Here is a 106,112-nt window from a genome sequence, read left to right as displayed (position 1 = left end):
TGGTCATGAAAGGGGAGCCTTTACCGGGGCTATTGACCGGCGCATTGGTAAATTTGAGCTGGGCAATAATAGTACGCTGTTCCTGGATGAAATTGGGGAGCTGCCATTGGAAGCACAGTCAAAATTATTACGTGTAATACAGGAGCGCGAGCTGGAACGCCTGGGCGGCAAGCATACCATAAAAATTGATGTACGGCTGATTGCAGCCACCAACCGTAACCTGGAAGAAGAGGTAAAAGCCGGCCGTTTTCGTGCGGATCTGTATTTCCGTTTAAATGTATTTCCTATTCACCTGCCTCCCTTACGTGAACGGTCAGAAGATATTGAAGCGCTCACTCATTTTTTTGTACAGAAGTACAGCAGGAACAGCGGCCGTAAGATCAGGAAAGTAGCGCCTAAAGTAATACAACAATTACGCAGCTACACCTGGCCGGGCAATGTAAGAGAGCTGGAGCATTTAATAGAACGCAGCATATTACTGTCAACCGACGGCACACTGGATGATGTATATATACCCCAGCATACCGATGCTGAAAAACAGGAACCGGCGTATCTTTTAAACCGTTCACTGGAAGAAGTTGAACGCGGTTACATTATTGAAATACTGAAACGTTGTGCCGGCAAGATCTCAGGCGCCGGCAGCGCTGCTGAAATATTGAAGGTCCCCGGCAATACGCTACACTCTAAAATGAAAAAATTAGGCATCAGCAAGAGCGATTATTTTGGGTGAGCAATCCTCCTAATAACTCCCGCCGTTCTCCCTTTATATGGTGAGGGGTTTTGTGCTTTCACGAAATACAGTGAAAAATAACAAGTCTGTATTTCCTTATCTCATTGGTTATCAGTTGATTTAGGTTCTTGGCATTTGGTTGGCCTTTTACGGTTATCACAATTAAAATAAAAATTATGAAAATCGTAGTTATCGGAGGCTCAGGCCTCATTGGCACCAAAGTAGTTGCAAACCTTCGTCAGAGCGGGCACCAGGTAATTGCAGCCTCTCCTGCAACGGGTATTAATACCATCACCGGAGAGGGATTGGCTGAAGCCATGAAAGATACCGATGTGGTTATTGACCTGGCTAACTCTCCATCATTTGAAGATAAAGCTGTGCTGGAATTTTTTCAGACAGCAGGCCGCAATCTACTGGCAGCGGAGATCAACGCCGGTGTAAAACATCACGTTGCGCTTTCTATTGTTGGGACTGACATCATGCAGAACATCGGTTACATGCGGGCCAAGAAAGCTCAGGAAGACCTGATCAAACAATCCGGCGTGCCTTATACCATTATCCGTAGCACTCAGTTTTTTGAATTTCTGAAAGGTATCGCTGATCAGGCTACAAACGGAAACGAAGTACATCTTTCTGATGTAAAGTTCCAGCCCATTGCTTCAGATGATGTAGCCTTCTTCGTTGCCAAATATGCCCAGGCAGCTCCTGCTAATGGCAATGTAGAAATAGCCGGCCCTGAGCGTTTTGACATGTATGAAGTGGTTGCCCGTTATCTGCAGCACATCAATGATCCGCGCAAAGTAGTGTCTGACGGTAAGCCAACCTACTATGGCGGAGAGATTGCACATACTGCACTGGTACCTGCCGGAGAGGCCGAATTCGGGAAGATTAATTTTGAAAAATGGTGGAGCAGCCAGCCACAGAAGGTGGCTTAAAGGCAAACAACAGTTGATCAACCACAAAAAATTTAATCATATGAAAAACTATGAATCACTTGACAATGCTTTGTCAGACCTCAGGAAAAAAGGTTATGAAGATGATTTTACAACACAAACTTCCTGTTTGTATTGCAGTGACCTAGATATGAGACTTGATCCGGAAGATTTTCATGTGGATGAGATTGACCGGGTTGATGGAAATTCTAAGCAGGGTGATGGTAAGATGCTTTATGCAATTTCTTCATCCACTGGAGTAAAGGGTACGATTGTGGTGGAAGGGAATGACGCCGCATGAAGACCCTGCAATTAATTACAAAGGCTGCATTTCATGCGGCCTTTGTAGTTTTTCCGGGATCTGCCGGCAAGCCAAATGTTGTTATTTCTTCATTGCATATCCCGCATACAGGATACTCATATCATTGCTCTCCACTAACCGGAGGTTTTTTCCCAGGTCTTCGTAGGTCCATTCCCCTTTAACCCGTTTCCTCAAATAACGTAACATCTTTGGGATAGAAATATTGGGTTGTGAGCCTTTGTGTTCTGCCCATTTAAAACCATTTTGAGCCAAAAGGAGTTTGATCTCGTCCGGTTTAATGAACATTTTCCATACATGCAGGTTGGGCGGCATGAATGCCCAGCGCTTCCATTCCTGCCAGATCTTTATTGCTACCAGCTTGCTTATGAAAGTACGGTTAAGGGTATCATAGAAGAAAATACCACCGGGTCTCAGTACCCTGGAGATTTCGGATATTACTTTAGGCAGGTCCCTTACATGTTCCAGCACATCACAGCAAAAAACGCAATCAAATGAGTGATCCGGATAAGGCAATTGCTCCCCCGTGCCTTTTTCATATTTTATATCCAGCCCGCTGGTAACCGCATGGTTCCGGGCTGTTTGCAGGGAATTGTCTGAGGGGTCAATGCCGGTGGTGGTAAATCCCATTTTGCAGATCTCTTCAGCCAGGATACCTCCGCCACAACCTACTTCCAGCGCGGTTTTGCCCGTGGATATAATACCCAGCTTTTTAATGATGCTGGCTGAATAGCCTACTCTCCATGGATTAATGGAGGTTTTTAAAAGATGTAAAATGGTATCCGGCTTCCACCAGATATCTTCGTCCGCGTTGTAAAGATTATTGTCAATCCTGCTGTAGACGTTTTGGTTTGTTTTTTCCATATAGATCTATTGTTGGGGTGTGTTGGTATTATTGGGGTATACTGAATGTAGCCTATTTTTTTGAAAAGCAAGGCGAAAAATATACCCTTTTTTTCCGAATCCGTTCCCCCTTATTGCCGGTAGCGCCGGATACTTTTGCAGCATACCTATAACCCAAAAGAGCCTTTATTAAAAACCCACGATTATGAAAACATCTATTTCCTTTGGAAACACCCTGTTATGCTGCCTGCTGTTGATGATAACCCATCAACTGGCTGCACAATCCTTTATTCATCCCGGCCTGCTGCACACAGAAGCTGATTTTGCCCGCATGCGTACAAAAGTGAATGCCGGCGCCCAGCCCTGGAAAGGCAGCTGGGATATCCTGCTGGCTAATGGAAGGTCGCAGCTCAACTGGACCGCCCGTCCCGTAGATACTGTCAGGAGGGGAGGCGACCGCCAGAACTACGGTCAGCTGATGAACGATATAGCAGCAGCTTATCAGACTGCCCTGCGCTGGAAGATCACCGGTGATGTAGCTTATGCTAACAAGTCCATAGAGATCATGAACGCCTGGTCATCCACCTTACAGCAGGTTACCGGCAATGCAGACCGGTTCCTGGCAGCCGGCATCTACGGCTATGAATTCGCCAATGCGGCGGAGATCATGCGTACCTATAGTGGCTGGGCAAGCGCTGATTTTGAACGGTTTAAGAACATGCTGCTTACCAAATTCTATCCCCTTAGCGACGACTTCCTGAATAATCACAACGGCGCCTGTATCACTAACTACTGGGCTAACTGGGACCTCTGTAACATGGCATTCATCCTTTCCCTGGGTGTGCTTTGCGACCGGCGCGATCTCTATAACCGCGCCATCGATTATTTCAAGAACGGCGCCGGTAACGGCTCCATTACACATGCGGTATGGTACCTGCATTCATCAACATTAGGGCAGTGGCAGGAAAGCGGCCGTGATCAGGGGCATTGCACCCTGGGCATAGGCCTGATGGGCGCCTTTTGTGAAATGGCCTGGAACCAGGGCGATGATATGTATGGCTACGACAGTAACCGCTTTATGAAGGGAGCGGAATATGTGGCCCAATATAATAATGGCGGCGATGTGCCTTATGTTACCTACAACTGGGGAACAGGCCAGAACTGCGCTGCATCCTCACAAACGGTGATCTCTGCTTCAGCCAGGGGAAACATACGCCCTGTATGGGAAATGGTGTATAACCACTATGCTAACCGCATGGGTCTTTCAGTACCTGCTATGGCAGCTTTTGCAGCTATTCAGCGGCCGGAGGGCGGTGGCGGCAACTACGGCACTGCCAGCGGCGGTTTCGATCAGCTGGGCTTTGGCTCGCTTACTTTTACCCGTGATCCTTTGCCTGCCGGCGGCCCTGCCAATGGCACCTACAAGATCTTTGCCCGCCACAGCGCCAAAGCAATGGATGTAGCTAATAATGGTACTGCCAACGGCACTAATGTGCGGCAGTGGACCTCCAACGACTGTGCGTGCCAGCAATGGGTGATCACCAATACCGGTAATGGCCAGTACACAATTGTGGGTGTTGGCAGTGGTAAGAACCTGGACATAAATGGAATGAGTACTGCCGATGGGGCCAATGTACAGATCTGGCAATCCACCGGCGCCAATAACCAGCGCTTCACCTTTGTACCTGCAGGCGGCGGCTTTTACAGGATAACGCCGGTGCACAGCGGCAAAGCAGTAGATGTAAATGCAGGCGCGTTAACTGACGGGGCCAACATACAGCAGTGGACCTACAACAGTGGTAAGAACCAGCAATGGCAGCTGGTGCCGGTGAGCAGTACAGCGGCCAGGCTGGCCATGCCGGTCACAAAGGAGATCAATTATAACAGCGATAGTCTTTCTGTTTATCCTAATCCGCCGGTAAATAATGTTACCGTCACTATTCCTGCTTCATTATTAAAAGGGCAGGCTGTGATCACGCTGAGCGATCTCACAGGCCGGGTATTATACCAGGGACGGGAAACCTCACGCAAACATATTATTGACCTGGGCAACATTGTACCGGGTGTTTATTTTATCACCGTTAGCAACGGAACAGCAAAGATCACCCGGAAGATCATAAAGTAATCTATACAAGCGCCATACAGGGGGATATAAGCGGCTGATCCAGGCGAAAAATATACCCTTCTTTTACGAATGGGCCCCCCTGGGTCCTGGTATTGGAAGGGTATTTTTGTCACCAGCTGATACAACCAGAATATTTCAACGATGCGGGCTTTAGCCCTTTAGAGAGTGGGGATACACTATAGCGAACAATGAAAATTTCCTTTTTATAAAACAAATTCCCGAGATGAAAAAAAGTCTATTCTTGTACTTGCAGGCTTGCTGTCCTGCACTATTATTCTTTCTATGCGTTTTACTGATCCCAGGTAAAGATTACGCCCAGGAAAAAACGGTAACAGGTATTGTAAAAGACTCCAGCGGGAACCCCCTGCCCGGCGTCCGTGTTACCGTGAAGAATGCCAAAGGGGGCACCATTACCAGTGCTGAAGGTAAGTTCAGCATTGTGGTCCCTGACAGCAAAGGAGTGCTGGTCTTTAACATGATGGGCAGCGCCACGCAGGAGCTGTTCACAGATGGTTCCGGCCCGCTGAGTGTTACGCTCAGGTCTGAGGCGGTGGGCCTGCAGGATGTGGTAGTGGTAGGATATGGTGTGCAGCGCAGGTCAGATCTTACCGGCGCGGTTACCAGCCTGAAAGCGGCTGATATCACAAAAATAAGCGGCAGTAATGCAGCAGAAGCCCTGCAGGGCAAAGCCCCCGGGGTGCAGATCCTGAATGTGGGCCAGCCAGGTAATGCGCCCGTTGTCCGCATACGCGGTATTGGTACCAATGGCGATCCTAATCCATTGTATGTGGTGGATGGTATGTTTGTGAATGATATCCAGTACCTCAACAGCCACGATATTGCCTCCATGGAGATCCTTAAAGACGCTTCCGCTACCGCCATTTATGGCTCCCGCGGCGCCAATGGTGTGATACTGGTTACCACCAAAAAGGGCAAAAACGGTAAACCGGTTTTCAACTTCAGCGGCAGTGAAGGGTTCCAGTTCCTTACCCGCCGTTACAAGGTGGCAGATGCCAGCCAGTATGCTACGCTGCAGAATATGATCACCGGTACCAGTACTTACCCGGATCCGGCTTCGCTGGGCAAAGGCACCAACTGGCTCGATGAAAGCACCCAAAAGGGATGGGTAAGGGATTACCAGCTATCTATTGCTGGCGGCAGTGAAAACGTGAGTTATAATATAAGCGGCGGTTATTTCAAACAGCAAGGAGTGATGAAGTTCACAGACTATGACCGTTTTACCCTCCGTGCCAATAATGAATACCGCCTTAGCAAACGCCTGAAGATAGGCCATAACCTGTCCATGAGCAATTCCAATATAACCGGCGTAGGCAGCAGCGCCGGGGCCCGCGTATTCAATGCGCTGGTACGTGTGTCGCCGCTGATTAAGGTGTATGACGACAATGGCAATTTTAATCCCGGTCAGGATCCTGATATCATTAATCCCTATGCTGCGCTTTATTATGGTAAGGATGCCAATAATAACTCCCTGCGCTTTGTAGGCAATGGCTGGCTGAATTACGAGATCATTCCCGGGCTGGCGTTCCGCAGCAGCTACGGTATTGATTACGCGTATGACCGCTACCATTATTTTGAGCCAGCCTACACCATTTCAAGCCCTAACCAGATCCATGCTAATAACTCCCTCACAGAAAACCATGTAAACAATAAAACATGGTTGTGGGAGAATACACTTAGCTACGATAAGCAGATCGGTAATGATCATCATCTGAACCTGCTGGCGGGTATCACTGCGCAGGATGGGTACTATAACAAGCTGGAAGGCGTAGGTCAGAACCTGGCATTTGATTACCCGGATTACCAATACCTGGGTGCTGCACCGGCAGGCGGCGTAAGCGTTACCAGCCAGGCTTACAGTGAGTCCATGCTCTCTTACCTGTTCCGTGCCAACTATTCCTTTAAGGATAAATATCTTTTTACCGGTACCTTCCGTGCCGATGGATCCTCCAAATTCGGGCCTAACAACCGTTATGGTTACTTTCCTTCCGTAGCAGTGGGATGGCGTGTGTCTGAAGAGGATTTTATGCGTAAGCTTAGCTGGGTGGATAACCTGAAGCTGCGCGCCAGCTGGGGACAGGTAGGTAATAACAAGATCAATAACTACATTGCTTACAGCTCCGTTATCCAGGACCCTGTTTATAATGCGCTTTTTAATGGTGTTTATTATTCAAATGGTACGGTGGTTTCCACGGCTAATCCCAACATTAAATGGGAGCGCACGGAACAAACTGACCTGGGTATTGAGTTTGCTACGCTAAAGAAAAGGCTCAGCATTGAGTTCGATTATTTTAACCGCGTTACAAAAGACCTGTTGCTCATTATCCCCATCCCAGGCGGGTCTACAGGCATTACGCCTACTTACTCCAATATTGGCAGCATCCGTAACCGCGGCTTTGAATTCCTGGTGAATTGGAACGATCATATAGGAGATTTCAGCTATGGTGTAACCTTCTCCGGAAGCACTTACAAAAATACTGTGCTCAATTTTGGCAACCAGATTATCACCGGTTCACAGTGGATGTCAGGCTCTGTGCATAGAGGTGAGAAAGGCCAGCCCATAGGTTATTTTTATGGCTACAAGGTGGCCGGCATCTTCCAGAGCGATGCGCAGATAGCTGAATATAACAATAAGAATGATCAGGGAAAACCCTACCAGGCTAATGCCAAACCAGGTGATCTGATCTATGCTGATATAGATGGCGACGGTTATATTACCGGTAACGACCAAACGAATATAGGTTCACCGCATCCTAAGTTCATTGGCGGCCTTACACTCACCGCTGCGTATAAGAACTTTGATTTCGCAATAGACATCATGGGCAGCTTTGGCGCCAAAATATGGAACTCCGCCCGCAACCAGATCAATTCTGCCAACACGAATCTGCATGTGGACTGGCTGAATGCCTGGACGCCCACCAATACCAACACTGATATGCCCCGCCTGGCAGCAAATACCAGCAACTCATGGGGCTCCAGCTTTAATGTGCAGGATGGCAGCTATGGTAAGATCCGCAACGTGGAGCTGGGATATCACCTTAGCAGTGAGCTGCTGAACAGGATCAGGATCTCCAACCTCCGGCTGTATATAAATCTTACCAACCCTTTATACATCACAAAGTATAAAGGCTTTTCCCCGGAAGTGGCCAATGTAAGCCCATTGGAAATGGGTACCGACTTCAGTACCTATCCCGTATCCGGTACTGCAAGGATAGGCGCAAACCTCACTTTTTAACATCAATTCAAGCGTAAGACAATGAGCAATCTTAAATATATATTCCTGGCAGCATGCCTGCTGTCTTTTAACTCCTGTAAAAAATTCCTGGAGAAAACGCCGCAGGGTGTGGTTTCCGATGACCAGTTCTTTGCTGATGAAAAGAATGTGGACCTTGCCGTGAACAGGATCTATGGAACACTGAGCTGGAGAGAGTATACCATTGGCCGCCAGTTCTTCAGCACACACGAAATGGGAGGGGAGGATTTTATAGGAAGCAGCAATAACGGTATCGGCACAACGTTAAACCTGTTCCAGTCATTCACGTACGATGCCAGCCAGGGATTCCTGCAGCAATACTGGGACCGGACCTATGCCAACCTTAACTTCTGTAACCAGGTAACAGACCGCACGGCCGCTATGAAGAACCGCGAGCTGGCGGAAAAATCAGAGGCCCAGGCAAAATTCTTCCGCGCATATTACCACTTTGAGCTGGTAAATGTGTTTGGCCAGGCCCCGCTCCGCGATCATGTTCCCACCTCTCCTGAAGAATATGATATACCTAAAAGCAATGAGGAAGCATTATATGCGCTGATCATCAGTGATCTTGAATACGCCATCGCTCACCTGCCAACTAAGTCGCAGTGGGGAACCGCCGACAACGGGCGTATCACAAAAGGTACTGCCCAGGGCCTGCTGGCAAAGGTATACCTGTTCCGGCAGGATTATGCGAAAGCGCAGCAATATGCCAATGACGTAATGACCAGCGGGGAATATAGCTTGTTTAATGACTACCGTCTGCTCTTCAGCCCCAGTAATCTGTACTCCAGTGAGAACATGATGCCCGGTGGATATGAGTTCACCAGCACTATCTGGTCTGGCCGCTGGTACAATCCTTACCTGCAATACCAGGGCGTATCGGGCGAGTTTGGAGACGGTGTGTTATATCCCGCACAGGCATTGGTAGATAGCTATGAAGCGGGAGATCCCCGCAAGGAGGCCACCATCCTCTTTAAAGGAGAGACGGTAGAAGGCTGGACCAGTAAAGATGCCAGCACACCGAAAGATGGCACCGTGCATTTTCCATCCAATACCAACATCGCCAATAAAAAGGTAACATGGCCTAAGTCTTACTGGAACAACGGTGAATACTCTTTCCAGGATGTAAACCCCATGTTCCTGCGTTATGCTGATGTGCTGCTGATATATGCAGAGGCCAGCAACGAGCTTGGCCAGGCTGGTAATGCGCTCCCTGTGCTGGAGCAGATCCGCTACCGTGCGCGTGGTAACAAATCATATGCAGCAGCAGGTGTATTACCGGAGATCACTACCACAGACAAAGTGCAGCTGCGTGAAAAAATATGGCATGAGCGCCATATAGAGCTGGCCCTGGAAGGCCACCGCTGGTTTGACCTGGTGCGGTATGAAAAAGTATCGCCGGGTTATACCGTGAACCTGTTAAAGAATGTGTACCAGCGTACTGCCTTTGATTACAACCGGCACAGTAAATTCCCTATACCATTGGCTATGATCACCAGTTCGCAGGGGATCCTTACGCAGAATGATGCGTGGAAGTAATACTTAGCGTTTAGCCTTTAGCTTTTAGCTTTTAGCGGTTAGCTTTTTCTCAATAACGATTAAAAAAAGAAAGGAGGGGTGTCTACTCCTCCACCTTTTATTTATTATCTGTATATCGCCTTATTGAAAAAATAAATTTCCCTTATGAAAATGATCACTACTATCATGAAAACGTTGCTGCTGTTATGCCTCATACTAAGCATACGCGCAGCAAACGCCCAACAGTTCGTACATCCGGGGATCCCCTTCACCCGGAGCGACCTGGATCTGCTGAAGCAGAACATTACCCGTGAGCCCTGGTTAACAGCCTACAACAGTTTTAAAAGTGATGCAAGGTCCCAGCTTTCATATGGTATGCAGGGGCCTTTCTCTACGGTAAGCCGCGCTCCGGACATTAACAGGAACCAGTGGATCAATGACATGACGGCCGTTCACAACCTGGCTTTCATGTGGATCTTTACCGGCGATACCGCCTACGCAAAAAAAGCAACCGGTATACTGGATGCCTGGGCCGTAACCCAAACCAGCTGGACAGGGGATGAAAGTTTCCTGGACCTGGGCGACCAGGCAAATATGTTTGTAACGGGAGCGGATATACTTAAATCCACATACCCCGGCTGGACAGCTGCCAATACTGCCAATGTGAACCGCTATTTCAGTACCGTTATCTGGTCACAGCTGGATGTGCCCAATCCTGTAAGAGGGCTTAACCAGGGGGCCATACAGCTTAAAGCAGCTGTGAGCATTGCCGCCTTTCTGGATGATCCGGTAAAGTGGAACCAGGCTATCCGATCATTTCGTGCAGATGCAGGCGGAGGGCTGGCTAACAGCCTGCCTAACGGCCAGGTGGGAGATGCCGGCCGTGATGAAGGCCACTGGCGCGGACAGGGTGAAGCGCTGGCCTGGAGTGCTGAAGTAGCCTGGAAACAGGGAACAGATGTGTTTGCAGATCTTGATAACCGCCTGCTGGCCATCAGCGAATTATATACGCACTTTCATACAGACACTACCGGCTTCAGGTTTATTCCGTTTGGCGGCACCTATGGTTTTTTCACAGGATGGGGCTCCAATGGTACTGCAAAGCAGCGGTTTAGAATGTACAATATTATTGAGGGCGCTTATACTTTACGTAAAGGCATTCCTGCTCCATATACAATTGCCATGCGGGATCTGCTGGGTGAAGATGCCGCCACCTTCCTTTACCGGAAAAGCGCAGACCCCAGTACTGCTGTTGCCCTTTCACCAGTACAGCATCCTGCTACAGCAGCTGTTACTCATCTTACTAATGTTGATGTAGGCGCTACCGGTCTTGCAGGCAGCGCCGTTTACAGCAATGGCAGCTGGACGGTGAAAGGTGCAGGCGCTGATATACCCGTTCCAGTGCTGCAGTCTAAAGATGCTTTCAACTTTGCCTTTCAGAAGGTTAGTGGGAACGTGGCTATTGTGGCCCGTATTACGGCTATGGACAATACAGACGCCGCAGCCAAAGCAGGCATCATGTTCCGCGAATCGCTCAGCGACGATGCGCGTTTTACAGGCCTGTTCATGCAGCCGAATAACCGTATCGCCTCTACGTGGCGCGGCGCTGCTGCCTGGAGCAAAACAAACATATCCTGGAATAACCCGCCCGGCGGTTACCTGGATCACTATGTAGCCGGCAGGCCTTACTGGTTAAAGCTGGAAAAAATTGGTTCCCGCATCACCGCCTATCACTCATTTGACAGCATCAGCTGGACCTGCCTTTCCGCAGTAGAGATCCCGATGGCAGAACCGGTATATGTGGGTCTTTGTGTAAGCTCGCATAATACTTCGGCGCTGAGCACCGCTGTTTTTGATGGTGTAGCCATTACCAACCTGTCACCCGCAGGTTCGCCTGTTATCAGCAGCGCAACAGCCGATACGGCTGTTCTGGGTGCTGCATTCAGCTATGCCATTACAGCTGCACCTGCTGCCACAACATTCAGCGCCGCGGGCCTGCCTGGCGGCCTTGCAGTTGATAGTGCCACAGGTATCATATCCGGAATACCTGATACTACCGGCACCTTCCCGGTAACATTGAACGTGCAAAATAGCAGTGGTACCGGATCTGCCGTATTGATGCTGAAAGTGGTGAGTAATGTGCCGCCTGTACCACCCGCAAACCCTGCACTTACCAAGGAAACAGACAGCACTATCCGTATTTCATGGGTGGCATCCGCAGCTGCAACCAGCTATGCTATAAAACACTCGCTTACTGCCGGAGGGCCTTACACAACCATTGTATCAGGAGTTACCGGTACGTATTATGTAGATGCGGCTGTTTATCCCGGTCATAACTACTATGTAGTTACAGCCTATGCAGGTTCGCTGGAAAGTGCCGCTTCTGCGGAAGTTACTTTACAGCTTCCGCCTGCCATACCATCAGCGCCTGCCATTGAAAATGCAAATGGCCTGGTCAGCATAAGCTGGCCTGCAGCTGAAGGGGCAAACACCTATAACGTAAAGAGAAGCGCTGTAAGAGGTGGGCCTTATACAACCATTGCATCCCACCTGAGCGCCACGCGATACACTGACAGCGCAGTAAGCAACGGCAGCTATTATTACTATGTAATAACTTCCTTTGCAACACCGCTTGAAAGCGCGAACTCGCAGGAAGTGCTGGGCGTTCCCGCAGCCGTATCCCTTAGCTGGGGCCCTACTGCTGCTACCGGCAGCTGGAGTAATGGCGCTAACTGGGTAGGTCAAACTGCTCCTGTAAGCCCCGCATTATTGAGCTTTAATACTTCAACAACAGATACGCTGAATAATGATATTGATAAGCTGGAAATTGCACGTTTACAATTTAATGCAGGTGCAGACCCCTTTACCATCAACGGCGATACCGTACTGCTGGGCAATGATATTATCAACAATGCAACCAATGCCCAGGTGATTAACCTGCCTATGCAAATAAACCGCACAGTTGCCGTCAATACTATAGCAGGGGATATTTCCCTGAGCGGCCCTATAAGCGGGAACGGAGGTATTGTGAAGAACGGGCGTGCCACATTGAACCTTGCCGGCGCTAATACATTTACCGGCGGCCTTACCCTCAATGGCGCCAATGCCGGGGGATGGCCTCCCAACACCGCCACCGCGCTGACCGGCGTAGGCACCGGCGCTATTGGTGCGCCATTATCAGGCCCTGCAGGCACAGGCCCTGTGATCATGAATGGCGGCGCATTGATGAACAATAACACCGCGGTACTTTTTAATGATATCATTATAAAGGATAGCGTAAAAAGTTATCTGTACAGTAATGGAGGCGGGCTCACATTTGCCGGCAGAATGTTGGGCAGTGGCGTTATTGAACATGACGGCGCCAGCACCAGCGGCTTACAGCTGAATGGTGATAACCGCGAATTCACCGGTACGTTCATTTCAGTGAACAGAAGCTCTAATCACCGGATACGCTTTAATGTTGCTACAGCAGGCAGCGCCAAAGCCCGCTGGATATTCAATAACGGCTTTACAGATGGCCAGGGCTTTACATTTACCGATACTATCCGCTTTGGCGCTATGTCAGGCGGCGGGCAGCTCCGGAGGGACAATGGTGCGCCTGTTATAAGCATTGGCGCATTGAATAGCAATACTACTTTCAATGGTATCATTACCGGCGCGCTCACCATCATTAAAGAGGGTACAGGTATCCTGCGTTTTACCGGCGCCAATAACTATAACGGAAATACTACGGTTACAGGTGGTACGCTGTTGATAGACAGTACAGGCCAGATCACCAGCACTACCAGTGTGGTGGCAGGTACAATAGGCGGTATTGGTAAGTGCACCGGTGCAGTAACAGTGGGTACAGGTGCAGGCACGGGCGCTATGCTGGCCCCGGGCAGCCAGGGTATTGGCAGGTTCACTACAGGGCAGCTTACCCTCCGGCAGGATGCTGCTTACCTCGCAGAACTAAATACCGCTAATGGCGACGCCGACCGGGTAAGCGTTTCCGGTATAGTGCTCAACAACCCGCGTTTAGCCATCACCGGTATAGGTGCAGCAACTATTCCTGCCGGTACTTCTTATACTATTGTGGATAATACCGGCACTGCAGCCGTAACAGGCATCTTTGACAGCTTACCGGAAATGTCGCTTGTTAAGGTGAACGGACTCAATTTCCGGATCACTTACAGGGGCGGCACCGGCAACGATATCCTGCTGCTGGACGACCGTACCTTACCGTCTGTGATCACCAGCCCTGATTCAGCATCCGTGATCATCGGCAAGCCGTTCACTTATACAATTACAGCCATTAAATCGCCGGGTATTTTCCATGCCAGCGGTCTTCCGGCAGGGTTGCGCATTGATACCAGCACTGGTGTAATATCCGGCACACCCACGGTAAACGGCGCATTTGCAGTACAGCTGAGCGCCACTGGTGCAACCGGCACCGGAACAAGCACGCTTACGCTCACCGTGTACAGCAATATTGTAAGCGGTTTGATGGTGGCTTCAGGCGATAAAAAGAATATTGTTGAATGGAACGCCATCCAGCAGCTGCGCTACCTGGTGAAACGCGCTACCGGGCCGGATGGTCCGTTTACCGCGCTGGACACTGTTACAGCTGCCCGGTACACCGATACGGCTGTTAATAATGGAAGCACTTACTATTATGAAATAGCCTCTGTGGATAGCGGCCTGATAAACCCTGCCAGCGATCCGGTAACGGCAACGCCTAATGTTGGACAGCATGGCTACTGGAAGTTTGATGAGCAAAGTGATACCCGCAGCCGCGACGTATGGGGCGCTAATCATGCCAACCTTGCCGTTGCCGCCAAACGTGATACCGGTTATGCTGCCACTGCGCTGCAGCTGGATGGTACTGCAAATGCCTATGCATCACTGCCTGCAGGTGTGTTAAGCACCCTGAATAATTTTACCATCACCACCTGGGTAAAAATGGATGCACTCAGCACCTGGATGCGCATCTTTGATTTCGGCAACGGTACTAATAATTATCTTTTCCTTACGCCACAGGCGGGTGTTACATCCGGCAAATCCATCGTGCGTTATGCTATCAAGAATGGAGGAGGCGAACAACAGGTAAACTATAACTATAGCTTTCCGCTAAATACCTGGACACATTTCGCCATTACCCAGTCGGGCAATACCTGCAGCTTATATATTAACGGAAACCTGGTTGCTGCTAATACCGGCGTAAGCATCAAACCTGCGGCGCTTGGCAGCACAACGCAGAATTACCTGGGTAAATCACAGTTTACAGCAGACCCCAATCTGAAGGCTAAAATAGATGAGTTCAGGATCTATAACCGGGCTTTAACAGCCGCTGAAATTGCCGGTACTATGAAGGCCATGCAGGAGATCACCTTTACCGCTTTGCCCACTAAGCGTATAGGCGATGCAGATCTTAGCATTACAGCTACCGCCACTTCCGGCCTTCCTGTTAGCTTTTCCAGTGCCAATGAAACAGTGGCTACCATAACAAACGGTGTTGTAAACATATTGCAACCGGGTAGCGATACTATTATAGCCACCCAGGCAGGCGACAGCATTTATGCGCCTGCCATTGCAAAACAGGTATTACATGTATTACCGTTCAACCTGCAGGTGCAGCATATGGATGGTGATAGCCAGATTGCCGGTACTACCATCAAACCTTATCTGAAGGTCATGAACCCTGATACTATACCGGTTGCTTACAAAGAGCTGACAGCCCGTTACTGGTTCACCGCCGAGAACTTTGCCGGCATTAATACCTGGGTTGACTATGCAGCGCTGGGAAGCAGCAGGGTGAAAATGAAATATGCAGCATTGGATACGCCGCGTAACGGCGCTTTCGGGTATATTGAATACAGCTTTGACTCAACCGCAGGTACACTGGCAGCTGGCGGCGGCTCCGGAGCTATTCAATCCAGGATCGCTAATAAGAATTCAGCTGTTCTGCAGGAAACAGGCGATTATTCCTATGCACCCAATAGCTCCTATACGGCTAATGATCATATAACATTATACCGTAACGGTAAACTGGTATGGGGTATTGAACCGGCAGCAGCTGCTGCTGTAGTGAGCCTGAAAGTAGCTACCCAGGCAGTTTCCAGCGCACAGAATACCATCAGCACTTATGTCAGGATCATTAATGAAGGGAACGTACCTGTGAATTATGAAGACCTCTCTGTACGTTACTGGTTCACGGCTGAAGACAGCATTACGGCCCTGAACTATTGGATAGATTATGCTGCCCTGGGTGCGCAGCATATCAGCGGAAGCTTTGTACGCTTAAGCCCTGCGGCTGACAGTGCCGACGCTTATTTTGAGCTGAAAGTAAAACCTGCTGCAGGCGCGCTTTATCCGCTCAGTAATTCCGGCAATATCCAGTACCGTATTGCAAAGGTTAATTGGTCCGCCTTTAACCAGGCTAATGATTACTCTTACCAGCCGGGTATTTTAAGCCTGAACCCGCGTACAGCCCTGTATTACAAAGGTCAGCTGATCTGGGGTACAGCGCCTGCTTCAGGAGCTGCGTTATTAAGGCAGGCTGTTATGGCAGCCGGTAAACCAGTACCGTCCCAGCCGGCAGCCCTTAGCGTATATCCCAACCCGGTAGTAAATGAGCTGCATGTGAAAATGCAGGAGCCTTTGCAGGATGCATGGATCACCATTTTGTCCAACAGCGGGACCGTGCTGCGCGTTCAGCGCATTAGCAGCGCCATGCATACGGTATCCTTTGCAGGGTTGCCGCCAGGTGTATATTATATGACCATAACCAATAATAGAAAGGAAACTACCCGCATCATCATCAGGCAATAAGAGGGATCAATTTATAAAACGGGTTTTTGAAAACAGAAAAACCAGTGCCCACTCGCAAGAGTGGGCATTGATCTTTATTATTTATACCAATTGTTTGTGTTTCAGGAAACTGAGGGTGTGTGCAAGCATCTGCTGCGGATCTAATTGATCCGTATCCAGGATAAGGTCCGGGAGGGCGGGTGTTTCAAAGGTATCATTCAGGCCGGTAAGGTTATGGATCTTGTCAGGGTGGGTATCCGGTAGCAGCGCTTTCCGGTAAAGCCCTTTGGGGTCCCTGCTGATCAATGTTTTCAGATCGCACTTCAGCCAGATCAATAAAGCCCTGTATTGCAGCCGGAGCTTATTTCTTCCTTCCTCATAGGGGTTGATGGCTGCTATGCAAACAAGATCATAGTCTGCAGCAATGGAGCCGGCATAAGCGCCTAAACGGGAAATATTTTCCAGGCGGTCTGCTTTGCTAAATCCAAGATCTTTGCAAAGCGTTTGGCGGTAAACATCGCCGTCTATTACCTTCACTTTTAAGTGCTGCTGGTTTGCCCATTCAAACAAAGCATTGGAGAGCGTGGTTTTGCCGGATCCTGATAAGCCGGTAAGCTGGATGATATTGCCCATTTGCTTAAAGGGTAAGGTGTTTTAGCTGCTCATAGGCGGCATGACAATCATTAAAAAAGAATCTTTCATTGTTTTCATGAGATTCCGGTGTAAAAACCTCCTGTGCTGATTTGCTGTGATATTTCAGGCGGTCATTCACCTGGTCCGTATCTTTTACGGGAATGCTGGTAAATGCGCTGAAGGCTGCTACCATTTCTTTTCCGCCATGGGCAAAATCAAAGAAACAGTTGCGCGGATGATCCAGTCGGAAGATCTCCTGCAGCTTTAAGTAATACTGTTCAAGCACCTGTGCCGTATAACGGTTAAAATCGCCTCCAAAATGCGCGGGTTCAGCTGTTTTAAGCAAGGCAGGATTCACCATTCCCGGAACGCTATGGATGCCTCTTCGTTTATCATGAGATGCAATAACCTCATCCGGTTTGCGGTATAAAAAGAAGAAAGGCGTTTGCGGAAACCATTCCCGCAACAGGTTATAGAAATGAATATGCCAGCTATCCAGCTTAATGATATAGTTGCTTTCTTTATAGTTGCGTTGCTGCCCCATCAGCTTCAGGGCCAGGCGGAACCAGGTTTCCCGGGTAGCGGCACTGAGGCCTGGCAGCTTTTCATCTGCCCTTAAAATTTCATCCAGCAAAGGGGCTTCTGCAACCACAATATTTTCCTCCGGCGCTGAAAATGCCTGCGACAGCAGGGTAGAGCCGCAGCGGGAAACATGGAAAATAAATGCAGAGGGTTCCAGCGAAGCTAAGTCTTTACTGGCCTCCGCTAAAAAATCAGCGCTGCTCAGGCTTTCCAGCAGCGACCTTTGCCGTTGCCTGATACGGCAAACCTGTATCGTTTCATCAAAGAATGGTTTGATCATCCGCTCATTTCCAAGGTCCAGCCATTTCAGGGTCCATTCATCAGGGCTGGTATAACTAAGCCGGAAGGGGATCCAGTTGACTATTAAAGAAGCTTGCATTATTTTCCTGCTTTTAGGCTGGCAATTAAATCCCTGGCAGCAGGGGTGTTCATGTTTTCAAGTTCCGCTATCATCCTGGCTTTTGTAGCATCATCATAACTTTTCGGCGCATGCTCTGCTAAAAGATCGTAGCCATGCGCGGCAAACAGGTCATCTGTCCAGCTGTTCCGGATGCCGTCTATCACCAGGTGTACCCTTGGCGTATTACCATTGTTAACGATACTGTGCGTGGCGGCGAAATTGAGGTACCAGCATTCGCCTGCGCCCAGGTGCAGCTTTTCTTCTTCAAGGGTAAAGTATACATCCGGATTAGTGATAATGGGAATATGGATCCTGAATACACCATCCTGGTACGCGCATCCGGGATCCCGGTGCGGTTTAATAAGGCTTCCGGGGGCCAGGGACAATAGGCGTACGGCTTCCTTTTCACAATGCCAGGCCTCTAAGATGCCGGTTACATAAGGCATAAGGCCAAGCACGGGCGTATTGCTGTATGTGCTGTTTGCATGTGCGTAAATGTCGTTGCTTTCCCCGCTGGCAGAGCGGAGGGAAATACTTCGCCAGTCGCCGTTAAAGTCCCGCTGATTGAAATGCTGCGGCCAGTCTTCTTTTAAAACCGCTTCCAGCTCCCTGCGAAGGGTGTCTGTATTGTAGGATTGGGAGAATTTTATGTGGTTCATTAGCTCTTTAACAGTGGCCTAAATATCTAAAAAATATTCATTAATCAAAAAGAACATCCGGCGGCCTTCTGTCTATATGAAAAGCCTGATCCAGGTAATAAACAACCGTTTCCGGTGCTTTGGCCGTCGGTATCAGCTCCCGTAACGGCGTTACTATTTTGGGGTATTCATCAATGAACTCCAGCCCTTCTACAGGGGGCAGCTGAAATGACTGCATCAGCAGGCGAAAGCGTTCCAGCTCTACTCCCCAGTAGCGGATGTATTTACTTTCGCTTACGCCTAATTCAATAAGCACTTCCTTTGTCTGGAACAGCAATCCAAATTCAAGCTGGCATTCCTGGGAAAGCTCTTCCCGGTACTTTTCCAGCTCATTCAATACAAAATCTTTCTGAAGGAAAGCGGTTGTTTCACTTTCCTCTTCATACAACCCGTATACGCAGCTTACCTTTTGTGGCAGCGTGGCTGCCAGGGCAAGGAACAGCTGCCATAAACGGCCATTATCAATATTGATGGTGGCCTGGAACCGGAAAGGCAAACGCCGGGCCTCATTGAGCTCCAGCTTATAACCCTCACGGATATTTGCTTTTCTCCTTTTGTGCAGGATCCCGTCAATATCAGGCCGGTGATCCAGCTCCTGGTCTGTGGGGATCCGTATGGTAATGGGAAGCGCTAACATGCTGCAATATTAGAGAAAGGGATTCATTTATTACGGGTAAATACTAATCAGGGTACACTACCAGCCTTTGTTGTAAGAGAATTTATCAAAAGCCAGCTTGTCAAAATCTTCTTTGCTGAACAAATTCCCGGTTGTTTTATCCGGATCTGATATAAACCAGGATTCTCCTGCATCCCGGTGTAAATAGAATGATTTCGTTTTCAGATCGAATCTGAAAGTAATGATCCTTGTCCACCGCCAGCCACTGCCACCAAAATGTTCAATTGAAAAGTAACCATTCTTGATGGTGATACCCTGGTATGGATCGCCATGAACGCCGCCGCAACCCATACATAATACCACATGGTCATTTCTTGCAAGTAATTTGTATTGCCCGGCCCCATTGCTCTGTAACAGCAATAACGGCCTGGTTGTGTCAGCATTGAGATTTTCCAATCTCATTACGCACCATAAACCAGTCAATGATGATAAAGTTAATGTGGTAAGCACTTTTCAACAGCCTGGTATGCGCCACAGTTATTGTCCGCAAGGCTGCGGGCGGTTTATTTAGTCAATCCTGATCCTGTACACTGTATAAGGGGAGGTTCGCCTGTCAATGCCGTTATTGTATTCCGGCTGCTTTTGGATCTGCGAACAGCTGACATAAAGATACCCCCCGGCTATGGAATAGCTGTCCGGCCAGATCAGCCGCGGATCCTGCACAATGATATGCATAGAAAGGCTGGGCGTGATCTTTAAAAGGCGGTAATGCTGCAGATCGCCCATATACAGGTTGCCGCTCCGGTCAAAGATCATCCCGTCTGTGGTTGAAAAATGTCCCAGGTCTTGTACATGGCGCTCAAGCGCATTGCCGGAAAGGTTCCAGTCCCTTAAGTACTGCGTTTCTATACGATACAGCTTATCATCACTCAGGGGTTTATAATACAGCCATTTACCATCCGGTGTAAGCGCAATCCCATCTGAATTGAATTTCGCAGGTTTGCCATCCTTCATCAGCTCACGGCCGTCAATGATGAATTTAAATGCAGGATCAGAAATAACGGAGTAGTGACCTGCCAGCACCCGGCGCATTTTATGTGTTGCAAGATCAATAACAATGATCCCGCCGCCCTTGGATTCCGTTAAATACGCAAATTGTCTTCTTACATCAATGCGCACATCATTTGCATAAGCAGTATCCGGCAGCACTGCATTGAGGTCAAAGATCTCCATAGGCATTTTCCTGTTGCCCAGCATCTTAACCAGTTTAGCACCCTGTCCCTGTATGGTTTTTAGGAAGGGGGCAGCGGGGTCCAGCACCCAGATTGTGTTATTGTCATCTACATAAACAGACTGCACACAAACCCATTTGTTCCTGCCATCTGTGCCGGGTTGCCAGCTATTAAACACCTGGTCAGGGTAAGGCGTTGAGTGAATCGTATCCTGCACACTCACCACCGCATTTTTATATTTATCAGACCAGCGGGGATAGTTTACAAGCAACAGCCCGCCTTGCTGCTTAGCAACTCCTGTTAACTGATAGGCTGAGTCCTTGAAAACTAGCTCCAGCTTTTGGTGATGATCACCACCCGGAAAAGGTTCATGCTTACATGCAAGGATGCCTGATAGCATGAGAAAAAGTAACACTGCGGAAAAATTTCGGTTCATAGCTAACAGATTTATGTTTGAGCAAATATTGATGTCATAGTTTGATACCGCCTACGGGTGTTGGTGCTTACGGTTCACCAATACATAACCAATGATCAGCATCATTACTGAAACGCCTAAAAAAATAAAGTTGCCGGTATTATGATCTGTGGAAAATTCTATGACATTGTGCAATTTCAGGATCTGATGGTCAATGAGGCCCTCCACAATATTAAAGAGCCCCCATCCCAGCAATAAGCCGCCACCAAAGAGTTTACCGGCACGGTCAATGTCTTTCCGGGACAAGAGTTTCCACATTAAAATAATGCCTGCCAGCACAACCAGCATACAAAAGAAGTGGAAGATGCCATCCCAGAACATGTTGATGCTTTTGCCTATGTACGTGGTAGCCGGAATTTTGTCAGGTGCACAATTATTATGCCCTGTGTTGACTAAACCACTGGCACGATTTTACGCGCTCTGTTTATTACAAAGGGATCTGCAGGAATGCAGGTAAAGGCAAAGCTCTCCCATGAACATCGATTAATAACAGTTAAACCTATTTGTATGTTAGTACCTCTTTTGGCGCTTGTTTTTGTAGTAATAGCGGTAGTGGTTTATTTAGTTATGCAAAGCAACAGGAAAACCAAAGACACTGGCAACCGGTAAAATGGGGTGTGTAATCTCCCGGTAATTTTGCTACAGGTCAGGATCAGCTCCACGTAGAAGATCAGCCCTTTTTGTGGCAGGTTATCTTTCCACAAAGGGTATTTTGAGCACAGTAATACAATCGTTCTGTTGGCCTGTATGTTGCGCCAGCGCAAAAAAAGCAGATATGAAATTAAGTCCGGCTCTTGTGAAAAAATTAGGGCAACCCTATGCGCCCTCAACAATGATAGATATGGTGTTTAAAGGGAATGACCTGTCATTCAAAACCGATGAAAAAGGGAATGCCATCCTGTTATTCATTGGGGAAAAAATGGAGGATGGGAATATAAAAGGTGAACGTTATGCACGCACCTTAAAATATGACCGCAACGGTGAGCTGATAAAGGATCATTGGGAGCTCAAAGGCAAGGCAACATGATCATCTTTAAGAGTAATTAATTTAATAATAAATGAAAGAATCCATGGCAGAAACTATGAAAGCAGCGCTTAAAACAGAAAACGGGGAATTTGAAATAGCAGAAGTAGCAATGCCCCAAATATCCGATCCCCACTGGGTACTAGCCAGGGTAAAGGTTGCCGGTATTTGCGGTACAGACCTGCGGCACTGGAAAAAAGAAGACCCGAATTTGAAATGTAAGATCATGGGTCATGAGCTGGCAGCCGAGGTTATAGAAGTAGGCAGCGAGGTTACTAACGTGAAGCCAGGCGACCGCGTGGTGGTGGAAACCCTGCTTGGCGATGAAACCTGCGACTGGTGCCGGGTGCAGCAATATAACTTATGTCCTAACCTGTACAAGGTGCGGATGAGAACAATTTCACAGGCCTTTGCACAATATGTGGCAGGACCTGCAGAAAAGTTTTACAAATTACCGGATCATGTGAGCGATGAGGAAGCCACCTTGCTGGACACTTTTTCCGTTTGCCTGCATGCTATCAATTTAAGCGGAATAAAAATAAATGATAAGGTAGCCGTTATTGGCGCGGGGCCCATTGGCCTGGGACAAGTGCAGCTTGCAAAAGCCTGTGGCGCGGATGTAATAGTGACGGATATTGTAGATTCATCCCTGAAATTGGCGAAGGAGCTGGGTGCAGATGCGGTTGTGAACACTAAAAATCAGGACGGCTATAAAGAGGTAATGGAATTTACGAAAAACAGGGGAGCGGATATAACCTTTGAGTGTGCGGGCGGCCCCTCTATGCCGGTTACCCTGCCCCAGGCAACCACCTTTACCAGGATTGGTGGAAAGGTGGTGATCGTGGGTGGTTTCGAATCCGGCAAAACCGCCATTGAGCTGGAATGGCAACGCATCCAGAAAGCGGAGATCCAGCTGATCCCAAGCGCCAGCTATTCATTCCGCGACATTTACCCCGAAATGGAAATATGCCTGGAGCTATTAGCCAAAGGAAAACTGAATGCGAAAAAGCTGATCACACACAGCTTTGCATTAGATGATATTAATAAAGCCTTTGAAACGGCGCAGGATAAAGAACACACCCACGCCGTTTTTGTAGCCCTCACCATTTGAGGGCATTAGATGATCTGTAAATGCGGCCGTATTTTTATATCCACTACATCGCAGCGTTTGGGTTGCATAATGGTATATAACACAGCGGCCGCAATATCTTCTGCCTTCAGCATCTCAAGATCTTCTTCTTTTTGCTGCTGGTCAGGTACGCTAACGGGCTGCATATCCGTACCCACTGCGCCCGGTTCTATCAGCGTTACTTTAATGCCCATTTCATTGATCTCTTTGCGCACACTTTCAGAGAACCCCTGTATGGCTGCCTTGGTAGCTACATAAACGGAGCTGTTCTTTTCCCGCACATCTGCGCTCATGGAACCAATGTTAATAATATGGCCTTCTTTATTAGGCCGCATACGGTCAATAGCCTGGCGTGTGCAGGCCATATATGCAAGCAAATTGGTGTTAACCACTTTCTGCCAGTCGGAATAGCTGCCATCTGCAATACCCTGGTAAGCCAGCGCGGCACAGTTTATCAGCACGTCCAGCTTTTTAAAATGCTTGTCTGCTTCGTTAAAGAGTTTATTGATCCCCTCTTCGCCGGAAAGATCGGTAACAATACCGGTAAGGCTTCCCTTCAGCTCTTCCTGGCCGGTACTGTTAAGGGTGTCTGTAAGATGCTGCGGGTCCTGACCTGCGATCAGCACATCGGCCCCCTGCCGGGCCAGTAAAATTGCCGTTGCACGGCCTATGCCGGTGGTGCCGCCGGTTACAACCACTGTACGCCCGGCAACGGCTCCGGTTAATTGCTCATTGTATGCTGCTGTTTGCAAGGATTCCATAAGTTTATATTTTTTATTAAGATCTTATTTCCAGGTGATGTTTACTTCCCGGCTTCCATGTATACTGTAGATAAGCTGTCCTCCACTGGTTCCATTACTTTTTACCGGTTCATTGTCTGCCAGTATACTTAGTTCCGGTGCCGGTGTGCCGTTTGTAGTTACAATGCACATGCTGCAGGTGAGCTTTTTATTGCCCAGCGTTTTAAACTTCAACTGCTTGCCGTTTTGTTCCTTTGCCGTAACCGGGTAATCAATAAATACCATAAAGGATTCGTCCTGGATCTTTATATAATGCCGGGGCGCCACCCCAAAAACTAACCCTGCACCATATACCTCCTGTCCAACACCGCCGGATTTTTCCCAGCCATCATGGATATCTTCCAGGGCTATCCAAAGGGTAGGATCCAATTCGCCTGTTTTTGTTTCGTCTGCCAGCATTTCCCGCGGCAACATAGGCGGGTAATAATATGCAGCTCTGTATACCGTATAACGTATGAATTCAGGTAATAATAAATTGACCGCAGGCAGCAGCTCCAGCCCCTGCGCATGCATCAGGAAATCGTGTAAAGCGGCAAACCCTTCCTGCTCTTCATATACAGCGGTATAGGGTGCATCATTAAGGGGAAACAATGAAAAGAAGTTAGGAAAATTTTTGCCATAGCCATACTGGCATTGCCAAAGGGCTACGTTCTTGAACAGGTTGGCAATACAAAGGTAAGCCAGCTTAAGATATATTTCTTCTTTACATTGTTTGTACAGCCGCAGCATAGCGCCGGCAGAAAAGGCGGTGTTGTTGCCCTGGTAAAATATATCAAAGCCATAGTCCTGCAGTGTGAGCGCAGCTTTTTTTGCTTCCTCAAGATACCGCTCCTCTTTAGTGAGCTCCCAGGCCTGTAACATTACCAGCGCATATAGTCCGGCAACATCCTTTTCACCTCCCATCCCTGGCTGGGTTTCGGCTTTTATTACTTCCAGGGTTTCCATATTGTAAAATACCGGCCAGCGATAGTTAAAGTGATGGGCCACCTTAATGGCAAATTCAAGGGAATTTATCAGCATCTCCTTTACAACATTATCTCCATCCAGCGCCATTCTTGACAGGTTCAGCAAGGGGTGATGCAGGTACCAGGAATCCATTACCTTTGGCGCTTTCTGTTCTTCCGATCCATCCAGCTGTTGTTCAAGTGCCGGCAGCCATCGCATAATAGTTTTCAGCTCTTCATTGTAAAAGGTTTTCAGGTTTTTGTAAATATCATTGCCAAAATTTATATAGTTTCCGCTCCATGCTGTGTAATCCCTTATGGGCAGCAGCACTGCCAGCTGCACCATAATTTCAGGCGGGGTATTGTAATCCGACACGTATGCATTTAGATAAGCGTTCCCTTTATGCTGCTGCCAGCAGCCTTTTTTGTGTTCCAGGTCATGCAGTGATTTTGCCAGGATATCCGGGTAATCATGATATATCGTTTCGGGCCTTGGCAGGTGCAGGTACAGGGATGCCAGCTGCGTCAGAAATTGTGTGGCAATTTCAAACTGGTCGTTTGGTACCTTATTGCTAAAACAAACAAAGGCATCTGAAATGGTTACCTGCCTGCCAGCGGGCAATGGCTTATCCTTGGTAGGGGGTAAGGAAAATCCGAACTCCGGCCACTCACCGCCTACCGTATCTGCTACCGACGTTTCGGTGGCATTACAGTAGTCAGCCAGCGCTGTAAAGTTTTGTAAATACAGGAATGAGCAGGCTGCAGGGCGTGCCATGGAAGCATAAATGATCCCGGAGCGTGTACCTGCCTGCCTGATGTGAATATTACCCTCGCTGCTTCCGTTGGCCGGTATCACAATATCGCGCGGCCAAAAGGGGATATCCGTATCCTCAGCAGGAGTGAAAGATACTGTGTAACGTAAAAGCGGCATGCCTTCTTCCGGGAAGCTCACTGCTGCATGGTAGGTACCAATGGTGGCGCTCATTACCATTTTTATACCGCCTTCTATATTGGTTACCTCTTCCAGCGCAATGCTTTCCGGCGCATAGGCAATGCGGAAGGCCATCCTGGCGGAGTTAGAGCAGGTTGCTACCAGCCATACCGCATCCTGCATGTAATGCACCTCAAATTGAAAATCACTGATAGTGGTGGAATACACCGGTTCGGTTGAAATATTTGCCAGCTGTTCTGCAGCGCTGGCAGCCCAAATAGAAATTCCGGATGACATATATTTTTAATCGTTTTAGTTTCTCATAATACAAGCTGGTTAACATTACCACCGCCAGACTGTTCAAGTAGTAAAATGGCCAAAGCCGGATCAGGTCTGGATCCCCGCGTATTACGCAGCATGGTAAAACATGGATGTTATTACAGATTGATGAAATTTATAGAGCTGTATACAAATTATAATCCATGTACGGTACAAAGGCATTTTCCACATTAAAGTAGAATTTGGTTAATGATGGGCTCTATTAAATGAGCAATTAAATGGACAGTTCGATGGATTGTTGTTTTCACAACTTTCATATAAATTATTTTTTACATTTTAAATTTGTTTCATTAGTTTTGAAAACGAAACCGAAATATTCTGTAGATAGAACAATTAGAGTAAACACTTAACCTTGTAGTATTTTTCCAGTTGCCTTTATTACTATATGATTGATTCAACCCGGTCATTTATAGTGAACCTGTATTTATTGAAACATTCATTCAAAACCATTTAAAAAGGATTCCTCAAATATGAAACTGTAGCAATTATGCGCCTGCCAAGGCAGCATGATCCAGCATCATTTCGCCCAAACCATCATCATAAAAAAAAACCTATGAACCGTATTCACTTGCTGCTTAAAATGGCGGTAGTACTGCTATTGCCCTGTACACAATCAGTAGCCCAACAAGCGGGTAATTCCCGGTTAGACAATTATTTCAGTGAAGCTTACCGCCAGTACCCCAGCCTCCCCAAAGGTTTACTTGAAGCGATGGCTTATTCCGCAACACATATCACTAACCTGCAGCCGCATGCAGGTAATGACCATAGCAGCTGCATGGGTATGCCTGAGCGGTTTGGCATATTTGGTTTAGTGGAAAATGGAAAAGGTTATTTTAAGAATAACCTGGTGGAAGTAAGTAAGCTGAGTAACATCAGCACTAAACAATTTAAAAACGATATAAGGCTTCAGATCCTGGCCACTGCAAAGTATTTAAGCCGTGAAGCAGGCAGCCGGAAACTGGCTGCAGCTGCAGGTGTTGAAAGCTTTGCCACTGTGCTGGAAAGCATTTCTGAAATTCCTGACGATGGCAGCGCAATAAATGCATATGCCCGCTCATTGTACACGTATGATGTGTATGATAATTTACAGAAAGGTTTTACCACAACAACACTTACAAGAGCGCCGGCCAATGTAAGCCTGGAAAAGATCTACCCTGCCAAAACACTGCGTGCATTAAAGGCCACCGGTGTGCAGGTAGATTATTCCCAGGACAGAATTATATCGCCCGATAACGTTCTTGACCAAAGTGCTGCAATCGATGGCGTTTCTATTTTAAGTACAGATTATGGTCCTGCCATTTTCAGCGCAGCACATGCCAATAACTTTTCAGCAGGCCGTGGGGGCGTAGCCGTTACCAATGTTACCATCCACACTGCCCAGGGCAGCTATGCAGGTACCATTTCCTGGTTTAAGAACAGCACCGCTATTGTATCATCGCATTACGTGATCCGCTCCTCTGACGGGCAGGTGACCCAGATGGTGCGGGAAAAAGACAAAGCGTACCATGTATTAAACCACAACGGCTATACCATTGGTATAGAGCATGAAGGTTATGTTGCAGATGCCAAATGGTATACCAGCAGCATGTACGCTTCTTCCGCCGCGCTGGTACGCAACATCTGCACCAGGTATGGCATCAGTAAAGCTGCCTGCTTTAAGGGGCCTGCTACTTCCGGTACCAATTATCAGCCCAGGACCGTACGCATTAAAGGCCATCAGCACTACGACGGTAATTCACATACAGATCCGGGGATTAACTGGAACTGGAAAAAATACGCCGGTTTAATTAATCCTGCTACCATTGCAGCAGCTACCCAAATAGCTATTGCAGTAAGCGACCAGGAAACCGGCTTTGCTGTTGCCAATACGGCTGTTACCGTAACCGGGTCTGATGGTGAGGCTACCCAGCTGCAAACAGATGAGAACGGGCAGGTTTCCTTTGACGCCGGTAAAGGGAAATATACTTTCTCTTTCAGCGCCAATGGTTATGACCCGATAGAAACATCTTTTGAAGGTGGCGATGAAACAAAAATTGCCGCAGACATTAACATGGACCGCATCAACACGCTGCGTATGGCACAGGATGATGAAGGCACCCGCCAGGCAATTGCTGCCAATAACATGGTGCTTTCAGGTTATGTGCGGAACACTGAAAAGAACATTCCGCTTGCAGGTGCAACAGTAACTGCGGAGGGCAGTACAGCCATCTCCGGTAGGAATGGTTTCTTTACCATAACTATCCCGGCGCCTGCCACCGCTCTTGCAGAAGGCGCAACACCGCGTACCACCACACTGCGGATCACCGGCGCCGGTTTTAAACCTTATGTGCTGAACAACCTCCGTTTAATAGCAGATAAGCTTACCGTAAAAGCAGGGCTTACACCTGTAACCGCAGCGGGCAATGACCAGCGGATTGCTACAGACGGGGCTGCTGAAGAAGTGGAAACCTACAAACACGGTATGTTTGACAGAACAGCAGCTGATGAAGCACAACAGACCAGCGAATACCAGCGTATAATTGCTGATAAGGAGGATGCAGAAGCAGCGGTTTCTCTTGCGGCTATAGCAGTGCCCACCAGTATCCGTGTAGGCACCAGCTGTTCCTGTACTACCTGCTCTACCGTAAAGGTTATGAGCCTTGAGGCATATGTACAGTCCGGGCTGGATAATGAATGGATCTCCAGCTGGAAAGCAGCTTCCCTGCAGGCAGGCGCAGTTGCCTACCGTTCTTACGGTGCTTACTATGTTAAACATCCTGTAAAATCCAACTTCGACATTGCTTCTACTACCTGTAACCAGGCATGGGGCAGTGAAACCGCCAGCACTACCATCAATGCAGCTAAAGCAACAGCGGGTGTTGTGTTAATCAAGAGCGGCGCAATTTTCAGATCTGAATATTCAGCTGAAAATAATAATTCCGGTTGTGGTAATGGTTACAGCGGTACCGGTTCTGCATGGCCCTGCATTTCCGACGCACGTTGCGCCGGCAGGGCCAAGAACGGGCATGGCAGAGGGATGTGCCAGTGGGGTTCCAGCTTCTGGGCCAGTGATAAAACGTATACCTGGATCCTGAACCACTATTATAACCCGGGCGGTGTAACCGTGCAGCCTAAGGCCACTATTGCTGCTGCAAGCCTGGCTAAAACATCAGCGCTGGAAATGGATGAAAAGGAAACCATGGTAAGCGGATCCGGTAACCTTACTGTATTCCCCAACCCGGTTTCCGGTGATGTAGTAAAAGTGGGCTACTCCTTATCATCTGCAAAGGCACGCCCTGGCATGCTCATTTTATCCGATAATACAGGTACTGTGATCCGGCGTAAACCTGTTCAGCTGCAACAGGGGAATAACCAGCTCTCCATGAGCATTGCCGGTTTAAAGAATGGCATTTATATCATTGCCATCCTGTCCGGCCTGCCGGTTGTATCTGAAGGCAAAAAGCTGGTAGTGGCTAAATAAAATTAGCCTTTGCTACAGGATCATTGAGGTTTCTGAAGAGAAGCTGTCTCATATAATTTGAGGCAGCTTCTTTTTTGAAGATGGGTTTATGGAAAAGAAAACCCGCTTATTAAGCGGGTTCCTTATTTTAAATTAAATGCTGCTTATTGTTTCAGGATCTTAACCTGTTTTTGCACACCATCTTTACGGTCTATAGCAATAATATATACACCAGGTGTTAATGAGGATACAGAAATAGTGTTCCCCGGGCTTTTAACTTTCATAACCTGGTGCCCGCTTATATCATAAATGCTAAGCGTTCTAACCTTATCATTGTTACGGAGGTGTAATTGCTCAGTCACCGGGTTGGGCGATAGTGTAACGGCGGTATTGCCATCTTCCGTTTTTACCGTTTGCACAGCCATCCGGGCAGCTGATGCAACACTGGTAATGGTAAGATAATTGAGATTGAACCCGCCGGTGGTTGTGGCAATGCCTATGCTATAAGTACCTGCAGGTAAGGTTACGGTATGTGAAACATTGCCCCAGTTCTGCCATCCGCCGGTATTAGGTATGGTAACAGTGCCCAGCTGTGTGGCGCCGGCATCTTTTTCCAGCCGCAGGCTTGTGTTGGCGTTAGGGCTGGCCACGCGGTAATCTACCCGGTAGGTACCTGTTGCAGGAATGGTTACATTGTATGACATCCAGTCGCCGGCCTCTATCCATCCCACATCCAGTCCGCCACCTGCATCCGTAGTTGTTTCGGTGGCTATGCCGGACATATAATTGTAATCTTCTGCCTGCACAACGATCGAGGAGGTATTTGTATTTGATTCTATTTTCAGCGAGCTGGTTGAATCGTTCATGTTATTATCAACCAGGCAATTATCGTCCGCCGTAAGTACAAGGGTTGATCCGCCAAAATTGTCATGCTTGTACAGTGTAACCTTATACCCTGAGGTCACCTTCATAGAAGAAATATCATCATTGAGAATACCCAGCGCATTCAGCTGGCTAAGTGTATAAGTGCCAGGGTTAAGGCCTACGGCATAACCGGTATAGTTACAATCCTTATAGGCTATGGCCGCACCGCCTGCCGTGATCCCTGAAAAACCGCCTATGGTAATAGTGGTGCGTTGAGGGGAGGTAGCATTGATGGTGGACGAATGATTAAATACATCGTCGTAGCAAAAAGCATAGGTCAGGCTGTTGTAGCTGATATCACTGCGGTGCCAGAATTTGCAATACCAGTTGTAAGGAGCCGTCTGGTAATATTTGGATGCGCTGGAAAAGTCCTGTGTGGCGCCGGTGGCCAGTGTAAGATCAATGGCATGGCGGTTAATGGCAGCGCAGATCTGCGCCTGCACAACTTTATCCCATTGTCCGCCGGTGGCCATAACCCCGCTGCCTTCCATCGCTTCAAGATTGGTGGGTTTGCGTGAGATGGTGCCCACCTGCCCGTCAGAAGCCCGGGTGAATGTGAATACATTTCCGGATACACGGCCGCTCCAGGTGCCTGCATCGCCTGCGCTGAAAACCAGGTTACCGTTTTGGTACTTAGACCAGATGGCATCAATGTAAGAACCAAAATAATTGGCCTGTGCACCGCTTTGAAAGGCCGCTGTTTTTGAAGGGAACTTGATGATGCCATTGGCAGCATCATAACAGCCGGCAAAGTCGGCAGGTGCGGTAGATTGCCATTGTGAAAGGATCTGGCTGTGGGGGATGAGCTCTCCAACCTTTTGGTAAAAGCCGCCATTGCCCCACACTTCAAGGCCCATTGGATACTGGTAGCTATCCACACGGGTAGTGTTCACCCAAAGACCATTGGATGCGTTTGTAAGCTCAATCGTTTCAAACCGGATGCCCTGGTTAGGGTCCGTGGGATTGGCAAGATTGGGTGCTGCATAACCACTTGGCGAACCGGATGCGCCGAAGAAATAGAGATACAGCTGTGAATTGAAAGAGATCAGGATGCGGCATCCTGCAATGCCGGGAATGTTGATGACCTTATTAGGTATCTCACTCAGCTTGGCAAAACAGTTAGCATACCGGCCATTGCCGCCTGGTCCCTGGTTACCGTTGATCACCGGCCCGGGCACGGTGTTGTTTGATACATTCATCAGGTTGACCGCACCGGTTTTGGGGTCAATCCATACATGATTGTCATTGATGATGCCTACAACAGCTACATACACATTGCCATCAGCATACGCTGAGTTGTTACGCAAGGTGAAGGGGACGGTAGTTTGGGCCTGTACTTTGCTCCCGGTTAAGATGACTACAATAAACAGCAAGGCCATGCGGGCGCAAAACGACCCGGATAAAGATCTGGTTTTCATTGAACAATAGGTATTAGATTAACGAGAGCACCTGCTAATGTAAATAAACTTTTTTGTAAGTTATCATGTGAAATCAATGAGATCATTTTTCTGAAAATTTGGCATTGCTTCCGGTAGGGGGAAAGATCCTTCAATTATGCTGTGGTCTTTTCCTTTGTAAAATTTTTGAGTATCCGGGAGTGTCAATTTTTCAATACGGACAGTGACAAAATGTAATTTTTTGCCGCTGGCATAACGCTTGTGAGATTGCAAAAAAGCAGTTGCGGCCGCCGCTGCGATTATACAATCACCTATATGATATTGTTTTTAATCAATGCAATTTCAATGTTATGGTAACCAATTTTCAAGCACAGCCACTTCATGACCGGGTCATTGTTCGCCCGGTACCCGCCGAAGAAAAAACAACCGGTGGTATCATTATTCCGGACACCGCAAAAGAGAAACCTCAGCGCGGCACTATTGTAGCCGCCGGCCCGGGGAAAAAAGATGAGCCGTTGAGCGTTAAATCAGGAGATACCGTGTTATACGGTAAATATGCAGGTACAGAGCTGCAATTAAATGGAGAAGATCTGTTGATCATGCGGGAAGCTGATATTTTAGCCATCCTCTAAGGGCGAATTATCAGCTATTTAACTACGAATTATTTGTGGACAGTAAAAAAAACAGGTATGTCAAAGCAACTTTTCTTTGAGCTGGATGCAAGAAACAAAATGAAGAAAGGCGTTGATGTTTTAGCCAACGCTGTTAAGGTAACACTCGGTCCGCAAGGCCGTAATGTTGTACTGGAGAAGAAATTTGGTGCCCCTGCTATTACAAAGGACGGCGTTAGTGTGGCAAAGGAAATTGAGCTGGAAGACCCCATTGAAATTATGGGTGCTCAGATGGTGAAGGAAGTGGCTTCCAAACCCGCCGACATTGCAGGGGACGGCACTACAACGGCTACGGTGCTGGCGCAGGCAATGATTAATGAAGGCCTCAGGAACGTGGCTGCCGGTGCCAACCCAATGGACCTGAAAAGAGGGATGGATAAAGCGGTGGAATCCATTGTGCAAAACCTAAAAGAACAGTCAAGGTTTGTTGGAAGTGATGTGCAAAAGATCCGTCAGGTGGCCACCATTTCAGCCAACAATGACGATACGATCGGCAAGCTGATTGCTGAAGCATTTGCAAAAGTAGGAACAGAAGGCGTAATAACAGTCGAGGAGGCAAAGGGAACCGGAACTACAGTTGAAGTAGTTGAAGGTATGCAGGTCGACCGCGGTTATATATCTCCTTACTTTGTGACAAACAGCGAAAAGATGCAGGAGGTGCTGGTAAAACCTTACATCCTGATCTATGATAAAAAGCTGTCAACGATGAAGGAGCTGATCACCATCCTTGAAAAGACTGCACAGACAGGAAGGCCCCTGCTTATTATTGCTGAAGATCTTGAAGGGGAGGCACTGGCTACATTAGTGGTAAACAAAATAAGGGGAACGCTTAAAGTGGCTGCTGTTAAGGCTCCGGGTTTTGGCGACCGCCGCAGGGAGATGCTCCAGGACATTGCAGTGCTAACTAACGGAACGCTGATCAGTGAAGAACAGGGATATAAGCTGGAAAATGCTGATCTGACATCCCTGGGAAGCTGTGAATCAGTGACCATAGATAAGGACAATACAACCATTGTTGGCGGATACGGCGATAAGGATGCAATTGCCGGAAGGATTAGCCAGATAAAAGCACAGATTGAAAGCACTACTTCTGACTATGACCGCGAAAAATTGCAGGAAAGGCTTGCCAAGCTGAGCGGAGGTGTTGCAGTGCTGTATGTAGGCGCCGCCACTGAAGTTGAGATGAAAGAGAAGACAGACCGGGTGGACGATGCGTTGCATGCAACCCGTGCGGCCGTGCAGGAAGGTATTGTGCCTGGCGGCGGGGTAGCTTACATCAGGGCAGTTGAAAAGTTAAATGAATTACAAGGCGCCAACGATGATGAATCCACAGGTATCGCCATTGTTAAACGTTCCGTGGAAGAACCGTTACGGCAAATTGTGTACAACTGCGGCCTGGAGGGAAGCGTAGTTATAGGAAAGATCCGGGAAGGGAAAGCGGATTATGGCTTTAACGCACGTACGGAGCAATATGAAAACCTCTTTGAAGCCGGCGTAATTGATCCTACGAAGGTTACCAGGATTGCGATCGAAAATGCCGCTTCTATTGCAGGTATGCTGCTTACCACAGAATGTGTGGTGGCAGATAAGCCCAAAAAAGAGCAGCCCGCCGCGATGGCCGCACCTGGCATGGGTGGGATGGATTATTAATCCGGTTCACAAGTACCGGCATAAAGCCTGCAAGCTTTTGCAGGCTTTTTTTATTTTGGCCGGTTCACAGGTATCCGGCCATCATCATTTACAGCCTAATGCCGTTTAAAATACTGTACCTCCTGCTCATGTTTCTTAGCTGCTGACAAAGAATCAAACGTACCTAAGTTGCGGCGCTTGTGCGTTTTGGGATCTTTCTTAACAGAGTATAATCTGTATTGTCCTGATTTTAATTTCCTGATCATAATTATTGAGTTTTGGGTGAAAATGCTTCGTGTAGATATTTCCACACTTACTATTAAGGCGCAAAAAAATCGTACCGTTTTAAGAAGGCTTAATAATTGCGGAACATTTTCGGTTGATATTTATAACCAACCTCGTGTATTAATACCTAAAAAATAATGATCATATGAAAGAGTTTGCAGCGTTTAAGAACAAAGCCGGCCTGTTGCGTAAGTGGTCGCTGATCTCCACTACGGAAGCTACCTCAGGACATCCCACCTCCTGCCTTTCTGCGGCGGACCTTACCGCCGTGCTGTTTGAGAAATATTTCACTTATGATATTGCGGAACCGCTGAATAATTATAACGACCGGTTTGTACTTTCAAAGGGCCATGCAGCACCTTTGCTGTATGCCTTGTTTGGTGTAGCCGGTGCCTATCCGCTGGATGAGCTGAAAACATTACGCAAATTCGGCAGCCGGTTCCAGGGGCATCCTGTACCTAAATTTGTTTACGCAGAGGCAGCTACCGGCTCCCTGGGCCAGGGTTTATCAGTAGGGGCGGGGCTTGCGCTGACCGCCAAAAGGGAAGGCCTTTCGTCCAAAACTTTTGTACTTACCGGCGATGGTGAGCTGGCCGAAGGACAGATCTGGGAAGCGGCCAATTTTGCTACGCATGAAAAGCTGGATAACCTGGTGGCTATCCTGGATATTAACCGCCTTGCGCAAAGCCAGCCAACTATGTTCGGCCATCACACAGAAGAATATGTGAACCGCTTTAAGGCATTTGGTTTTGAAGTAATAGCCATAGATGGTCATAATTATGAAGAGATTGACCAGGCATTTGAAAAAGCGGTAAATAATAAGAACGGCAAGCCCACCGCCATTGTAGCCAAAACAATTAAAGGGAAAGGCATTTCTTTCCTGGAAGATAAAGATGGCTGGCATGGCAAAGCCCTGAAGAAAGACGAGCTTCAGAAAGCGCTGCAGGAATTGGGCGATGTGGATGACCAGGCGCGGTTTGCGCTCAGGAAGCCTTCCGGGAAACTGATGCCGGCAAATACGGACGTAAAATACCGGGTAACAACCAGTTTTGAGAAAGGCAAGGAATACGCAACACGGGAAGTATTTGGGGAAGTATTGGCATCACTTGTGGAGCAGAACAAAAACCTTTATGTGCTGGACGGAGATGTAATGAATTCCACCTTCACAGAAGATGTAAAAAAGAAAACACCGGATCATTTCATTGAATGTTATATCGCAGAACAGAATATGGTATCCGTGGCGGTAGGTTTGTCCAGGTTGGGCCGGGTGCCTTTTGCAGCCACTTTCGGCGCATTTTTTACCAGGGCTGCAGACCAGATACGGATGGCGCGGGTATCTGAAGCCAATGTCAAGTTTGCAGGTTCCCATGTGGGCGTTTCCATAGGGGAAGATGGCCCTTCGCAGATGGCGCTGGAAGACATTGCTATGTTTGGAGCATTGCCCGGCGCCGTTGTATTACAGCCTGCCGATGCCTGGTGTACAGCAAGCCTGGTGCAGGAAATGGCTGCCCATGCCGGCATTGTTTACATGCGTACTTTAAGGCCTAAAACCGCTTTGTTATATAGTAAGGATGAACATTTTGAGATCGGCGGCTCTAAGCTTTTGCGTCATTCAGATCATGATGAGCTAACCGTGGCAGCTACCGGCATTACAGTATTTGAAGCGCTTAAAGCTGCAGAGGAGCTTGAAAAAGAAAACATCCATATAAGGGTGCTGGATTGTTATTCCATACATCCCATAGACGCCGCTGCATTGAATGAGAGTGTGCATGCCACCAAACAAAATTTACTGATAACGGTAGAAGACCATTTTGAACATGGGGGCATGGGCGATTTTGCTGCAGCAGCCCTGTCAGATACCGGCGCTCATATCATTAAAATGGCGGTGCCTGACATTTCACAATCCGGTACAAAAGATGAGCTGCTGCAAGATGCAGGCATAGATGCAGATCATATAGCGCAAAAGGTCAGGGAGCTTTGTGCGGTAACGGCATAGGCAGTGGGGCAGTAAGCCCCACTACTCCTGTTTCTTAAAAAGTATATTTTTTATTCTTCCATTGCTAAGCCTGAAGCCGGTTATCTTTTTTTGTGCGTTTGTCAGGAAATTAATAGTACCGTTGTAACTGCTGAACTTCCCGGCAATAACCAGGTCCGGCTCAAAAGTAAAATCACCTAAACGCATATGATGCGCAACCAGCTTACCATCTTTTACAGAAAGCTGGTAGGCGGTTTCCAGCTCTTTGCTATAATAGGCGCCGGCATATTGATCCAGCTGCGCAGGGGTAATTTTAACCGGGATCACCCTTGGGGCAATGCTACCATGGTATTTTAAGGCGCCTGCTTTCTCTTTTATTTCCCTGAAAGTAACAGATGAATTGTAGGCCGGCACCCATAACACTGAATCGGATTTCAGATCAGTGGGGAACTTATCCTCCCCGTTTGCCTGTACCATTATACGGCCGTTCTCCAATGTAAAAGTTACATACCAGCCAGGACCCAGCTGGTAGCTGCCAGTATATTTTTTTAATAACAGGGTATCAACGGAAATGTTGGGCAGGTTACTAAGGTCTTCACGTTTTGGACCGGATGTTATTTTATCGTTTAAGAACAGCTTTGCAATGGCATTTGTATTTCTATAAACATCAAAATTACCGTCGTTACTGAGCAGGATGACCGCAAGCTTCTGATCCGGGAAATTGGAAATAATGGTGCGGAAGCTTGCCCAGCCGCCATCATGCGCAATATTTGTGATGCCGTTACGCTGGCTCACTTCCAGGCCATAGGCATAATCAATCTTTTGTTTGTTATTGAGCGTGTCTGTTTCTATCATCCTTAGGTACACGGGATCTTTTTGCTCAAGCGCCTGCTGAAAATGAATAACCCATTTAGCCAGATCTTCAGCCGTGGAGAATATTGAGCTGGAACCTAAGGCCGTAAGGGCATCATTACTCTTAAAGTATTTGTTATCGTTAGCATAATATGAGCTGGCCACATGGCTGATCACCATTGAATAATCGCTTTGTACCAGGGATGCCCGCATGTTCAATGGTTTAAAGATATGCGCATCAATCCATTCCGGGAATGGAATGCCGCTTACTTTGGCTACAATAGCTGCCAGCAGGTTATAACCGGTATTGGAATAGGAATATTGCGAGCCTGGCTCAAAATCCAGCTCCCGCTGCTGTTTCACCATTCGCATAATGTCCTCATAGCTGAAGCTCTCATCCCAGCGCCAGCCAGCAGCATGCAGGGTGGCGGGCCAATCCCTTAATCCGCTGGTATGATGGATCAGATGACGGATGGTAATGGTTTTACCAAATTGGGGTACATCAGGCAGGTATTTATGGATATCATCATCCGGTGATATTTTGCCTTCCTGTATCAAAGTTGAAATGGCAAAACCTGTGAATTGTTTTGATACAGATGCAAGATCAAAAACCGTTGTGGTTGTAATGGGAATATCGTATTCCAGGTTGGCCATTCCATAGCCTTTTTCAAACAGGGTTCTTCCATCCTTTACAATTAAAGCAGCCACGCCAGGGCGGCTGGTACGGGCATAGATATTAAACAGGGAATCAATTTTTGCAGAAAGGGTATCGGAGGTATTTTGCGCAATACCGGGCAAGCCGCTTAAAAGCAGCAACAGGGTATAATATATTTTCATGGTACACAGAAGCTTATTATATACAATGACGGCCGGCGCAGGAAAAAGTTGCATTCCTTTATACAGGGCGGATATCATTTTATTGCGCCGTTCTCTTTTGCGGGCCGCATATGCTCATTGGCCCATTCCGCCAGATTATACAAATGCGGCAGTAAGCTTTGGCCGGCAGTGGTTAATGAATAATCAACCCGGGGAGGAACTTCAGGATACATTTGCCGGAAGATCAGGCCATCATCCAGTAAATTCTTCAGGGTAGCGGTCAGCATCTTTTGCGATATATCCCCAATGGCCTCCTGCAGCTGGTGGTAACGCATGGGGCTTCCTGTTTGCCCAAGTGTGAGCATCACTAAAACCGCCCACTTATCGCCAATGCGGCCAAATACATCCCTTACCGGGCAGAAGTCTACACTTTCTGCATTTTTAGAAAAAATCCTCATGTTAACTTTTTGATTTTCACTATTACATACCTGCGGGTGTGTAACGCACTTCCTAGTGCCGTATTTTTTGATCCTTAACCCGTTGTTACTTTTGCCGCCATAAGGTTAAGGGCAATACCCGGCAAAAACAAATTTATAATTATGAAATTAACTTATCGCATTACCACAGTCATTTTCCTTGTGCTTATTTTCTTAACAGCCATTACGGATATTACCCGGATGGAGTTTGTGGCTAAACCGGTAAAACATCTTGGATACCCGGATTATCTTCCCATTATGATCGGCTCGGGGAAACTAATTGGTATAATTATTTTAAGCATCCCTAAGTACTCCCGGTTTAAAGAATGGGCCTATGCCGGTTTTACGGTTCTATTTGTAAGTGCTGCTACTTCGCACGCCATTGTAGAAGATACTATCGGGAATGTATTGGCGCCATTGTTTTTAGAAGCCTTGTTGCTGGTGTCTTATATCAGCATGGTAAAAACGCCTGGTGCGGATAAAAGATGAATAGTCTGTTAATACCTTTGAGCTGAAGTTCAGAAACTTCAGCCCTCAACCCTCAGTCCTCAGTCCTCAGTCCTTAACCCTTAACTGTGAACTCTTTTTGGACAACAAATGTTATCCTATGCTATCTCAACTTTATAAATTTTATTAATTTAATATATAAGACTATATAAAGCCTGTCTAACTACCTAAAATAAAATTTACACTTTTTATTTTTTTTAAAAAGATTTCTATACTTTTGAATTACCACGTTGAAATTAGAGCAATAGGACTATACCGTTATTACGCAATCTTATCAGAGCCAGTGAACAGATCTATACTTATGAGAGGGACAATTGTAGCAAAGCACGGCTAATAAGTTGTTGAATATCAACCAATATTGAACTAGCATTTATCAAACCAAATCTAAAATTAAGCGCAATGCGAAAATCTCATGCCTTTGTCATGGTGATGCTGCTGCTATTTACCGGCACATCACTGCTTGCCCAGGACAAAAAATCAATTAGCGGAACCATTGTGGACGACAAGTCTGCAGTAGTGATAGGCGCCACTGTAATTGAAAAAGGTACCAGGAACAGCACCTTTACCGATGAACGCGGGTACTATCATTTTTCCGTAGCCCCCTCAGCTACGCTGATCATTTCATCAATCGGTTATGCTACCAGGGAGGTAGCGGTAGGTAACAGTTCAACCGTTAACGTTACTATTAACCAGGACACAAAAGGATTAAATGAAGTAGTGGTTACAGGCTTTGGTGAAAGCAGGGCTAAACGAAGCCTTGGATATTCCGTTACCCAGGTTTCCGGTGACGATATCAGGAGAACAGCCAGCCCCAACCCAATTTCCGCCTTACAGGGTATGGTACCCGGCTTACAGGTTACTCCCAATGTGGGCGGCCCGCAGGCATCCACCCGGTTTCAGATCAGGGGCAGCGCCAGCCTGGATCCGTATGGTAACCAGCCGCTGGTGGTGGTAGATGATATTGTGATGGACGATCAGGTAATTCTGCCCAACCGTGGTGGTGAGCAGGATTTCGGGAACATCCTGAAGGACATTAACCCCGACGACATTGAATCTATTTCCGTGTTAAAAGGTGGTGCTGTTACCGCATTGTACGGCAGCCGCGCATCCAACGGCGTGATCCTCATCAAAACAAAAAAGGGTTTTTCACAAAGAGGTTTGGGCGTTTCTTTTACCCAGTCTTTTATGTTTGAGAGAGCTTATAAAACAGTAGATCTGCAGAACAGGTTTGGCGCAGGTATACATGTGGACGATTGGATAAAAGGCACCAATGATACGCTGGAAACTGATCAAACTTATTACTATGCCAGCTTTGGCCCTGAAATGAAAGGGCAGATGTTTAAAGATATCACCGGCCAGTACCGCGCCAATAATCCTGGCGTGAATGATCCGCTGTCACTGTATAAAACGGGGGTTACCCGTAATACGAATATTGGTATTTCCGGTGGTAATGATAAAACCACTTTCCGTTTTTCTTATTCCAACCTGGGATCATCCTCTGCAACGCCAAACAATAACCTGGACAGGAACAGCTTTAGCTTCAGAGCCACACACCGTCCTATAAAATCAGTGTTGCTGGATGTGAATACTTCCTACACGCAAAGTGGTACAGAAAACCCTGCTTTGCAGGGGGGCAATAGCGTATTGTACGCAACAAGCTATGGTGTACCACGTAACTACGATATTAATTACTGGATGCATAACTATTTAGATACCGAAAATGGTGGCATATCACCAAGAGATATCTCCGGCGCCTCCAACGCTTTCTGGTACATTTACCAGAACCACTACCAGCAAAAGGAAAATAACTTCAGGGGCAGTGTGAACCTGAGAGCAGACCTTACCAACTGGCTTCGTTTTGATGGAAGCGCTTCTATCAATGCATTTGAAACAAATTACACCGCCAAGATAAGAGGTACCAACCCCGGTTTTGAAGGTGGTCAATATAAGGTTAACAATAATAGTGTAAGGCAATACCGTTACCGTGGAAGCCTGAGCTATATTAAGAAAGTGAACGACTTTGACCTGCTGGTACAAGGTGGTGGAGAGCTCAACCAATCCAAGCAGGTAGGTTATTACGCTGAAACAAATGGCCTTATTATACCGGACCTTTACCGTCTTTCCAACTCTAAAGACAGGCCCCGTATCGACGAAGGAAAACCGAACGAGCTGCAAATGGCTTCCCTGTTCTACCAGGCCAGCGTTGGTTTCAGAGACTATCTGACCCTGAACGTGTATGGCCGTAATGACTGGAACAGTACGCTGGTATACAACGATGGTCATGGCAACTATTCCTACTTCTATCCCGGTGCGGATCTGGCTTTTGTATTCTCTGATCTGGTTAAAATGCCCAAGGGCTTTGATTTTGGTAAGCTGCGTGTTTCGTATGTGCAGGCAGGTGGTGGTACATCACCCTATAAAACCAATACCGGTTCCTATACCGCTTATGGTTTGTATTACGATGCTACCGGAGCACCTATTCTCAGATATGGCATTCTCGGAAACTCATTGCCTAACCAGAACCTGAAGCCTGTGCGTAATGCTAAGATCGAGGCAGGTCTTGAGTTTAAATTGTTTAACAACAGAGTGGGAGGTGATATTACCTGGTACCAGCAGGATTCCAAGAACCAGATCCAGGACTTTACAGTACCCCGTGAATCAGGTGTAGTAAGTGCTTTGATCAATGGTGGTAAAGTAAGGAACCAGGGGATAGAGCTTACCCTTTACGGAACACCCTACAAAAAAGGAAATTTCTCCTGGGATGTAATGTTCAACTATACCCGCAACAGGAACAAGATCCTTTCTTTACCATTTAACTCCAAGGCAGCGATGCTGGATGGGGGAGATGGTATTTACTCCGTGGCTAACCTGGGTGGCGATTACGGTGCTATCCGCGCTAACTATCACTACGCTTCCTACCAGGCAAAAGATGGTAATGGCGCTGACATGCAAAGTGGCCTGAACGGCATGCCGGTAGTAGGCTTTAATGCAACCGGTGGGGAATTTGGCGCCCCGGTAATTTATTACCTGAGGGCTGGTACCTATAACCCCACAGTAGGTAAGGAATCAGATCCGGTTGTAGGATCTACCATGCCTGACTTCCTGGGCAGTATCCGCAACACTTTTAACTATAAAAGACTGGCAGTAAGCATTTTCCTGGATGCGAAATTTGGCGGTGATGTATATTCCAACACTTATGGTTACGGATCACAGTACGGTATGCTGAAACATACGCTGGCCGGCCGTACCACGGACCTTGGAGGTTTAAGCTATACCGGCACCGCAGACTACAATGGCCTGAAAGCTGAACGCCATGATGGTATTTTACCGGTAGGCGTATTTGCACCCGGCACTGTAATAGGCGCAGATGCTAGCGCTGATGGCCAGGAGCACGATGTTTCCGGTATGACCGTGGCTGATGCCTATGAGAAAAAATATGTAAAGCCGGTAGCAGCTTCTGATTATTATGATCGTACCTATGGCTGGAGCAGCGGTATCAGATCCGCCAGCATGTTTGAATCTTCATGGGTATCTATGCGTGAGCTGTCCGTTAGTTACGACCTGCCTGTTGGCGTAGCCAGCAGATTAAAGATGAACAGCCTGCGCCTTTCGCTGATAGGCCGTAACCTGTTCTTCCTGTATAACAGCGCGCCGGACAATGTGAATCCGGATAACCTGAGCTCAACCAGCAGCGGCGCCTTTATTGAGAACGGCGGTGTGCCTTATTTCAGACAGTTTGGATTTTCTGTAAACGCCAGTTTCTAACAGGCTCTTTAACGATTGTAAAAATTAGTAATAACCAGGATTTAAAATATAATTATGAGGAAGACATTATTACAGGCAGCTTGTGTGCTGACGCTTTTGGCAACTTCCTGCAGCCGCGACAAATATGCGGAGCTGAACACAGATCCCGATCTGATCCAGGTAGATCAGGTGGACGCGAAAGCGCTGTTCCCTACCGCTCCCCTTGCCATACATACCAACGACTTTGAAGCCTATTATGATATACACCGTAATATCCAGTACTGGATCGGCGCCTGGGTGCCGCTGGGTGGTAACGGGGCTATTATTACGCGTTTTAAAACGCCCATTTCAGCTTCCAATTACCCTTACAATTATGAGGACCTGTATTCCAGGGAAACCATAGGTGCGGGCGGTACGCTGGTAGAGATGAGGAATGTTATCGATAAAATGGATGATGCTACCAAAGCAAAATATCAGCATATCCGTGCCATTTCCTACATACCAATGGTATTAGCTGCTTTTAACGTTTCTGATCTTTTGGGCAGCGTTGCCTATTCAGACGCATTTAGAGCCAGGTATACTACTCCCCCGGTATTAACGCCTAATTATGATACGCAGGAAGCGCTGTATGATACGCTGGACAATCAGCTGAAAAGTGCGGTTGCAGTATTAGAACAAAGCTTGCCTGATCAGGAAAAATTAGGCTCGTATGACCTGTATTATTTCGGTGCAGGAACAGAGGCGCTGAACTGGGCTATGGCAGCCAATTCAATGAGATTGCGCATTGCAATGCGTATGCTCAAAAGAAAGCCCGATGCTGCAAAAGCCATCATTAATGAAGTGCTGGCAGATAACGTAGGGCCTATTAACAGCCGGGCAGCTTCCTGGATCTTCAGAGCCGGCACCACAGTAGCCAATGGAGGCAACTATAATGTGGCAGCAGGGCTTTCGGGGCAAAAGGCATCTATTGATTTCATGTATAAGAATCATGATCCACGTATCCGGAACATTTATCAGAAGGTTGAGCTGACCCAGGACCAGTTTAATACTTTCCAGGCTTCCGGCGTTATTGGAGCAGGTGAGGTGTACCAGGAATACAGGGGCCGCTATACCAGCCCGGATGCAGCTAATGAAGCTGATAAGAAGTTTTATTTTAACTACATCACCGGGTCTACTGCATATGTATCATACATACAATACGCATTATTCAATTCTTCAATAGCCGACGGGTTGGTTAACTATCCTGTGATCACCTATGCGGATGTATGTTTTATGAGAGCCGAGCTGGCCGCCAGGGGCATTACTACCGAAGCTGCAGCCGACTGGTATTATAAAGGCATTGAAGCATCCCTTGCAGATTATGATGATTGGGGAAAAGATGCAAGGGTAGTGGGTTATACACCGCTAACAGCTGATGAAGTTACAGCCTATAAGCAATCGCCGGGCATCGTGTATAATCCTGCTAAAGGGGTAGAGCAGATCTGCATTCAGCAGTTCATTAATTTCTACCGCAATCCTTATGAATGCTGGGCGTTGATAAAAAGAACCGGTTACCCAAGCCAGACCGGCCAGGTTTACCAGGCAGAAAAGGTTAGAGCTGGTGGCGTAGAAGCTGTTATGCCCAGAAGATGGAGCCTGTTTGTGCCGCCGATCACTGATTTCAACTACGCTAACAGAAGGGCGTCTATTGAGGAAATGCAGAAGGATCCCGAGCTGGGCGACTTAACTGATATTACGGGAAGAGTTTGGTGGGATAAAAAATAAGTTGTAGAATAATACAATGCATTCAGATCAGGTATCTTTACCTGGTCTGGATGCATAACCAAAAAGCTTTTCATGAAATATGTGTTGCTTATTTGCGGCTGTTTGTTTTTAGGAGCATTACATGCACAGCAGCCGGCAGCGGATGCGCTGAAGGCCATTAAGGTAAGAACAATAGAAGGCAAGTCCTTCTCCTTATCCGGCATTCACAAGCAGCTGACCGCCCTGGTGTTCCTTTCGCCGGACTGCCCGCTGAGCCGCAATTACACTATTGTATTGAATGAGCTACAAAAGAACAAAAGAGATTCCCTGGCCATTGTGGGCGTTTTTGCAGGATCAGTATACAGTGATGATGAAATAAAAGCCTTTCAGCAAAAATATGCAGTTGATTTTGTGCTGGTACGGGATAAAAAAGAAGCGTTGGTAAATTATACACAGGCAACGGTAACGCCTGAAGTTTTTTTATATGATAATAACAGCGTGCTGGTATACAATGGCGCCATTGATGACTGGGCTGTGAGCCTTGGCAAAAAGAAAAGGCAGGCGGATCACCATTATCTGCGTGACGCCATTGATAATTTTTTACAACATAGAACAGTGAACCCTTTTAAAACAACGGCAGTAGGTTGCCTGATCAGCAATAAATGAAGCATATGCCAGCACGCTTATTTACTATAGTATTCCTGTTTACATTCACCACGCTTCGTGCACAAACCTACTACGACGTTGAACCGATACTGCTGCGTAAATGCGGTGTTTGCCATAATCCCGGAGAGGCGGCCCCTTTTCCGCTATTGAACTATGAAGATTTTACAAAGAGGCTTCCCTTTATAAAAAAAGTGATCAGCACCGGCTATATGCCGCCCTGGCAGGCAGATACAGCGTATTCACACTTCGCCAACCAGCGGGGGCTTACAGCTGAAGAGAAGCAGGCCATTCTTGCATGGATAGATCATAAAGCGCCTAAAGGGAAAGCGCCTAAAAATGCACCGGTACTGAATACAAACGCCGGTAAGCTGTTAAATGGCCGGGCGCCTGACCTGGTATTAAAATCCAAAATACCGTTTACTGTTAAGGGAAATAATAAGGAAAGGTTTATAGAATATAAAGTGCCGTTTGAACTACCGGCCGGCAAAAGCGTAGAGGCCATTGAATTTGTGACCAACAATAAAAAGATCATACACCATGTTAATTATGGTTTTTATAGTGTAGCTGATAGCAGTGTGGACCTGGATGCGGGTTTAAGCACCATTGATACGGACGAAGAGCCACAGAACAGGAGCGCTTTTGACCAGCTGAAACGAACCATGGTTTATTACACGGGATGGATACCCGGGGCCTCAGCAGAATATTATCCCAATGATTTTGGCTGGACATTTCCCGAAAGGGGAGTAGTGATCTTTACCACGCATTATGCGCCTATAGCAGCAGATGAGCAATCAATAGTGGGCGTTAACATGTACTTTAAAGATGCGCCGGTAAAAAGGCCGGTGCGTATTATCAGCATTGGTTCCGGCGGGGTAGGTGAGCGGGACATTGATCCCATTTTCATGATCCCTCCTGGCCAGGTAAAAACGTTTGAGCTGAAAATGAAAACGCCCGAAGAGCAATCGCTTTTATATGTGTGGCCGCATATGCATTACCTGGGAAGATCTTTTGAGGCATTTGTAGTAACACCGGACAATGATACCATTCACCTGGTTAAAATACCCCAGTGGGACTTTCGCTGGCAGGAGCTGTACCGGTTTAAGAAGCCGGTAAAGATCCCCCGTGGTTCTGTTATTTACATGAAAGGCATTTATGATAATACAAAAGATAACCCTTTTAACCCCAGTGATCCGCCAAAATATGTTTTTTCAAAAGGCAGTATGAGATCGGACGATGAAATGTTTACGCTATTGCTCATTTATGCGCAATACAATTTAGGAGATGAGAGCATTGATTTGGAATAGATAAAACGTGTATAATATTGTTAATGTTTGTGCGCTGACTTGCAATTGCAATCAGTTAGCCCTTACTTTGCCTTGTCATTTGTATGTTTTTCGGGAATAAAGAACAGCGTTTCTGAAATATGGTAAAGAGAGATTATTACAAAACATTGGCCCTGAGGGAATTTTATTTCTCCGGGAAGCTTTCCTCCACGGATCTGAGTGAACGTATAGGAAAGAGCATACCCCATGTGATGAAGGTAATTGATGAACTGGTGACCGGGGGCTTTATCCTGGAATCGGGGTACGCGCCATCCAGCGGCGGCCGGCGGCCGGTAACCTATGCTATGAAGCAGGATGCCATTTACGTCCTGTCAGTGGCTATGGACCAGATGGTAACCCGCATAGCGCTGATGGACCTGCAGAATAACACGGTTACCCCTGTTAAGAAATTTGAGCTGCCGCTTACGGATAACCCGGCAGCCATTATACAGCTGAAGGAGAAAATGTCCGAAGTGATTAGTGCCTCCGGTATAGATAAAAAGAAGATCATAGGCGCCGGCATCGGGATGCCCGGTTTTGTAGATGCTAAAAAAGGCATCAATTATTCCTTTTTAAATACGGAAAATAAGACCATCCGGGAATACCTGGCGCAGGAGCTGGGCTTTCCTGTTTATATTGATAATGATTCCAGCCTTATTGCTTTGGCGGAATTTCGTTTTGGCGTGGCGCGGCAGAAAAAGCATGCCCTGGTGGTGAATATAGGCTGGGGTATTGGCCTGGGCATGATCCTGAATGGCGGCTTATTCCGGGGCCATAATGGTTTTGCCGGTGAGTTCAGCCACATTCCCATTTTCAATAACAACAAATTATGCAGCTGTGGCAAAAGCGGCTGCCTGGAAACAGAAGCCTCTTTACAGGTAGTGATAGAAAAAGCCGCGCAGGGCTTAAGATCCGGGCGGCCCTCTACCTTAGGCAGCGATTACCCCAGCGGGCACCTGGAAGCTGATTGGGACGCCATTGTGGCCGCTGTTCATAAAGGCGACCGTTTTGTGATAGAGCTGTTGTCGCAAACAGGTTATGATATAGGAAAGGCCGTGGCTATCCTGATCCATTTAATGAACCCTGAGCTGGTGGTGTTAAGCGGCAGGGGAGCTTTAGCCGGCAGGCTCTGGGAAGCATCTGTGCAGCAGGCTTTGAATGAACATAGTATCCCGCGGCTGGCTGCCAATACTACGCTGGCTATTTCAACCCTGGGCTACCAGGCAGAGCTGATCGGGGCGGTGGCCTTGGTAATGGAAAGCAAAGTACGGGAGTACGAAATAAAAAGTAAAAGTGTAAATGCCAAAGCATTCATTGATGAACAGAATGGATTGGTAGGCATGCAATAACCTTATTCAAACACCCGGATCACTTTTATAAACCGCTCCATATAATAAGGGCTGAGCGTTGTTTCTGTTACGCCTGCAGCTTTCCCGGAAGTAGAATGTATGAAAACAATGCTATCGCCTGTATAGGTAATGATCCCCATATGCCCCACCGTTCTGATGGCACTATCCGTGCCTGTAAAAAGGATCAGGTCACCGGGTTTTGAGAGGTCCAGCGTAACAGGTATGCCCTGGTCACTGAAATCTGCGGAGCTTCTGGGAACGGCTATACCAAAATGATTAAAAACATAGGTAATGAACCCGGAACAATCGAACCCTGCTGCCGGATCGGAAGAGGCATATTTATAAGGAATACCTTTCAGTGTTTTAGAGAATGCGATGAGTGTTGCCGGGTTAGTACCACTGGTATTAATACCCTTTTCCTGTATAAATACCGTAGAGCCGGTCCTGTTTGGCTGTACAACACCGGAATCAATATCATTAACGATCCAGGCAAGGGTATTCACATGCTCTTCGTCAGCCGGCTGCCCACAGGACAGCAGCGCTGTCAGTAACAGGCATAGGACAAGGGTTTCACGCATACTTGAAATTAGTAAAAAATATAATATTAATATATAATATTTCCCCCCGCTGCATCCGGAAAACGCGGAAGCCGGAGATCAATCCCCGGCTTCCTGTAATTATATATTATACAAACTTTCTAACGTCCCCAGGTTACATTGATGTTATGCGCCTTTGCATAAACCTTACCAAGGCTGGTCAGCTTTTCTGACAGCGCATCAAACTGTTGGGCGTATTTGCTGCTTATTTCCTGTCCTTTTGCTGCAATATCTTCTTTAGCAGCGCCATCGTCGCAAAGTTTTGCCAGCGCTTTATACTCATTCTTGTAAACAGGCAGCACATATTCATGCAGGGCAATGGAAGTTTGCAGCATTTCTTTGGTTTCATCCGTTTCCTGTAATGCTTTTACATCCTTCAGCGCTTTTTCAATACTCAGGACCTTAGTTTCAACCACCTGGGCAGCGGTAACGTTTTGTTGCACTCCTTCATGTTTTACCGTATAGGCCACCAGCATATTTGTAAACTGCTCAGTGGCAAAATCATTAAAAAGATTGGTGTTTAGCACAGCCCTGTCAAAATAGTTTTCCGGGGTGGCTGTATTACAGGCGGTTAACAAAAATGACCAGCATAAGACCAACAAACTGGCAATCGTTTTTTTCATGTTCAATGTCTTTTGATTTCGCGCAAGTATACAATATTTATTTCTGGATTTTGAATTTGGCAGGTACGGGCACAGGGCCTGTGCTCCGGGGAGAGATCCGGTTTTATGTGACGGTTATGGATAAACGCAGCGTTAAATTTCACGAGGCCTTTTACCAATGGCGTCCAATATACAGGGTTTCCATTTTGCACCCAATACAAGTCCGTTTATACTGCACTATTCTGCCAAGGTAGATGTTTCAAACAAAGTGAACTGCATGCCCGATGGGTCCTGCATGCGCTGCACCTTGCTCCAGGGAGCTTGTTTAACGGCGGCAATTTTGATAGCGCCGGCTGCCGCTAATTTTTCTCCGGCCGTGTCTATTGCATTGCCAACTTTAAAGGCAAGCCGGACAGGCCCGGCTACCCGTTCGCCTACTTCAATTTCATCTATGGTAGCAGCATGGCGGCTATCTATCAGCTCCAGGGACGCCCTGCCTGCATCCAGGATAATGCCATTGCCTGTTTGCTCATGCCATTCTTTAGAGGTTGTTAAACCCAGAGAATCCCGGTAAAATTTTATGATCTCTTCCAGGTTGTCTACTGTCAGGATGATCCTTAATTCATTTGCCTTCATATGATGCTGGTTTTATAATGGAGCTTGCTGTTATTAGCATAAATTAAAACTACTAAATACCTGCCGGATAAGTTGGTAATTTACCCGGATAGCCTACCTTTAGGCTACGGGGCAATAGTACAGCAGAGCAGGCAGGTCATTTACTGCCGCTATAACGTTCATGAATAAGATCTATTTGACAGGCTTTTCGTATATACTGACAGTACAATAAACTTTTACCTTTCTTACTCAATACAGCATGCAGGCTGCGGATGAAATTTAGCTGATCCTATGAGCTTTAATAAATTATTGGAAGAACAATTAAAAAAATACCTGCCGGATGCAGCGCTACTGGAACAACCGGCATTCCTGCGTTTCCTGGAAGCGGTGAATGAGTCCTATGAATCCTATGAAAAGGACCGGGTGCTGTCCGGCGATGCCGTTAGCATCACCGCGTCTGAACAGCGCATGCGGCTGGCCCTGCAAACCATTGAGGATAATGTATGGGAATATGATTTTGAACAGCGTAAAATGGTATTTGCGCAGGTAAATAACTCTGTCTTAAAACTACGGCGGCTGGAGTATGTTGATAAAGAGAATGAGGAATGGTGGAGAGAAATTTATGAAGAGGACCTGCATATTGCAGTAGATACCTTCCGCAAATATAAGCAGGGCCTCATCAGCAAACATTCCGTTGAATACCGTATGCACTGTGCAGATGGCAGTATTAAGTGGATCCTGAACCGGGGCGGCGTAATAAAAAGGAACAGTGAGGGCCAGGTGCTTAAAGTAGTAGGCGCTATAACGGATATAGATGCGCTCAAGAATATACAGGCAGAGCTGCGTACCACAGCCAACCGCTTATCTAACCTGCTGGCCAGCCTGCACAGTGGTGTGCTGGTGGAAGATGAGGCCCGCAGGATCGTTATGGCCAACCAGCAGTTCTGTGATCTGCTTTCCATACCGTTGCCGCCGGAAGCGCTTATAGGGCTGGATTGCAGCCAGACGGTTGAACAGTCCAAACACTTATTCAAAAACCCGGGGCTGTTCCTGAACCGGGTAGCGGAGATCCTGGAAAACCGGCAGCAGGTAACCGACGAAGAGCTGGAAATGGCCGACGGGCGCATATTGGAAAGGGGCTATATCCCGGTATTCCTTGACAATGAACACAAAGGGCACCTGTGGAAATACAATGACATTACCAAGCGCAGGCAATCGGAAAATATTATAAGGCTGCAGGAAGAAAAGTACCGGAACATCATTGCCAATATGAACCTGGGGCTGACAGAGGTAGACCTTGAGGAGAACATCCTGTATGCTAACCAGAGCTTTTGTGAAATGTCGGGTTATACCCCGGATGAGCTGATGAATAAGAATGCTTCTATGTTATTCAGGGGCAAGGAGAATGACGGCTTTACCAGGGAAAAGCAGGCGCTGCGCGCCCAGGGCATATCAGACGCTTATGAGCTGGCAGTGCGTAATAAGAAAGGGCAGCTGAAATGGTGGCTGGTAAGCGGTGCGCCGCGTTATAATGATGCAAATGAGCTGGTAGGCTCCATTGGCATACACCTGGATATTACCAGCCACAAACAGCTGGAGCTGGCTTTAATGGAAGCCCGGCAGGCCGCAGAAGAATCGGCGCATGCCAAAGAAACCTTCCTGGCAAATATGAGCCATGAAATACGTACCCCTATCAGCGCCATCCTGGGTATGAGCCGGCAGCTGGGTGAAACCAGCCTGGATCAGGAGCAATCCCTTTTCCTGGATAATATTAACAAGGCATCCGAACACCTGCTGGTGATCATTAACGATATACTGGATATTTCCAAAATAGAAGCAGGCATGCTGCAGCTGGAAAACATTGGTTTCCGCCCGGCAGAGCTGGTTGAACAGGCAATAGCGTTAATGACATTGCGGGCGCAGGAAAAAGGGCTGCTGTTATCCACGAAAATAGAGGCCGGTCCATGGCCCGTGATCATGGGCGATCCTTTCCGGCTGAAGCAGGTGTTACTGAACCTGCTCAGCAATTCCATAAAGTTTACTGAAAAGGGCGGCGTGCAAATAACCTTCAATACCCTGAGCTGGCGGGGCAGCCAGCTAACGGCTGTTATTACGGTAACAGATACCGGCATAGGGATGGATGAGGCAACGCTGAAGAACATTTTCCAGAACTTTACCCAGGGCGATAAGACCACTGCCCGCAAATACGGCGGTACCGGACTGGGAATGGCTATCAGCAAACAGCTGGTAGAAATGATGGGCGGTACCATTCAGCTTCAGAGCAAACCGGGTGCAGGCACCAGCGTTGTGCTGCGCATACCTTTTGATATAGGTAAAGAAAAAAACATCCCGGTAAAGGAAAAACAGAGCATAGACAGCTCTATACTGAAAGACTGCCGGGTGCTGCTGGCGGAAGACAATGAAATTAACCAGCTGATCGCCTGCAGGATCCTGGAAAAACACGGCCTGGTGGTCACCGCGGTTAATAACGGGAAGGAGGCCCTGGATGCCATGGCAAAACAACCTTTTGATGTAGTGCTGATGGATATGCAGATGCCGGTTATGGACGGGCTGGAAGCAACCGCATTTATCCGCGCCAATATTAGCCGGGATATACCGGTAATTGCCTTAACAGCTAACGCCATAAAAGGGGAGAACGAAAAGTGTATAAAGGCTGGCATGAATGATTATATCTCCAAACCATTTGAGCCGTCAACGCTGATCAGTACCATTGCACACCTGGTAGGCAGGCAGCTGAAGTAAGCATATACCCCTTACCGTTAGTGTGTAATAAAAATAGGGTAGGTAAGCGACTGAATAAAAAGATCGGCCTGGCTATGCTGCAGGAAGTTGGAAAGTAAGCTTCTGCCATAAGCTCCCATTACCACCAGCGCATGCCGCTTTTTAAGCAGGTAGGTAAAGAGCTCATTACCCGGTTCCCCTTTTAATGTAACCACATCTGAATATGCATAGTGATTGCTTAACCAAGAAGCGATCATCCCTTTTTCATCAACAGGCAAGCCATCATTTTTTACCTGTACTACAGTTCCCCTGGCTTCATTGAGCTCGGGCAACAGGTAAGTGAACTGTTTCATGGCAAATAAGGCAGCGTTACTGCCATCATAACAAAAAACAATCTCCGAAATAGTTGATCTTAATGCAGGCGCAATGATCACCGGGCATTTAGCGGACATGAGCAGCTGTTTCAATAATGTACCGGGTACCTGTTTGGTAGCTCCTATTGCAGCATCTGTAATCATAAGGTCTGCAAAACGGCTTTCTTCTATGAGCGATTCCATTAAAGGCCCTTCGAGGTAGCGGGCAGAAACAATTAACCCCTTTTTATTACAGGTGTTTATAAAATCACTCATATTATCTTCAATCTCCTGTCTTTTGCTAACATATTCCGGGAGGTCGCCGGCTACAATGCTTTCCACATATGGGAAGCCCAGGGCCTTTTTCAGGGCAGGTTTTTCTGCATACCTGGCAGGCTGAAAGAACAGTACATGAAACCGGTAGCGGCCTAAACCGGAGAGATAGTGAAAGAAGCTCAGCACATGATCTGTTGGCTGCTCACCAGCCAGCATGAGTATTATCTTTTCCATAGTGCTTTTTTTTCAAAACTATACCGCTTAGGGCAGGTGTTCAATGACAACCGTCAGCCGCATACATGATTGTTACCATGGTATACATATACAGATAATCTCCTGACCAGGATCAGCAGCGCCGTTGCCTGCCGTCATTTAATACAGGCGGCCGTTCACATATTTTTACAAAGCGGCGGCATTACCATCCGTTGCGACCAGGTAACACCACCTAAATCTTGTATTATGAAACTATATGTGAACCAGAGCAGCACACTGGGTGAGATACAAAAAGACTTCAGGGATATGTACCCCTACCTGAAGCTGGAATTTTATAAGCGCATTCAAACCGGCAACCAGGGAGCTTCATCGAAAGACAAGCTGCAGGCTAACTATTTACCGGGAAAAATAAATACCGGCCGTGTTTATACAGCCATTGACATAAGCCCGCAAAGGAGCGCCGGCGAGCTGGAAAACGAGATCCTGGATATACTGGGTGTTAGTGCGCAGGTTTTCCGCCGTTCCGGTAATATCTGGATCCAAACTACGGATACGGATAAGTGGAGCCTGCGGCTACAAAATGAAGAGGGCAGGGCATCCTGCATTTCTATTTCGCCGGGCCACCAGCCGCCGGAGCAGGAAGATTAAATTTCTGCAGGTACTGTATGCAACTATGATCTTGGTCAGGCGCCGGTATAATTGCTGTCATTGCAGGCGGGTTGGTTAATAGGTAGCTTTGCATCATAAAATGAACCATATGCAGGAAGTAATTAATAGTTCATACCAAACAGTAGACAGCGCGCTATCCCTCATCAAAAGCGGCGACCGGGTATTTGTTCACGGCAGCGCCGCTACGCCGCTGGAGCTTGTAAATTCTTTACTGGACCGGGCTGGCGAGCTGCATGATATAGAGCTGGTATCCATAAGCACCTATGGGCATATTAACTGGAACCGGCCGGAGGTGCTTAAAAGCTTTTACCTCAATTCCCTTTTCGTATCCGCCAACGTAAGAGGCTGGGCAAATACCAGCAGCGGTGATTATGTACCGGTGTTTTTAAGCGAGATACCCCGCTTGTTTGAAAAAGGTGCATTGCCTATAGATGTGGCGCTGGTGCAGGTATCCCCGCCTGATCAGCATGGGTATTGTACCCTGGGTACCTCTGTGGATGCGGCATTAAGTGCGGTACGCAGCGCCAAAAAAGTAATTGCACAGGTAAACCCGCTGATGCCAAGGGTACTGGGAGACGGGGTCATTCACCATTCACGTTTCTCCGCTATGGTATGGAAAGCAGCGCCGCTGCCGGAAATAAGCTATACGGAAAAAATAGACAGCGTTACCAGGGAGATCAGTAAATATGTAGCCGGCCTTATTGAAGACGGCTCCACGCTGCAGCTGGGCATTGGCGGTATACCGGATGCTGTGCTGGAACAGCTGGTACACCATAAAGGCCTGGGCCTGCATACCGAAATGTTTTCCGATGGCGTAGTACCGCTGGTGGAGAAGGGTGTGATCACCAATGAGCATAAAGAGGTACGGAAAGGGAAAATAGTCAGCAGCTTTATACTGGGCACCCGCAAGGTCTATGATTTTGTAGATAATAATCCTTACGTAAGCTGCATGGATGTTGCGTTTGTAAATGATAGTGATGTGATCCGCCGGAACCCGAAAGTAGTAGCCATTAACAGCGCCATTGAAATTGATTTTACCGGCCAGGTGTGCGCGGATTCAATTGGTACTTATCAATATTCCGGCATAGGCGGGCAAATGGATTTTATGCGGGGCGCTGCCCTGTCAGAAGGAGGAAAGCCTATTATAGCGCTGCCTTCCACCACAAAAAAAGGTATTTCCCGTATTGTGCCCTGCCTGAAAGAAGGAGCTGGTGTGGTAACTACGCGCGGGCATGTGCATTATGTGGTAACGGAATATGGGGTGGTGAACCTGTATGGAAAAAATATGGAGCAACGGGCTAAGCTGCTTATCAGTATTGCGCATCCTGATCACAGGGAAAGTCTTGAGAAGGCGTATTTTGAACGCTTTGGTAAATTATAACGGGTAGATACTCCAGGAGTACAAGGGAATTGCTTTAACAGCAGTTCCCTTTTTTAATTGTATGTTATCTTCAGGTACAAATTAAATTCCACTTCCAGCAAATCGTTTGCCCGTATCATGCCGCCCAGCTTACGTGGCGGGGTAAGATTGAAATCCGTGAACTTAATCTGCTGGTTGCCGGTGAGGTGGATCACCTGCTGCTCATCCCGAAATATGTGGTAATTGATCTCAAATGTTTTTGGAACGCCGGCCAGCTCAATGTTCACTGTACCGCAGATTGTTTCCTGCCGGGAGCTAAGCGCCGGGTACTGCTTCAGGGAAACAAATGTGATGGTCAGGCGGGGATGCTCTTTAACCTTTAATGTTTTGCGCAGGTCATTGGTCATAACATTGCTCAGGCAGTTAAAATCAGCTACCGGCAATCCAATAGACCCTGAAAGGGCTACCATGGCATTTTTACCACAGCTCCTTTGAATGGTAAGTGTATCGGGATTAGTATAATCCCGGATGCTGCAGCTGAACTTATTCATGTTGGTGCTGCCGTTCACCCGCAGGGTACATCCCTTTATTATTACCCATTTTTCCGGGGCATTGGCAGCTTCATGCAGCGGCTGCATAGTTGCCAGGCAGGTAAGCAGGGCTAAGGAAAGGTGTTGGATGATCATAGCAAAAAAATTTAAACAGGGAATAATAAAGAAGGTCAGCATGCAGCAGCATCCTGACCTTCTTTTGTTTTACAACCAGGTGCTCAGAAGCCTACCGTGGCTTCAATTACATAACCGTTAAATTTGCCGCCTGCACGGTAATCGGCAACGGGGAAATCTTTGTACTGCTGAATAACATATTCGCCTTTCAGCATTATATTCCTGGTAAGGAACCATCCGCCTGCAAATGCCAAACGGTCCACGGAAACATTACCATCGTATTTAATAGCGCCTGCACCGGTGCCTGTGGCATTGTTAGCCAGCGTTGCACGCACAGCGTTATACCGTACACCCAGGAATACATTTTCTGCTTTAAAGAACCGGTACACTGCATCCACTGCATACTGGCTGGCATTGCGGGTGCTGGTTTCACGGGCTGTTCTGCCGGATGCGGTTTCATAGGTGCCAAACAGCTCCAGGCCGCGTGCTTTTACAAAACCATTGAACATAAATGCATTCACCTTTTTGTTGAACCCGGGGTTAAAACGGCCGGAAAAGGCCAGGGGCGTACCTGCGCCGGTGGCGCTGCTGGGATTGGCGGAGTTCAGCTCCATGATGTACTGGTAGTTAGAGCCGGAACGGTCGCCACCATATAAGGTATTGCTGCCGCTGCTCTGGTTACCGTAATAAGAGCCGCTTATACGCAAACGGATATCGTCTGTTAGCTGTCTGTCAAAACCGGCTTTCAGTAAAAGGCTGGGTGATTTATGACGGTCGCCATCCGGGTTTTGTGCAGCATACAAAGAATCCACATTTCCTTTGATCATGCCGTTGGTAACGCCGATCATACCAAACAGGCCATTCTTCTTTACATATATTTCACCACCGATCTCTGTTGCAAAAGCATCCATGATATAACCTTCCATAAAGGGGTTATACAGGGCATGGCCGCCATCGGTCCGGCGAAAGTGTTCATCGCCGTAGTTCACTTCAAAATGCCCGATCTTAATAGTGGTCACTTTCATAATATCGTTCCAGATCTGACCTTTAAATGGCAGCTTATCAAATTGTATAAACCCGCCTTTTACCCAGCTTTCATTGTGGTGTTTGGAGGATAGGTAGGTGGTTACATTCAGGCGGATCCCATCTGCCAGCTGTACATCCAGGTACAGGTTAGCCTGTGCGGTCTGGAAGCCGGCGGTGATCACCTTTAATTTATTACCAGGTATGATCTCACCGCTGGAATAGGAGCCTACATCATTTTTTAATGCATCGGGATTTTTATGTTTCAGGTTCTGGAACTGTTGAGTAAAACCCGCGCCAAATTTCAGCTTCAATCCATCAAAGGTGGCAGCGGTATCTTTCGGATCCTCAAAAATATTAATGCCTTGCTGATCATAGCTGCGCATGTTGGCGATCTTTGGCTGCAGCTGTGCTTTTAGTGCTACCGGTAACAGTAATAAGAGCAGGCCGTAAAGGATCGGGTTGTGAATAAACGTTTTCATACAGTAAAGGTTTTAGCAGGGTGATGATGTTTTTATTTTTTTAGTGTGAGCTCAAAGCTCACGGTTACGTCGTTGCCTGTTTTAACAGTACCCATCATAAAGGAGGGAGGGTCTATGTTAAAAGTTTTCATGCTGATCTTTTTGCTGCCTTTTACCGTAATGCTTTTATCTGCATTCACTTTGGCAGTGGCCAGCAGCTCTGTTTCCTGTACAGCGCCTGCCAGCGTGAGCTTTCCAATGCATTTAACAGCGCCATCCGGTGTCAGTGTTGCAGTGGTAAGCTGGTAGGTAAGCGTGGGCGCCTTATCTGTTTTTAGTGCTTTGTAGGCATTTTTATCCATGCCGCTATGTTCACTTTTAAGGCTTTGGGCGGGCATGGTAAAATGCAATGCTGTTAAGCTGTTCAGCTGCCCGGCAGCATCGAGCGTAAAGGTGGCGGTACATTCCCCCTGGGAGGATTCCATTTTCCAGTCATGCAGGGTAGAGGTACCGCTAACAACAGTATGCACGCCGGGTGCATTATAATTTACCTGTGCTATTGCTGCGGTTACAACCAGCTGCATGCAAAAAAGTAATATGCCTGTTTTGATCTTTCTAAGTGAGGGACCTGTTTTCATGTGCTTGTGTTTATGCATGCAAAGTAGGGCAGGCGTGTGTTGCAGGGAATGACTTGTATCATAACGAACCTTGATCCTTAACACAAGAATGTGTGATCATTATCACCTCATATATCATACGTACGTTACCGTTATTTGCAGAAATAAAAAAGCCGCCGCTGAAAAGCGGCAGCTGTGTCAAGTTGCATTTAGGAACCATTATTGTGGATTGTATGCGATCCCCACAATTTTTTATGTGGGTGAGATCTGCCGCACCATGCGGCCTCCGATCCTCCCTTTTTCATTTCATCAAAAATTGTATTAATGTCTCCTGGTTTTGCGCTGTGTATCGTAGCTTTAAAAGCATATGTAAAGGAACACATGGCAGGTGGTTTAAGGAATGATGGTTGTCAATAAACGGGATGACAGTTATCAGGAATAAGGCTTTATTAAAAGAACAAGCCAGGCATTGCTGCCTGGCTTTAAAAGAGATCTGAAGCTGTTGAATACTAATCTGCGCTGATCACAAAATTAATGTCGCTTTTTGCGCTTATACCGGTTGACCTGAAATTGATCCTGTAAATACTATCGCCCCATTTCTGCTGTACGCCCTGGTCTTCCTCTGTTGACAGGGGCACTTTTTCCACTGCGGCTTCCAGCAGCTTTGCAGGGTAGCGTACATAAAAATCCTTTGCCCCGCCATCTTTTGCCCGGCCATGCACCACTATTATACCGGGCTGCTTTACGGTTACAGGATAACAGGTCATCAGGTGTTCGGTGAGCGAGTCTGCTTTTTGCAGCTGTATAACATCTCTCACCTGTACCTGTTTACCTTTGTTGAGCTGTATGGTCCTGTTCCATTTACTGATCCCGGCTTCCTTAGGGTATGCCCCGGCAATATCCAGCGCCAGCCGGCTGCTGCCATTCCCGGTATGATAGCTTACCTGCTCCGCCTTGAAACGGGGACCGGCTTCCTGCGTATGCCCGTTAACGGTAGGTATATTATGGTAGTCTGAACGGTTGTACCAGATCTCATACCTTCTGCTGCTGAAAGTTTTAGCGGTGTAGGTGCCACGGCCTACATCTATCAGCACGGGTAAGCCGTCATAATACACCAAATAGCTGCCTACATCGTTGTGGTTATGGCTTTCATCGTTATTACCACCTTTGGCAGCTACAAAATAACCGGCGGTACTGCCTGCATGGTCACGGGTTATCATTACTTGCAGATCTGGCCACCAGAAATCAGCGGGCAGCGGCAGGCCTTTTTCCGCATGGTTAAATTCATCTTCCATAAACAGGGCAAACAGGTTCCTGAAGAACTGGTAATTTCCCAATGCACCTTTGCTTTTTCTATCCAGGTAGTAAGCGCCAAAATGCATCATGTCAGGATCCTGGATGTCTTTACCAAACCGGTATATCATGGTGCCAGCCATTCCGGGCTGGGGGTCTGCATCTGCAAAATCCAGGAAGTAACGCTCACTAATCTGGGCCCGGTAAATGAATGCACCCATGTTCCTTATCTTTTGATCGGCGTATACATAGGTGAATGCATTGTTGCTGGCAAGGTTCAGCAATGAAATATTATCGTACAAAGAGGCGGCTGCAGCACCCCAGTAGCCAGGGCCTTCATCACAGCCGCCATCTGCAGGATAGGGATCCAGGAATGCATCCAGCACACCCAGGATCTTGTGCACGGCTGCCAGGCGTGCCGTATCATTTTTTTCCAGCAACAGCACGGAATTAAGCCAGTTGGAACAGATCCAGGGATTCCAGTTATTGGGCCGCCTGCCGTTGGCATTGGTGCCCATCCACCCATGATATTTGGTCATAAGCGGTTTAAAGATGCGGTAATTGGTTTCATAATAGATCCTTTTGCGCAGCTGCGGGGAAATGGCGTCCAGCTTATCCCCCAGGAAATAATCCACCCAGGCCAGCAGGGTGGCTGTTTCGGCAGAAAAGAGCTCCACAAAGGGCTGCGATACATCCATTAACCCGGCATATTCTTTTGTATGCGGCAGGTGTGCGGATGCACCCCAGAAAGATTCTTCGCAAATGGACCATACGCCATTCACAATATCATCCATAAACCGGCCCTTATTTTCATACACTTCCGCCAGCAGCAGGGTACCCAGGGCAGCGCGTTTTTTATTGGCAATATCCTGGTACTCGCTCCGGTTGCCATTCCGCACGATCAGCAGGGATTTTACAGCCGGTATGCCCGGCCATTCAAATCCTAAATATCCTTCCGCTCTTTTTATCAGGGCCTGGCCTGCAGCAGCATCTGCCTTGGCCCATGCGGCCCGGTTATCCGGCTTTGGAAAAGGTAACCAGCTGGCTTGTGGTATTATTATTTTTGCTAACTGTGCTTCAGTGTAACGGCCGCTTAACAGGTGCTGCTGCGCGTGTAATGCAACCGGGATCAGGTACAGCATGCAGAGGGCCAGGAATAGTTTTCTCATGTTTTTTGATTTGAGGATCTTAAAAAATAAGGTATTGCCCACTGTCCTATTAATGCATGAATATACATCCGGCTGGTCACAATTTCCAGCCGGTAAGCAGCAATTCATTGTTTTTAAACCCTGTATATTTTTCCCAGAGCGGTGTAAGATCTATGTCCGTATATTTTTTCCCGGCTACCCATGCCAGCTCCAGGTACCCCTTCTTATCTGCAGGTTTTATTTGTTTATAGGCCCAGTCACCTTTGCCTTCGGCATAGGGCAGCATCCAGCTAAAGGCCTTCTTCAGGCTTTTGCCGCCGGGGCTTTCATACTTCCAAAGATCAATATGTATATTCTCTGCCAGCATTGCCAGCTCAAAAAAACCTTTCAGGTTCATGAGCGAGTAGTTCCAGGAGAGGGTGCGTGCAAGCTCAAAGGGCTGGCTGCCATCTGGTTTTAGCTGGCTTTCGATGCGTTTTTCCGTTTGCTCCTTCAGTATTTTTTCCGCCAGTGCAGGTTGCTCTGTAAAAAGTGCAATGGATACCGCCTGTACATCGTACCAGGTGCCATGGTTATTATGCTCGTCTGCTTCATCCTTGCCTATAGGGCTATGCAGCATCCAGTCCAGGAATTGTTTGTACCAGTCCTGTATGCCGCGGTAGTCTGCTTCAGAGAGGGCAGGGGAGCTTTTCAGCAATTGTATGCCATCAATTAACAGGGCGGTATTATGAGTGTCTATTATTCCGATATTCCGCCCTTCTGTAATGCCTGGAATGGCCTGGCTATAGTTCAAATGCGGGTTCATGCGTGTAGCCGTATCCGTGAACCAGGTACGCAGCAGCTTTGCTGCATGATCCGCATATTTTTCGTTGCCGGTATAAAACCAGGCTGTTCCCAGTAACAACACATCTTTACATAATGCATTAAAGTATTCATCATCCTTAATGGCGTAACGTTCCGGGTTTATCTGCCCATCTTTCCGGATGTAAGGTAAGCCGTTGGGTTTAGATGAATCCGGCCACCAGTAAGGGCCTACACTCATGTAATCATGCTTGCTGCCGCTGGGCGGCACTTTCTCCTTATAAACAACGGAATAAGGTCCTTTTTGTAATGCCTTGTCCGCATCTGCCAGCCAGCCGGCCAGGGCCTGCTGCAGCTGAGGATCGTGCTGCCGTACCTTTTCCTTTACTGCCATTAGCACGGCTGGTTTTAGTAAAAAGGTCGGCGGCAGGGTATCTGCGTAGCTACTTATACCAATGGTCATCAACATTAATACCAGCGCTGCTTTATGTAAGTTAGTTTTCATTCCGGTTGAAATTTTAGTGTTTATTGCAGGAGGATCTGTTTTTCACTACTGATCTTTTCCTGCGTTGTACCATTACCGTTACCTGCGTAAATGTTCTGCTTTACTACAGCATTCACCCCTGCATAAGATTCCACTCCATACCCGCCGTTGTAGCGGATGCAGTACCCTGAAAAATTGCTTCATAACGTTCGTGATTTTTACCATGGTTTCCTATTTAAGCGTATACCGCTTTATGCTGATCACAGCGCTTTTGCTGCCATTATTTACCTTGTTGATGAAAATATAAGCCCGGTATTTACCATCAGCAGTTTCTACCCACGCACCGGCTTCTTCCTTCATGTTAATGGCGTAATTGGGTGCGTTGGAAATATCCAGCTTTTCAAAATCCAGATCATCAATATAAACACCATATTTCAAGCGTGCAAGATTAAAATCCTGCAGGTTCCACACCTTGCTGATCCTGGTGCTTCTATTGGCATTGGGCGGCAGCGCCACACCAGGCAGGTATTGTTTGTCAGCACCCGGCGATACCAGGGAATGATTAAAAGATATATTGGGTATGGAGCGGTAAAGGTATACCAGGTCTATCTTATCCGGGCTGGCAGCGGCATCTGTGCTGTTATAGGCTGCCAGGTCTGCAATGGAAATAAAACAGTTGGCCGCATCTTTTACCGGTATGTCCAGCTTCATATCCATTTTGGAAATGGTATAAGGGCCCATTGCGTAACTCACGGTTTCACCGTTGCTGCTTTTGGAGTTGAACGTAAACCTCACGGTTTTGCCGCGTACTTCTTCCGGTATATAATAGTAATACCGCAAGGTGGCGGCGCTGGTATCTTTAGTGAAGCTCACCTTTGTTACTGCGCCTTCATTCACGGAGGGATCAGCTACCTGGATGCCCACATCGTCACCGCTGCCGTTAGTGTAAAAAGAATTATTCTGCAGCCAGGTTTGCGGCGCCCCGGCAATAGAGGCTTCCACTTGTGCGGAAACAATTTTTCCCTGGCTGGGTAAAATGGCCATTGCATAGGCAAACTCAATTGGCTGCCCCACCAGGTTCGGGCCCAGGGTACGTTTAATACAATCATTATGCAGCCCGTCCTTTGCGGTGGGCAGTGCGTATTTATCATCCTTGCAGGCTGCCATCATCAGCAGGAAAGCAGGTAGCAGCCATGTATATTTTAAGTGTTTAACTGGCATGTTGCGTGTTTTAAAATGAGCACTACGGTTGCTGTACGGTAATGTATACGGTATAGGTTTTCCTTACCTGACGGTTGCCGGATATTACCGTGTATTGTTTAGGATGGTCCAGGTCTGAAAAGTTAACCTTGCCTGTGATCTTGGGATCCAGCTTGGCATCTGTTACCAGGGAGAACTGCGGGTAAAGGTTTGAAAGATCTGTACCAAAAAATACTTTTGCCTTTACCGTGCAGGCGGTAGTATCGATCTGCGGTGCCCCGGTTAATACGGTCTGGAAGTCGGTGCCCAGCAGCTCAAAGTTGCTTACATAACATTCGGCGCGGGTGGTGATCAGCAGCCCGTCTTCATCCACCGGGTTTTCTTTTGTACAGGCAATCCAGGTAAAGGCTGCCAGCAGCAACAACCCTGCTATGCTGAAATATTTTTTCATTGTATAATGATTTAACATCGCGGAAAAATTGTTTATACTTTATTATAACCAGGGTGTGTTCTGTGTCAGGCTAGGATTGCGGTCACGCTCAGCCGGCGGTATTCTGAAAATGTAACATTGCTGGTACAGCCTTTCAGAGGAGTTTTGAAAATAGCGGGTTACCTGTGCGCCCTGCGTATCTATACGCCATACGCCACTGCCAAAAGGAGGGCCCCATACTCTTTCAATAGCCCTCCAGCGGCGCAGATCAAAAGAGCGGTGCCCTTCACCGAACAGCTCTATAATACGTTCCTGCTCAATGGCGCTGAAAAAGGCGTCTTTACCGGCTGTTTTGTCGCCGGCCAGCGGCGGCAGGTTGCCACGGTGGCGGATCCTGTTCACCAGCTCAATGGCATCGCCCTGCGGACCATTCACGGCATTGGTAGCTTCTGCATACATAAGGTACACATCTGCCAGGCGCATTACCGGCCAGGCATAATCGCCATCACTGCGGCCCTGACCTGCATAGTTGCGCAGGAACTTACGCAGCACGTAACCGGAGTTACAGCCATCAGTGTTATAGGTGGTATAGGTCTTGCCATCAATGGTTATGGGCTGGTTCCATGTTTTAAAGATGAAAGGCACCCAGCCTGTTGATTTAAGCGATATCATGCCCACGCTTACTTCATAATCCCACATAATGGACGACTTCATACGATAGTCGCGGTTCGTATAACTTTGCGGGTTCAGCGCTGAATTAAGTGCCGTACGGGCGCCGGGTGCGGTAGGATCCATGGGGATCAGCTTAGGAGCAAAATCACCGGTAACGGTTGACTGGTAACGGTCTGCTATTTCATAACGGGGCGTTACCCAGCACTGTGATCCTTCATGGGAGCGGCCGGCTACATCGCGCATCAGCTCCTCGCCCTGGCCGGTGCCGGTGCCGCCATGGGTAAATGACATGATCATTTCTGCATCGCCATTAGCGATGGGTGTAAACAGGTAATAATAATTGGGCAGGTTATCAGCCTTGCCGGGCGGGTCGCATACACCGGGTTCGCCACCGCGGAAAAGTGTAAGGCCATAATCATTGATCACTTTTTTGAAATCTTCAGCAGCTGCATTGTAGGCTGTTATAGCATCGGCCTCACTGGATTTGAAGCCAGCCAGCTCCGGCCAGCCAAAGTGGTTCCAGGATGCCCAGTAAAGCTGCATTTTGCCCCGGAAGGCCAGCGCAGCGGGTTTGGAGGCACGACCCAATTCTGCTGCTCTTTCCGGCAGCTTTTCATATGCGTAAGTAAGATCTGCAAGAATGGAATCTTTTACCTGTGCAATAGGCGTGCGCGTTAGGCCGGCCACTTCGCTGTTGTTGAAGATAACATGGCCTATATAAGGCACATCGCCCCACATAGAGATCAGGCGCAGGTACACCATTGCGCGCAGCAGGCGGGCTTCTCCGATCACTCTTTCCAGCTCCGGCAGGGAAGTGCTGCTGGCAGCGGGCAGCATTTTGGTTACGTTCTCTATTACATAATTGGTACGGTTCACACCACCGTACAGGTATTTGTACATGTTATCGAAGTTGTCGCCATAGCCTGAGGGGTTGTAATCGGCATTATTGTAGGCGGCTCCTTTTTGCAGATCCGTGCTGGAAGTGCTATTGGTAGCGCTGCGTACACGGAAGTATTCCGATTGCCCATCGAAATAATAATCGCGGTCAAACAGTGGCCGCACATCTGCGTAGGCGCCCATCAAACCAATAGTGGCATCGGTTTCTGTTTTCCAGAAAGTAGCTTCATTAAGCTCAGTGGTCGGGTCCTGGTCCAGCAGGTTTTTTACACAGCCGCTGTTAAGAACGGATATTCCGGCCAGCACTGTTATACAGCATATTTTTATGATTGATGTTTTCATAGTTACACTTTTAAAGGCTCATGTTAATACCAACGGAGTACGATTTCACCAGCGGATAGGCATTGCTTCTGTTACCTGTCATTTCCGGATCAAGCCCACGGTAAGAGGTAATGGTAGCAATATTTTCCGCGGAGCAGTAAATGCGGAAAGTGCTGAGGCCTACTCTGCTCAGCAGTTTTGCCGGCAGCGTGTAGCCAAGCTGCACATTCTTAAAACGGATGTAGCTGAGATCATCCAGCCAGAAAGTGGTTTCCTCACGGTTGGAGGAGCCGCCCAGGCGGGGCCATTCACCATCGCGGTTTTCAGGCGACCAGGGTTGGGTCCAGTGATCCCAGGTGGATGCGTAACGCTGTGCGCCGAAGTTCACATTGTTGTAGTTATTGATCCAGTAATCCTTGCGGCCGGTAGCGCCCTGTATCAGAAAACCAAGATCAATACCTTTCCAGGATACGCTGCCGCCCAGAGAGATATTAGTGGTGGGCCGGTCGCGCTGCACATTGGGATGAGCTACTTTATCATTCGCGTCTATCTTCCCATCGCCGTTTACATCCTTGCGGATAATATCACCGGGTGAAGCGCCCTGCGGTGTTGCATTGTAAACATCCTGCCAGGTTTGCGCAATGCCGATGTCCTCATAGGTGTACAGGAAGTGGTAAGGCATATCCAGGAACACATATCCTTTGGGCAGGAACTCATTCCATTTTTCCAATGCAGTTCTGTTATAGGAAGCGTTCAGGTTAAGGCCGTAAGAAAAAGCGCCGGCTTTGTCGTTCCATGAAAAGTTACCTTCTATACCACGGTTCCGCAGGTTGCCGATATTCTTGCGGGGCGCAGTATAGGCGCCTGTAAGCAGGTTAGACATTTCCGAAGGCCGGTTCATACCGGTGGTTAAGCGGTCGTAATAATCCAGCTCCACACCCAGGCGGCTATCCAGGAAAGAAAGATCCAGCCCTATGTTCAGCACCTTGGTTGATTCCCAGGAAAGATCACGGTTCACCATTTTTTTGTTCACAAAACCTTTGGCAATATTACCGCCAATCATGTAGTTACTGTTAGCCAGGGTTGATAGCTGCTCATAGCGGTCCACGCCACTGTTATTACCTAAACCGCCGTAAGAAACACGCAGCTTACCACTGCTGAGCAGGCGGCCGGTAATGGGCTGCATAAAATTCTCTTCTGTGAAACGCCATCCCAGTGCTACAGAAGGGAAGAAACCAAAACGTTTGCCCGGCAGGAACTTGGAAGAGCCATCATACCGGGCGTTCACTTCCAGCAGGTATTTATCATAGGCGCTATAATTGATACGGCCAATGTAGGAGCGCAGGCCTTCTGTATTGGAGCTGCCGCTGGTGCTTTGGATGCCAGGTAATGCTGCATCCACTTCATGCAGGGTAGGGTACAGGCGGTCGTTGCGGGAAGTGCCCTGCAACCGGTCGTACCAGTATTCTTCACTATATACCACCAATGCGGTCAGATCATGATTGCGGGTGATGGCCTTGTGATAGGTGATACGGCTGGTCATCATTGTTTTGTAACCGGTGCTTGTGTTGTTACTAACACCTGCGTTGTCGCCTACATACACGCGGCTGCCAAAGGCATTGCTCTGGAAGTTGTATGAGCGGTTAGGAGTATTTGCATTCCAGCTGAATTGATTGTAGTAATTCAGCGAATAATCTACACGGCCCGTTAAACCTGGTATAGGCGACCAGTCGAGGTACATGCTGCCATTCGCTTCCTGCCGGTTCCTATGCGTAAGGTTATTAATGTATACGGTGTATGGATTGTACGCCTGCGCATCTTCATTGTAAGCCATTACCCCTCCGTAATACCCGCTCACAGGGTCGTACGGCGTAATGCCGGCAATAGCATACTGCAGGTCAAAGCCGGCTGTATTGCTGGAATTATCATCCGTAAAACCATCATCCAGCGCATACAGAAAATTAGACCAGTTACCGTAAAACCTTACGCCCGTATTTATATTTTTCCGGAGCTTGTGGTCATAATTAAAGCGGGCGTTGTATTGTTTGAAATTATTATTGATCTGCAATCCTTTTTCATCCTGCAAACCAACAGATATAAAAAAGTTGGACTGATCACTGCCGCCGGAGGCCGACAGGTTATAGTTTTGGATAGCTCCATCGCATGTAATAATATCCCACCAGTCTGTATTCGGATAGCGCAGGGGATCTATCATGTCCAGGGCCATCCACTGGTCAATGGTGCCGTCTTTAAAGAGCCACTGGGAGCGGAGCGTGTTCACCGCTGCTGCGCGCTGCTGCAGGGTTAGCGCACGCGGATAGTCCGCCATGAATTCATACGATTTAGTGGGCTTTTGCACGGCATAGTTCCCGTTGAAGCTGAGCACTGTTTTACGTTGCCCCTTGCCTGATTTGGTGGTGATGAGAATAACCCCGTTAGCGGCACGGGAACCATATACGGATGCGGACGTAGCATCTTTCAGCACGGATATGCTTTCAATATCATTTACGTTCACCCGGTTAATGTCTACATCCGGCATACCATCCACTACCACCAGCGGATTGCTGTTGTTTACCGTGCCCAGGCCTCTGATAAGCAGGCTGGATTGGTTTTTACCGGCCATACCTGTTGATTGGGTAACTGCCAGACCGGGCACCAGGCCGGCCAGGGCGGAAGAAGCATTAGGCAGGGAGCGGCTGGTGATCTTCTGATCAACCTTTACTGCGGATACAGCGCCCAGCAGGTTCACCTTTCTTTGGGTGCCATAACCTACCACTACTACTTCGCCCAATGCTTTCTGGTTTGATTTCAGCTGGATGTTAACGGTGGTGCGCTCGTTGGAGAAAGCAGCCTCCTGCCGGTCAAAACCAAGCGATGAAAATTCCAGCGTGCCGCTTTCAGCACTTACGCGCAGTAAATATTTGCCGCTGGCATCTGTAACTGTGCCGCTGCCGCCGCCTTTCAGCGTTACGGTAACACCAGGTAATGGCTGATTTGATTCGTCGGTAACAGTGCCGCTTATTTCATGTGACTGTTTTTCCTGGAACAGGGCTGTAGCGGGTGCGGATAGTGATAAGCTGCCGGCTGCCATTGCAGGAAAAAAGCCGGCCAGCGGTATCATAGTAAAAAGGAGCCGCCTGAAGTTTAACCTGCTTGGCGGAGGTAAGGAGGGTAAATGTTTTAACATAACGGAAAATTTAAGGTGATGGCAAAAGAAAGCCTGGTACCGGTTTAGCCGGTACGAATGAATTTAGTGCCGAATACTGCAAACGTTTGCATACACGGCACAGACAGATCTGATTAATAATTAGTGTTTAACTCATAGTCGCATAAATGGAAAGATTTTAGTTTTTCTGATAACGTGGTAAATTGTTTCTAACGTGGTAATTCTTGGACAAATGTAAAAAAACAATCGATTGTAATAAAAAAATTATTATTTTTTGAGAGATGGAGGGAAGTATGGGGGAAATTACAGGAAGGAAAGAGGGCGTTGCCTAGGAATGAATAATTAATAATTGGAGGGCCGGTACGCCGGTGAAATGCATTTTTAGCAACCCGCATAATAAAGAGGGCGATACTTCAAATTGAAATATCACCCTCTTTATTATTAATTCTTAATTCTTCTCCACCACCGCTGCTGTGATGTAATACATCTTCACAATAGCGGCCGTATCAAACAATGGTGCCTCATTGCTTTTCAACGGCTGTTTTTTCCAGCTTTCTGTTGGTATAACTTTCAGCTTTGCGTTTTCATTTTGCAGCACCAGCGGCAGGTTAAAACCGCTTACACAATTGGTCCAGCGGTAGAACGCGTTTTTATGGTCCTGGTCTAAATAAAATTCAAGCCGGGGTATTTGCGTGGTCCGCAAATACTGATCAAACACTTTGCTGTAGTCGTAATGCGCCTGTTTAGAAATGTAGTTTTCAATTTGCTGTGTGGTAACGGTTTGATGGTAGAATGTTTTATTCATGCCCCGCAGTATTTGCCGGAACAGGGTATCATTATCCAGCCCATGCCGTATAGCGTGCAGCATGTTGGATGGTTTGGGATACATATCGCCGCTGCCCTGGTCATTCACATCATATTTTGCAATAACAGGCCGGTCGTTCTTTATACCTCTGCGTATGCCTGCATTATAGGCATTGGCGGCATCTTTCCCGAAAATATAGTCAATGAAAAGTGTTTCACTGTAATTGGTAAAACCTTCGTGTATGTACATATCAGCCAGATCTTTGCTGGTGATATTATTGCCAAACCATTCATGGCCGCTTTCATGAATAATGATAAAGTCCCACTTCATGCCCCAGCCGGTTCCTGAGCCATCCCTGCCGCCATACCCGAATTTATATTTATTGCCATAAGATACTGCGCTCTGGTGCTCCATGCCGGAATGCGAGGTTTCTATGAGCTGGTATCCATCTTCATAAAAGGGGTAAGGCCCAAACCAGTACTCAAAGCTTTTAAGCATATTATGCACCTGCGGCGGCATATACTCTTTTGCCCTGGTCAAATTATAATCCAGCACCCAGTAGTTAACATCCAGCGCGCCTTTTTCGCAGGCATATTTTTCACTGAAGTTTACGTACTTGCCAATATAAGGTATGATGCAGTAATTGCTGATAGGGTTTACCACCGCCCATTTGTAGGTAGTAGTGCCGTCTGCGTTATCTTTTTTCAGCTGAAGCCTGCCGTTGGCAACAGCTACCAAGGTATCCGGAACAATAACCGTTAAGGAGGCGCCTTTATCCGGCTCATCACTCTGGTGATCTTTGCAGGGATACCATACAGATGCACCGGAGCCCTGGCAGGTAACGGTCATCCAGGGGCGGCCCAGGGAATCTTTTGTGAAGGTCCAGCCGGCAGACCATGGCGGGCGGACAGATACCCTGACCTGCCCGTGGTAATAAACAGTCACGTTCCCTTCCGTAGCTTTTTTCTGTTCAGGAACCGCTACATGCCAGGCATTACCTTCTTTGGTAAAATGAAGCCTGCCCGAATGATTAAACAGGATGCTATCAATTACCAGGGGCTCCTGCAGGTCTATCTGCATCATGCGCTTTTTGTTATCGCTTACCACTTTATAGGTGATGGTATTGGAGCCGCTGATGGTTTTACTTTCGTAGTCCGGCTTAACGGTAATGTCATATCGTATAAGGTCCCACCAGGCGCGTTCCGGGGTAATACTGCCCCGTAATGTGTCTGCTTTGGTGAATATTTTGCTGGCAGGTGTTTGCGCTTTAGCTGTGGTAAAGATTGCCAGGAAAAGCAAGCTGGTAACTATACCCCTTACCGCTAATATGAAATTTTGCATAACCACTAACTTAATTATTTATCCTCAGCCCGGCTTATTGTCTTTTGGCAGAAGCTTTACTAAAATTAACCTAAACCAGCTGATCATTATGATCAGAAAGGCAGGGACTGTGTAGCCGGCTCTGATGTATTGGCATGATTTTGTTACCACAATTTTTGAACTAAAAACAATTGTTATGGCACAAGATGATCCTAAAAAGTTAGATCCGAAGAAAAAGCCCCAGGATTCCACTTTAAAGCCAGACCCGGAAACAACCGGGCCGGAACCGCAGGAACATATGGAGGGCCCTGTTTCGTCTTTAGTTAAGAAAGTAGGAGAAGTGATGGGGGATAACGACCAGGACAAAGATGCTGATAAAGATGCGATTGACAGAACAGAGGAAAAAGATGAAAAAAAGAAAGACTGATCTTTTAAACTGATATTAAAATAACTTTTTTGCAGCAGCATATCTATTGATAACAATGGATGTGCTGCTGCTTTTTTTTTCTATAACCAGGTCTCCGGCCTGCCATTAGCGCATCCGGCTAAAATTCCTAAAGATGGACTTTAACTCCATTTTTTACCCCTGCGCCTAAAATTGATTGTGTTTTACACACTTAAAAGTAAAAAACACCTGATTGTACTGGCTTTAGGGGAAATGCCCCGGCGTCCGCCGGAATGTATTAATAGTTATATTTAGGGTAATAATTCCCGGATGGATTATTTCTGCACAATCATGGATAATGTTATCAGGGAGCTGAAGTTTCTCTTTTATTAGTGATATTGTATAAGATTCTACTCATGCCAGAAGATTAAACGTTATGAACAGTGTTGGCAATATTTCAAAAAAGATCAAAGAGGGGTTTATTGGTCAACGGATGATCGTGCTTCCACCCAACATAAAAAAGATTGTGCTCCGGAATGCGCTCATCAACCGTTTTTACCTGACAGATATGGGTTTTTATCCGCATGCAGTGAACCACGACCGGGAGCGCAAGACCGGCTGCCAGCAGTATATTTTACTGTATTGTATAGAAGGGAAGGGGACCATTTCTTTGCCGGGCAATACCATTGAGCTATTGCCTAATACGTTTTTTATTATACCCAGGCATGTACCGCATCGTTACAAAAGCTCACAGGAAGATCCCTGGAGCATTTACTGGGTACATTTTACAGGGGAGGCGGCAGACCTTTTAACGGCGCGGTATTACGAGGATAAAGGCAGCCTGGTATCTATACCTTATGATGAAAAAAGGATGCAGGATTTTGAAGAGATCTTTTCTCTGCTGGAAAGCAGCTTTGATGAAAAACAGCTGGAGATCGCTAACATCAAGCTGTTTAACTATATTTCCTCGTTCGTTTATTTTAAAGAAATTAACCCCTCGTACCAGGATGATGATGTGATCTCAGATTCCATCGCTTTTATGAAAAGGAACCTGAGCCGCATGTTAACGCTGGAGCAGCTGGCTAAACAGCAGCATTTATCGGTATCGCAATATTCCAGGCTGTTTAAAACCAAAATGGGCAGCTCACCCAACCAGTATTTCAGCCAGCTTAAGATCCAGAAGTCGTGCCAGTACTTATATTTCAGCGACCGCAATATTAAGGAGATCTGCGCGGAGCTTGGCTTCCAGGACCCGTATTATTTTTCGCGGCTGTTTAAAAAGCTCATGGGGAAATCACCCGCGTTCTATAAGAACCAGCATAAGAAAAGTTAAATACGAATCGCGTCATTGCGGGGAGCAAAGTAAAGCCAGGGGCGTGTGGGGCGACGAAGCAATCTCCAGAATGGCTGGGGATTGCTTCCTGAATGGCTGGGGATTGCTTCGTCGCCCTTCCCACTGTAACCTCCCGGCTCCTCGCAATGACGCGATTAAGCATTTAGCGTTTATTCGTAGAGGCTTGTTATCTGCGCTGCACTCACAACCGCTGCCGGGTTAAATGCTTTGCTGCTCATATATTGCTGTAAGCTATAGCACAGCTGCCTGGCTTCCGGCCGTTTTTCCCGGTTGCTGAGCAGGTCAATTCCTGAAACAATTAATTTACCTTTTCCAACCCTGCATTCAAACACAAGGCCCAGCGGCCTGGCCGTTACCCAATCATCAATAACCCGTACAATAGGCTGCAGCCCTTTTTGAACAGCATCCAGCTTAATGGCGCCGGAGTGCGACATAGCATCCCACCACTGCCAGTTACTGAAACCCTGCGTAGGAAATTGCCGGAAAGCCGGATGTGCGGGATCGCATAAAATGCCTAAGCTTACCGGCGGCTGCTGATGGGTCCAGGCCGTATTCCAGAAAATGCTGGAAAACCCGATGGGAATATCACCGCCTTTATCTGCTTTCAGCGTACCCTGTTTAAGGGTCAGTAATACTTTGCCACCGGCTTCCAGCGCATCCAGCGCCTTTTGATCCAGCTGCTGTGTAACCAGCACCTGCGGGTCAGGAGCGGGCAGGGTAGCGGGGTACACAAATACATCCCAGTTATTCGTGTAACCGGCAACGTTAACAGCTAAAGTAAGCCGCGACGGCGTAGTTACTGCATTCAGCGCTACATTGATGTGGCCCAGCTGAATGCCATTGCCAAACGGGATGTCTTTTTTATCCAGCACACCTTTAAAAAGCACTTTACCTGCGCTGTTGCTGATAGTCCAGGAAGGTGTGGCATTCGTTAACACTGCAGGGCCAAACTGCGCTATCTCTACCGGCACGCTTAAACTTTCATTATTCAGGTACACCATTTTAGGCAGCCGTACCAGCGGCACCACGGCATTACAAAATGTGCGGTATTCCTTCCCGGTTACGTATCCCTTATCTTTCCAGAAAGGATTTAATACACCCACTAAAGCGGTACCCTGCCCCGGAAAATCATACAGGCCCAGTAGCTGGAACCCGCCAAAACCGGGCGTGCGCAGAGCAGCCTCAATATCTGCCTTATAACATAATACCTGCAGCTTGCCGGAAGCATATAAGAAATCATGTGCCAGCTTTCCCATGCCGTTCTTTTCCAGCTGATCCCGGAAGATCTCGAAATTTTTTGCTTTCAGCACACCGTCGTATTGTTTGATCTCGTTAAAATCGGGGTACACGCACCATTGCCCAATTTCATGGCTTACGGTAGGATGCTGCCACTTTTTTATCATAGCGGACCAGTCGTAATCCGTACGCGGCGGCTGGCCGTTAATAATACTTTTCAGCCCTTCTCCCCATCGTTGTATACGCGGATCCGGGGTGCTGTTAAAATCGCTTTCAGAAATAATGGGCCAGCCTGCGCCGGTGGAGTACAGCCGCCGGGTATCCCTTTGTTTCCAGTATTTCACAAAGTCCGTCAGGTATTGGGTATGGTGTTTACCAGCGGGCTCATTTCCATACAGCAGCATACAAAAAGAGGGGTGGTTGCCATACGCTTTTACGATCTTCCTGCTTTCTTCATAAATGTATGCATCCAGCGGTTTGCCATCGCCGATCATGGAGCTCTGGTTAGCCCAGGAAGAGCATTCAATATGCAGGTAAAAACCCATGCGGTCTGCTGCTTCAAAAGCGGCATCCGGCGGGCACCAGGAGTGAAAGCGTAAATGGTTTAATCCATATGACCGGCAGATCCTGAAAATGCGCATCCAGGCAGCAGTATCCGTTGGCGGGTAACCGGTTTTTGGAAACACTGCACATTCCAGCGTGCCGCGTAAAAACGTAGGCCGCCCGTTAATGGTGAACTGTGTGCCGCTGGCTGAAAATTCCCGCATACCAAAGAGCACGCGGCTTTCATCTGTTCCAGGCTGATCGGAGCTAAGCGCCACTTTCATGCTATACACATTGGGATGGAACTCATCCCATAAGGCAGGATGCTGCCCCATGGGGTACACCACTTTAAGCACCGTAGTTTTATCAACCTGCTCCTGCGCCGTTACGGGCTGCAGCTTTTCCGTAGCAGGTTTGCCGGGCAACACCTGTAAGGTTACTTTGGCCGCAGCCGGTTTACCGCTGATATTATTCACCGTTATCAGCGCGGTTACATTGTTTGCTTTCAGATCCGGGAACAGCTGCACATCGCTGATGTAAACGGCCGGTTTGTCCCGGATCACCATTTTGCCAATGATACCGTTCCAGTTGGTTTGCGTATGGTCTGATATGCTGTGCGAGTTCTCGCCCGGGTCAATGTCCTTTACCCGGTTATCTACCCGGATGCTGAGCTTGTGTTTGCCCGGTGTTAACAGTGCCGATAGATCATAGGTGTGCGCGGTGGCCAGGCTGTTTTGCATGCCTGCATACTGGTCATCCACCCACACGCTGGTTTCCCAGTGGCAGCGTTCTAAAAAAAGCTCCAGGTGCCGTCCCTTCCAGGAGGCAGGTATATCAATGGTTTGCTGGTACCAGGCCGCTCCTTTATAATATTTGTCGGGCTGCAGCCAGAACGGAACTTTTACCTGGCCCGGTACCCGGTATTTACTGTATGCAGGATCCCGGAACCAGGAGGAATCTACAATGCCGCCGGTCCAGGGCGTATTTACCGTTATATCATTTCCCTTTTTATTAGTGGTCATGGAACCAGGCAGGGTAACGGTTTCCTTCAGCTCCCGGGTATACCATTTCTGCGTAACGCCTTCATCCAGGGAATCGGTTTGAAAGCGCCACTTCCCGGAAAGATTTATTTCGGTTTTCCCCGGCGGCTGCTGCGCCCGGGCCATCAATACGGAAGTAAACAATAAGCATGTACTAAAAAACAACGTGGCTGTTCTCTGCATGGTATTAATACGGTTTATAAAGAAAATAACTTACCAGTTTGTGTTCTGCTTCATTTGCGGGTTGGAATTTATTTCCGCCTGCGGAATGGGAAAATAATCATGTTTGCCTGCTATATAAAATTGTTTGCCTACTTTATCGCTGTTGGTGATCTCCTGTTTCAGCAGGCCCCATCTTTTCAGGTCATAGAAGCGATGATTTTCCCTGGCAAATTCAAGCATGCACTGGTGCCTGATCTCGGCCATCATCTGGTCCTGGCTTAAGCCGGCGGCCAGCGGTGCTAATTTAGCCCTGTCCCGTATTTGTTTTACGTAGGGGTAAGCTTCTGCCGGTTTGCCCTGCATGGTAACGGCTTCTGCCAGCATCAGCAGCACATCATCATACCGGAGCGCCCGCTCATTATTGCCGGAGGTGTAGTTAGATGCACCGCTGGCGCCTGTGATCTCATCCTTTTGCGTATAGTTCTGGTACTTTTTAATTAAAGAGCTAAAGCCGAATATGAGCTTAAAGCTGCTGAATGGCTTATTATAAAAGGTAGCGCCGGGGTAGTCCCATACTATTGTGGCATACATACGCGGATCAAAATCATTGGCCAGGGTTTTTTCTTTTTTAAACTCGTTGAATAGCTTGTCCGTTATACTTACCTCAAACCAGCCGGCTACTTCAGCGGGGGCAAATTCCTGTGCGGTGGTAACGCCCAGGCCCTGTGCTGCGTTTTCTCCTGCCCATGGATTAGTGCCGCCAACATCGCCCAGCTGGATCTCAAATACAGATTCAATGTTGTTTTCCTTTGTAACAATAAAGTTATCGCCGTAGTTGGGCATCAGCTGGTAAGTGAAGGGCGCCTGCGTAAGCTGTGTTAACGCGGCTATTGCGCCTGTCCAGTCTTTGGTAAATAAATTTGCCTTACCCAGGTAGGCCAGCGCAGCGCCTTTGGTAGCCCGGCCAATCCATTCTGAAGGGTAGGATACGGGCAAACCAGCGGCTGCTTCGGTAAAATCCTGTTTTGCCTGTTTCCATACATCGGCCTCGGGCGATTTGGCTACAAAATAATCTTCCTTGGTAACAGGCGTTTTCAGGTGAATGGGTACATCGCCAAAGTTTATAACCAGTATAAAATAGTTTAGGCCCCGCAGGAACTTTGCTTCTGCTATATAGGAGGCCTTTGAATCGGCGGCAAGGTCGCTTACCTTATCAATATTCTCCAGGATCTGGTTGGCGCGGAAAATGCCGCGGTAACAAATGTTCCACAGGTCATTGGCAGTACCATTATCCGGTGTATTGGTAAAGGTGGAGAACTGGTACAGTGCGGCAACATCATTGCGGATAAAGAAATCATCGCCCCGGCCATTGCCCAGCTCAATACCCCGTACGGCCCAGAAACCGCCATTCACATCGCGCAGCAGCCCGTAAGTAGCGGCAAAAGCGCTTTGCACATCTGCTTCAGTTTTCCAGTAGGTTTCCGAAGTGATCTGGTTCGGGTTCACCAGCTCCAGGGTGCTTTTTTTGCAGGCCAGCATCAGTGTCATGGCTGCTATAAGAACGGTAATATTTTTCATACGTGATCGGTATTTCTGGTTGACTAAAGTGTTAATTGCAATCCAAAAGAAAGCGTGCGGGCAATGGGATAGGCCACGTGCCCATAATCTACGCCGCGGTCAAAGATGCTGCCGGTCCGGCCAATGTCCGGGTTAAAGCCTTTATAGCTGCTCACTGTGAAAAGGTTATCGGCGCTTACATAAGCACGCAGGGAGCTGATCTTAAATTTGCTTTTCAATACATCCCCGATGGTGTACCCGATCTGCAGTGTTTTCATGCGCAGGTAAGAGCCGCTTTCCAGGAAGCGGGTAGAGGTACGGTCGTTAAAATTCGGATCATTGGTTACTGCGCGTGGTATGTCGGTATGCTTTTCAGGCGTCCATGCATTAAGGGTGCTGGTGGCATAGTTGAACTCAAGGCTCATGCTTTCCAGGTCCTGGCGCAGGCCATTGTAGATCTTGTTCCCATGCGTGCCCTGGAAATAAGCATTCAGGTCAAAATTGCGGAAAGATGCGTTGATCCCAAACCCGTATTCAAAAGAAGGGAAAGGGCTGCCGGCATATACTTTATCCTCATCACTGATCTGCCCATCGCCATTGGCATCAAAGAATTTAATATCGCCCGGTGCAGCATTGGGCTGTATCAGGGTGCCGTTCTTATTGTAAGCATCAATCTCCTCCTGTGAATTAAAAATGCCATCGGCCTTAATAAGATAGAATGCAGTAATAGGACCGCCAGCTTCTGTTAATGTGCTGGAGGCGCCATGGTGGGTGGGCTGCCCGCCAAAGATCTGCTGCGATCCTGTTCCCAGCTCCAGCACTTTATTATTTACTTTAGAAAAAGCCCCGAACACACTGTAATTCAGTTCGCCTGCATGGTCGGAGTAGTTGAATCCAAACTCAAATCCGTTGTTCCTTAAGCGGCCTGCATTCACTACCGGGTTAGCCGTAGAGCCGGCAGATCCCGGGATGGGTACATTCAGCAGCACATCATCTGTTGTTTTAATAAAATAGTCGGCCGTAATATTCAGCCGGCCCTTCAGGAAACCGGCATCCAGCCCAACATTGGTGGTTTTGGTGTTTTCCCACTTAATATTCGGGGACGAGAAAGAGGTTTGTATAGCGCCAAACCATTTCTGCTGCTCAGCACCGGTAACGTAATTAATATTAGAAGCAACCGCTGCACTGTATTGATAATCACCAATTTCCTGGTTACCCAGCACACCATAACTGCCTCTTAACTTTAAATGAGAGATGGCATTGTTCAGCGATGTAAAGAACCTTTCATTAGAGATGTTCCAGCCCAGCGCAACAGAAGGGAAGCTGCCATAACGGTTGCTGCTGCCAAACCGTGATGAGCCATCCCGCCGTATACTGGCGGTCAGCAGGTAACGGTCGTCATAACTATAGATCACACGGCCCAGGGTAGATAGCAGGCTGCTTTCCGTACTGTTACCGCCGGTGGTGGAGGTGCCTGCGCCCGCATCAATATTTTTTAAGCCATCCGGCAGATCTGTTCTGGCAGAGAGCAGGTACGTATAATTGGTCTTTTGATAAGTATACCCCACTAATGCCTGGATATTACTTTTACCCAATGTTTTGGTGTAGTTCAATGTATTTTCAAGCAGCAGCAGGTTTGTTTGCTCTTTGCTTTGTGTAAGATCATTGGTGGGATGGGTGAACAGGGTGCCTACCACATAACGTTTGTAATAATCATCATTGGTAATAAAGTTGCTGGTATAACCCATATTTAATTTATATACCAGGCCTGGAATAAGCGTTACCTCGCCAAATACATTCGTTAAAATGCTGGACGATGCTTTGGTAATATTCTCCAGGTTTAATTGCGCTACCGGGTTGGCCACATTCACCACAGGGCCGTAAGCGCCTGCATAACCGCCCAGGGCGCTGGTATCATAGATCTGGAAAACCGGGATCATTTTTGCTGCAGAACCTACGGGATTACCTCCCTGGCCGCCCCAGCCCCCGGCCATATTGGTGGTTTTTTCTTTAGTAAGCAGCACGGTTTCTCCAAACCGGAACCGGCCTTTGGTAGTTTCTGATTTTACGCGCAGGTTATAACGGTTATAACCGGTAACCTTTACAATCCCATCCTGTTTGGTGTAGCTGCCGGATACGCTGTAGGTGCTGTACTGGTTGCCGCCGCTTACCAGCAGCTCATATTGCTGTACCGGTGCGGTACGGTAAATAGCATCCTGCCAGTCGGTGCCAACGCCCAGTGAATCCGGGTTCCGGGCTATATCCAGCCGGGGCAGGCCGGCTGCGTCATGCGCGGTGTTGCTGACCTTGGCCCATTGCTGTGCATCCAATACATCCAGTTTATGCGCTATACGCTGTATGCCGTAATTGGCATTCATTTGCACTACTGCTTTCCCGTTCTTGCCCGTGCGGGTAGTTACCAGCACCACGCCATTAGCTGCGCGGGAGCCATAGATGGCCGCTGCAGAAGCATCTTTTAACACATCAACAGACTGGATATCCAGCTGGCTAAGGTTGTTGATGCTGGCTACCGGTACACCATCTACAATATATAATGGTGCTGCATTGCCCAGGGTGCCTACGCCTCTGATAAGTATACGGGTGCCGGAGCCCGGGTTACCACCGGCCGATTCAATGGTTACGCCGGGCAGCTTTCCCTGCAATGAGCGGGTAACATCGCTTACGCCCTGCGCCTTTATATCGGCACCTTTAATGTTGGCAATGGCCCCGGTAAGGTCTTTCTTTTTTACCGTTCCATACCCGATCACAACAACTTCGTTCAGGTTACTCTGTGAAGATTCCATGACCACGTTCATTAGTCCATCATTCACACTCACTTCCTGGGGGGTGAAGCCCAGGGCTTTAAACACCAGCACGCTCCCTTTTGAGGCGCTGATGGAGAATTTGCCATTGGCATCTGTAGCAATACCCAGGCTGGTATTTTTAATGCTAACTGCCACACCCGGCAGGGGAAGCCCGTCGTCTTTTGACGTAACCGTGCCCGTTACAGTAAGCTGTTGCTGGCCGTAGCTGCTGCTAACCTGTAAAATAGCCAGCAGCAAGGCAATAAGTGGAATTTTTTTCCAACTACGAGTAGTAGATCTTGGCATATCAGATAAAATTGGTTGTTAAAAAATAGATTGACCGCATTGCTTATTTCTATAAGCGGAAGGAAAGTTCTTCATTGTCCCATGTGGAATTTTTGATTGATTTTTTTATGGTAAAAAAGTGGAATTATTTGTACCCATAAACCTAAGCATACTGGCATAATTCATAAATGGACAAACGGTTCAAAAAGATGGATTATCAGACCATTGATGGGGCAACGCTTAGTGGGAATCTTGCCGGGATGTGCCCGGGGAGGGGTGAAAGGTGGGGTTATCAAACAGGTAATTGTAAGTATTAAGCCTGCGCGGTTGGGCGCACTACTATCTCATTCACATCTACATTAGCCGGTTGCTCAATGGCAAAGCTTATAGCGCGGGCAATGGCATCCGGCGGTATGGCTATTTTATCCCGCTGTTCCAGCATCTGGGCTTTTATACCGGGGTTGGTCATGGATTCTGCGAAGTCTGTATGAATGAAACCCGGTGAAATAATGGTTACGCGCAGCTTATCACCAGCCTCCTGCCGTAAGCCTTCGGAAATGGTGCGCACGGCAAACTTGGTGCCCGCATAAACCGCCATGGTGGGAACAACGCGGTGCCCGGCGGTAGAAGCAATATTTACAAAATGCCCCGAGCCTTGTTTGCGGAATACCGGCAGCGCTGCAGCAATGCCATACAGCATACCTTTTATATTAATGTCGATCATATCATCCCAATCTTCCACGCGCAGCTCATCCAGGGGAGAGATGGGCCCAACGCCGGCATTGCTGACCAGCACATCCAGCCGGCCGTAACGCTCACAGGCAAATGTTACCAGCTGGGTCATATCATCGCGGCGTTTTACATCTGTCTGTATATAGATGGCTTCTCCACCTGCCGTTGTAATACGGGCTGCCAGCGCTTCCAGCCGGTTTATGCGGCGTGCGCCCAGCACCACCTTTGCGCCGCCAGCAGCCAGCAGCAGCGCTGTAGCTTCACCTATGCCGCTGCCTGCGCCTGTAATGGCAACTACCTTACCTTTTAAATTGTTTTCCATAGTTCAATTTTTGATAAGGCAAAGGTAGCCCGCATGCCTGCAGGCATGTTAAAGGTTCTCAAACAGAATGCTAAGAAATTCAAACAATTGGCGGCTTACCTTAAGGAGCTGGGCGTAACACCGGTTTGCTTTTTGAAGAAGTTGTTGAAATAAGTAGGGTATTCATAACCCAGGCTGTAGGCAATTTCATTAATGGTCCAGTCAGTATGTTTTAAAAGCGCCCTGGCTTCGCTTAACATACGTTCTGCTAAATGCGTGGTGGTGGTTTTGCCGGTAATTTCTTTTACCGCGCGGTTAAGATGGTTTACATGAACCGACAGCTGTTCCGCATAATCATTGGGTGTTCTTAATTTTAAGGCATGCTGCGGAGAATCAACGGGGAACTGCCTTTCCAGCAATTCAAGGAACATGGCGGTAATACGCGCTGCAGCATTCTGATGTTTGAAATAACCGGCTGATGGCTGCATTTTCATGGCTTCATGTAACAGCAGGTTTACATGGTTGCGCAGCAGGTCAAACTTGTGAATATAATCAGTGTCAAACTCCCGCAGCATATTCTGGAAAATGGAGCTGATATATTTCAGCTGTGTATCATCAACAAAGAACACCGGGCTGGCCCCCACTTTAAAAAGCGGGGAGTCCTGTAAAACCAGGTCCCGGTCCTTTGCTTTCAGAAAGTTTTCCGTGAACAGGCAAAAAAAGCCTTCCTGTTTTGCTGAAACTGGCTCCCAGGCATAGGGGATCATGGGGTTTGAAAAGATCAGGGCAGGCCGGTTCAGCTCAATTCCTTTATCAGCATAATACAGGCGGCTGCTGCCTAATGCCAGGGAGATCTTGTAAAAATCCCTCCGGTTATAGGACATAGGTTTGCTGGCATAGGTTTGCCGCTCAAATGCCGTGAACTGATCTTTGAAATCAAGGGCCGGCAAACGGTTGGCAAGAAAGTCCTTTGCATTTTCAGGTGTGGGCATGCGGCAAAATTAAGGGATTGTTTGTATCTATGAAATTCAAACAATGCAGAAGGGTATTGAATATGCTGTAATATTCTGCATAAGTTGCTATTTAAGACAAACCCCTCAGCAATTTTATATCTATATTTAAAAAGGACGTCCCTCTTCTATTCAATCACCACAAAACATTTCCTATGAACCTCAACAGAAAACCGCCCCTGGATGCCATCGGGCAATTTATTTCCCACTCCGAATATCAAACCCTGAAAACCGGCTTTGCTACCAGGTTTCCTGACGCGACCCCGGCTGTTTTTTTACCAAAGCAGGCCATCCTGGACTGTATTAAAACCTATCCTGGTCTTTCCGGCATCAGCTTCCGCTATGGATTAGCTGATGTAAATGACCCCCTGAGCAGAAAAATAATTTTGGTGCCTTGTGAACATACCATGACCGCAACAGCCGGCCCTGACCTGGTGCTGTTAAAGGACGGTTATGTGAGCGACAACGGGGAAAAAGTAAAAGGCGATCAGCTCTGGCAGCTTTTGGGTAACCATGTAGAGCGGGTGTACAATGGCCGCTTTCATGAAGTATTATCTAAAGTGCACCGCGGTTATTTCTGGGGCATACAACGCATTTCAGCATTGCTGGCACAGGAAGGCTGCGATGGTGTGATATTTAATTTTGGTTATAATGCTGCGCACCCCTTTGCCTGTAAAAGGAATCAGCAGGTGCTGGAAGCAGTGGACGCCGGCCGGCAAAGCCTGAATGTTTTTATGGAGTATGGCCAATGCAGCCCGCCCTGCGACATTGATCCGGGTGACGGCGGCGGTGGCGGTGTTGACGGCACTGGTTGTTTAGTAAAAGAGCTGATGGGACGGTATGGTCAAAAAAGCACGGAACAACAGCTGAATGTACTGCGTACTTTCCGGGATGATTATATGCTGGAACAGCCGGATGGTTATGCACTGTATGAAATGTATTACTTCGCATCCCGCCCCATTATACGCGCTATAGCGGCATTGCCTGAAAAGGAACAGATTTACGGGAGCTTATACAACAATGAGCTGCAGCAGGCGCTGGACCTGCTGAACAAGGGCGCATTTGACCAGGTGCTGAACCTGTATAAACGCACTATGGCAAAGTTGATGCAGACTTACATTCTTGAAACGGAATCCGTGATATGCTAAAAAATGAAAGCTCCGACTTAATACAGCCGGAGCTTTTATTAATTTCGCGTCATTACTCCGTTACAATCTCAATACTGCCGCCGGTTTTAAACAGCTCATGCGGCACAAAATATCCCTTAATTCCTTTACCGTTCACTTTAATTGCTGTTAATGCCCTGCCTTTTCCCTTTTTAGTTAAGGTGAGTGATTTACCGGTGCTGGTTTTCCATTTCACTTCATCAAAAAGCGGAACGGTAACAATATATTCCGGGTCAGTGGCAGAGAAGGTGTATAAACCGGATGACGCAAATGCATACCAGGCGGACATTTCACCCGCATCGTCCATACCGCAGAGCGCTATACCATCATCCCCGATGCCGTATAAGCTATTCAGGATGGTATCAATGATCTTTTGTGATTTTTCCGGTTTATCTATAAAATAATAAGCAAAAGGCGCTTCATGATCCGGCTGGTTGCCATGGCAATACTGGCCTATCATGGTTTCCACATTGCGTGCTATGTACTGCGGGTTCCAGGGCAGGGTAAAGAGGGAATCCAGCTTGGATTCAAAACCTTCTTTGCCGCCATACAGCTCAATGAGCCCCGGCATATCATGCGGTGCAAAGAACGATACCTGCCAGGCATTTGCCTCCCGGTACATATATTCATAATAAGGGTACTGCGGGTTGAACGGCGTGATCCATTCACCATTTTCCAGCCGCCCTCTCATAAAGCGGGTAGCAGGGTCAAACATGTGTTTGTAATTTTTTGACCGCGCCATCAGGATCCTGTAATTAGCTGTATCGTCCAGTTTTTTAGCTATCTGCGCTAATGAATAATCATCGTAGGAATATTCCAGGGTTTTAGACACGCCTGCTTTTGCCTTGGTTTCTACATGCGGATTGGGCACATCAGGATCGGAAATATAACCTTTCTCAATGTACTCTGTAATGTAAGGGCGTGCGCCTCCGGCTACATTGGCATTGCGCAGCAATACCCGGTAAGTATCCTTTATATCAAATTTATCAATGCCGCGCAGGTATGCGCCTGCAATGGAGGAGGTGCCATGGTCGCCATGAAAGAAGGTAGGTATGAAGCCTGTTTTGTCGCCCACATCTTTCATAGATTTAATTACATCCAGCGTAACCTGTGGCGAGATCAATCCCAGCAGCACATCTTTATTCCGGTAAGTGTCCCACAAAGAAGGTTCTGTGTAATAGTTGAAATCAGCTTTCACTACATTGTGCTTTGCATCTGTGAACTCCCCGTTCACATCACTGCGCAGGGCCGGCCACAGGAATGAGCGGTACAGGCAGGAGTAGAACATTCTTCTTTGTTTTTCCGTTCCGCCCTTTACCTGTATGGTAGAGAGCAGGGTTTCCCATTTCCGGTTGGCTTCAGTACGGATGTCTGTGAAAGACTTGTTACCGATCTCCTGCTGCAGGTTTTGTTTGGCATTTTCAATGCTTACAAATGATAAGCCTATTTTAAGCTCAACCGGTTTAGCAGCGCCATCTGCCAAATGCACAATGGCATAACCTTCCCGCTGGCCTTCTGCTTTCTTTTCCAGCCTTTCTATGTTCGTGTTCAGCGTAGCATAAAAGTAGATCCGTTCACCGGTTTGCTGATAACCCTGCAGGGCGGTAGCGCCCACCTGCTCTATATTCCAGCCGGATACGCGGTTATTGGCTTTAGCCAGGTCAAAGAGTATTTGCCTGTTGCTGTTGTTCTTATAGGTATATTGATGGTAACCGCAGCGTAAAGTGGAAGTAAGGTTCACATTTACATTATAATCATCCAGGTATACCTGGTAAAAGCCTGGTGAAGAACTTTCTTTCCTATGCGTAAATCTTGAGCCAAAAGTAGCGCCCGGATTAGAAAGCGGCAGAATGGGAATGTTACACAAATTCCAGTGGCCTTTATTGGTATGGGTAAATCCGTAAATAACGGAGTCCTCATATTCATACCCTGCGCCGGATCCGTATTGTGTAATAGGGCTTAGCTGTACCATGGCATTGGGCAGCGAGCTGCCGGGAAAAGTAAGCCCGGCCCATGAACGCCAGCCTTCCGGTAACGTATACCCCAGAATTTTCGGATCGGTAAGCGGCGCAGTACCAACAAATGTGTTCACATACTTTGTATAACCTGTTGCTGACTGGCTTTTACCGCTAACGGCAGCCAGTAGTAAGATGACGAACGTGGATAAAAATTTGACCTGGTGTTTCATTTTTACAAGTAAAGTTTCGTGGACCGGTAAAAATATAAAAATCCACCAGATTGTTTATAGATATAGTGGGGAGCGGCAAGTGCGTGCGCCGTGCCTGTAATAAAACCGCTATAAATATTATAAATTTGTATATTTCATTCCAGACATTCTCATTCCTATGCAAAACGAGTCCAATACTATATTTGACCAGGATTTCCTGCAGCAAACCTTTGTACGCCGCCGTCAGCTAATGCCATTGGCGCTAAAGATCTATGTGTGGTTCTATATGGTCTTTAGTGTTTATGGCGTCCTTTCGTTTATTTATATTAATTCAACACGGTGGCTGAACGTGGCCAGGTATGAATCGTTTGACCCGATACTTTTAATTAGCATTTTTACCGGTCTTGCATTTCCCGTGCTGCGTTTCCTGTGCAATCTTTTTATCTGGCTGGAAAAAAAGAGCGCTATATTGATTGGAATAATAGTAACGGTGCTGCATATACTCTATACCTGTTTATCCTTTATTATGATCTACAGGATATTAAGACGTGTTGAACCTATGATGTGGAACGTAATTTTGATGGTGTTGCTGGAGGTCCCGTATTTAGTGCTGCTGCTGAATATCAGAAAGCGCTGGGAGCAAACAGGTATTTCCGGAAACGAACAGGAACAGCATTTTAAGGGATTGAAATAGGAATTTATAAAGATGAAGGCATACAGACTTTTTACAACCGCGGATGGCCATAGCGCATTTGAAGAAGGAAAGATCAGCACGCTGCAGCATATTGCAGCCGATTATTTTTTTATACAGGAAGATGAAGCCTCCCGGCTTGCATTCGACTGGCACCCTGCCCCCAGGAGGCAGGTGGTTATAACGCTCAGGGGTACACTGGAATTTACCGTAACAGACGGCAGCACCTTTCTCCTGCATCCCGGCGATATACTGGTGGCAGCAGATACCTCCGGCTCAGGTCATAAGTGGCGCAGGATAAGTGAAGAAAGCTGGGTACGCGCTTATGTAGTGCTGGAAGACGGGAAAGACGATGGTTTTATAGTGAATGGGCAGTAACCCGCCTGCATTGTAAATCCCGGCTATATTTTGTATCATTATATAAACCCCTCAAAAACAAAATATATGTCCCCCCGGATCTTCAATAGTCTCATACAATCCAATATGGGTGGCGGCCCGCACGGTAATTTTGAGGCCGCTATTATTAACCATGATGGAAAGCTGCAGCACTGGTGGCGGGATAATGCTGCGAACGGCGGGGAAACCTGGAAACCAGGACAGCTAATTACCAGCCCGGAGGATGTTGTAGCCGGCCCGGCTTCTATTATACAAAGTGATTTTATACAAGACGGCCATGGTAATTTTGAAGTAGTGATACCCTTGCTCATTGGCAATAATACAGTACTCCGGCATTTCTGGCGGAATAATGCTGATGTAAATACACCCTGGCAAAAGGGACAGCAGATAAGCGGCCCGGAGGATGTTGTAGCCGGCCCTGCATCTATTATACAAAGTGATTTTATACAAGACGGCCACGGCAATTTTGAAGTAGTAGTGCCCTTGCGTGTTGGCAACAACACAGAACTCTGGCACTTCTGGCGGAATAATGCGGATGTAACTACCCCCTGGCAAATGGGACAACGGATAACCAGCTCCGCTGACCAGGTAGCCGGCGCTGCTTCCATTATACAAAGTGATTTTGTACAAGACGATCATGGCAATTTTGAAGTAGTAGTACCCTTACGTGTTGGCAACAACACAGAACTCTGGCACTTCTGGCGGAACAATGCGGATGTAACTACCCCCTGGCAAAGGGGACAAAGGATAACCGGCCTGCAGGATGCGGTGGCCGGCCCGGGCTCCATTATACAAAGTGATTTTATGGAAGGCGGCCATGGAAACTTTGAAGTAGTAGTACCGCTTTTCAGCAGTAATGGCCGTAAAGAGCTGTGGCATTTCTGGAGAAGCAATGCAGATGTAACTACGCCCTGGCAAAGGGGACAGCTGATCACCGCATCTGCCGGCGGTTACGGCTGCATTATTCACAGCGATTATGTTACCAGCGGGCATCCGCATAATTTTGAAGTGCTTACAGATGAATGTTCGCAATCTGTAGTGCATTACCGGCATTTGAATGAGGATGTTACTTTTCCCTGGCTGCGCGGCAAAGTAATAATAGGAGAGCCTGCGCTCCCGCAAATGAAATACGTGCAAAAGGTAGTACAGCTTACCGGTGAGTATGACCGTACTGTGTGGACAGCTGGCCAGCCTTCTTTTGCCTTTAACCGCACGGAAACACAACTGGGCCTTCAAGGCACGGATCTGGGCGTTTCCTTCCGGCATAATGCTAAGGTTTTTTTCCTGTTTGGAGATTCCTGGGGCCGCCACTGGAATGAGGCAGGCCGAACTACTTTTGATGCCATTGCCCACACTACGGATCTCTGCGCAAGAGATGGGCTGCATCTTACCTTTAACAACCAGGCGCCTGTTATCAGTGGTGGTGACAATATTACCCAGGCTGAATTTGATGTGCCGCTGGATGGTTTTAGCCTGGATGGCCAGCTATACGTGTTTTTCTCTTCCAATTATTTTAAAGTTGGCAATGCGGCAGTTATGGGCCGTTCCGTTCTTTGCGTATCTGCTGATGAGGGTTTGAATTTCCGTTATATAGGCACGTACTCCGGCAATAAATTCATCAATGTATCTGTGGTAGCGGAGCAGGAGCCTGCACGTTATAACATTCACAGCGGCGCGGGTTTATGGATCTGGGGTTCCGGCAGGTACCGCTCCAGCGATGTATATCTTTCCTTTTTGCCCTTCGCTAATATTTTAAGCGGCAGTATGGCCGCTCTTTATTTTGCGGGTACTGACCCGTTTAACCAGCCTGTCTGGAGCGGGGCGGAAGCCGATGCCGTAGCGCTTTTCTGCGCGGGATGTATAGGCGAGTTCTCCGTACGTTTCAGCAAGTACCTGCAGCAATGGGTGATCACTTACAACAGCGATAATCCCAGGGGCATCATCCTCAGAACAGCAGATACTCCTTATGGGCCATGGCCGGAACAGCAAATGCTCTTCAATCCATTTACGAACGGATACGGTAAAATTATGCATAGCGCTAATACGCCGGATAAATTAAATGAACCTGCTTTTTGGGGCAATAGCGACCGGTACGGGGAATCTGGCGGAGAGTACGGGCCTTACCAGGCAAGCGATTATGAAACCGGGATCATTGGCCGCTTTGCAAAGATCTATTTTATGCTTTCCACCTGGAACCCTTACCAGGCTAACCTGATGTATGGCATTGTGCCGGCAAAAGGCAGCACGGAAGCAGACCTGGAAAACCTGCATGTGGATTTTACACGGTTTGATACGCATTGCCTGGGAAGGATCCGGCAACATGTACCGGTACCTGAAGTCCTGCATAGAGGGAATGGCGTCAGGTAAAGCTTCTGCAATTTTATCGCAGTGGCTATAATTAAATTGTTGAACTAATTATCTGTCTTATGAGAAAGCACCTCCCTGTTTTACTGGTTCTTTTTGTAACCGGTTTAGCTGCTTGCACCAAACAAGCGGTTCAGGAAAATGATACACCTGCCAACACGCCGCCTGTTCCCACTAATGAAGGTATTACATCGGTATTCGCGCCGCCCAATAATAAGGTGGCCTATTATGCGTTTGATGCAACCCCCAATAACCTCCCGCTGACAAATTTTGCCAAAGAGGCCAATATTGTGGTACTGTTTGAAGGTACTACCTGGGAGCTGGCAGACTCTGTTCACTATGGCAGCAGCAGCAGCAGCTATATCCTGAATGTAAATCCCAATTATCACTCTTATAAATCCATACGGGACCACGTAAAGGTTTTACAGGCAAGGGGCGTAAAGGTATTAATGAATGTGGATGATGCTGCTTCCTGGAACACCACGCAGCCCTTTACCACCTATAACGGTACTAAGCTGAATTATGTGCAGTTTGCAGCTTTTGTAAAAACATGCATTGTAGATTCCCTGCATTTTGATGGTATAGCCCTGGATGTAGAACACATGGGATCAACACCTGCCAATACAAATTTCACTAACCTGGTGAAGGAGTTTGGCAAATACTTTGGCCCGCTTTCCAGCAATCCCAATAATACCATTTACACGGCGGCTATTTATTCCGGCGGCCAGGCAGGTTATGCCATCGGGCAATCTACCAGCGTAGCGCAGTATTTTTCATTTGTGGAGGATATGGGTTATTTCCAGAACAATACTACCCGGTTTAACCGCTGGGCTAATTATATTGGGGCATCCAAAACCATGATCGGTGTATCCAAACAATATAATACCCTGGCCAATGCCACCACTGCTGCTGCCTGGGAGCCTTCCGGCGCTACTAAAGCCGGCATTATGGTGTTTGCAGGAAATGTGGATTCCGCCTATACGAACCAGATCTTCCGCGCTATCCGCTGATCAGGCATATTTTTTCAATAGCTCCTTCATTACGCCTATCTGTGTCTCCACCGTATCGGGTTTGGTTACACATTCCAGGGCGCCCAGCCCCATGCATTGGGCTGCCTGTTCCTTCATGATGTTTGTGGAGAAAATAATAACGGGTGTGTCCTCAAATTCTTTCATTTTGCGGATCTCCGTTAAAAATTCAATGCCATTCATCCGGGGCATGTTCAGGTCTAAAAAAATAATATCAGGTTTGGTAAAGCCATTTCCATTAATTAACTCAAACGCATGTACGCCATCCTGGGCTGAGGTTAAATGGGCCGTATTATCAATGGTTGTAAGTACAAATTGGAAGATGTTCGTGTCGTCGTTATCATCATCAACTAAGAATACATTTCTATTGCTCATCCGGGTAAAATTATATCCTATAAAAGTAATGCATTGAGCCAGATAGTTAATGCGGATAAGGGATGAATGATCAGATAAAATTATTTTTCATTTGTTTAAGGATGAGCACGTTTGTTTCATTTTTCTGCGCTTTTCCCCTATATTGTCCCATCTCACGTTATAGAACATGTACCTTATGGAGCGTATTATCCGGGGCGCAACCCGTTGCAAGAAAAGCAGCTTTTTCATTTTCCTGTTGTTTGCTTTGCCAGGTTTCGCGCAGCAGTATAACATTACCTCACCCAATAAAAATATAACCGTGCAGGTTAGCAATGCTGCCGGGGTAAGATATAGTGTTGTTTACAATGGTAAAACGGTCATATTACCTTCCCCCCTGGGATTTGAGCTTAAAAATGAACCTGCCATGAAGGGCGGTTTTACAGTCTTAAGCCAGGAAGAAACAACCTTTAACGAAACCTGGGAGCCTGTAATAAAAATCAAACACGCGGCTGTTGTGAATCATTACAATGAGCTGAATCTGCAGCTGGCGGAAAAAGATAGCCTGATGCGGCATCTGCGCCTTTGCTTTAGGGTATATGATGATGGCGTGGCATTCAGGTATACCCTTTACCGGAGTGAAAAGCCGGGTAACCGGCAAATAACTAAGGAGCTTACCGGCTTCCGTTTTGCGGGCGATCAAAAAGCCTGGATGGCGGAATATAAGGGCGGGTATTCCTCCAGCCAGGAGGCTGAATTTGCAGCAAGAACACTAACGGATATGCATATATCCACCAGGGCCGGGCTGCCTTTGCTGACAAAGGTGAATGAAAATACCTGGGCAGCCATTACTGAAGCGGAGATAGATAATTATCCCGGCTTTTATTTAGGCGCATCCCGGCAGGCAGACAGCAGCATCACACTATTTACCAAACTGGCGCCATTGCCGCATGAGCCGGAAGATGGCGTGAAAGCCCGTTTTGACGATAGCCTGCCCACACCCTGGCGCGTGATCATGCTGGCAGCAACACCCGGTAAGCTCATTGAATCTGAAATAGTGCAGAACCTTAATAAACCCTGTGTTATTGCAGACCCTTCCTGGATAAAACCCGGCATGAGCGCATGGGACCATTGGTGGAGCGGAGAAGTAAAAATGGATATGCCCACTATAAAAACGTATATAGATTATGCTTCCCGGGAAGGATGGCCTTATATGCTGATCGACTGGCAATGGTATGGCCCTTTCAATCAGCCAGTGGCAGATATTACCAAACCCGCAGCCCAGCTGAATATGCCGGAAATACTGCAGTATGCAGCAGCTAAGAAAGTACGCTGCTGGCTTTGGCTGTATAGTGCTGATGTGAACCGGAACAACAATTTTGAAAAGGCTTTTGCCTTATATGAAAGCTGGGGCATTGCTGGTATAAAAATAGATTTTATGGACCGCGACGACCAGGAGATGGTGAACTGGTATCACCAGATCATTAAGGCTGCTGCAGCGCATCACCTGCTGGTGGATTTTCATGGCGCTTATAAACCGGATGGTATTACCCGCACGTATCCCAATATGATCACGCGCGAAGGGGTGATGGGAGAGGAGTACTATAAATTCTCCAACCGCATGACGCCGGAGCACAATACCACGCTGCCTTTTACGCGCATGCTTGCCGGCCCTATGGATTATACGCCTGGCGGCTTTTTGAATGTAACGCAAAAGCAGTTTAAGCAGCAAACGCCTACTTTAGTTTCCAATACGCGTTGTGCAGAGCTGGCCAAGTTTGTTGTGTATGAAAGTCCTTTCATGGTGAATTGTGAAAAACCGGAAAATGTGTACGGTCAGCCGGGGGAAAACTTTTTACAGCAGGTGCCCACTACCTGGGATGATACGCAAGTACTGGATGGTTATCCCGGGGAATTTGTTGCCATTGCCCGCCGTTCCGGCAACAGCTGGTTCATTGGCGCCTTAAATAACAGCAAGGGCAGAACGCTTAAAGTGCCTACCGGCTTTTTATCCGCCGGTAATTACCAGCTGCAGATCTGGACAGATGCAAAGGATGCGGATGTGGATCCTAAAAAGGTACAGCAATCTACCATTACCCTGAAAGCCGGTACTCCGCTAACCATCGGTATGAGCAATGCCGGTGGTTATGTAGCTATAATAAAACCAATCACTATAAATCCTGATCATGCTAAATAGGTGGATGTTCCTGCTCGCTTTTTATGCGGCGCCGCTTACTGTGTTTGCACAAAAAGATACTACGGCACCCGCTTACCAGCTGGTATGGGCCGATGAATTTAGTAAAGATGGCCCGCCGGATCCGCAGTACTGGGGATATGAAAGAGGTTTTGTAAGAAATGAAGAAGCGCAGTGGTACCAGCCGGAAAATGCCTATTGCAAAAACGGGCTGCTGATCATCGAAGCCCGCAAAGAGCAAAAGCCGAACCCCTTTTATGAAGCAGGCAGCAAAGACTGGAGGAAGAAAGATAAAATGATCCGTTACACATCGGCCAGCATTAATACTTCCGGCTTTAAAAGCTGGCAATATGGCCGCTTTGAGATGAGAGGGCGAATAGACATCAGCCCCGGCTTATGGCCTGCCTGGTGGACACTAGGCGTAAAAGGACACTGGCCGGCCAACGGAGAAATTGACATTTTGGAATATTACCGGAACAAGCTGCTGGCAAATGTGGCATGCCTGGACAGCAATAAAAAAGCGGAGTGGTACTCCAAAACCAGGAGTATAGATTCTCTGGGCGGCGTTATATGGTCCGCTAAATTTCATGTATGGCGTATGGATTGGGATGAAACTGCCATTGCCCTGTACGTGGATGATATGTTAATGAATAAAGTAACATTGGATAAGCTGGTAAATAAAGATGGCAGTGGTGTAAATCCATTTAACCAGCCGCATTACATGCTGCTGAACCTGGCTATGGGCGGCATGAACGGAGGGAACATTACTTCAAAAACGCCATTCCCTGCAAAGTTTGAGGTGGATTATGTGCGGGTGTACCAGAAGAAGGCACCTTAAATAACAGGTAACTATCGGGATATTAAAAGGCAGCCGTCAGGGAATGATGGCTGCCTTTTTTTTTTCAAAAAAATTCAAAATTCACCGCTCCGTTAATGCGTTATTAATCGAATATTAATACCCCCGGCTTTACTTTGCATAACCATATTCATAATTCCACGCCTTCTCCATTTTATATAATATAAACCATATCGTTTCACCCTTAATCAATTACTATCTTATGGCAAAAAAGAATGTACTGTTGCTGCTCACCATTATAACCCTTGGCGCGAGCTGTAAAAAAGAGGTCAAAGAAGATCCATTAACGGATGATCCCGATACACGTCCGGTGAAAACTGAAATTGGCCCCGGCCAGTATGTTGGCGTAACCATGGGTTTTGACCATGACGCCAGGCTGGGCGGAAAAACTCCGGGCGCAGGTGGCAACATCTGTTATAATTTATCCATTTTTAAATCCACTGACAATGATAATGACTGGTGGGACAACATTGCAGAGGAAATTGCATACAGCGGGGTAGATTTTGTAGCGCCTACCCTGCGTGGATATACGCCCAATAACAGCCGGGATGCAGGAGATCCGCGCAGGCTTACCAGCCTGGTAGCTGCTATGGACCGCCGTGGCCTGAGCAATGCTTTTAAGATCGCCATTTTTGATGATAACCCTGCCTCCTGGACTGCTGCCCGTAACCTGGATAATGGCGACGGTTACGACTACACGCCCTTGTTTGACTGCGGTAATACTGCCAACTACAAATATATCTGGGACTACGACATCAAAGCTACTTTTACGGCGGTGCCAGATGCAAAGCGTTTTAAAATAAACGGGCGCCCGCTCATTATGTTCTGGAGCGTAGCCAATGCATTCTGCACCAACCAGGGAAATGGTAACCTGAAAAAGATAGTGCAGTATGTGCGCGCCCAATGCCAGGCCAGCTTTGGTTTTAACCCCTACATTGTTGTAGACCCTACCTGGCTGCAGTTTGATCAGCAGTGTAATGACCCTGCAGTAATTGACGCAGTAAACCCCTGGTTCAATATGGCTAACCCCTGGCGGGTAAGCACCTTTAATAATGTGAAAGTAGGTACGGCTGTACCGGGCTTCCGGGTAGTAACCGCCACCACCAATATGTTTATAGATGCCAATCACGGGCAAACCTTTATTACAGGCCTTAGCAATACTGCCAATGCAGGTGCTCTGATCACGCTGGTAGAAGGGTTTACAGACTGGCCGGAAAATACCAGTGTATGGCGCAGTAAGGATACAGTCTATTATGACTATCCCAACCAGCGCATCAATATCCTGCGCCGTTATACCAATAAAGCCTATGGAAATTTAAAAGTAGAAGCAGAGGGCTGTGATTATTACAATGATCTGTCGGCCGGCAACAGCGGCAATACCTACCGCGACGGGAATATTGACGTTGTTAAAACCGGCGATGCAAATGGCGGCTGGCACGTAACCAACACCCAGGCCGGCGAATGGCTGGAATGGAGAGAGCTGCCTCTGCTGGCAGCTACCCGTTTCCAGGTCAGGTATTCCTCTAACCAGGCAGGCTCCGTACGTTTTATTGTAGATGGAGTTAGCCAGCCTGTTATTAACCTGCCGGTTACCGGTAACGGCAGCTATGCTACTGCCGATGCAGGTACTATCTCTTTTGCCGGCAACAGCCTGCATACAGTACGTCTGCAGATCGTGAGCGGTAACCCGGCCATTAACTATTTTAATGTAGTTGCGCAATAATATTCACCTATAAAAGCCATATCAGAAAATGGAAGCACTAAAGAATCTTTTATGCATAGGGCTTATCAGCCTTTCACTGGGATGCGCCAAACAGCAGCTGTTAACGGCTGAAGGGGGTAATTCCACGAAGAACAAAGAACTGGTAAAAGCAAATGCCGCACTTGTAACGCCCGGAGCAGTGGGCGATACCAACATCAGATATTTTGGCCGCTGGAATTTCAGTAATACCACCCAGTATGAAAGCGACTGGGGCGGCGCTTATATTAAAGTGAAATTTACCGGCACTACCGTTAAAATTAAGGTGGGGAATAACACCAACTACTATGCAAAAATTGATAATGGCCCATGGGTAAGCTATAAAGGCGTTAGCGGCACGGTGAGCCTTACGCCCACACCCTTGGCCAGCGGCACACATACCTTGTCAGTAGCACAGGGGAAAGACTACAGCTATGTATTCATTTTTCAGGGGTTAATACTGGATGCCGGCGCTGCCACCAGTGCGCCGCAGACAGGAGCAGACCTGATAGAATACATAGGCGATTCTATTACGGCCGGTTATACGGATGACCAGGCCAATGTTTCTGACTACGCCTGGGTATGTTCGGAGGCGTTAGGGGCTGAACATACCCAGATCGCCTATCCGGGTATAGCGCTCACCAATAACTTTGGCATCAATGCCAATAAGACCGGCATGGAGATCCAGTATTTCAAACAGCAATCGCTGGCCTTCACGAACTCGCCGGACTGGGATTTTACCCGGTATACGCCTAAAGTGGTGGTGATTAATCTTGGGCAGAACGATCAAAGCACACAGGTGCCTGACAGCCTGTTTCAAAGCACTTACATCTCCTTCCTGGGAAAAGTAAGGGCTAAATTCCCGAACGCGCACATTTTTGCTATGCGCACCTTTTTTGGCGTGAAAGCCGCACAAACACTGGCCGCCGTAAATGCAAGAATAGCAGCCGGGGATAACAAGGTGCACTATATTAATACAGATGGATGGCTTACACGTAACAGCCCGGACTATACGAATAATACGGATGTACATCCCAGTGTAAGCGGGCATATAAAAGCTGCGGGCCGTTTGAAACTTATTCTGGCGCCTTACCTTAGCGGTGGCGCTCAACCATAGTAGACCCTGCATGGTTTATTAGTGGAGCGGTTGTACCAGCAATGGTGCAGCCGTCTTTTTTTACAGTCATACTTCATTGGCCAATGAAGTGTTGATCCGTAAAGCGCTGTTACTTTGTACGTAAATCAGTACTACAATTATGAAAGATACCTTGCTGAAAATGAAAAGCCTGTTCGCCGGTAAATGGGCAGGAGAGGGATTTGCAAAATTCCCTACCATTGACGATACTGCTTACACGGAGCAGCTGGAATTTATACCGGATGAGTACAAAGACGTTATCTTTTTCCGGCAAAAAACATGGTATAAGAACCATACGGAAAAGAATGGCCACACCGTTTTCTGGGATACCGGGTTCATTATACTAAAGGAAGATAAGATCCTGCTGTACAGCGTGCAGGTAGGCGGGCGTATGGAAACATATGAGCTGGTGCAAGCGGAGAATGAAACGTTTACTTTTAACAGCGCAGCTATTTTAAATGATCCCAGGAGTATCCGCTCACAAAGGGTTTTTACCGTAAATGCTAATAGCTTTCATTATGAGCTGAATATGGCTACCTATGCGACTGATTTTCAAAATCATTTACTGGCTGACCTGGAAAGGGCTGAATTTTAGAGGGCATCAAACTCAGGCATCCCGTATAACAGTATAGATGCTTACCTTTGAAAAAACATTTGTATGGCTATCCATATAAAAAGGATCTACGATCCTGTTTCAAAGACCGATGGTTACCGCATACTGGTAGACCGTTTATGGCCGCGTGGCATTAAAAAGGAAGACGCGCATATTGATGAATGGATGAAGGAAATAGCGCCTTCTACGGAATTGCGGAAATGGTTCCATCACGAGGAGGGGAACTGGGAAGCATTTCGCAAAAAGTATCATGCTGAATTAAAGGCCTCACCGGCAGTGGAAGAGCTGCTGTCCTGCATACGGGAACACAAGACCGTAACATTTTTGTATGCGGCAAAGGATGAGGAACATAATCATGCATTGGTGTTGCAGGAGTATGTGGAGAAGGGTAAGTGATTGCCTGCGTGTAAATATTCAAAAAAGACAAAGAAGATTAATCCCCAAAAAAAATTCATTCCCCTGTAAGTAATTCCTCCTCCTATACCTGTCCTCTATTTACAACCTGTTCTGAAAACCCGGTTCCACTGTCGTGAGCGCGCAGTACTGTTGCCCTTTGTGTAAGGCTGGACCCACCCAAACAAGCATGTAGCACAATTCTTCATTACCATAAAAATTGAAAAACATGAAAATTCCACTATCTGTAAACCGCAGCAAAGCCCTGGCTGCCCTCTTGTTGACCCTCACTTTTACCGGTTGCGCTAAAAAGGAAGTAAAAGAATTAGAAAAAATGTCCGCTAACGGCGCCAGTGAAAGCGCGGTAACTGCCAGCTCCGTACAGCCGGTAAAATCAGAAGCGCTGCTGGCCATGCAATGTTATAACAATGCCTTTTATCATGAGTACGGCACTTATGGCTCTTCTTTTAAGGCGTATTATTATTCCGATGTTAATCACTCTGGCAGAATGGATTTCTGGAAACAGGCAGAGGCCATTGAAACTATCATAGATGCCTATACGATTAGCAACGATCCTGATCTCAAAAACAAAATGGTATACCTGTATAATGGTATGAGGGATGGTTACGGGTTGCTGTGGAGCTCCAACATTTATAATGATGATGTGATCTGGGGGGCGCTGATGTGTATCCGCGCATTTCAGTTCACCAATGATGGCGGCATGAAAGATATGGCCAAAAACAACTTCGACATGGTCTGGAACCGTGCCTGGGATACCAACCTGGGGGGCGGTTTATGGTGGACCACCGCCAATAACACCAAAAATGCCTGTGTGAATGCGCCTGCAGCCATTTGCGCCATGTACCTGTACCAGGCCACCGGCGATGTCAGCTACCGCGACAAAGCTAAAATGATCATGGACTGGATGGTGAGCAAATTATATAATTCCGGTACCGGGGCGCTTGCAGGCGCTATGAATGCCGCCGGCAATATTACCGAAGGCACCCGCACCTACACGCAAGGTACTTTTATAGGCGCCTGCAACTTACTGCACAATGCCTATCCTTCCAATAACTACAAGGCAATGGGCGCTAAAGCCATGGACTATACGAAAAACAGCATGTGTAATGCACAGGGCCTGTTACCGGATGAATATGATAACGAAGATTGCCAGGGCTTTAAGTCCATTTTTGCACGCTGGGCATGTAAGTTCACACATGACCAGGGATACCAGAGCACCTATGCCTCCTGGCTTAATTACAATGCGGCAGAAGCCTGGAACTACCGGAACTCCAGCGGCCTTATGTGGGGCCAGTGGTGGCGCAGAACGCCGGACAGTTATGTAAATGCTTTTGAAACCACCTGTGGGGTAGCCATGATGAACGGGGTGTGGTTGTTTTGATGTTTAAAGAAGAAAAGGCCGGCCTTCGTGCCGGCTTTTTTAAAGATCTGGTGCTTACCTTTGAGATCCTGGAAATTTATAAAGGTGATAAATATACAGAAGTTGCGGTGAGCGAGATAAATTTCGACCTTCGGTCTGAACGGTCCAGGAATAATGTGCTGAACAACTTGCGGGTCGGCTGTAAAATTAACTAAGATCCTGCGGTCAATATAACCATGTATAATTGGAAGTTTCATGTCGTATTCAATAACGCTTATACGTCCCTAGCATCCTGTCCCAGATGCTCGTATAAAATCCAAAATTATATTCCACGTCCCGGTGATGGTTATGATGAAACGTAGAAGTACCCAAATACTTTAGCACCGGTTTATTCCGCAGCTCTTCCGGCAGCGGTTCCAGCCCCAGGTGGCCGGCCAATCCAAAAATAACATTCACTGCCAGGTAAATAGCGATCGCATAAATATTAAAAGGGAATAGTATCAGTAAGCATACCCACAGGCTGCCAAACGCTATGGTCTCCACCGGGTGCAGCACAAACAGGTCAATAGGAGAGGGATCTACTGATTCATGATGCAAATGATGCACCGCTTTAAACAAAAAGGTCTTATGAATGAGATAGTGAAATACAAACATCAGCAGGTCCATGGCAAAGAATAGTAATAAGAAATGGATAACTATCTGCCAGGATTCCTCCATGGTAATTCTTATAATACCCTTTTCCCACAGCCAGTAACCGGCATAGGTAACCACGGTGTTCAGCACATTGGTAAGCGCACAATACCACCAATCGCGGGAGGTAATGGTGCTTTCTACCACACCGGACCTTTTCAGTACTGCGTTACCAATAAGCAGCACCAGGAAAGTGATCAGTACATTCTCCGCCAGGAAAATAGCCCAGCGGGCTGGTATAGAAAGATGTAACAGGTATTCGAGAATAACGGGCATAACTACCCGAAATTATATATTTCTTTACAATTTATATATTATTTTTAAGTTTAAAATGTTTTTGAGGGCTTGCTGCTTGACCCGGAAAATAACTTCCCCAACCGCCACATCAGCCCACCCGATATTACCCTGCCAGGCGATACATTCAACAGCGTATAACCTTTCACAAAAACATCGTACCGGTCTATGTCACCTCTATTTCCAGAACGGGGTAACCGGCGCAGCATTCCCTTATTACAACTTCCGGTATAAAGCTTTGTAAAGTTTTCCATCAGTAATTAGTATAGCTGTAGTTTTGAGCGGTTGCCAGTACATGGGCAGCCGCTTTTTTGTTCCCCAAACCACCCATCGGTATTGGTATGATTTTTTATATATACACTTAACAACCTAGTCAGACCGTTAAAAACCATTTTTATGACCAATACTATTACCGCTACTACGCAAAAGCAGAAACTCTTAATCATTGAGGATGAAGGAGAAATGTGTTTACTGATCAACCTTTTACTGGACGGTAAAGAAATGGAGATCGAGCATGTAAAAACTATTGCTGATGCTGTGGAATATTTTCAACAACAACCGCCGGCCATAGTGCTGCTGGACAACCGCCTGCCGGATGGTTTCGGGCTGGATTTTATTATTTTCCTGAAAAAGGAATACCCGGCCACCAAGATCATTATGATCTCCGGTATGGACCCTGCAGCAAAAGATGTAGCCATTGAAATGGGCGCAGATATGTTCCTGGAAAAGCCTTTTACAAAAGCGCAGCTTTGCCAGTGCATTAACGGGCTGCTGAATAATTAATTAACAGCATACAGGCGGTACATCCGCCGGTGTATATAATTGACTAAGTAAAGTAGAGGAATAGGTTAGGGCCGTATTATTACGGCCTTTTCCTTTTTAAGAGCATTTCCATTCAAATACCCCAACATTTCCACAATTTACCCCAAAAGTGGAGCCTGAACCACAGAATCGCAGCACTTTACATCCAAATGAAGGTGCTGAACCGCTATGCCATCCTGCACATAATTGGTTGTGTCTTATTCCTGAGCCAACCGATCTGGTTATATACTGGTCCGCCGGACCGGGCAGCCTTCCTTTTTTCCAAACCTATGCAGCGGGATCTTATAGGCAATGCGCTGATGCTCGGTTTCTTTTATCTCCATTATTTTATAATAATACCCCGGCTTTACTTTAAACAGAAATGCCTGTCATACCTGTTAAGCATCCTGGCGGGATTTATAGTGATCTGTTTACTGCCTTCCCTTTTAACGGGCAGAAATCCTTTCCTGCAGGGCACCGCAGCTTATCCGCCAATGGATGCGCAGCTGCCGCCGCCGCCACCAGGCCCTTTCCTGGCAGAGGTGAAACACCAGGTGTTCCTGTTTATTGCAGTGGTATTCTTTTCTTTATTGCTGCGGATCCGCCGCCGCAGGTATAAAGAGCAAAGCGCCCGGCAGACCGCGGAGCTGGCCACTATCCGGGCGCAGAACAATCCCCACTTTTTATTCAATACCTTAAACAGCATATATGCGTTGGCGGTACGGAAGGATGATGCTACGGCAGATTCCATCGTGCATCTTTCCGGTCTCATGCGTTATGTGTTCAGGGAATCAGGAGATCAGAATATTCCATTGCAGAAAGAGCTGGAGTACCTTGGGAATTATATTGAGCTGCAGCGTTCCCGTTTAGGGGATACCGTAGTGATCCGCTATACCCTGGAACAGCAAGAGGCCGCGCCGGCAGCTATTGCCCCGCTGATCCTGATCCGCTTTATTGAAAATGCATTTAAATACGGCGTTAACCCCGAAGCAGCTTCCCAGGTATCCATACACATTAAAGTGTCCAAAAAAACCTTATATTTATCAGTGCATAACTATAAGGTAGTGTTGCCGCAGCATTCATTTTCCAGCGGAATAGGGGCGTACAATGCCAAAGAACGTTTGGAATTGTTGTATCCCGGTAAACATAAGCTGGAAATAACAGAAGACGCGCACCACTACCAGGTGACACTGATAATGGAACTGCTATGATAACTGCTATTGCACTGGACGACGAACCCCCAGCGCTGGAAATTATTAAAGGTTTTTGCGCGAATAATCCTACTGTAGACCTGAAAAAAACCTTTACTAAAGCCGGAGAAGCTTTTGAATACCTGGAAAAATACCCGGTAGATCTGCTGTTACTGGACATTAACATGCCCTCTGTAAACGGTATGGACTTCTATAAAAGAGTGCCCGCCCGGGTGATGGTTATCTTTACCACTTCCTTTAGTGAATACGCGGTGGAAAGCTATGACCTCAGCGCAGTGGATTACCTGGTAAAACCCTACACCCTGCAGCGTTTTACACAAGCAATAGAAAAAGCAAATATGGCGCATGAGCTGCGGCAAAAGGCTGCCGTACCGGGTAACGATCATATTACCCTGCGCGTGGATTATGGCCTGGTAAAAATTCATTTCTCCGACATTCTTTTTATGGAGGGATTGGATAATTATTTAAAGATCCACCTGAAAGATAAGAACCCCGTAATAGTAAGAATGACCCTGAAAGCCATCCTGGAAAAATTACCCGCTCCTGTATTTGTACGTGTGCACCGTTCCTTTATAGTACCCTTATCGCAGGTAGCTGGCGTGCGTAACAAAATGATCGTACTGCACTGCGGGGAAGAAGTTCCCTTAAGCAATAACTATGAAGATGAGTTCATGCACCTGATGAACCGATAGAACTGCCTGCCATACTGCGTTTCCTATTATTATCAATACTATTTGTGTGCTGTGATTATTCGTATCAGGAATAATTGAACCCTGCTTTAAAATGAAATACCACAGAAACCAGTGCATTCACCCCAATTATTAAAAGCCGTGTTCACATTTAATTCATCTTTGTATCAGAAAGAACGACAGATAGTAACCAGGCTTACACAGGAGAACAGGAAATGATTGTTGCTTGCCAGCTCGCTATACACCAACAGCCAAACCTACAACATTAGCAGTACACCGGGCGCCAGCGGAGCGGCAACATTTGAGTATCTGGAGGGGCGAAAGAGTTCCCTGGCGCCAATTGTGTGTGTCGTAACCTATGCCAACATTAAGGATGTGGAATTTATTTCGAAGTGGGTCTGTCTGCCCTATGCCTGATTCAACGCAGCAGCCTTGAAAATGAAACACTGTTGGAATGCGCTGCAATGTACCGTTGCACAGCCGGTCGTTGCAGCCATCCGGCAGGGATCTGTAAAAATTAGAAAAAATTAGGTGAGATATTATAACAGGGGGACAAAACCAATTTTTATTGTTTACTGGGGTGAAATGCTGCCGGTGCTCTTGAATGGTACAAGTATGATGGGGGTAGTTTATGTGGAGCGCCGGCTTTTTTTATTCAGCTTATCACTATCGTGTTTTATATAGAACAGCATTGAACAACATTAGCAATCGTGGGGGCACACAATGAAAGAGGGCTGACCGTTCTGGTCAGCCCTTATTATTTTTTAGAACCTGTAAGCTACATTCAAACGGAAGTTCCGCGGTGCTTCCGGTATCCAGAAGTAATACGGCGCGCCATCATTCAGGATAGATCCTGAATAGAGGTATTTGCTCAGCAGGTTGTTTACGTTCAGGCTAACGCTGTAACGGGAACCCTGGTACGAAATGCTGCCATCCATCCGGAAATAATCTTCCAGCGGGGTTTCGCCGGTAAAGGAATACCATGCAAAACGGCCGCCCTGGTATTGTGCGCCAATGGCAATACCCAAACCTTTCAGCTTAGTTTCTTCCAGGCGGTAAGAGAGCCAGCCGTTGGCAATGTTGCGGACAGTACCGGGTGTGGCCTGGCCTATATTGCCTTTATTGGTATCGTCGGTGATCTTGGAATCCGTATAGGCGTAGTTGAGGGTTACATCCAGGCCTTTTACAATGCGGCCGCGGATATCCAGCTCAATACCCTGTGTGCGGGTTTGCCCCAGCTGGGTTGACCAGTTAATGTTGTTCGGGTCGCCGGTAACCGTATTGTTGCGGTAAATGCGGTAGGCGGAAAGGGTGCTGTTCCAGCGGCCGCCAAACCAGTCGCGCTTTAAACCTACTTCCACGTTATCGCCGGTTACCGGTACAAAAGAGCGGCTTTTAGCGCTGTCATAACCTGCGGTAGGCACAAACGCCTGGTCATATAACGCATATACGGAAGTATTGCGGTCCAGGCTTACGCTTAAGCCTACACGCGGTGTGAATTTTTTAGATTCCACTTCAGAACCGTCATTATCTTTTGAGTAGGTATAACGGCCGGCCAGTGTAAGGCGGATGCGGTCCTGCAGGAAACGCAGCTCATCCTGCACGTAAATGCCTTTGTAAGATTGCAGGGTGGTAAAAACGGATGCATCAGGCCCGGTGCGCTGGCTTACAGGAACGCTGTGGTCGAACGGCGTAATATCTGCAGTAGCGGCATATTGCGGGTTATAGATATTAAAAGTATTGGCTGCGTCTATGTATTTAAACTGGCCGTAGTCGGAGTAGTTATTTTTTTCGCCAACATCTATACCACCCAGCAGGCGGTGGGTTATGCTACCGGTATGGGCTTCACCGTTTACGTAGATCTGTCCCAGCCTGTTTACGGCATCCACATCCCATATGGTCATAGCGCGGCGCATGTAACCGGCTGAATCGGGTTGTACACCGGGCCATACGGAGCTGCCCCTCAGCTTATAGTTCTCGTACATGAGCTGTGCCGTTACGCTCCAGTCGTCATTGATCTGGTGGTGCAGGTTTAACAGCAGGCTATGGTCATTGGTTTTGGAAGGGGGCAGGGTAGGCGCGGTGGTGGTAAAGCTGCGTGGTACATCCGGGTCAGCATAACCTTTACGGGAAAACTGGTAGTTAGCGCCTATCATCTGTACCTTGGAATACTGGAAGGTGTACTCCGCGGTCAGGGAAGTACGGTCGTCCAGCTTATAGGTAAGCACCGGCACTACAGAGTAGCGCTCATTGTAGTCAATTTGCTGAAAAGAGTTTTTGGATTGTCCCATCAGGTTCAGACGGTACAGCAGCTTGCCGTCTTTGCTCAGCTTACCTTCCAGATCCAGGGTGGCGCGGTACAGGTCATAGCTGCCCAAAGTAACACCTACTTCGCCTTTGGTAATGCCGGTAGGTTTTTTGGTTACCACGTTATAAAAACCGCCGGGCCCCCCGTTGGCCATCATCAAACCGGCAGGGCCTTTTACAAATTCAATCCGTTCTACCATGCTCATATCTTCCGTCATCGGGCCAAAGGGCATAGTTACATTCATACCGTTGCGGAAGGCAGGGATGTTGGAGCCGCGCATATAGATACGGGCGTAGTTATCCCAGTGTTCGCCGCGGGTAGCGCCGCTCACATTGCGGGTTACGCCTTCCAGCATATCGGTGATCTGCTGGTCGGCAATCAGCTTGCCGCTGATCACCTGTATGTTCTGCGGTGTTTCCAGCAGGGATGTTTTTAAACGCAGGGTATTGGATACTTCGCTGGGCTTATAGTTGGTTTTTTGTCCTTCAATTACCACCTCTTTAAGTTTGGAGGCAGATTCTTCCAGCTTAATATCTTCTACGGTCACTATCTGACCGGCAATTACGGTTACGGTTTTTTCCTGTGTCAGCAGGCCTACAGCGCTGGTGCGCACGGTATAGGTGCCTGGTTTCAGACGGTCCAGCTGGTAGGCGCCGCTTTCAGTAGTAATAGCGCCTATTTTGGTGCCGGCAATGCCTACGGTTACAAATCCGGCCGGCTGCCCGTCGGCAGTACGTACCTTTCCTTTAATAGTGCCGGTTTGCGCCTGTGCGGCAGCCACCAGTGTGCATAATAAAAAGAGGGCTGATAATAAGTAATACTTCATTCTATAGTGATATCGTTTCAAGGCGCAAAGGTCCGGCGGAATGGGAGGGGTAGGTGATCCGATCCGGAAAAAGATTTACGAAATCCGGAAAAATTGAGGGCCTTTTGGCTTCGTATTGTATTTGAGCAGGTTAGATCCCCATGAGCATGGTCAATAGCATACACGGCAACGGCTGTCCTATCAATAAGTGGAAGACCAGCTGCGGCTAAAGAAGTGATTTTTAAAAAAAAGCCACAGATAACTTGTGTATCTATGGCTTTGGGTTATTGCTGATTTAAAAACCGTACATACCACCGGAAACGGAAATTTGTTCTCCCGTAATCCAGGCTGCATCATCCGAAGCAAGAAAAACGGCGGCTTTCGCAATATCTTCGGGTTGCCCTCTACGCCCAAGCGGTGTATTGGCAATAAACAATTTTTCATCCTCACTACCGGTAGTAACACCCGCACTGCTTGCTCCTTCTGTTTCCGTAGCTCCCGGCAAAATAGAATTGATACGAATGGTTTTTGCTCCCAATTCTTTCGACAAAGAAAACGTTATGGCATCTAATGCCGCT

77 protein-coding genes are annotated in these 106,112 nt (G+C 47.5%); 39 read left to right on the top strand and 38 right to left on the bottom strand.

The annotated features are described in order from the left end of the window. The 3 genes from KVT36_RS23715 to KVT36_RS23705 all read left to right on the top strand — a co-directional run. Window positions 1-730, top strand: a 730-nt coding sequence (locus tag KVT36_RS23715) for a sigma 54-interacting transcriptional regulator (protein WP_217605935.1), incomplete at its 5' end; no start/stop codon positions are given. A gap of 176 nt (window positions 731-906) precedes the next feature. Beyond that, window positions 907-1,665 carry an SDR family oxidoreductase gene (locus tag KVT36_RS23710; RefSeq protein ID WP_217605934.1) on the top strand — a complete coding sequence of 253 codons (759 nt, stop codon included), beginning with the start codon at window positions 907-909 and terminating at the stop codon, window positions 1,663-1,665. Between the two features lie 40 nt (window positions 1,666-1,705). Beyond that, window positions 1,706-1,963: a tRNA pseudouridine(13) synthase TruD gene (locus KVT36_RS23705; protein WP_217605933.1), complete on the top strand. Its 258-nt coding sequence runs from the start codon at window positions 1,706-1,708 to the stop codon at window positions 1,961-1,963. An 81-nt stretch (window positions 1,964-2,044) separates the two neighbouring features. Here KVT36_RS23705 and ubiG read toward each other — a convergent pair whose 3' ends face one another. Next, window positions 2,045-2,845 carry a bifunctional 2-polyprenyl-6-hydroxyphenol methylase/3-demethylubiquinol 3-O-methyltransferase UbiG gene (gene ubiG / locus KVT36_RS23700; RefSeq protein ID WP_217605932.1) on the bottom strand — a complete coding sequence of 267 codons (801 nt, stop codon included), beginning with the start codon at window positions 2,843-2,845 and terminating at the stop codon, window positions 2,045-2,047. Window positions 2,846-3,029: 184 nt separating this feature from the next. On the opposite strand from ubiG, the gene KVT36_RS23695 reads away from it, so the two are divergent. The 4 genes from KVT36_RS23695 (at window position 3,030) to KVT36_RS23680 (ending at window position 16,548) form a co-directional block, all read left to right on the top strand. Next, window positions 3,030-4,949: an RICIN domain-containing protein gene (locus tag KVT36_RS23695; protein ID WP_217605931.1), complete on the top strand. Its 1,920-nt coding sequence runs from the start codon at window positions 3,030-3,032 to the stop codon at window positions 4,947-4,949. Window positions 4,950-5,172: 223 nt separating this feature from the next. Continuing rightward, window positions 5,173-8,202: a TonB-dependent receptor gene (locus KVT36_RS23690; RefSeq protein ID WP_217605930.1), complete on the top strand. Its 3,030-nt coding sequence runs from the start codon at window positions 5,173-5,175 to the stop codon at window positions 8,200-8,202. 21 nt (window positions 8,203-8,223) lie between these two features. Beyond that, entirely contained in the window at window positions 8,224-9,759 is a 1,536-nt protein-coding gene (locus tag KVT36_RS23685) for a RagB/SusD family nutrient uptake outer membrane protein (protein WP_217605929.1), read from the top strand. A gap of 144 nt (window positions 9,760-9,903) precedes the next feature. Continuing rightward, window positions 9,904-16,548, top strand: coding sequence for a cellulose binding domain-containing protein (locus tag KVT36_RS23680; protein WP_217605928.1), 6,645 nt, complete (start codon window positions 9,904-9,906; stop codon window positions 16,546-16,548). A gap of 81 nt (window positions 16,549-16,629) precedes the next feature. Here the strand turns inward: KVT36_RS23680 and KVT36_RS23675 are convergent, their stop codons facing one another. The 7 genes from KVT36_RS23675 to KVT36_RS23645 form a co-directional block, all read right to left on the bottom strand. Then, complete coding sequence (locus KVT36_RS23675) at window positions 16,630-17,160, bottom strand: adenylyl-sulfate kinase (protein WP_217605927.1); 531 nt, start codon at window positions 17,158-17,160, stop codon at window positions 16,630-16,632. A 4-nt stretch (window positions 17,161-17,164) separates the two neighbouring features. Continuing rightward, window positions 17,165-18,121 carry a hypothetical protein gene (locus KVT36_RS23670; RefSeq protein ID WP_217605926.1) on the bottom strand — a complete coding sequence of 319 codons (957 nt, stop codon included), beginning with the start codon at window positions 18,119-18,121 and terminating at the stop codon, window positions 17,165-17,167. Next, window positions 18,121-18,801, bottom strand: coding sequence for an aspartyl/asparaginyl beta-hydroxylase domain-containing protein (locus KVT36_RS23665; RefSeq protein ID WP_217605925.1), 681 nt, complete (start codon window positions 18,799-18,801; stop codon window positions 18,121-18,123). Before KVT36_RS23665 ends, KVT36_RS23670 begins: the two co-directional genes overlap by 1 nt. A 40-nt stretch (window positions 18,802-18,841) precedes the next feature. Next, on the bottom strand, window positions 18,842-19,477 hold the full coding sequence (locus KVT36_RS23660) for a hypothetical protein (protein WP_217605924.1): 636 nt from the start codon (window positions 19,475-19,477) through the stop codon (window positions 18,842-18,844). A gap of 57 nt (window positions 19,478-19,534) precedes the next feature. Continuing rightward, a complete protein-coding gene (locus KVT36_RS23655) occupies window positions 19,535-19,918 on the bottom strand; it encodes a hypothetical protein (RefSeq protein WP_217605923.1) in 384 nt (127 codons plus the stop codon). A 105-nt stretch (window positions 19,919-20,023) separates the two neighbouring features. Then, window positions 20,024-21,124, bottom strand: coding sequence for an L-dopachrome tautomerase-related protein (locus tag KVT36_RS23650; RefSeq protein ID WP_217605922.1), 1,101 nt, complete (start codon window positions 21,122-21,124; stop codon window positions 20,024-20,026). A gap of 51 nt (window positions 21,125-21,175) precedes the next feature. Further along, window positions 21,176-21,520, bottom strand: a complete 345-nt coding sequence (locus KVT36_RS23645; RefSeq protein WP_368670044.1) for a DUF2243 domain-containing protein — start codon at window positions 21,518-21,520, stop codon at window positions 21,176-21,178. Between the two features lie 418 nt (window positions 21,521-21,938). Here KVT36_RS23645 and KVT36_RS23640 point away from each other — a divergent pair, with 418 nt between their 5' ends. Together KVT36_RS23640 and KVT36_RS23635 are read left to right on the top strand one after the other, a co-directional pair. Then, the gene (locus KVT36_RS23640) at window positions 21,939-22,190 is read left to right on the top strand and encodes a hypothetical protein (protein WP_217605920.1); all 252 of its coding nucleotides are present in this window, start codon (window positions 21,939-21,941) and stop codon (window positions 22,188-22,190) included. Window positions 22,191-22,221: 31 nt separating this feature from the next. Then, the gene (locus KVT36_RS23635) at window positions 22,222-23,298 is read left to right on the top strand and encodes a zinc-binding dehydrogenase (protein WP_254640169.1); all 1,077 of its coding nucleotides are present in this window, start codon (window positions 22,222-22,224) and stop codon (window positions 23,296-23,298) included. A 5-nt stretch (window positions 23,299-23,303) separates the two neighbouring features. Here KVT36_RS23635 and KVT36_RS23630 read toward each other — a convergent pair whose 3' ends face one another. Both KVT36_RS23630 and KVT36_RS23625 read right to left on the bottom strand, forming a co-directional pair. Next, on the bottom strand, window positions 23,304-24,077 hold the full coding sequence (locus KVT36_RS23630; RefSeq protein ID WP_217605919.1) for an SDR family oxidoreductase: 774 nt from the start codon (window positions 24,075-24,077) through the stop codon (window positions 23,304-23,306). Between the two features lie 24 nt (window positions 24,078-24,101). Further along, window positions 24,102-26,288, bottom strand: coding sequence for a hypothetical protein (locus tag KVT36_RS23625; protein WP_217605918.1), 2,187 nt, complete (start codon window positions 26,286-26,288; stop codon window positions 24,102-24,104). 595 nt (window positions 26,289-26,883) lie between these two features. Here KVT36_RS23625 and KVT36_RS23620 point away from each other — a divergent pair. Beyond that, window positions 26,884-29,790, top strand: coding sequence for an N-acetylmuramoyl-L-alanine amidase (locus KVT36_RS23620; RefSeq protein WP_217605917.1), 2,907 nt, complete (start codon window positions 26,884-26,886; stop codon window positions 29,788-29,790). Window positions 29,791-29,933: 143 nt separating this feature from the next. Here KVT36_RS23620 and KVT36_RS23615 read toward each other — a convergent pair whose 3' ends face one another. Beyond that, window positions 29,934-32,111 carry a beta-1,3-glucanase family protein gene (locus KVT36_RS23615; protein WP_217605916.1) on the bottom strand — a complete coding sequence of 726 codons (2,178 nt, stop codon included), beginning with the start codon at window positions 32,109-32,111 and terminating at the stop codon, window positions 29,934-29,936. 329 nt (window positions 32,112-32,440) lie between these two features. Here KVT36_RS23615 and KVT36_RS23610 point away from each other — a divergent pair, with 329 nt between their 5' ends. Together KVT36_RS23610 and groL are read left to right on the top strand one after the other, a co-directional pair. Further along, the gene (locus tag KVT36_RS23610) at window positions 32,441-32,722 is read left to right on the top strand and encodes a co-chaperone GroES (protein ID WP_089916198.1); all 282 of its coding nucleotides are present in this window, start codon (window positions 32,441-32,443) and stop codon (window positions 32,720-32,722) included. 57 nt (window positions 32,723-32,779) lie between these two features. After that, on the top strand, window positions 32,780-34,411 hold the full coding sequence (gene groL, locus KVT36_RS23605; RefSeq protein ID WP_217605915.1) for a chaperonin GroEL: 1,632 nt from the start codon (window positions 32,780-32,782) through the stop codon (window positions 34,409-34,411). 95 nt (window positions 34,412-34,506) lie between these two features. Here groL and KVT36_RS23600 read toward each other — a convergent pair whose 3' ends face one another. Next, the gene (locus KVT36_RS23600; protein WP_217605914.1) at window positions 34,507-34,656 is read right to left on the bottom strand and encodes a hypothetical protein; all 150 of its coding nucleotides are present in this window, start codon (window positions 34,654-34,656) and stop codon (window positions 34,507-34,509) included. A 164-nt stretch (window positions 34,657-34,820) separates the two neighbouring features. On the opposite strand from KVT36_RS23600, the gene KVT36_RS23595 reads away from it, so the two are divergent. Continuing rightward, on the top strand, window positions 34,821-36,671 hold the full coding sequence (locus KVT36_RS23595; RefSeq protein ID WP_217605913.1) for a transketolase: 1,851 nt from the start codon (window positions 34,821-34,823) through the stop codon (window positions 36,669-36,671). A 21-nt stretch (window positions 36,672-36,692) separates the two neighbouring features. On the opposite strand, the gene KVT36_RS23590 is transcribed toward KVT36_RS23595, so the two are convergent. After that, window positions 36,693-38,339 (bottom strand): serine hydrolase, encoded by a 1,647-nt coding sequence (locus KVT36_RS23590; RefSeq protein ID WP_217605912.1) that lies wholly within the window; start codon window positions 38,337-38,339, stop codon window positions 36,693-36,695. A 74-nt stretch (window positions 38,340-38,413) separates the two neighbouring features. Continuing rightward, complete coding sequence (locus KVT36_RS23585) at window positions 38,414-38,776, bottom strand: helix-turn-helix domain-containing protein (protein ID WP_217605911.1); 363 nt, start codon at window positions 38,774-38,776, stop codon at window positions 38,414-38,416. A 141-nt stretch (window positions 38,777-38,917) separates the two neighbouring features. Here KVT36_RS23585 and KVT36_RS23580 point away from each other — a divergent pair, with 141 nt between their 5' ends. The 6 genes from KVT36_RS23580 to KVT36_RS23555 all read left to right on the top strand — a co-directional run bounded on the left by KVT36_RS23580 (window position 38,918) and on the right by KVT36_RS23555 (window position 48,125). Then, complete coding sequence (locus tag KVT36_RS23580) at window positions 38,918-39,283, top strand: DoxX family protein (protein ID WP_217605910.1); 366 nt, start codon at window positions 38,918-38,920, stop codon at window positions 39,281-39,283. A 417-nt stretch (window positions 39,284-39,700) separates the two neighbouring features. Then, window positions 39,701-43,066 carry a SusC/RagA family TonB-linked outer membrane protein gene (locus tag KVT36_RS23575; protein WP_217605909.1) on the top strand — a complete coding sequence of 1,122 codons (3,366 nt, stop codon included), beginning with the start codon at window positions 39,701-39,703 and terminating at the stop codon, window positions 43,064-43,066. A gap of 54 nt (window positions 43,067-43,120) precedes the next feature. Then, a complete protein-coding gene (locus KVT36_RS23570) occupies window positions 43,121-44,809 on the top strand; it encodes a SusD/RagB family nutrient-binding outer membrane lipoprotein (protein WP_217605908.1) in 1,689 nt (562 codons plus the stop codon). 72 nt (window positions 44,810-44,881) lie between these two features. After that, window positions 44,882-45,454 (top strand): redoxin domain-containing protein, encoded by a 573-nt coding sequence (locus tag KVT36_RS23565; RefSeq protein WP_217605907.1) that lies wholly within the window; start codon window positions 44,882-44,884, stop codon window positions 45,452-45,454. A 5-nt stretch (window positions 45,455-45,459) separates the two neighbouring features. Next, complete coding sequence (locus KVT36_RS23560) at window positions 45,460-46,758, top strand: cytochrome c (RefSeq protein ID WP_217605906.1); 1,299 nt, start codon at window positions 45,460-45,462, stop codon at window positions 46,756-46,758. 119 nt (window positions 46,759-46,877) lie between these two features. Then, complete coding sequence (locus KVT36_RS23555; protein ID WP_217605905.1) at window positions 46,878-48,125, top strand: ROK family protein; 1,248 nt, start codon at window positions 46,878-46,880, stop codon at window positions 48,123-48,125. Between the two features lie 2 nt (window positions 48,126-48,127). Here the strand turns inward: KVT36_RS23555 and KVT36_RS23550 are convergent, their stop codons facing one another. The 3 genes from KVT36_RS23550 to KVT36_RS23540 all read right to left on the bottom strand — a co-directional run bounded on the left by KVT36_RS23550 (window position 48,128) and on the right by KVT36_RS23540 (window position 49,959). Next, window positions 48,128-48,703: a C40 family peptidase gene (locus tag KVT36_RS23550; RefSeq protein WP_217605904.1), complete on the bottom strand. Its 576-nt coding sequence runs from the start codon at window positions 48,701-48,703 to the stop codon at window positions 48,128-48,130. A 119-nt stretch (window positions 48,704-48,822) separates the two neighbouring features. Beyond that, on the bottom strand, window positions 48,823-49,344 hold the full coding sequence (locus tag KVT36_RS23545; RefSeq protein WP_217605903.1) for a hypothetical protein: 522 nt from the start codon (window positions 49,342-49,344) through the stop codon (window positions 48,823-48,825). 216 nt (window positions 49,345-49,560) lie between these two features. After that, complete coding sequence (locus tag KVT36_RS23540; RefSeq protein ID WP_217605902.1) at window positions 49,561-49,959, bottom strand: VOC family protein; 399 nt, start codon at window positions 49,957-49,959, stop codon at window positions 49,561-49,563. A gap of 270 nt (window positions 49,960-50,229) precedes the next feature. Here KVT36_RS23540 and KVT36_RS23535 point away from each other — a divergent pair, with 270 nt between their 5' ends. Then, the gene (locus tag KVT36_RS23535) at window positions 50,230-52,701 is read left to right on the top strand and encodes a PAS domain S-box protein (protein ID WP_217605901.1); all 2,472 of its coding nucleotides are present in this window, start codon (window positions 50,230-50,232) and stop codon (window positions 52,699-52,701) included. Window positions 52,702-52,718: 17 nt separating this feature from the next. On the opposite strand, the gene KVT36_RS23530 is transcribed toward KVT36_RS23535, so the two are convergent. Next, window positions 52,719-53,543, bottom strand: a complete 825-nt coding sequence (locus tag KVT36_RS23530; protein ID WP_217605900.1) for a universal stress protein — start codon at window positions 53,541-53,543, stop codon at window positions 52,719-52,721. A gap of 225 nt (window positions 53,544-53,768) precedes the next feature. Here KVT36_RS23530 and KVT36_RS23525 point away from each other — a divergent pair, with 225 nt between their 5' ends. Both KVT36_RS23525 and KVT36_RS23520 read left to right on the top strand, forming a co-directional pair. Next, on the top strand, window positions 53,769-54,170 hold the full coding sequence (locus KVT36_RS23525; RefSeq protein WP_217605899.1) for a hypothetical protein: 402 nt from the start codon (window positions 53,769-53,771) through the stop codon (window positions 54,168-54,170). A gap of 109 nt (window positions 54,171-54,279) precedes the next feature. Then, the gene (locus KVT36_RS23520) at window positions 54,280-55,572 is read left to right on the top strand and encodes an acetyl-CoA hydrolase/transferase family protein (RefSeq protein ID WP_217605898.1); all 1,293 of its coding nucleotides are present in this window, start codon (window positions 54,280-54,282) and stop codon (window positions 55,570-55,572) included. Between the two features lie 53 nt (window positions 55,573-55,625). Here KVT36_RS23520 and KVT36_RS23515 read toward each other — a convergent pair whose 3' ends face one another. From KVT36_RS23515 to KVT36_RS23470, 10 genes are all read right to left on the bottom strand, one after another. Then, window positions 55,626-56,237, bottom strand: a complete 612-nt coding sequence (locus KVT36_RS23515; RefSeq protein WP_217605897.1) for a YceI family protein — start codon at window positions 56,235-56,237, stop codon at window positions 55,626-55,628. An 83-nt stretch (window positions 56,238-56,320) separates the two neighbouring features. Continuing rightward, window positions 56,321-57,721 (bottom strand): hypothetical protein, encoded by a 1,401-nt coding sequence (locus KVT36_RS23510; RefSeq protein WP_217605896.1) that lies wholly within the window; start codon window positions 57,719-57,721, stop codon window positions 56,321-56,323. Window positions 57,722-57,753: 32 nt separating this feature from the next. Further along, window positions 57,754-58,338 (bottom strand): YceI family protein, encoded by a 585-nt coding sequence (locus KVT36_RS23505; protein WP_217605895.1) that lies wholly within the window; start codon window positions 58,336-58,338, stop codon window positions 57,754-57,756. A gap of 488 nt (window positions 58,339-58,826) precedes the next feature. Beyond that, window positions 58,827-60,779: a heparinase II/III family protein gene (locus KVT36_RS23500; protein ID WP_217605894.1), complete on the bottom strand. Its 1,953-nt coding sequence runs from the start codon at window positions 60,777-60,779 to the stop codon at window positions 58,827-58,829. 76 nt (window positions 60,780-60,855) lie between these two features. Beyond that, complete coding sequence (locus tag KVT36_RS23495; protein WP_217605893.1) at window positions 60,856-62,064, bottom strand: alginate lyase family protein; 1,209 nt, start codon at window positions 62,062-62,064, stop codon at window positions 60,856-60,858. Between the two features lie 210 nt (window positions 62,065-62,274). After that, window positions 62,275-63,264 (bottom strand): DUF4466 family protein, encoded by a 990-nt coding sequence (locus KVT36_RS23490; protein ID WP_217605892.1) that lies wholly within the window; start codon window positions 63,262-63,264, stop codon window positions 62,275-62,277. A gap of 22 nt (window positions 63,265-63,286) precedes the next feature. Further along, window positions 63,287-63,694: a hypothetical protein gene (locus tag KVT36_RS23485; RefSeq protein ID WP_217605891.1), complete on the bottom strand. Its 408-nt coding sequence runs from the start codon at window positions 63,692-63,694 to the stop codon at window positions 63,287-63,289. Between the two features lie 42 nt (window positions 63,695-63,736). Continuing rightward, window positions 63,737-65,584 carry a RagB/SusD family nutrient uptake outer membrane protein gene (locus KVT36_RS23480; RefSeq protein WP_217605890.1) on the bottom strand — a complete coding sequence of 616 codons (1,848 nt, stop codon included), beginning with the start codon at window positions 65,582-65,584 and terminating at the stop codon, window positions 63,737-63,739. 10 nt (window positions 65,585-65,594) lie between these two features. Beyond that, window positions 65,595-68,750 (bottom strand): TonB-dependent receptor, encoded by a 3,156-nt coding sequence (locus tag KVT36_RS23475; protein WP_254640168.1) that lies wholly within the window; start codon window positions 68,748-68,750, stop codon window positions 65,595-65,597. 427 nt (window positions 68,751-69,177) lie between these two features. Beyond that, complete coding sequence (locus KVT36_RS23470) at window positions 69,178-70,875, bottom strand: M1 family metallopeptidase (protein WP_217605889.1); 1,698 nt, start codon at window positions 70,873-70,875, stop codon at window positions 69,178-69,180. A gap of 175 nt (window positions 70,876-71,050) precedes the next feature. Here KVT36_RS23470 and KVT36_RS23465 point away from each other — a divergent pair, with 175 nt between their 5' ends. Both KVT36_RS23465 and KVT36_RS23460 read left to right on the top strand, forming a co-directional pair. Continuing rightward, window positions 71,051-71,281 carry a hypothetical protein gene (locus tag KVT36_RS23465; RefSeq protein WP_217605888.1) on the top strand — a complete coding sequence of 77 codons (231 nt, stop codon included), beginning with the start codon at window positions 71,051-71,053 and terminating at the stop codon, window positions 71,279-71,281. Window positions 71,282-71,675: 394 nt separating this feature from the next. Then, a complete protein-coding gene (locus KVT36_RS23460) occupies window positions 71,676-72,572 on the top strand; it encodes an AraC family transcriptional regulator (RefSeq protein ID WP_217605887.1) in 897 nt (298 codons plus the stop codon). A 170-nt stretch (window positions 72,573-72,742) separates the two neighbouring features. Here the strand turns inward: KVT36_RS23460 and KVT36_RS23455 are convergent, their stop codons facing one another. The 5 genes from KVT36_RS23455 to KVT36_RS23435 all read right to left on the bottom strand — a co-directional run bounded on the left by KVT36_RS23455 (window position 72,743) and on the right by KVT36_RS23435 (window position 82,245). Next, window positions 72,743-75,595 carry a sugar-binding domain-containing protein gene (locus KVT36_RS23455; RefSeq protein WP_217605886.1) on the bottom strand — a complete coding sequence of 951 codons (2,853 nt, stop codon included), beginning with the start codon at window positions 75,593-75,595 and terminating at the stop codon, window positions 72,743-72,745. 30 nt (window positions 75,596-75,625) lie between these two features. Next, the gene (locus KVT36_RS23450; protein ID WP_217605885.1) at window positions 75,626-77,152 is read right to left on the bottom strand and encodes a RagB/SusD family nutrient uptake outer membrane protein; all 1,527 of its coding nucleotides are present in this window, start codon (window positions 77,150-77,152) and stop codon (window positions 75,626-75,628) included. Window positions 77,153-77,175: 23 nt separating this feature from the next. Continuing rightward, window positions 77,176-80,241 carry a TonB-dependent receptor gene (locus KVT36_RS23445; RefSeq protein ID WP_217605884.1) on the bottom strand — a complete coding sequence of 1,022 codons (3,066 nt, stop codon included), beginning with the start codon at window positions 80,239-80,241 and terminating at the stop codon, window positions 77,176-77,178. 292 nt (window positions 80,242-80,533) lie between these two features. After that, window positions 80,534-81,274, bottom strand: coding sequence for an SDR family oxidoreductase (locus KVT36_RS23440; RefSeq protein ID WP_217605883.1), 741 nt, complete (start codon window positions 81,272-81,274; stop codon window positions 80,534-80,536). A 95-nt stretch (window positions 81,275-81,369) separates the two neighbouring features. Then, window positions 81,370-82,245, bottom strand: a complete 876-nt coding sequence (locus KVT36_RS23435; RefSeq protein ID WP_217605882.1) for an AraC family transcriptional regulator — start codon at window positions 82,243-82,245, stop codon at window positions 81,370-81,372. A 173-nt stretch (window positions 82,246-82,418) separates the two neighbouring features. Between KVT36_RS23435 and KVT36_RS23430 the strand changes: the two genes are divergently transcribed. Next, window positions 82,419-83,411 (top strand): hypothetical protein, encoded by a 993-nt coding sequence (locus KVT36_RS23430; protein ID WP_217605881.1) that lies wholly within the window; start codon window positions 82,419-82,421, stop codon window positions 83,409-83,411. Between the two features lie 52 nt (window positions 83,412-83,463). Here the strand turns inward: KVT36_RS23430 and KVT36_RS23425 are convergent, their stop codons facing one another. Beyond that, window positions 83,464-85,617: a GH92 family glycosyl hydrolase gene (locus KVT36_RS23425; RefSeq protein ID WP_217605880.1), complete on the bottom strand. Its 2,154-nt coding sequence runs from the start codon at window positions 85,615-85,617 to the stop codon at window positions 83,464-83,466. A gap of 157 nt (window positions 85,618-85,774) precedes the next feature. Here KVT36_RS23425 and KVT36_RS23420 point away from each other — a divergent pair, with 157 nt between their 5' ends. The 4 genes from KVT36_RS23420 (at window position 85,775) to KVT36_RS23405 (ending at window position 90,057) form a co-directional block, all read left to right on the top strand. After that, on the top strand, window positions 85,775-86,290 hold the full coding sequence (locus tag KVT36_RS23420) for a hypothetical protein (RefSeq protein WP_217605879.1): 516 nt from the start codon (window positions 85,775-85,777) through the stop codon (window positions 86,288-86,290). A gap of 12 nt (window positions 86,291-86,302) precedes the next feature. Then, on the top strand, window positions 86,303-86,665 hold the full coding sequence (locus tag KVT36_RS23415; protein WP_217605878.1) for an AraC family ligand binding domain-containing protein: 363 nt from the start codon (window positions 86,303-86,305) through the stop codon (window positions 86,663-86,665). Window positions 86,666-86,731: 66 nt separating this feature from the next. After that, complete coding sequence (locus tag KVT36_RS23410) at window positions 86,732-89,050, top strand: DUF4185 domain-containing protein (RefSeq protein ID WP_217605877.1); 2,319 nt, start codon at window positions 86,732-86,734, stop codon at window positions 89,048-89,050. 59 nt (window positions 89,051-89,109) lie between these two features. Beyond that, on the top strand, window positions 89,110-90,057 hold the full coding sequence (locus KVT36_RS23405; RefSeq protein ID WP_217605876.1) for a glycosyl hydrolase family 18 protein: 948 nt from the start codon (window positions 89,110-89,112) through the stop codon (window positions 90,055-90,057). Here the strand turns inward: KVT36_RS23405 and KVT36_RS23400 are convergent, their stop codons facing one another. Beyond that, on the bottom strand, window positions 90,058-90,450 hold the full coding sequence (locus tag KVT36_RS23400) for a response regulator (RefSeq protein WP_217605875.1): 393 nt from the start codon (window positions 90,448-90,450) through the stop codon (window positions 90,058-90,060). A gap of 175 nt (window positions 90,451-90,625) precedes the next feature. Between KVT36_RS23400 and KVT36_RS23395 the strand changes: the two genes are divergently transcribed. The 7 genes from KVT36_RS23395 (at window position 90,626) to KVT36_RS23365 (ending at window position 98,757) form a co-directional block, all read left to right on the top strand. Next, a complete protein-coding gene (locus KVT36_RS23395) occupies window positions 90,626-92,623 on the top strand; it encodes a glycoside hydrolase family 97 protein (RefSeq protein ID WP_217605874.1) in 1,998 nt (665 codons plus the stop codon). Beyond that, window positions 92,613-93,458: a family 16 glycosylhydrolase gene (locus KVT36_RS23390; RefSeq protein WP_254640167.1), complete on the top strand. Its 846-nt coding sequence runs from the start codon at window positions 92,613-92,615 to the stop codon at window positions 93,456-93,458. The genes KVT36_RS23395 and KVT36_RS23390 overlap by 11 nt, the downstream gene beginning before the upstream one ends. A gap of 220 nt (window positions 93,459-93,678) precedes the next feature. Further along, window positions 93,679-95,199 (top strand): DUF5010 domain-containing protein, encoded by a 1,521-nt coding sequence (locus KVT36_RS23385; protein ID WP_217605873.1) that lies wholly within the window; start codon window positions 93,679-93,681, stop codon window positions 95,197-95,199. 28 nt (window positions 95,200-95,227) lie between these two features. Then, on the top strand, window positions 95,228-96,331 hold the full coding sequence (locus tag KVT36_RS23380; RefSeq protein WP_217605872.1) for an SGNH/GDSL hydrolase family protein: 1,104 nt from the start codon (window positions 95,228-95,230) through the stop codon (window positions 96,329-96,331). A gap of 139 nt (window positions 96,332-96,470) precedes the next feature. Further along, a complete protein-coding gene (locus tag KVT36_RS23375) occupies window positions 96,471-96,944 on the top strand; it encodes an FABP family protein (protein WP_217605871.1) in 474 nt (157 codons plus the stop codon). A 63-nt stretch (window positions 96,945-97,007) separates the two neighbouring features. After that, entirely contained in the window at window positions 97,008-97,358 is a 351-nt protein-coding gene (locus tag KVT36_RS23370; protein WP_217605870.1) for a DUF488 domain-containing protein, read from the top strand. Window positions 97,359-97,584: 226 nt separating this feature from the next. Next, window positions 97,585-98,757, top strand: coding sequence for a glycoside hydrolase family 76 protein (locus KVT36_RS23365; RefSeq protein ID WP_217605869.1), 1,173 nt, complete (start codon window positions 97,585-97,587; stop codon window positions 98,755-98,757). A 243-nt stretch (window positions 98,758-99,000) separates the two neighbouring features. Here KVT36_RS23365 and KVT36_RS23360 read toward each other — a convergent pair whose 3' ends face one another. Beyond that, window positions 99,001-99,702, bottom strand: a complete 702-nt coding sequence (locus tag KVT36_RS23360; protein WP_217605868.1) for a sterol desaturase family protein — start codon at window positions 99,700-99,702, stop codon at window positions 99,001-99,003. 414 nt (window positions 99,703-100,116) lie between these two features. On the opposite strand from KVT36_RS23360, the gene KVT36_RS23355 reads away from it, so the two are divergent. The 3 genes from KVT36_RS23355 (at window position 100,117) to KVT36_RS23345 (ending at window position 102,424) form a co-directional block, all read left to right on the top strand. After that, window positions 100,117-100,503: a response regulator gene (locus KVT36_RS23355; RefSeq protein ID WP_217605867.1), complete on the top strand. Its 387-nt coding sequence runs from the start codon at window positions 100,117-100,119 to the stop codon at window positions 100,501-100,503. 188 nt (window positions 100,504-100,691) lie between these two features. Beyond that, entirely contained in the window at window positions 100,692-101,732 is a 1,041-nt protein-coding gene (locus tag KVT36_RS23350; protein ID WP_217605866.1) for a sensor histidine kinase, read from the top strand. After that, complete coding sequence (locus KVT36_RS23345; protein ID WP_217605865.1) at window positions 101,729-102,424, top strand: LytTR family DNA-binding domain-containing protein; 696 nt, start codon at window positions 101,729-101,731, stop codon at window positions 102,422-102,424. Before KVT36_RS23350 ends, KVT36_RS23345 begins: the two co-directional genes overlap by 4 nt. Window positions 102,425-103,185: 761 nt before the next feature. Here the strand turns inward: KVT36_RS23345 and KVT36_RS23340 are convergent. Continuing rightward, on the bottom strand, window positions 103,186-105,555 hold the full coding sequence (locus tag KVT36_RS23340) for a TonB-dependent siderophore receptor (RefSeq protein ID WP_217605864.1): 2,370 nt from the start codon (window positions 105,553-105,555) through the stop codon (window positions 103,186-103,188). Window positions 105,556-105,829: 274 nt separating this feature from the next. After that, window positions 105,830-106,112 (bottom strand): SDR family NAD(P)-dependent oxidoreductase (locus KVT36_RS23335; RefSeq protein WP_217605863.1); only part of this gene is annotated, 283 nt, incomplete at its 5' end.

Source organism: Chitinophaga sp. GbtcB8, from assembly GCF_019091455.1.
GTDB lineage: Bacteria > Bacteroidota > Bacteroidia > Chitinophagales > Chitinophagaceae > Chitinophaga.
This window is presented reverse-complemented; position numbering and strand designations above follow the sequence as displayed.

Coding starts and splice junctions, on each gene's coding strand:
- KVT36_RS23710 (WP_217605934.1), top strand. CDS start 907: ATGAAAATCGTAGTTATCGGAGGCTCAGGCCTCATTGGCACCAAAGTA.
- KVT36_RS23705 (WP_217605933.1), top strand. CDS start 1,706: ATGAAAAACTATGAATCACTTGACAATGCTTTGTCAGACCTCAGGAAA.
- ubiG (WP_217605932.1), bottom strand. CDS start 2,845: ATGGAAAAAACAAACCAAAACGTCTACAGCAGGATTGACAATAATCTT.
- KVT36_RS23695 (WP_217605931.1), top strand. CDS start 3,030: ATGAAAACATCTATTTCCTTTGGAAACACCCTGTTATGCTGCCTGCTG.
- KVT36_RS23690 (WP_217605930.1), top strand. CDS start 5,173: ATGAAAAAAAGTCTATTCTTGTACTTGCAGGCTTGCTGTCCTGCACTA.
- KVT36_RS23685 (WP_217605929.1), top strand. CDS start 8,224: ATGAGCAATCTTAAATATATATTCCTGGCAGCATGCCTGCTGTCTTTT.
- KVT36_RS23680 (WP_217605928.1), top strand. CDS start 9,904: ATGAAAATGATCACTACTATCATGAAAACGTTGCTGCTGTTATGCCTC.
- KVT36_RS23675 (WP_217605927.1), bottom strand. CDS start 17,160: ATGGGCAATATCATCCAGCTTACCGGCTTATCAGGATCCGGCAAAACC.
- KVT36_RS23670 (WP_217605926.1), bottom strand. CDS start 18,121: ATGCAAGCTTCTTTAATAGTCAACTGGATCCCCTTCCGGCTTAGTTAT.
- KVT36_RS23665 (WP_217605925.1), bottom strand. CDS start 18,801: ATGAACCACATAAAATTCTCCCAATCCTACAATACAGACACCCTTCGC.
- KVT36_RS23660 (WP_217605924.1), bottom strand. CDS start 19,477: ATGTTAGCGCTTCCCATTACCATACGGATCCCCACAGACCAGGAGCTG.
- KVT36_RS23655 (WP_217605923.1), bottom strand. CDS start 19,918: ATGAGATTGGAAAATCTCAATGCTGACACAACCAGGCCGTTATTGCTG.
- KVT36_RS23650 (WP_217605922.1), bottom strand. CDS start 21,124: ATGAACCGAAATTTTTCCGCAGTGTTACTTTTTCTCATGCTATCAGGC.
- KVT36_RS23640 (WP_217605920.1), top strand. CDS start 21,939: ATGAAATTAAGTCCGGCTCTTGTGAAAAAATTAGGGCAACCCTATGCG.
- KVT36_RS23635 (WP_254640169.1), top strand. CDS start 22,222: ATGAAAGAATCCATGGCAGAAACTATGAAAGCAGCGCTTAAAACAGAA.
- KVT36_RS23630 (WP_217605919.1), bottom strand. CDS start 24,077: ATGGAATCCTTGCAAACAGCAGCATACAATGAGCAATTAACCGGAGCC.
- KVT36_RS23625 (WP_217605918.1), bottom strand. CDS start 26,288: ATGTCATCCGGAATTTCTATTTGGGCTGCCAGCGCTGCAGAACAGCTG.
- KVT36_RS23620 (WP_217605917.1), top strand. CDS start 26,884: ATGAACCGTATTCACTTGCTGCTTAAAATGGCGGTAGTACTGCTATTG.
- KVT36_RS23615 (WP_217605916.1), bottom strand. CDS start 32,111: ATGAAAACCAGATCTTTATCCGGGTCGTTTTGCGCCCGCATGGCCTTG.
- KVT36_RS23610 (WP_089916198.1), top strand. CDS start 32,441: ATGGTAACCAATTTTCAAGCACAGCCACTTCATGACCGGGTCATTGTT.
- groL (WP_217605915.1), top strand. CDS start 32,780: ATGTCAAAGCAACTTTTCTTTGAGCTGGATGCAAGAAACAAAATGAAG.
- KVT36_RS23600 (WP_217605914.1), bottom strand. CDS start 34,656: ATGATCAGGAAATTAAAATCAGGACAATACAGATTATACTCTGTTAAG.
- KVT36_RS23595 (WP_217605913.1), top strand. CDS start 34,821: ATGAAAGAGTTTGCAGCGTTTAAGAACAAAGCCGGCCTGTTGCGTAAG.
- KVT36_RS23590 (WP_217605912.1), bottom strand. CDS start 38,339: ATGAAAATATATTATACCCTGTTGCTGCTTTTAAGCGGCTTGCCCGGT.
- KVT36_RS23585 (WP_217605911.1), bottom strand. CDS start 38,776: ATGAGGATTTTTTCTAAAAATGCAGAAAGTGTAGACTTCTGCCCGGTA.
- KVT36_RS23580 (WP_217605910.1), top strand. CDS start 38,918: ATGAAATTAACTTATCGCATTACCACAGTCATTTTCCTTGTGCTTATT.
- KVT36_RS23575 (WP_217605909.1), top strand. CDS start 39,701: ATGCGAAAATCTCATGCCTTTGTCATGGTGATGCTGCTGCTATTTACC.
- KVT36_RS23570 (WP_217605908.1), top strand. CDS start 43,121: ATGAGGAAGACATTATTACAGGCAGCTTGTGTGCTGACGCTTTTGGCA.
- KVT36_RS23565 (WP_217605907.1), top strand. CDS start 44,882: ATGAAATATGTGTTGCTTATTTGCGGCTGTTTGTTTTTAGGAGCATTA.
- KVT36_RS23560 (WP_217605906.1), top strand. CDS start 45,460: ATGCCAGCACGCTTATTTACTATAGTATTCCTGTTTACATTCACCACG.
- KVT36_RS23555 (WP_217605905.1), top strand. CDS start 46,878: ATGGTAAAGAGAGATTATTACAAAACATTGGCCCTGAGGGAATTTTAT.
- KVT36_RS23550 (WP_217605904.1), bottom strand. CDS start 48,703: ATGCGTGAAACCCTTGTCCTATGCCTGTTACTGACAGCGCTGCTGTCC.
- KVT36_RS23545 (WP_217605903.1), bottom strand. CDS start 49,344: ATGAAAAAAACGATTGCCAGTTTGTTGGTCTTATGCTGGTCATTTTTG.
- KVT36_RS23540 (WP_217605902.1), bottom strand. CDS start 49,959: ATGAAGGCAAATGAATTAAGGATCATCCTGACAGTAGACAACCTGGAA.
- KVT36_RS23535 (WP_217605901.1), top strand. CDS start 50,230: ATGAGCTTTAATAAATTATTGGAAGAACAATTAAAAAAATACCTGCCG.
- KVT36_RS23530 (WP_217605900.1), bottom strand. CDS start 53,543: ATGGAAAAGATAATACTCATGCTGGCTGGTGAGCAGCCAACAGATCAT.
- KVT36_RS23525 (WP_217605899.1), top strand. CDS start 53,769: ATGAAACTATATGTGAACCAGAGCAGCACACTGGGTGAGATACAAAAA.
- KVT36_RS23520 (WP_217605898.1), top strand. CDS start 54,280: ATGCAGGAAGTAATTAATAGTTCATACCAAACAGTAGACAGCGCGCTA.
- KVT36_RS23515 (WP_217605897.1), bottom strand. CDS start 56,237: ATGATCATCCAACACCTTTCCTTAGCCCTGCTTACCTGCCTGGCAACT.
- KVT36_RS23510 (WP_217605896.1), bottom strand. CDS start 57,721: ATGAAAACGTTTATTCACAACCCGATCCTTTACGGCCTGCTCTTATTA.
- KVT36_RS23505 (WP_217605895.1), bottom strand. CDS start 58,338: ATGAAAACAGGTCCCTCACTTAGAAAGATCAAAACAGGCATATTACTT.
- KVT36_RS23500 (WP_217605894.1), bottom strand. CDS start 60,779: ATGAGAAAACTATTCCTGGCCCTCTGCATGCTGTACCTGATCCCGGTT.
- KVT36_RS23495 (WP_217605893.1), bottom strand. CDS start 62,064: ATGAAAACTAACTTACATAAAGCAGCGCTGGTATTAATGTTGATGACC.
- KVT36_RS23490 (WP_217605892.1), bottom strand. CDS start 63,264: ATGCCAGTTAAACACTTAAAATATACATGGCTGCTACCTGCTTTCCTG.
- KVT36_RS23485 (WP_217605891.1), bottom strand. CDS start 63,694: ATGAAAAAATATTTCAGCATAGCAGGGTTGTTGCTGCTGGCAGCCTTT.
- KVT36_RS23480 (WP_217605890.1), bottom strand. CDS start 65,584: ATGAAAACATCAATCATAAAAATATGCTGTATAACAGTGCTGGCCGGA.
- KVT36_RS23475 (WP_254640168.1), bottom strand. CDS start 68,750: ATGTTAAAACATTTACCCTCCTTACCTCCGCCAAGCAGGTTAAACTTC.
- KVT36_RS23470 (WP_217605889.1), bottom strand. CDS start 70,875: ATGCAAAATTTCATATTAGCGGTAAGGGGTATAGTTACCAGCTTGCTT.
- KVT36_RS23465 (WP_217605888.1), top strand. CDS start 71,051: ATGGCACAAGATGATCCTAAAAAGTTAGATCCGAAGAAAAAGCCCCAG.
- KVT36_RS23460 (WP_217605887.1), top strand. CDS start 71,676: ATGAACAGTGTTGGCAATATTTCAAAAAAGATCAAAGAGGGGTTTATT.
- KVT36_RS23455 (WP_217605886.1), bottom strand. CDS start 75,595: ATGCAGAGAACAGCCACGTTGTTTTTTAGTACATGCTTATTGTTTACT.
- KVT36_RS23450 (WP_217605885.1), bottom strand. CDS start 77,152: ATGAAAAATATTACCGTTCTTATAGCAGCCATGACACTGATGCTGGCC.
- KVT36_RS23445 (WP_217605884.1), bottom strand. CDS start 80,241: ATGCCAAGATCTACTACTCGTAGTTGGAAAAAAATTCCACTTATTGCC.
- KVT36_RS23440 (WP_217605883.1), bottom strand. CDS start 81,274: ATGGAAAACAATTTAAAAGGTAAGGTAGTTGCCATTACAGGCGCAGGC.
- KVT36_RS23435 (WP_217605882.1), bottom strand. CDS start 82,245: ATGCCCACACCTGAAAATGCAAAGGACTTTCTTGCCAACCGTTTGCCG.
- KVT36_RS23430 (WP_217605881.1), top strand. CDS start 82,419: ATGAACCTCAACAGAAAACCGCCCCTGGATGCCATCGGGCAATTTATT.
- KVT36_RS23425 (WP_217605880.1), bottom strand. CDS start 85,617: ATGAAACACCAGGTCAAATTTTTATCCACGTTCGTCATCTTACTACTG.
- KVT36_RS23420 (WP_217605879.1), top strand. CDS start 85,775: ATGCAAAACGAGTCCAATACTATATTTGACCAGGATTTCCTGCAGCAA.
- KVT36_RS23415 (WP_217605878.1), top strand. CDS start 86,303: ATGAAGGCATACAGACTTTTTACAACCGCGGATGGCCATAGCGCATTT.
- KVT36_RS23410 (WP_217605877.1), top strand. CDS start 86,732: ATGTCCCCCCGGATCTTCAATAGTCTCATACAATCCAATATGGGTGGC.
- KVT36_RS23405 (WP_217605876.1), top strand. CDS start 89,110: ATGAGAAAGCACCTCCCTGTTTTACTGGTTCTTTTTGTAACCGGTTTA.
- KVT36_RS23400 (WP_217605875.1), bottom strand. CDS start 90,450: ATGAGCAATAGAAATGTATTCTTAGTTGATGATGATAACGACGACACG.
- KVT36_RS23395 (WP_217605874.1), top strand. CDS start 90,626: ATGGAGCGTATTATCCGGGGCGCAACCCGTTGCAAGAAAAGCAGCTTT.
- KVT36_RS23390 (WP_254640167.1), top strand. CDS start 92,613: ATGCTAAATAGGTGGATGTTCCTGCTCGCTTTTTATGCGGCGCCGCTT.
- KVT36_RS23385 (WP_217605873.1), top strand. CDS start 93,679: ATGGCAAAAAAGAATGTACTGTTGCTGCTCACCATTATAACCCTTGGC.
- KVT36_RS23380 (WP_217605872.1), top strand. CDS start 95,228: ATGGAAGCACTAAAGAATCTTTTATGCATAGGGCTTATCAGCCTTTCA.
- KVT36_RS23375 (WP_217605871.1), top strand. CDS start 96,471: ATGAAAGATACCTTGCTGAAAATGAAAAGCCTGTTCGCCGGTAAATGG.
- KVT36_RS23370 (WP_217605870.1), top strand. CDS start 97,008: ATGGCTATCCATATAAAAAGGATCTACGATCCTGTTTCAAAGACCGAT.
- KVT36_RS23365 (WP_217605869.1), top strand. CDS start 97,585: ATGAAAATTCCACTATCTGTAAACCGCAGCAAAGCCCTGGCTGCCCTC.
- KVT36_RS23360 (WP_217605868.1), bottom strand. CDS start 99,702: ATGCCCGTTATTCTCGAATACCTGTTACATCTTTCTATACCAGCCCGC.
- KVT36_RS23355 (WP_217605867.1), top strand. CDS start 100,117: ATGACCAATACTATTACCGCTACTACGCAAAAGCAGAAACTCTTAATC.
- KVT36_RS23350 (WP_217605866.1), top strand. CDS start 100,692: ATGAAGGTGCTGAACCGCTATGCCATCCTGCACATAATTGGTTGTGTC.
- KVT36_RS23345 (WP_217605865.1), top strand. CDS start 101,729: ATGATAACTGCTATTGCACTGGACGACGAACCCCCAGCGCTGGAAATT.
- KVT36_RS23340 (WP_217605864.1), bottom strand. CDS start 105,555: ATGAAGTATTACTTATTATCAGCCCTCTTTTTATTATGCACACTGGTG.